The sequence below is a fragment of the Pedococcus sp. 5OH_020 genome (assembly GCF_027812955.1).
Taxonomy (GTDB): Bacteria; Actinomycetota; Actinomycetes; order Actinomycetales; family Dermatophilaceae; genus Pedococcus.
Window position 1 is genome coordinate 1 of the sequence record NZ_JAPYZV010000002.1, and the last position, 113053, is coordinate 113053.

A 113053-nucleotide genomic window follows, 5' to 3' on the forward strand; every position below is an offset into this window, starting at 1 on the left:
CAGTCCCACCGCCCCGACCTGGTCGACGGCGTCGGCTTCATCGTCGGCATCGACCGGATGATGAGCGAGGCCCGCGCCCTGACCAACTTCGCCGGCAACTCCGTAGCCACCATCCTGATCGGACACTGGGTCGGCCAGCTCGACCGCCCCCGCCTGGACGCCGTCCTGGCCGGAGACCTCCCCTTCGACGAGTCCACCCTCCTCGACCACGACGACGAGGACGACCAGACACCGGCCGACGAGCACCACCAGAACCACCGGGACGCGACTACCCCACTTCCCCTGCCCGCCCCTCGCTGAGCCGGGGAGCAAACCCCCCCAGAGCCACAGTCAGAGAGCTACAGCCAGAGAGCCGCGTCCGGCCGTCACGCCCATGCGTGCGGCCGGACGCGTTCTACCCACGGAGGGACATAACGTCCCGAACGGAACACGGCCCACCGCGGTGACCAGCGCAAACGCAGGAAAATGGACGGACTGTCTTGCTATCTGGATCATGCTGGGCCAACAACGCCGAGCACCGGTAGCGTTCTGCGCCGCAGGGAGATCGTGGAGGGTCTCACATGAAGACAACGTCTTCCCGCCGTAGCCTCATCGCGTTGGGCGCGTGCGCCGCACTCACCGTGTCCGCCATCGCAGCGGCGGCCGGAATGGCCGACGCCAGCCCACGCCACATGCGCCAGGCCTGGCGCCCGACACACCCGTGGCACAGACCGACCACGACGACGACGTCTGCCACCAGCACGACGACGACCACTTCGAGCACGACCACCTCGAGCACGACCACCTCCAGCACGACCACATCGAGCACGACCACCACCCCTCCGACGAAATGGCCACCTCCCTCGGGCGTGGTGTACGCGGACCATGTCGCCCAGTGGAACGTTCTCTGCAGCGCAGACCACTATCTCGCCGACGACCCGATCGTCTTCCCGGGGATGCCCGGCATGTCACACATGCATACCTTCTTCGGCAACACCTCGACCAACGCCACGACGACCATCGCGAGCCTGTCCGCGACGAGCCCCTCCAGCTGCGGTCGCGGGATGGGGGCCAGCGACCTCTCCGCGTACTGGGTCCCGTCCCTGATGAAGAAGAACGCCGACGGAACGAGCTCGGTGGTCAAGACCGAGCAGTCGAACACCGTGTACTACCGACGTGCCGGTGGCGGGCGGGGCCCGGGCGTGCTGCCCTTCCCCGTCGGACTGCGGATGATCGCCGGCAACGCCAAGGCGACCTCCGACCAGTCCCTGTCCATCGTGCAGTGGGACTGCGGGGGCGGCGGACTCGAGAGCCCCCACATGTACCAGTGTCCCGGCACTGCATCAGCACCGATCCACGCGTCCCTCATCTTCCCCAGCTGCTGGGACGGCGTGCACCTCGACAGCGCGGACCACAAGTCGCACATGGCGTACGCCGCCTCGAACGGCGCCTGCCCGGCCGACCACCCCGTGTCCTTGCCGGAGGTCACCTTCGAGCTCGACTATCCCGGCATCGCCGGTGGGCCGGCTTACTACCTGGCCAGTGGTGGCATCTACTCGCTGCACGGCGACTTCATCGCGGACTGGAACAACCAGGTCCAGAACGCTCTGGTGGCCTCCTGCCTCAACGTCCCGCATGAGTGCGGCGACATGAACCGCAACGGGAGCACGCTCTTCAGGCCGAGCTACGACCCCGAGCCGATCACCATCAACCTGAACGACTTCCCGAACACCTCGCCCTACGACGGTCACGTCTTCCCAGCACCGGTGACCTCACCGACCACGACGATGTCGATGTCGCACTGAAGGTGGCGGCGCCCGGCCCGACGCCAAGGCTGGGCCGAGCGACCACCCTCGGGGCCTACCCGGTGGCGAACACGACATCCACCCAGTAGTTGGTGCCCGTACCCGACTTGTTCGGGAACCCGCTCGTGCTCCCGTAACGGAAGACGCCGTTACCTCCACTCACCCCGTTCTTCAGGGCGTGCAGGGGTGGGGTGTCCACACCCACGGAGCTGAGGTACTTGGCGTCAGCGGCATACCGCCCCACTGGCGCGAAGTACGAGGCGACGTAGACGGTGCCGGCGGTGATCGCCACGGGCGCGGTGAAGCTCACCTGCTGCCAGCCCGACGCGCTCTCGCTCGTGAACGTGCCCGAAGCAAGCTTCGTGCCGGTCAGCGACCAGAGGTTGCCGATGTGCGTGCCCGTGTTGCCCGCGCCCTTGAAGAACCGGATCCCGGTGATCCGGCCGCTGACGTCCGCCTTGAACTTGACCCCGACCTCGACGGCCAGGGTGTCCGTACTCGCCGGAGTCGTCGGCGTCGCGGTGGCGGCCCAGATGGTGCAGGCGGTACACACCACCCCGTTGGGGGTGACCGCGTTGGACGCCACGGAGGTCGGCCCGGTCCCCACTGCGTTCGTCGCCGAGACGGTGAACGTGTAGGCGGTGCCGTTGGTCAGCCCCGTGACCACGGTCGTCGTGGCCGGCGGGCTACCCGTTACCGTGCTCGGTGTCTGCGCGGTGGTCCCGACGAAGGGCGTGACGGTGTAGCTCGTGATGGCGCTCCCGCCGTTCGACGGCGCGGTCCACGTCACGGTGGCCGAGCTGTCGCCGGCCGTGGCCGACACCGCGGTCGGCGCTGCCGGAGCGGTGGGCGCGGGCGGGGCGGCCGGGGTCACGACGTTGGAGGCGGCCGACGCGGCCCCCGTGCCCACCGCGTTGGTCGCGGACACCTTGAACGTGTACGCCGTGCCGTTCGTCAGGCCGGGCACCGTCGTCGTGGTGGCCGGCGGGCTGCCCGTCACCGTGGTCGCCGCCTGCGGCGTCGTCCCGATGAACGGTGTCACCGTGTAGGTCGTGATCGCGCTGCCGCCGTCTGACGGAGCTGTCCACGTGACTACGGCCGAGGCGTTGGCCGCACTCGCAGTCACGCCGGTCGGTGCGCTGGGTGCAGTGGCAGCACCCGCTGCGAAGACCAGGTCGACCCAGTAGTTCTCCGAGTTGAACGTGTTGACCGGGAAGAGGCTCGTGGCGCCGTAGGCGTAGACCCCGTTTCCGCCGCTGACGCCGTCCTGCAAGGCGTGCAGCGGAGCGCTGTCCTTCCCCGCGGTGGCGAAGTAGCCGCTGTCCCCGGAGTAGTGCCCGGCGGGTGCGAAGTACGACGCGACGTAGACGGTGTTCGCAGTGACCGCCACCGGCGAGGTGAAGAGGACCTGCTGCCAGCCCGTGGCCGTCTCGCTGCTGAAGGTGGCCGAGGCCAGCTTGGTCCCTCCCGCCGACCACAGCGTCCCGATGTGGGTACCGGTGTTCGCAGCCCCCTTGTAGAACCGGATGCCCTTGACCATCCCGTTGACGTCGGCCCTGAACTTCACTCCGACCTCCACCGACGACGCGTCCGCCTCGTCCACGGTGGTCGGAGTGGTGGACGCCGGCCAGATCGTGCAGGCGGAGCATCCGCTGGCCACCGGCCTGACCGTGGCCGAGGCGCCCGAGGCCGGGCCGGTGCCCACCGCGTTGGTGGCGGACACCGTGAACGTGTAGTCCGTCCCGTTGGTCAGCCCGGTGACTGTCGTGCTGGTGGCGGGCGGGCTGCCGCTCACCGCGCTGGTCGTCTGAGCGACAGTCCCGACGAACGGCGTGACCGTGTAGCCCGTGATCGGGCTGCCCCCGTTCGCCGGCGCCGTCCAGCTCACCACCGCCGAGCCGTCGCCGGCTGTCGCCGTCACCCCGCTCGGAGCGGCGGGGACGGTCGCGGGCGCTGGCGTGACGGCGCTGGACGCTGCCGACTCGGGGCCCGCCCCGACGGCGTTCGTCGCCGAGACGGTGAACGTGTAGGCCGTGCCGTTCGTCAGCCCTGCGACCGTCGTCGTGGTCACCGGTGGGCTGCCGGTCACCGTCGTCGGCGTCTGGGCAGCCGCCCCGACATACGGGGTCACGGTGTAGCTGGTGATCGGGCTTCCGCCGTTGGAGGGTGCCGTCCAGCCGACCACTGCCGAGGAGTCGCCTGCAGTGGCCGTCACTGCGGTCGGTGCGGCCGGCGCCGTGGGCCCTGTGGGTGTGACAGCGCTGGAGGGACTCGAGGCAGGGCCGGTGCCCACAGCGTTCGTCGCGGACACCGTGAAGGTGTAGGACGTCCCGTTCGTCAGACCGGTGACCGTCGTCGTGGTGGCGGGTGGGCTGCCGGTCACCGTGGAGGGCGACTGAGCGGTGGCTCCGATGAAGGGCGTCACCGTGTAGCTCGTGACCGCGCTTCCGCCGTTCGCCGGCGCCGTCCAGCTCACCGCGGCCGAACCGTCACCGGCCGTCGCCGCCACGCCGGTCGGCGCGGCGGGAGCGGTGGGCGCCGTGGGGGTCACCGAGTTCGACGACGCGGAGACGGGGCCAGTGCCCACCGCGTTGGTGGCCGCCACCTTGAAGGTGTACGTCGTCCCGTTGGTCAGCCCGGAGATCGTCGTGCTCGTCGCCGGAGGGCTGCCCGAGACGACGGTGGCCGTCTGCGCGGTGGTCCCGATGAACGGGGTCACGGTGTAGCTCGTGACCGGGCTGCCGCCGTCGGACGGCGCAGTCCAGCTCACCGTGGCGGTGCCTGCTCCGGGGGTCGCCGTGACGGTGCCGGGAGCGGCCGGAGCCGTCGCAGCCCCAGTGGTGAAGACGACGTCGACCCAGTAGTTCTCCGAGTTGAACGTGTTGGTGGGGAAGATCGTCGTCGTGCCGTAGCGGTACACGGCGTTGCCGCCGCTGACTCCGTCCTTGAGCGCGTGCAGCGGCCCGCTGTCCACCCCGGAGGCGGCGAAGTAGCCGCCATCTCCCGCGTAGTGGCCGCCAGGGGCGAAGTACGAGGCCACGTAGATGGTGTTGGCCGTGATGGTCACCGGCGTCGCGAACAGTACCTGCTGCCATCCGGAGGACGTCTCCGTGCCGAACGTGGCCGAGGCGAGCTTCGTCCCGGTCGACGTCCAGAGGCTGCCGATGTGCGTGCCGGTGTTGGTCGTGGCCTTGTAGAAGCGGATGCCCTTGATCTGCCCGTTGACGTCCGCCTTGAACTTCACGCCCACCTCCACCGACGACGGGTCGCCCTCGTCGGCCGTCTCAGGGGCTGCGGACGACGGCCAGAGCGTGCAGGCGGCACAGCTCGTGGCGGCCGGGATGACGCCGACCGAGGCGGCCGAGGTGGGCCCGGTCCCCACGGCGTTCGTGGCGGACACGGTGAAGGTGTAGGCCGTGCCGTTGCTCAGGCCGGTCACCGTGAGAGTCGTGTCCGGGGGGTTGCCACTGACCGGGATCGGGGTCTGCGCGGTGCTGCCCACGAAGGGGGTGACCGTGTAGCGGGTGATCGCACTGCCGCCGTCGGACGGCGCCGTCCAAGTGACGATCGCGGAGGCGTTGCCCGGGGTGGCGGTCACGCTCGTCGGTGCACCGGGTGCGGTGGCGGGTCCGGTGTTCGGGTTGAACATCACGTCGACCCAGTAGTTCCGGGCGTTGACGCTGGCCGTCGGGAAGGTGCTGGTGGCGCTGTTCTGGAACAGTCCGTTCAGCGTGCCGTTGACGTTGCGCAGCGCGTGCAGCGGGGGGCTGTCCACGGTGCCGTTACCGTCGGGCTGCGGCGACGGATGCGGGAACATGTACCCCTCGTCCAGCGCTGTGTGACCGGCCGGTGCGAAATACGACGCGACGTACGTCGTGTTCGCGTTGATCGAGACGGGACTGGAGAACGTCGCCTGCTGCCATCCCGACGTGCTCTCGTTCGCGAAGGTCACCGACGCGAGCTTGGTCCCGGAGGCCGTCCACAGGTTGCCGACGTGGGTCCCGCTGTTGGTGCTCGCCTTGTAGAAACGGATCCCGGTCAGGCTGCCGGACACGTCCGACTTGAACTTGACGCCCACCTCCACGGCTCCCGCCGTGCCGGAGTCCGCCTTGCCCGGCGTCGTACCCACTCCCCAGACGGAGCAGGTGCACCCGACGTTGACGGTCGTGCCGGGCGCGGGCGTCTCCAGGTTGCCGCTGTCGTCCACGGCGCGGGACCTGATCGTGGTGCTCGGGTTGCCGTGCGCGACCCAGCTGTAGCTCCAGCTGGTGGTGCCGGTGGCAGGGTGCCACGTGGCACCACCGTCGGTGGAGACCTCGACACCCGCCACGACGCCGCCTGTGTCGGCCGCGGTACCGCTGACGGTCAGCTTGCCGCCGTCACCGATGGTCGCGCCGCCGGCTGGGGAGGTGATGGTGGAGGTGGGAGCGGTGCTGTCGGTCGACGCGCTCGCGACGGTGAGACCTGTGGTCACGGCGTACGGCTGCGCGCCCATGTCGGCGAAGAGGTTCACGGTCGCCTGCTGCATGGTGCGGTCAGGGGTCAGCTGAGGGTCCCCGAGGCCCCACGACCACTGCACGGTGCCGGCACCGAAGACCAGCGCTCCGCTGGCAGCGCGGTAGAGCGAGAGGTGATGGGTCGCCGTGCTACCGGTCTTGACCGTGCTGCCGTAGTCCGTGAAGATCTCCGCCGATGTCGACGTGGTGGAGGACAGGTCGAGCAGGCCAGCCGGGCGGAAACCGTTGTCGGGTTCCTCGTCCCACTCGTAGCCCAGCGTCCCCAGACCGGAGCCGAGCGTCACCGTCTGCCCGGTCGTCAGGCCGGCCACGGGAGTGTTGCGCCAGAACCGCAGCTTGGAGTACTGCGCCGGCACCTTGATGTCGGTCGTTCCGGAGTTCACCAGGAACAGCTGCCCGGTCAGACCGTTCTGTGGCCTGCCACCGTCGGCGGGTGGGCTGAACCGGGGGTCCGCCCAGGTCCCCGTCCAGGTGGGCGGGTCCTTCGGGTCCACCACGCCGTCGTAGTGGGTCTCCTTGTAGCAGACCAGGGTTCGGTTGGCGGTGGCCGTCCCGTCGACACTCGACTCGGTCCTGGTCTTCCAGAAGACCTCGTTGCCGCTGAAGAACGCCAGGTCCACCCCGTTGTCGCGGGCCGCCTCGACGTTGGCCCGCTGGGAGCCGGACCAGTACTCGTCGTGACCCACGGAGAGGAAGGCCTTGTGGTTGGTCAGCAGCGCACCACCGGCGGACGTGCCCACGTCGATCCCCGTCGTATAGGAGAGGTCGTAGCCGTTCTGCTCCAGGAAGCGGATCATCGGGTACTCGGAGTACATCAGCCAGCTACGACCCTGGTCGTCGTCCGCGGTGTGGAACGGCCGGTTGTACGACACCTTGGCGGCGCCCTTGTATGCCGCCGGGCTCCCCGGTGGACAGCTCACCGAGCAGGTGTAGAGGCTGTTGCCGCCGTAGGAGTTGTAGGCCTGCCAGGTCTCGTCGGAGGTCTGGACGAGCAGGTCGGAGTGGCTGGAGTCGTCACGGACGATGAACACCATGTGGCTCTCGGCGACGGCGTCGTCCCGGACCAGATGGGCGATGTAGACGCCGGACACCGCTGTCGTGGGAACCGTCCAAGACGCCGACACCCCCCAGTTGCCGCAGTCGATGAGCCCCGTCGAGTCCTGGGCCGTCAGGCACGGCGGCTGGGTCTGCGGCAGGGTGGCGGAGGGCTTGAGGTTCGCGGCGACCTTCCTCGCTCCGTTGCCCTGGTAGTAGCCGAGCCGCAGAATGTCGTAGTGGTACGACCTGGACGGGGTGTTGATCTTGAACTGCACCGTCTGCCCGGGCGTGACGCTGATCGCTGTGGCGAAGCCCTGGATGGTCGACGAGCCCGAACCGGTGATGTCCCAGTCACTGGAGGGCGTCCCCGGCAGGGTGTTCTCACACGCGATGACGCTCACGACGGGGGGTCCACAGGGTCCGGCAGCCAGCGCTTGGCTCGCCTGGAAGACCTGCAAGGGCGCCACCACGATGGCCGTGACCGCGACGAGCGCGCTCAGCGTCGTGCGACGGGCGCGCCTCAGGGCGGAGGAGCTCCTGCCTTTGGAGCCGGGCTCGGGCATCTCACTCATCTGTAGGTTTCCCATCCACGCGTCGGGGTGAACGGGTGAGGCGCAGCCGGTGCGAGAAGACCGCGACCACCGAGCGCACACCCCCTCGTCGGAACCACCGGAGCGCGGGGGTGCTGCCACGAAAACCCGTGCCCCGTTCCGCGTCCTCGTCCTTGACGGTAATGGGGCACGGGCGACGTCGTGTACAGCATCGGTAGGGGGTGCAGCCGTCTCGATGCGGGATATCGTCGGCCACGACGCGGCCGAGGTCCGGCGCGGCCAGGGGGTGTTCCTGATGCAGAGGTCTGTCGCTCGGCTGGCGCTGTCGTGCGTCGTGCTGACCGGTGCCCTGGCGGGCTGCTCCGACGCAGGCACACCGCGGAGCGCCGGCTCGCCGTCCGCGGTGGCGAGCCGGAGCGGGACGGTGAGCGAAGCGCAGACCACTCCGGCCCAAGGGCGGCCCACCGGGACGTCGACGGGCAGCAGCACGTCCACAGGGCGTACCAACGCCCCGGCCGCCAGCTCGACGACACCGCGCGCATCTGGCGGGACGCCTGCGACACCAACGGTTTCGGCGACCAGGCCACCGCAGCCTCAAGACCCCCGCGAGGCCATGCCGAAGGTGACTCCTACCCGCGTCGTGCGCATCGGCTATGGGCCCGCGTCGGCGCAGGACAGGTCTCGGTTCGCCGCTGTTGCCAAGGCCTCGGCGGGATTCCTGCTGACCTCGACGGTCACGAGCCTGACGGTGTCGGGTCGGGACGCGGGCGCCGTAGCGGTCTACCGGACGAAGCCGGGCCTCACGAGGAGCACGATGTTCCAGGACCAGTACATCGTCCAGCTCGTGAACGCCGTGACCCGCGCGCCGTCCACGCCGACCTTCGTCCGCGCGGACGGCCAGGTCATGGCACTGTCCACGGGTCGCGTGGCCGTGGCGGGATGGTTCCAGGGCGACGAGGTGGTACTCGTCTACCGCCAGGCCAGGACTCCGGCTCTGGCAGCACTCGCCGCGGGAGTCCGCTCGTCGCGCGCCGGAGGGTGACCGCGCCGGACAGCTACCGCTCGCCAGGGTTGACCGGCAACCTGCCGGCCGGCGCGAACAGGGTCGAGGGCCGGCAGGCCCTCACGGCTTTGGACGCCGTGCTGACGCGCGACGAGCACCAGGACCATCGCCGTGTCGTACCGGGACGCCGACGACGAGTCGCTGCGGGCGTCGGGGCCGCGACCACCGGTGGCGTGGTACCGCCGTCTCGCGGCACAAGTGGCCGGCAGCACCCGTCCCTCGTCGCCGGCGGCACGTCAGGGGCGGCGTGCCGCGGCCACGGTCATGAACGGCCACGGCGGCAGGAGCGGCGCAAGGTAGGCGCCCGTCCCGTGGTAAACGTCGGGCCGTCCCGGCCAGACTGCGCCGCCCTCCCTGAACTCCTGGTCCAGCTCGTTGACCCAGCTCCCCGAGGGATCGAGGAAGTACGCGGCTGCATGGTCCCAGAGCCGGCGGTACCACGCCTCCCACTCTGGTTCCCCGGTCAGCCCTCGCAACAGCGCCGTTGCCTGGATGCCCTCGCAGACCGGCCAGTGCAGCCGCACCGTCGACACGGGGGTGCTGTCCCAGTCCACGGTGTACACCAGGCCCTCCCGCCCGTCGACCCCCCACGAGGAGAGAGCCTTCCTGGCCAGCGCCACCGCTGCCCCGAGCAGCCAGTCGGGGGTGGGCACCCGTGGGCTGGCATGCACGCCGCACAGCAGCCGTGCCCACTCCAGCGAGTGCCCGTACGTCGCGCCGTAGGGTCTGAAGGGATCGGCGGGGTTGTCCGCGTTGTAGTCGGGAAGCTCGTTCCACCCGGCATCGAAATGCTCGGGGATGAGCCATTCCCGCCGTCGCGCGTGCTGGTTGATGACCCGGTCGCTGATGCGCAGCGCGCGAGCATGCCAGAGGTCATCCTCGAGCGCGTCCCCGATCGCCAGGAACGCCTCGACGCCGTGCATGTTCGCGTTCGCTCCGCGGTACGGCTCCGGGTCACCCCACTCCGCCGAGTACGACTCGCTGAGCGCTCCCTCGTCCTCCTGCCAGAAGTGCCGCTCAACGACCTCACAGGCCTCTGCCGCCAGCGCCTCGGCGCCCACAGCGCCGGCGGCGACGGCTGATGCGGCAGCCAGGATGATGTGGACATGCTCGTATGCCGACTTCCGGCTACCTGCCCGCAGCTGCGCGAACCAGCCTCCGTGGGACGTGTCACGGAAGGGACCGGACAGGGACTGGAGGCCGTGTTCCAGGAGCCGCCCGGCCCCGGGGACCCCGAGGACCGAACCGAGAGCAGCGACGTGCACCATCCGCGCGGTCAACAGGACCGAGGGCTCTCGCCCCGGCATGGGGCGGCCGTCTGCCCCCAGGTACGCGAAGCCACCCTCCGGCAGGACGCTCGGCAGCACGAACTCGATGAGCCGCCTGAACCTGTCCTCCGCCCATCCGCGGTGCGTCGGCAGCTGCAGCCACGACGTCGCGGACGTGTCTGTGCCTACGGTTCCGTCGGTCACGATGCCCTTCTTGTTGCGTCGGTGAGCGTGCGAGGCGAGGCTGCACAGGCTGCCAGGAAGCCCCCGACGAATGTATCCCCGAGGCCGACGGTCGTGGGGCTCGCCACGTTGAGCGCTGGGACCGGAACGCAGGCCAGCCGGCCCCCCGCCAGCGCGGTGATGTCGAGGACGAACCGTGACGTCTGCGTGTCTGCCGGTGCGGCAGCCATGGCACGCATCGTGGCGGCCGACATCGCGTCCCCGTAGGCGTACCGCGCGGTGGCCATCCCGACGCCGGTGGCCAGGGGCCCGGCGAAGTCCTGCGCCCTCTCACCGAACGCGACCGCCCAGTGCCGCGAATGGACGACCAGCACCGGCACGAGCAGCTCGGCAGTGATGGTGCGCAATGCGTCTAGGACCTGAACGGCGTCGAGCAGGTCGACAGGCGAGCCGAGGACCTGGGTCAGCTCCTCGTCGCTCAGGCTGTACACGTCCACCAGCGAGGCCATCTGGCTACGCACGACTTCCGCGAATGCCGGCTCGTGGAACCCCGCGTCCTCGTAGAAGACCAGGGTCCCCCGCTGCGAGCCGCGGACGCACTCCTCGATGTATGCCAGGCGCTGACGCAGCTGTGGCAGGCTGCGCATGGCGTTCAGCCCCGAGACGAGCAGAACGTCAGCCTCCGCGACGGCGCCCTTGAGCTCGCTGCTCAGGGCGAGTCTCTCGTTCGCCGGGTCGTTGACGAAGATCAGCCGGTTGGCGCGCGGTGCCACGAGCTCCAGCCGGTCGGTTCGCACGCGTGCGCCGGCGGGGTACTGCACGATGAGGTGTGGGTAGGACGGGTCGTTCCCCTCGCCGACCAGGTAGCTGCATCCTTCCGACAGCAGGCCGCGCACCTGCTCGTCGGCATACGTGATGTTCACCAGCGCCGGCTGCCCGAGCCGCTCCATCGCGGACGCCGCCCTGACGCAGGTTCCCCCGAGCGACGTCGTGCCGGAGAACCTGCTGCAGAACTGGTTGATGACCTCCGGCTCCTCGACGCGACGCTCGCCACCGGAGCCGCCCTGGAGGTAGCCGAGGATGCAGGCGACCAGATCGCGCTCCGTCTGGATGGCTGTCCGAGAGAAGAGGTCCGCAGGACCGATGCCGTAGTGCTGGGCGAGCTCCCCCAGCACTACGGCGTCCCAGTCGATCTCCCGGTCGATGGCTGCGCCGAAGCCCAGGACCACGTCTGCGGTGCTCAATACAGGGCTGCCTTCCCTTCGGCGGAGAACAGCTGGATCTTGTGGGCGGCGGCTGACTTCATGGCCTGCACGCACGGCGGCTGGATGGAGAGCGGCTCGCGAAGCTTGGTGTCGGCCAGCACTTCTCGCATCTTGTCGTGGTAGGCCACCTTGATGTCGCTCGAGATGTTGATCTTCGCCACGCCATGCTCGACAGACCGGGCGATCTCCTCGTCGGGGTTCCCCGACCCACCGTGCAGCACCAGCGGCACCGACACCTTCGCCTCGATGCGCTCCAGCAGGTCGATCTTCAGCTCGGGCTTCATCCAGGAGGGGTAGAGGCCGTGGCACGTCCCGATGGCGACGGCCAGGCTGTCCACCCCGGTCTCCTGGACGAACCGCACGGCGTCCTCGGGGTCCGTGTAGATGATGTCCGCGGTGCCGTCCTCGGCCTCGTCGTCGGTCTTGCCGATGGTCCCGAGCTCGCCCTCGACGCTGATGTCCACCGCGTGCGCGGCTTCCACCACCCGCCTGGTGACGGCGACGTTGTCGTCGAACGGAAGCAGGGACGCATCGATCATGACCGAGGTGAAGCCGAGCTGGATGGCGCGCAGGGCCTCCTGGTACGTCGCGCCGTGGTCCCAGTGCACGGCGACCGGGATCGTCGTGCGCCGGGCACGGTGCAGCACCGAAGGCAGGAAGTCCGGACCGACATGGCGGACCTCGTCGGGATGGATCGCCACGATCAGCGGGGACTCCAGCTCCTCGCAGACGTCGTAGATGCCGTTCAGCATCGCGTGGTCGCTGATGTTGAACGCGGGGACCGCGAAGCGGTTCTCGCGCGCGATCTGGAGGAGCTTTACTCCGTTGACGAGCATGGGGTCCGTCTCTTTCGTGTGGTGATGGTTGGGTTCGGTGAGTGTCAGGTCAGCTCTTGACCGCGCCGGCCGTCATGCCGCCGATGAAGAACTTCTGGAAGAAGACGAAGAGGATGAGCACCGGAATGCTCCCGAGCACGCTCATCGCCATCATCTCGCTCCACTTGTAGGAGTGCTGGCCCATGAGGAGCTGGATGCCGATGGGCACCGTCCGCATGTTGTCCGTGCGCGTCAGGGTCAGCGCGAAGAGGTACTCGTTCCAGGCGATCATGAAGGTGTAGACCGCCACCGACACGATCCCGGGAAGCGAGATGGGCACGAGGATCCGCCACAGCGCTCCGAAGGAGGTCGTGCCGTCCACGCGGGCCGCTTCGTCGAGCTCTCGCGGCAGCGTGTTGAAGTAGCCGGTCATCATGACGATGGCGTAGGGGAGCGTGAACACCATGTACGTGAGGATGAGGCCCTGGTAGCTGTTGTAGAGGCGCAGCGCGACGATCAGCCCGAAGTACGGGATGAGCAACGTGATCGGTGGCACGGCCTGGATGCCGACGATGACGACGTTGATGGCTCCTTTGAGCCGGAACTCGTACCGGCTGAACGCATAGGCGGCCAGGATGGCCGTGATGAGCGTCAGCACCGTCACCGACACCGCGACGAAGTAGCTGTTGAGGAAGAACCGCACCTTCACGGGGTCTGTGAAGACGCTCGTGTACGCCGCGAACGAGAAGGTGCTCGTGACCAGCCGAGGGGGCCACGCGAAGATCTCGGAGTTGTCCTTGAACGAGCTGGACAGCATCCACAGGATCGGGAGCCCCGCGAAGCACCCTCCGAGCAGGAGTCCGAAGATCGCGCCCGACTTGAGGGCCACGCTCTGGGAGCGGCTTGTCATGGTCAGTCCCTCGCTCGCTGGTAACGGACGTAGAAGACGGCGAGGACCATCGCCAGGACGAGCAGCACCACGGCGCTCGCGGAGGCCCATGCGAACTCGTACTTGCTGAACGCCAGCTTGTACGTGTAGGTGCTGAGCATCTCGGTCCGGTCGAGCGGTCCGCCGCCGGTGGTCATCCAGATGAGGGGGAACTGCTGGGAGGTCCAGATGAGGTCGAGCAGCGCCATGCTGACGATGATCGGTCGCAGGGACGGCAGCGTGACGTGGACGAAGCGTTGCAACCACGAGGCGCCGTCGACTGCCGCGGCCTCGTAGAGGTCGGCGGAGATGCCCTGGAGACCGGCCAGCAGGCTGACCATGAAGAACGGGTAGCCAGCCCAGATGTTGACGAACGTGACGGCCGGCAGTGCGAGGTTGAGGTCCGAGAACCAGGCGACCGGCGTGTCGATGAGCCCGACGCCCTGCAGCCCGTAGTTCACCACGCCGTTGGGGTCCAGCAGCAGGCGCCAGAGGATGGCGATGATCGCCACGGTGAGCAGCCATGGCATCACGAAGATGGTCCGGAACACCGTCTTCGTCCGCTGGCCGAGGAGGGTCGTGTTGAGCAGCATCGCGAACGCCAGGCCCAGGAGCAGGTGCACGGCCACGCTGACGGATGTGAAGACGGCGGTGTTGCGGGCCGCGGTCCGGAACAGCGGGTCACCCAGCACGGTGACGTAGTTGTGCCACCCCACGAGCGAGGACGTCGGCGTCATGATGACGTTGTCGAGGAACGAGTACCTGATGACGACTACCACGGGGACGATCATCAGGACGATCATCAGGACGATGACCGGCGAGAGGTAGCCGTAGGGGACCAGCCGCCGCAACGGGAGCGGGCGGCGACGGGGAGCCTCCTGGGTCGGAGCTGCCCGAGTCGGGATCTGGGTTGCAGTCACGTGCGCCTCCTGAGCGTTGGGGCGGACCAGCAGGCCCGCCCCACCGTGCTCCGTCAGAACTTCTTGGCCCAGGCGGCCTGGACGTCGGCCAGCGACTTGTCGACGGGCTGGTTGTTCGCCAGCGTCTGCTGGAGCTGCTCGTCGAAGCTGCGCATCAGGTCCTCCGCGGTCGGCAGCCCGGTGAACTCGTTGGCCGGGACCCCCTTGTTCCAGATGTCGAAGGCGGTCTTGAACTTGGCGTCGGACTTGACGAAGTCGGGGACCGACTTGGTGTTGCCCGGGAACGCGTTGGCAACCGAGGACAGCTTGGAGTTCACGTCAGTGCTCATGAGGTACTGAACGAGCTTCCACGCCTCCTTCTTGTGCTTGCTGTTCTCCGCGACCCCGATGCCCCAGGAGGCGTACGGCATGCCGCGCTTGCCGGTGTAGCCGTCCTGCGCCGGGATGGCGGAGATGCTGAACTTCAGCTTCGGGTTGTTCTCGCGGATCAGCGTGATGTGGGCAAGGGAGTCGATCATCATGCCGACCCGGCCGTTGGTGAACTGCTCCACCTTGTCCTGCTCGTGCATCGTGAGGGTTCCCGGTGCGATGGCCTTCGCGTCGTACAGGTCCTTGACGAAGCTGACCGCGCTCTTCACGGAGTCGTTGGTCACGTCGGGCTGGCCGTCCTTGAGCATCGAGCCGCCAGACGCCCAGACCCACGACATCACGTCGTTCTGGATGCCGTTCGGGGCGTCCTGGGCCAAGGGCAGGATCCACCCGGCGTTCCCGTTCCCGGTCTTGGAAACGGCCTTCGCCGCGGCGAGGAACTCGCTGCGCGTGGTCGGAGGCTTCGCGACGCCAGCCTTGGCGAGAAGGTCGTCGTTGGTGAACATGGGGTAGACGAAGTTCACGACGGGAATCATGTAGGTCTGGCCGTCGACCTTGATCTGGCTGGCCAGCTGGGAGTCGTCGTAGCCGGCGTCCTTCATCAGGGTCGTGAGGTCGGTGACCGCCTTCTGCTTGGCGAGGTCGTTCACCCACGCCCCGTCCAGACCGACGACGTCGGCCAAGGTCTTGGACGCGGCTCCGGCAACGGTCTGCTGTTGGGTGGAGGCGTACGGCGCGCTGATCAGCTTGACCTTGATGCCGGGGTTCTGCTGCTCGAAGCCGTCCATGATGCCGCGCAGGGCGCCCTTCGGGAGCTCCGGCTCCCACCACTGCGAGAGCTCGAGCACTACTGAGCCATCGGCCGCCGTGCCCTTCTTGTCCGCCGCGCCGGCCCCCACGGGGGAGCCCTCGCCTCCGGCGCACGCAGCGAGGAGGCTCAGCGCCGAAGCAGCCCCAACCACCACCATCACCCGTGAAGCACGACTCTGTGCTCGCATTACCGCTCCGTTCCGGCGCTATTTCTGCGCTTAGTTGCTGGTTCATGCTGGTCTCTGCGAGATTAGCCGTGAAGTTGCGCACTGACAAGGGCTACGGCAATGCGTCTCAACCGCCTTGAGGCAGCGGATCCGGAAGGCTGGCGCCGTGCGCATCACCTGTGCCCAGCGGCGTCAGGACGGTCGGATCGCCAGCTGACTGCACACTCCACCTCGGTGCAGGATGGGGCGGGAACACGCAGTGATTACGCACAACCGGGCGTCTCCCAGCACGTATGCTCCCCGCATGCAGGAGGAATCGACGCGGCTGCCGGCAAGCCGGAAGGCAGCGATCGTGGCGCTGGTCGCCGATGCGGGGCAGGTCACGGTGCAGGCCCTCGCGGAGCGGCTCGGCGTCTCGGCGGACACGATCCGGCGCGACCTGGACCAGCTCGACGGCGAGGGTCTGGTCATGCGAGCCCGAGGTGGTGCCGTCGACCCGGCCCGCATGCCGCGGATGGATCCCGGACTCAACACCCGGATCCAGGTGCAGCCCGCCGCCAAGGAACGCATCGGCGCCATTGCAGCGAGCCTGGTGACGGATGGAGACGTCCTCATCATCAACGCGGGCACGACGGCGCTGGCCGTCGCTCGTCACCTGCGCGACCATCGGGGGCTGACCATCGCGACGAACAACCTGCGACTCGCGACCGAGATCTCCCCCAAGTGCTTCCGCGACCTGTACATGTTCGGCGGCGACGTGCGGTATGCGGCCCAGGCGACGATCGGTCCCGTGGCGTTCCCCGTCACGCTCGGCCGGCCCGACCTCGACATCCGCTGCGACCTGGCGCTGGTCACCGTGGGCGGCGTGGCCAGCGACGGTGGGTACTCGACGAGCAACCTGGCTGAGGCCGCGATGATGCGCGAGATGCTGCACAAGGCCGGGAAGGTGGCGATCCTGGCTGACTCCTCGAAGTTCGAGCGCCGGCTGCTCGCGCAGATCGCCCGCTTGGACGCAGCCGACTACTTCATCACGGACAAGGAACCGCCGGCCGAGCTCGCCGGTGCCCTTCGGCGCAACGACGTCGACGTCCTGTACGCACCTGCCCCCGACAGGTTGTAGCAGGACCCTGCCACCGAGTCACGCCCTCCATCCGGGCGGCCCTCGCGTCACCTTCCGGCGCGTCAGGTCTCTATCCCCGGTGCGCCTTGCTCCGGTGGCCGCGTCGAGCAGCCAGCCCGGGTCCGCGCCGCCTCGCGTGAGGCGTCATACGCAGACCGACCGGAGTGGAGCTGTATGTCGTTCGCTGAAGCCATCAGAGAGGGGCTGTCGAAGTACGCGACCTTCGACGGCCGCGCTCGTCGCTCCGAGTTCTGGTGGTTCCTCCTTTTCTTCGCCGCGGTTGCGTCGGGAGCTTCCATGCTGGATGTCGTGCTGTTCGGCATCGACAGCCACGACCCGGGCCTGATCTCGGGACTGACGACCATCGGCATGCTGATCCCGTCGCTCGCTGTGAACGTGCGACGCCTGCACGACGTGGACAGGTCGGGGTGGTGGCTCTGGCTGGGGGTCGTGCCTTTGCTGGGCACACTGCTGTTGACAGCATGGGCTGTGCAGGACAGCCACCCGGCCAACAACCGCTTCGGCGCCTGCCCCAAGCCGCTCTGACGCCTCGACTGGGGCGGCGCAAGGCTCCCCTCCTGATTCGCGCAGGGCGACCATCGCCGGGCAGGTGCCCGCCGGCACGACGCGGGGACGGACGACAGTGGCCCCAGAGGGGCTGGAGAAAGGTGTAGTCGAAGTCGCCGAACGTGATGGTCGCGAGGAGCTGGCTTCCGGGACCTCCTGCCAGACAGACCACGTGGTACGTGGTCCGCTCCCCGCGGTCGAGGACCGACTCTCGGCAGGCGACCGAGGAGTCCACGCTCGTCCCGACGCGGAACCGGGTCTGCGCGGGGGCTGCGACCTGAAGCACGACGTCCTTCCCCTGCCGTGCCGTGGACACGATGGTGACGGACTCTGGGCTGAAGGAGGGCGCAGCGGTGCCGCTCGGAGTCGTCGCGACGGTGCCGCTTCCGCTCGGCCCGCGGGGAGCCGGACCCGCCGAGCACCCTGAGGTGAGGCCCAACGCTGCGCCCACGAGCAGGGGCGCGCCGAGCAAGCAGCCGGACCGCCCCCTCGTCAGCACAGACCTGTCCCCTCTCGATGCGTCACGACGTCGTCCCCGCGCCTCCTGACCGTCTCCGGGACCCTCTTGATGAGGCGATCCGGCCTCCCCGTTCAGGCAGGTGCAGCCTCGTGGTGGACCGAGTCCTCCCGCGAGCCACCATTCGCATCTCGAATGAAGGTTGCCATGACCGAGCAGGATCTGTAGAACCCGGCCACAGGGGTCCAAGTCGAGGCCCGGCCAAGAAGAACCAAAGCGGCCGGAACGGGAGGTAGATCCCGCAAACGGCCCCTTTCAGCACCTCCCTGGAGTAGCGTCCCCGCAAGCTCAGCAGTCCCCACCGCTGCGGCCCTGCCCCCTCTCCCCAAGGACCACGGCCATGTCGAACCCCCCCGCCCGCGTTCAAGCCCCCCGCCTGCCACGCCGCCGGCTCACCTTCCGGCCGACGCGACTCTCCGGCGAGCGCGGGCGAACACGCACCGTGAGCCGCGCCCTGGTGACCGGCGTAGCAGTCGGCACCATGGTGGCCGCGCTTGCGGCTGTGGCCCCGGCGTCCGCCAGCCCAGCCGTCAGCCCAGCCGTCACCGCCGCCGCCGCACCACGGTCCGCCCCTGCGTCGACGACGGCTCTGGCCACCTACACGCGTACCAGCGCGGACCTGCGGATCTCCTCGAAGCTGACGGGCCGGGTGACCATCACGAGGTTCGGCACGTCCTTCACCGGCTCGGTGATCGACGCAGCCAGCGGCGCGGTCGTCTGGAGCAAGAACGGCAGCACGGGCCTCATGCCGGCCTCCACCGCGAAGTGGGTGACGGCGACGGATGCCCTTGCCGTCTTCGGGGCGACCGCCCGCTTCACCACCAGGGTCAAGCGCGGCTACCAGGCCGACCAGGTCATCCTCGTGGGGTCGGGCGACCCCTCGTTCTCCTCCGCTCAGCTCGCCACGCTGGCCAAGTCGACAGCCGCTGCGATGAAGGCGCGCGGCCAGCTGAGGGTCCGCGTGTACGCCGACGACTCCCTGTTCCCGACCCCCTCCCTGGCGACCGGATGGAAGTCGACGTACATCCCGAACGACACCACGTGGCTGCGGGCGCTGGTCGTCGACGGGCGGCTGGTCACTGACACCACGATCGACGCGGCGAACCTGTTCGCGGGCAGGCTCAAGGCCAACGGGCTGACTGTGACCCGCATCGGCCGGGGTAGGGCCACCTCCACCGACCCTGTCCTCGCCAGCTCCGCTGGCCAGACCGTGAGCCAGATCGTGTCCCGCATGATGCTGGAGTCGGATAACGAGCATGCCGAGGCTCTGCACCGTCTGGTGTCCCTCAGGATGGGATACGGAGCCACCTGGACCGGGGCGCGAACCGCCGCCTCCAAGCGCCTGGCCGCGGAGGGCCTCACCGCCAACGCCCTGTATGACGGGTCCGGGCTCTCGCGCAGCGACCGGCTCACCGGGCTGCAGCTGAGCCGCATGGTGACCAACATCTTCGAGACCGGCAACACCACGAAGCTTGCGCTGCTCCAGTCCGGTGCCGGCCTCCCGACGGCGGGCCAGACCGGGACGCTGAAGGCCTCCTACGGACGGTTCACCACTGCGGCGTCGAAGTGCGCGGTCGGCCGCGTCTTCGCCAAGACGGGCACCCTCTCCGACGCCGCTGCCCTGGTCGGCTGGACGCGGGGGACGGACCAGCGAGTCAAGGCCTTCGCCTTCGTCGTCAACGCCAAGAGCGCCAGCCTCACCCTGAAGCAGAGCCTCGACATGCTGGCCGCCACAGTGGTCGGCTGCTACTGACCGCCCTGGCCGCGTCGGTGCGCGCCTCCTACTGACGGCCCTCGCGCTTCTCGCGTGCTGCCCGGACCTTGGCCTCCCGCTCGCGCCGTAGCCGGCGCATAGGGTCGTCCTCCTCGCCGAGCTGCGCCGGGCCGAAGATGCTCATGCCGATCGCCCTGATGCGGTACCCGAGGCGGTACCCCAGGGACAGGCCTTCTCGGTCTGACTTGCGGCTCACGGCTGTGCTCCATTGGTTAGCGGGCGAATTGTTTGTACACTCATCATACTGCTCAGCGACCCAGGGATCGACGTGCCAGCTGCCCACACCTCCGACCTCCTCAGGCTCGACCGGCAGGTCTGCTTCGCCCTTGCCGTTGCCTCGCGCAACGTCATCGCGCTGTACCGTCCCCTGCTCGAGCCGTTGGGACTGACGCACCCGCAGTACCTCGTCATGCTCGCCCTGTGGGAGACCTCTCCCCTGCGGGTCGCCGACCTCGCCGAGCGGATCAGCCTCGAGCCGGCCACGCTCTCCCCACTGCTGAAGCGCCTGGAAGCCAACGGGATGGTGGTCCGGGGTCGCGACCCCCGGGACAACCGGGCGCTCGCCGTCTCACTGACCGGCAAGGGGGCAGCGGTGCGCAGACGAGCCGAGCGGATCCCCGGAGCGATCCTCGAGCGCCTCGGGATGGACGTCACCGAGCTGGAGGAGCTGCGCGACAGCCTCACGCGCGTGATCAGTGCCGCACGCTGACCCACGTCAGGAGACGTCCTCCAACGCGGCGCGAACCAGCGCTCGGGCAGCCCACAGCGACGTCTCCAGCCGCTCCTCCTTCTCCAGTCCACGGACGTCCTGAAGAACGATGAGGGCTTCCCAGCCGACGACCATGGCGAGCGCCGACACCAACCTCTCGAACGTCGCCTCGTCGAGCTCTGCGCGAAGCGGCTCCACCGCTCGCTCGATCCAGGCGACCCGCCGATAGCCCCGAAGCGGAGCTCCTGGCGCCTCCGGTGAACCGTCCACCGTGAGACGGATGAGAGACCGTCCCAACGCCAGCGTCTCGGTCGACATGTTCGCGAGCGCCCGCACCATCCTGGCGACCCGCTCCTCGGCGCCTGCGCCGCCATCCACCCGCGGACGTTCCCCCCGCGCGCCGTCCACCGCACCAGCGTCCGGCCCCGCCCGGTCGGCGGCGTCGATCGCCTCGTCGACCGGTGTCTGGGCCAGCCTCGCCAGCGCGGCGTCCAGCAACAGCTGCTCGAGATTCGGGAAGTACTGGTAGATCGTGCGGCGCGACATGTCGGCCGCCTTGGCGACCTCGTTGACGGACGGAGCTCGGCCGCCCTCGAGCAGCCCCGCAGCCGCGCTGACAATGGCCTCCCGCGTCCGCCGGCGCTGCGCCACCCGACCCCTGTCGTCCTCGCTCAGAGCCACGTCTCGACCCCCTTCTTCCGACCTCTTGACAGTCCTTTCCGGCGAGTGTACACCTATGCAATAAGTGCACACCAGTGCAACGAACCGAAGATCGCCGAAGTGGAGACAACCATGACAAACAGAGTGAGCGCCGACGCCCGAGTTGCCGAGGCCCGGAACGACCTGGTGCCCGGGCCCGTAACGCTGATGAACAGCTTCACGGTCCCTCACGGCCGCGACGAGGAGTTCCACGCCATGTGGGACAGGACGAGCAGGTACTTCATCGCCCAACCAGGCTTCGTGTCGTTACGGCTGCACCGCGCTCTCAGCCCGAGGGCGACGCATCGGTGGGTCAACGTGGCGAGCTGGGACTCCGAGGCCGACTACCGGGCAGCCCACTCCACCGAGGAGTTCCGGCGGATCGTGACCCAGCCGGGCTGGGAGGAGTTCCCCAGCTCTCCCGTGTTGTACGAGGTCGTGACCTCGGTCGGCTGACGTACGGACCGCCACCCCTCGTCGACGTCGCCGTTGCCGGCCCCCCGCCGGCCCGCGAGACTGTCCGCCATGGCTGACGACACGGCACCCGCCGACAGGAGCACCACGACGACCCGGACCACCACGGCCTCGGTCACGGACTCGCAGGTGGACAGCGCCGAGCCGGCGGTGGACGACCAGTGGTTCCGCGAGACCGTGGTGTACCAGGTCTACCCGCGGAGCTTCCAGGACTCCGATGGGGACGGGGTCGGCGACGTGCAAGGCATCATCAGCCGGCTGGACTACCTGCAGCAGCTGGGGATCGACGTGCTGTGGCTCAGCCCCATCTACACCAGCCCGCAGGACGACAACGGTTACGACATCAGCGACTACCAGGACATCGACCCGACGTTCGGGACCCTCGCCGACGTGGACGAGCTGATAGCCCAGGCCCACGGCAGAGGGATCCGGATCGTCATGGACCTGGTCGTGAACCACACCTCGGACGAGCACCCGTGGTTCCTCGAGTCCCGCGCGAGCAGGGACAACGCGAAGCGTGACTGGTACTGGTGGCGAGGCCCCCGCGACGGCCGCCACGCCGGGGAGGAAGGCGCCGAACCGACCAACTGGGAGTCCTTCTTCAGCGGCCCCACATGGGAGCTCGACGAGACCACCGGGGAGTACTACCTCCACCTGTTCAGCCGTAAGCAGCCGGACCTCAACTGGGAGAATGTGCAGGTACGCGAGGCTGTCTACGCGATGATGCGGTGGTGGCTCGACCGGGGCATCGACGGCTTCCGGATGGACGTCATCAACATGATCTCCAAGGTGACCTCCCTGCCCGACGGAGAGCCCCTGCCCGGGCGCCGGCTCGGCAACGGGTCACCGCATTTCCTCAACGGCCCTCGGATCCACGAGTTCCTGCACGAGATGCACGAGTCGGTCTTCGAGGGGCGGCCCGAGAAGCTGCTGACCGTGGGCGAGATGCCGGGCGTGACAGTGCAGGACGCGGTTCTCTATACGGACCCGGCGCGACGCGAGGTCGACATGGTGTTCCAGTTCGAGCACGTGAACCTGGACACCCGAGGCCACAAGTGGGATCGCACACACGTGGACCTTCGAGACCTCAAGGCCTCGCTGGGGCGGTGGCAGGAGGGGCTGGCGGAGGTGGGCTGGAACTCGCTGTACTGGAACAACCACGACCAGCCCAGGGCCGTGTCCCGGTTCGGCAGCGATGCCCCCGAGTACCGGGTTGCTGCGGCGAAGCTGCTCGGCACCGTCCTTCACCTGCACCGTGGGACGCCCTACGTCTACCAGGGCGAGGAGCTCGGTATGACGAACGTGCCGTTCGCGACCGCCGACGACTTCCTCGACATCGAGTCGGTGAACTACTTCCGCGAGGCCGTGTCGGCCGGCTCCGACCCGGAGGACGTGCTGCGCAACCTTCGGCTGGGGAGCCGCGACAACGCCCGTTCGCCGATGCAGTGGGACAGCTCGGAGCACGCGGGCTTCACGAGCGGGACTCCGTGGGCTCGAGTCAACCCGAACTACCCGGAGGTCAACGCCGCGTCCGCCGTCGCCGACCAGGACTCGGTGTTCCACCACTACCGCCGGCTGATCGGCCTCCGGCACACCGAACCAGCCATCCCGCACGGTGACTTCACCATGCTGGCGCCCGACCATCCCACCCTCTACGCCTTCACGCGGTCCTACCGAGGGACAGAGCTCCTCGTGGTCGCCAACTTCTCCCCCGAGAGGCTCGATCTCATGGACGCGTTGGCCGACCTGGACCAGTGGAGCAGCGCCGACCTCCTCCTCGGCAACCTCCCCGACCCGGCCTCGCACACAGCAGCCCTGCGCCCCTGGGAGGCGCGGCTGCTCCGGCGCCGCATCGGCGGTTGAGCAGCAGTGATCAGGCGCTGAGGCAGGTTCCGGGGTCTACCGACCACCTCACGACGTCAGGAGCCGATGGTCTGCGGGACGGCCCCATCGTGTCACGGAGCGGTGACCTCCCGCAGGGCGGCAAGAACCTTGGTGTCGATCCCGTCCGGAGTGAGACGCATCTCGTAGTTCGCCTCCGAGACCCACCGCTCGAGCGCCGCCTGCACGTCACCGTCTGCTTCGTGGCCGAGTCGCGCCAGGCGGGCGGCGACCTCCTCGGCCAGCGCACCGGTCAGCGGCTGCACCTCCTCCGGCCGGCCGAAGAGTAGGTCGTTCATGGTGAGCAGGCGGGCCAGCTCCTCGGGAGCCTGCGGATGGTCGTCGACGCGGACGTCGGCGAGCACACCGCAGGCGTCGTAGCCGGCCCCGGGCTGGACGGCATACATCGCCGCGCCCTGGCGGCCGCGGGAGTCCCCGCCGGCAGTGTCCCCGGCGAGAAGGGCAGCGAGGAGCCGGTCGGTCAGCGAGGAACCGGCCGTGGACAGCCAGGCCTCCTCCATGGCGGCCACGACGTCAGCGCCGGTCAGGATGTTCCCCTGGATGGCGTAGCCACCCGTCTCATGGCGTCCCGACACTCCACCTGCCCAAGGGAGGCACCCGTCGCCCGTCCAGGTCGCCTGGGAGTCGACCCCCACCACGCCGACCTGCCGGTGTCGGCGATCGTCGTCGGGGCCCGTGCACGCCCGGAGAGCCGCCTGCGCGTCCCCTCCGTCGGCGAGCGTGGCGAGCGCCGTCTCGCGGTAGGACACGCGCGCCATGGCCTGCGTGGCCACCGCGCCGACGCCGAGCCGGGCCTGCGGCACCACGGCACCGACGAAGGGGAACTTGCTGGCCACGGCCACCCCGAAGGAGTCGCCGAGCTGTCCGACGATGGAGAACGTCATAGCCGCAAGGTAGACCGATCACCAGTCCGTGTCGTGGCAGGAGTCCCCAGCCGCCGGCTCCACCTGCAGCGTCGCGTGGGCGATTCCGTGCTGGTCACGAAGCACGTCCTGACCGGCGCTCAGGATCCGCTCCACATCTGCCCCGGAGTCCGAGACGAGGTGCGCCGTCGCCACGTTCATCCCGGAGGTGAGGGTCCAGACGTGCAGGTCGTGGACGTCGCGCACGCCCGTGATGCCGGCCAGGTCGGCGCTGACCCGGGCGGGCTCCATACCCTCTGGCACGTGCTGGCCGAGCACACTCAGCACCTGCCTGCCCAGGGGCACGCCCCGCACCGCCACGAAGACCCCGATGGCGACCGCTACGGCGGTGTCCCACCACGCGTCGCCGGTGCGGCGCACGAGCAGGGCCGCGGCGACGACGCCGACAGAGCCGGCCGTGTCGGCGACGACTTCGAGGTACGCGCCCCGGACGTTCAGGCTCTCCCTCGCCCCACCACGCAGCAGGAGCCGCGCCACGATGTTGACCACCAGCCCAAGCGCACCCACCACGAGCATCGACCCGGGGCGGACGTCGACCGGCTGCCCGATGCGACGCACCGCCTCCACCACGACATAGACCGCGACCCCCAGCATGAGCAGGACCGCCAGGCCGCTGGCGAAGACCTCCGCACGGTAGGACCCGTACGTGCGCCGGCCGGTGGTGTCCCGGCGCGACGCGACCCGGGTCGCCACGACAGCAGCGGTCAAGGCCACCACATCGGCCGCCATGTGGCCTGCGTCTGAGAGGAGGGCAAGGGAACCGGAGAGGAAAGCGGCCACCAGCTCCACGACGAAGAACGCTCCGACCAGCGCCGTCGCCACCGCAAGACGCCACCGGTGTCGAGCACCGGCGTGGTGGACGTGCCCCGAGCCCATGACTCGATCCTAGGCTGCCCGGCGCAGCGCCCCCCCGGCGACGCCACGGCTGGCCACCGCTGACCACGGCCGACCATGGCTGGCCACGGACGCCGGCGAGCGGTGGTAAACGGGTCTGGCCGCGGTTGCCTGCCCGTCCCACCGCCTGAAAAGGATGCGGCATGGCTGCGAGACGGGCGAGCCCCCTGCTGACCTGGACCACCCTCGCGTCCGTCCTTGCCCTGGCGAGTCGGCCGTGGCGGCGGCAGGGTTCCCGCAGTCGTTCGTCGGTGTCGTCATCGCGTTGCTCGTGCTGCTCCCTAAGACCCTTGCGGCCGTCCGCGCGCCCGGCGCAACCGGATCCAGATCAGCCTCAACCTGGCACTGGGGTCGGCGATGGCCCGCATCGGCCTCACCATCCCGGCCATCGCCGTCGGCTCCATCTGGCTGGAGGGCCCGTTGAGGCTCGGGCTCGGACCGACCGACTCAGCTCGCGTTCATCTCGTCCTGCTGGCAGCCTTCGTCTTCCTCGCGATGAACCCCTAGGCGCAGCCGCCGGTCCGCCAAGGACTCGGCCCCCCAGGACTCGATACAGCACCTCACCGGTTCGTATGGTGAGCTCATGGTCACCGTGGAAGCCGTGCTCGGCGACATCACCACCCAGTGCGTCGATGCCATCGTGAATGCCGCCGACTCGGCCCTGATGGGGGGTGGCGGCGTCGACGGGGCCATCCACGCAGCGGCAGGACCGGCGCTTCTGGAGGACTGCCGCAGGGTCCGCGCGACCACGCACCCGAAGGGGCTGCCGGTGGGCGAGGCCGTGGCCACGGGCGCAGGGAACCTTCCCGCCCGCTGGGTGATCCACACGGTGGGACCGAACCGCCATCGCGGCCAGGACGACCCTGCCCTTCTGGCCTCATGCTTCACGCGCAGCCTCGCGGTCGCGCGCGACCTGGGTGCTCGCTGCGTGGCCTTCCCGGCCGTGAGTGCAGGGGTCTACGGCTGGGACGCTGCCGAAGTGGCGGCAGTCGCCACCGACGCTCTGCGAGCCGACCTCGCCGAGCACGACGGTGTGGACCTGGTGCGGTTCGTCCTCTTCAGCGAGCCGACCCTCGCCGCCTTCCAGAGCGCTCTGTCCGCAGCCGGACCACTGCTGTGAGGTGACGAGCTCAGGCGTGGGCGCCCAAGTTCTCGTGGTGCTCGTCGCTCGCAGCCTGGATGAGCTGGCCGATGACCTCGACGGAGTGCGCCCCGGAGAGCGCCACCTTCCGGTTGGCCATGAAGAACGGGACGCCCGTGATCCCGATCTCCCGGGCCGACTCCTCGTCGGTGCGAACGCTCTGGCCGTACTCCTCCCCTGCCAGGACGGCGGAGAGGCGCCGCCCGTCGAGTCCCGCCTCGGCGCCGAGACGCTGCAGCGTCTCGATGTCGTCGATGGCCTTGCCCTCGCTGAAGTGCGCGCTGAACAGCCGTTCCAGCACGGCCGCCTGCAGGGCATGACCACCCTGGGCCAGCCCGAGCGCGATGATGCGGTGCGCGTCGAACGAGTTCGCTCGAACCTGTGTGTCGACGTCGATCTCCAGACCGTCCGGCCGACCCATCACCGCGGGGCGCTCAGCCATCTGCCGGGCGCCCTCGAGATCCGTTCCGTAACGCTGCGCCAGCCACTTCAGGACAGGGGTCCCGGAGCCTTTCGGGGTCTCGGGGTCGAGCTCGAAGGCGTGGTAGGTGACGGTCACCTCGGCCGGATGCGAGCTCTCGGCAATGGCCAGCTCCAGCCGGCGCTTGCCGATGTAGCAGAAGGGGCACACCACGTCTGCCCAGACATCGATCTCCACGGCAGTCATGGCTCCATCCTCACACGACCCCGTGGGGGACCGGTATGCCGCGGGGGCGCGATCACGAGGTACCCCTGCTCCAGGGGGTCAAACGACGCGGTCCCCGTCCGCGGGCGGCGGACGGGGACCCGGTCGGTCATGGGGCGGTCAGGCGGTCAGGCGGTCAGGGACGACCGTAGGTGACGCTGCCGGACCAGATGGACCGCAGGGCCACGGCCTTGCCGCTGCGCGGGCTGTCCCACATCATGCCGTTGCCGGCGTAGATGCCCACGTGGTAGGCCGGTGAGCCGAAGAACACCAGGTCACCCGGCTGCGGGTTGGACACCGGAGTCGTCGCGGCCCGCTGGCCCTCTGCCGTGCGAGGGAGGCTGATGCCGACCTGACGGAAGACGTACTGCGTGAAGCCCGAGCAGTCGAAGCCGGCGGGAGTCGTGCCGCCGTAGCGGTACATGATGCCCTCGTACCGAGCGGCGATGCCCAGGACACCACCCGTCGCCGGCTTGGTGCTGGCCGGAGCGACGCGATCTGCAGAACGGCTGACGGTGCTGCCGCTCGCCGTGGAGCGGCTGGCCGTCGAGTGGGCGGAGGCCTGGCGGGCGACGGCCGGCCGGGCAGCAGGGGCGGCGTGCCGGACGTGAACCCGCTTGGCCTCCGGCTTCGGCTTCGGCTTGGCCGTAGCCTTGAAGTCGATGAGCCCGAAGGCGTCCGTGACAGCCGGCGCCGCGGCTGCGGGAGCCTTGACTGAGACGGGTGCGGCCACGGTGGCGGTCCTGGCGGCGCTGTGCTCGGCGGTGGCGGCAGAGGCCGGCAGCGCGAACGACGCCACGAGACCGCCCGAGGCGGCGATGACGGCGGACGTCTTCACGGCAGGCTGGGCGGACTTGGCCACGATGCCGGAGAGCTCGGAGAAGGGGTTGAAACGGCCTGGCGCACGATGACGCCCAGGAGCGTGAGAAGACACGATGAGAGAACCTCCAGCGCCTACGAGGTCAGCTGTCGGGTTCGGGTGGAGGTAGATCACCCGGCCCTCACGGTTGCCGCCCGACCTTGCGGGCGCTCGCGTGAGGACTTCACCCCAAGGACCGTCCGATGACGGCCCGAAATTGGGTCCCCCGCTCCTGTCAAGCGGTGTTGCGCGGTCGACTCGGGCGTGATGACAGGACTAGGCGGTTTCACATCGAGTCAGCCTCCCCGGTGCTGGAGAGACGACCGCAACCGTACACAAGGGCCCCGCGAAAGTCACATTGAGGTCACGGCGGGTCCAGAACTTGGCCAATTCCCCGTATGGGAATCTTCACGCCGACGCGCCGAGACACGTGAGTCGTCCCGGTTGGTCCCGTTGGTCCCCGTCTGCGCTTCTCAGACGAGCGCGCCGAACACGTGCTGCGCCACCTCGTCCGGCAGGGAGACGGCCGTCGAGTCCGGCGCGCCCTCCCGCACGGCCACCACGCGACCATCCTCGCGGTGGACCCGCACCCGTTGGCCGGGGAGCAGCCGGGCCACCGTCAAGAGGCTCAGAGCCTCGTGGTCCACCTGCACCGGCTCCCCGATCCGGCGTACCAGGACCGTCTCCGGACTGTCGCCGGCGAGCTCGGTCAGCGTACGCAGACCCGAACGGAAGTCCTCGGTGGGCTCCTCCTCCCCCAGCTCGTCCAGTCCCGGGATGGGGTTGCCGTACGGGGAGTCGTGGTGGTCCTGGAGCATCGCGAGGATCTTGCGCTCCACGCGCTCCGACATGACGTGCTCCCAGCGGCAGGCCTCCTCGTGGACGTACTCCCACTCCAGGCCGATCACGTCGACGAGCAGCCGCTCCGCGAGGCGGTGCTTGCGCATCACCCGCGTCGCCAGCAGGCGCCCGTGCTGGGAGAGCTCGAGGTGACGGTCACCGGCCAGAGCGAGCAGGCCGTCCCGCTCCATCCGTGCCACGGTCTGGGACACCGTGGGGCCGGAGTGGCCAAGCCGCTCGGCGATCCGGGCCCGCAGCGGCGGGATGCCCTCCTCCTCGAGCTCGAAGATGGTCTTGAGGTACATCTCCGTGGTGTCGATCAGGTCCGTCACGGGAGCAAGCCTCTCACCTGCCGCCGTCACGGCGTGACGCAGCGGCGACGGGAGCGGCCCTCCCGTCACGTCGTGCCGCAGGCGCGCCGGGCGGGGTCGTAACGCGGGACCCAGTACGCCAGCCACCCGGTACCGGCCAGCGTGAGCGCTCCCAGACCGACGCAGGCGACCGCCAGGCCGGCATGCGCCGTGACCACGCCGATCACCGCGGGCGAGCCGCTACCCCCCACGACGGAGACGAACCGCCAGCCTCCCAGGAACTGCGAGCGGCCGCGCGTGGGAGCCGTGTCGGCTCCGAGCGTCATCACGATGCCCGAGCCGAGGCCGTTCCCGACGGCCGATACCAGAGCCGCGGCGGTGACGCCCAGGGCACTGTGAGTCAAGGGGAGAGCGAGCATCCCTACGGCGAGCAGCACCACGCACGGCACAGCGACCCAGATCCGGCCGAACCGGTCCATCACCGAGCCGGCCGGATAGAAGAGCAGCATCTCGACCCCTCCCACGATGCCGAAGACCAGGGCAGTCGTGGTCGCAGAGAGGCCGACGTGGGCCGCCCAGAGCGGGACGAGCACGACGCGCGCCGACCGCGCGGCGCCGATGACGAGGATTCCCAGGCCGAGGGTGAGATAGACGCGCCGGTGCTCCCAGAGCACCGCTCGGGTGCTGGCCTGCGGCTGACCTGCGGCCTGCGCCTCGTGCTCGGCGGTCAGGTCGGTGGAGACCCGCACCAGCACGGCGGCCCCCAACCCGGCCATGACCGCGACCGCGAAGCCCGCCCGCGGACCCCATAGGTGCACGATCGGCGCGGCGACGAAAGGTCCGACGAACATCCCGATCCGGTTGACGCCCCCCAACGTGGACAGCGCTCGGGCACGCATGGACTGCGGCACCGCCTCGATGAGATAGGCCTGGCGCGCCACGAGGAAGACCGAGGACGTGAAGCCCATGGCGAAGACGGTGGTCATGAGCACTGCGAGCGAGGGCGCCAACAACGCCACGAGCGCCGCGACGGCATCGACTCCGCTGGCCCATACCAGCGCCTTGCGCTCGCCGACGCGGTGGACCAGGGCGCCCGCGGGAACTGCGAAGAACAGCTCGGCAACCAGCCCGAGCCCCGCTGTCAGTGCCGCAACAGATGGCGTCGCTCCGAGGTCCAGCGCGCTCAGGGTGACGATCGGCACGACGGCGCCCGCGCCCACCGCGGCTATGACGGTGGGTCCGTAGGCCGGTACGGCGATGGTGCGCAGGCTGAACGGCACGTCGGCAGCGACTCGCGGCGTGGGCATCGCTGCCCATTGTGGTCCGCCGGCCTGCCCGCCGCTCGTCCGGGGTCAGCGACGGGCTACGTTCTGGGACATGGCTTTCGTCGTGCCCTTGCGCTTCTGCGGCCCCCCGGCCTCCGGCAACGGGGGATGGGTGAGTGGGCACCTCTCGCGGCTGGTCACGACCACCGTGGCTCTGCCCGCCGTGACGGTGCGGCTTCGCACCCCGCCACCGTTGGAACGGGAGCTGGCTGTGCAAGCGCGGGACGCGGTGGTGCACCTGCTCGACGGCGAGCAGCTGGTCGCGCAGGGAGCCCCGGCAGCCGCGTTGCCCGGCCCCACCGTGCCGCCCGTCCCGTTCACCGAAGCGCAGCTGGCGGGCTCCGGCTACGAAGGTCTGGCGAGCCACCCCTTTCCCACCTGCTTCTCCTGCGGCACGGCACGGGCCGCACGAGACGGACTGCGGCAACAGCCCGGCCGGGTCGCCGGCGGAGGCGGCGAGTACGCCTCCGCCTGGGTGCCCGCGGACGACGTCGACACAGAGACGGTGTGGGCGGCGCTGGACTGCCCGGGGGGCTGGGCCAGCGGCATCGCCGGGCGCGCGATGGTCCTGGGCACCATGACGGCGCAGCTCTGGGCGCTTCCCACTCCGGGAGAGCCCCACGTCGTCATGGCGTGGGAGCGCGGCCACGAGGGACGTAAGCACTACAGCGCCACAGCCCTGTATGGCGCCGACGGCCGGCTCGTGGCGCAGGCCGAGGCCACCTGGGTGGCGGTCGACCCAGCCACCGTCCGACCATCGGAACGCCACTTGTGAGGAAGCCGTCAGGAGGGCAGTCATGAACAAGCTCGCCGTCGTCACCGGGGCCAGCAGCGGAATCGGTGCGGCCACGGCACGCAGCCTTGCCGCAGCCGGCTACGTCGTGGTCTGCGCCGCGCGCCGTCGCGACCGGCTCACCGCCCTGGCGGACGAGATCGGCGGCCGTGCCGTGACCTGCGACGTCTCCTCGGCGGCAGACGTCGCCCGGCTGGCCGAGGCGGTGGGCGATCGCCTGGACGTGCTGGTGAACAACGCCGGTGGGGCGCTGGGCCTGGCCCCGGTGGCCTCGACCGAGGTCGGCGACTGGCGCGGCATGTACGAGTCCAACGTCATCGGGACGCTCCAGGTGACGCAGGCGCTGCTGCCCGCTCTCGTGGCGTCCGGCGCGGGCACCATCGTCAACGTCGGGTCGACCGCAGGACGGACGGTCTACGAAGGCGGCTCGGGATACACCGCGGCCAAGCACGCTGTCGCTGCCCTCACCGAGACTCTGCGCCTCGAGCTGGTGGACCAGCCGGTTCGGGTGACCGAGATCGCGCCGGGCATGGTGCGGACCGAGGAGTTCTCGCTCACCCGCTTCGGGGGTGACCAGGGCCGGGCCGATGCCGTCTATGCCGGGGTGGCCGACCCCCTCGTGGCCGACGACGTGGCAGAGGCGATCCTGTGGATGGTCGAGCGACCGGCGCACGTCAACATCGACCTCCTCGTCATCAAGCCCCGGGCCCAAGCGGCCGCTCATAAGGTGCATCGCGGACCGCTGACCAGCGGGTGAGCTCCACCCACCGGTGGGGGAATGCAACCGGATAGTTGACTGTTCAACCGACCATGACCCAGACCCATGACTCGCTCTCAGCGTTCGAAGCCGACTTCGCCGACCACCTCGAGCTCTCCGCTGATGCACAGGACCTGCTCTTTCGCGAGGCCCGGACCGCCAACACCTTCACCGACGAACCGGTAACCGACGAGCAGATGCGCGCGGTCTACGACCTGGTGAAGTGGGCTCCCACCTCGATGAACAACCAGCCCCTGCGCATCGTGCTGGTCCGGTCCCCCGAGGCGCGCACCAAGCTCGTCGAGCACATGGGCGGCAACAACAAGCCGAAGACCTCCGTCGCGCCGCTCGTCGCCGTCCTCGCCGCTGACCTCGACTTCCACGACGAGCTGGGCAAGGTGTTCCCTCACTTCGAGGGCGCCCGCGACCTCTTCGCCGCGAACGAGGCCATGCGCGAGGGCTCCGCGCGGCTCAACGCGACTCTGCAGGTCGCGTACTTCATCCTCGGAGTACGGGCTGCCGGCTTGGCTGCCGGCCCCATGACGGGCTTCGACGCCGCAGGCGTGGACCGTGACTTCTTCCCGGACGGCAAGCACCGCACGATCGCCGTGGTGAACCTCGGCCGCCCCGCCGAGGGCGCCTGGTTCGAGCGGCTGCCGCGGCTCGACTACGACGAGGTCGTCACCACAGTCTGAAACGTCCGCCTAATCCCGTTGCGCGCGGCGCCGAGTCGACCTAGCGTCGAGCTACACGGAAGGGAGGTGGTCCAACAGGTGAGTTCTCATTGGACGCGTGAGGTGACTGCGCGCTAGCGCACGAACGTCGACTGCTTCGACGGCGCGTCAGGCGCAATCCCAGCAGTTCACCGCAGCCCGTGGGTCCGCGCAGGTCGTCCCCTGTGCACCGCTGAGCCGCTCGATGCGGCACAGCAGGCCCGCGGGCTGTTCCATGCCCGCCCACCGCGGCCCAGGGAGGCGGGCTCAGGAACGCGGGCTCAGGAACGCCGACTCAGGAACGCGGGCTCAGGGACGGAGCGAGGCCGCCTGCGCGGCGAGCGCCTCGATGCGCGCCCACTCGCCCTGGGCGACAGCGTCAGTGGGCGTCAGCCACGATCCGCCGATGCACCCGACGTTGGGCAGCGCCAGCCAGTCGTGCGCCGTCTGGGGCGTAATCCCGCCAGTCGGGCAGAACCGCAGCTGCGGACACGGCCCGGCAACCGCTGACAGGTACTGCCGACCGCCGCTGGCCTCAGCGGGGAAGAACTTCATCGCCTCGAGCCCGGCCTCCGCCAGCGTCAGCATCTCGGTGAGCGTGCCGGCGCCCGCAAGCAGCGGTAGCCCACTGTCCAGAGCGGCCTGCACCAGCCGGGGAGGAGAGCCGGGCGTCACGATGAACTGAGCGCCCGCGTCCTGGACCTGGCGCACCTGCTCCGGCGTCAGGACCGTGCCGGCACCGACCACCATCCCCTCCACCTGCGACGCGACGGCCTCGATGGCGCCAAGCCCGGCAGCGCTCCGGAGAGTGAGCTCGATGACCGGGATACCGCCGCGGAGCAACGCTCGTGCGAGCGGCACGGCCTGCTCCACCTCGTCCACGACCACGACGGGGATCACCGGGGACAGGTCGAGGATGGCGGCCTCGCCGCTGATGGCGGGCCTGGACGCCGTGGACGTCATCGGTTCTCCTCAGTACTCGGCACAGCCAGCACAGTATCGTGGTCGTACCGGCGGCCCAGAGCAGCGAAGACGTGGGCTCCCTCGTCGGCGGGGCCCACCGCGGCTCGCATGGGACCGAACAGCTCGCGCCCCGTGCCCACGCCTTCCTCTGACATGCGAGGGGAAGGCAGCCGGTCGGCGAGCTGCCGCTCGTCGACGAGGACGTCGAGCCTGCCGGTCAGGGCGTCGACCCGGATGACATCGCCATCCAGGATCTTGGCGATGGGCCCTGCGTGCACCGACTCGGGGGTGACGTGGATGGCGGCCGGAATGGCGCCCGAGGCACCGCTCATACGGCCGTCGGTGACCAGAGCGACGGCGTGGCCACGCTTCTTCAAGACTCCCAGCGACGGGGTGAGGGCATGCAGCTCCGGCATCCCGTTGGCGCTCGGCCCCTGCTCCCGGATGACGACGACGACGTCCCGGTCGAGCTCACGGCGTGAGAACGCCTGGAGGAAGGCCACCTGGTCGGTGAAGACTCGGGCGGGAGCCTCGACGACCAGGTCCTCCTCGGCAACCGAGGACACCTTGATCACCGCGTGACCGAGGGTCCCCTGCAGCACCCGCAGCCCTCCGTCCGGGGCGAACGGCTCGTCCGCCGCGCGGAGCACGTCCCGGTCACCCGACTCGGATGCTCCGTCGACGAACCGGAGCGTGCCGTCGACCAGGACCGGCCGCTGGGTGTAGCGGGACAGTCCCGGGCCGGCCAAGGTGAGCACGTCCTCGTGGACGAGGCCGGCCTGGAGCAGGGTACGCACGAGGAAGGGCGTCCCACCTGCCTGGTGGAAGTCGTTCACGTCGGCGGGGCCGTTGGGGTAGATCCGCGCGACCAGCGGCACTGCGGCCGAGAGGTCGTCGAAGTCCTCCCACGTGAGGTCGATGCCCGCGGCGGCGGCCATCGAGATGAGGTGCATCGTGTGGTTGGTCGACCCGCCCGTCGCGAGCAGCGCCACGACGCCGTTCACGACCGACTTCTCGTCCACGACCTGGCCGATGCCGTACGGCTGCTCGGAGGCGGCGATCTCCGCAACACGCCTCGTGGTAGCAGCGGTGAGAGCCTCCCGCACGGGCTCGTCAGGGTGGACGAACGCCGCACCAGGCAGGTGCAGGCCCATGACGTCCATGAGCATCTGGTTGGAGTTCGCGGTTCCGTAGAACGTGCAGGTGCCGGGCGAGTGGTACGACGCGACCTCGCTCGCCAGCAGCTCGTCCCGTCCAGCCTCTCCCGCGGCGTACGCCTTGCGGGTCTCGGCCTTCTCGGCGTTGGATCGGCCCGAAGCCATCGGACCGGCGGGGACCAGGGCCGTCGGCAGGTGCCCGAAGGACAGCGCACCCGCCACCAGGCCCGGCACGATCTTGTCGCAGACGCCGAGCAGGAGCGCACCGTCGAACACGTCGTGCGACAGCGCGATGGCCGTGGACATGGCGATGACGTCGCGGCTGAAGAGGCTCAGCTCCATCCCCGCGCGCCCCTGCGTGATGCCGTCGCACATCGCCGGGACGCCACCGGCGACCCGCGCCACCGCGCCCACCTCTCGGGCGGTCTGCTTCATCGCCGCCGGGTAGTGCTCGAAGGGGGCATGCGCCGAGAGCATGTCGTTGTACGAGGTGACGATGCCGAGGCTGACGCCGGTGTCGGCGGCCATGGTGGCTCGGTCGCTGCCCCCGCACGCAGCGACGGCGTGGGCCAGGTTCGAGCAGCCGAGGTCGGTGCGGGCGGGGCGCAGGCTCAGCTCGGAGGCGGCGCGGGACATCCGCCGCAGGTAGGCCGCGCGGCCGGCGCGGCTTCGTTCGGTGAGCCGAGAGGTGACCTCGGCGACGACAGGGTGGACGGTGGGGGCCATGAGGGCTCCTCGGCGTTTCGGCGGTCAGGACAGGGACCGCGCGAACGGCGTCGTTGGCGCGCGCGTGTGACTCAGTTCACAAGTGTGACGGCCACTGTCCCCCCGCCGAAGATCGTCCCGGGATGCGGACAGCGCGTCCGCCATCCAGCCCCTGGCCGGGGCACTTCTAGGGCTGTCGCCGCCAGAGCCGCCAGGCGCCGGCCCCATCGAGCGACCCCGAGCCGATGCGCGTGAAGACCAGGCGGTCATGCAGCCGGTTACGCCGCCCGGCCCAGAACTCGACCTCCTCGCAGACCACCCGATAGCCGCCCCAGAAGTCCGGAACCGGCACGTCGTGGGGGTTCCCACGGTCGGGGAACTGCGCGGCATACCGCGAGTAGGCCGCCTCGAGCCCGGTACGGCCCTCGACCGGCTGGGACTGACGTGACGCCCATGCGGAAATGCGGGAGGCCCACGGGCGCGACCCGAAGTACGCGGTCACCTCCTCCCGGCCCAGCTCCTCGGCGCGGCCCCGGAACCGGATCGCGCGGAACATCGCCGGCCACGTCAACGAGGCGGCCAAGCCACCGGTGGCGGCGATCTCCACACCTTTCGACGACTGCGTCCCCGTGACGAACCCTGGCCCGCGGTCGTCGAAGAACCGCATCAGCACCGTCCTGACGTTGGGCATCCCGTCACCGTCGACTGTCGCCACCGAGAGCGCGAGCGGCTCGGGCACGTCGTCCTGCGCGTCGGCCCGCGCCAGGGCCTCGCTCACCCACAGACGCGCCTGCTGCCACGGGGTGGCGGCGACCTGGGCCTCGGACAGGCCCTCGCCGGTGTAGTCCACGCGTCGCGCATCAGTCATGCGTCGAGATTAGGGTGAGGGATCACCGCCCAGCGACAGGAGGCACGATGCCCAGCAAAGGCAAGGCTGTCGGCACCATCGTCAAGTGGGGCGTCAAGTACGGGCCTCATGTGGTGGTCCTTGCCCAGCAGGCCAAGGACCCGGCGATGGCTGCGGCGCAGAAGGCTCTGGACCGGCAGAAGGCGAGGCGACGCGCCATCGAGCATGCGGCCACGGTCCAGGACGGCTCGGTGCTCAAGACGTTCGACCCCCGGGCGGACCACAGCGACCCCGTCTGGGTCGTCTTCGCCGGCGAGGAGCCCATCGCGTCGCACCCTTCCACCACTACTCCCCTGCCGGAGCTCGTGGCCAAGAGCGACCTGTCCACTCGTATCCGCCCTGCCGACCTGCCCTCCCCCGCGCAGCGTGTTCGCAAGCAGCTGCCCGGCCGGTTCGGGCGCAGCTGAGCCATGCGGGAGACGGTTGACGCCGTCGTCATCGGCGCCGGCCACCACGGTCTGGTGAGCGCGGCGGTGCTGGCCGATGCGGGGTGGGACGTGCTGGTGCTGGAGGAGCGCGAGAAGGTCGGCGGAGCCGTGGCCTCGCGCACTGTCGACGGCTGGGTGATGGACGAGTTCAGCGCGTGCTACCCGCTCGCCGCCGCCTCACCGGTCCTGCGCCATCTCGAGCTGGAACGGCATGGGCTCTCGTGGCAGCGCCCGAACCGCGTGCTGGCGCACCTCGGCAAGCCGGAGGCGCAGGCCGCCCTGATCCATCTCGACCCCCAGCAGACCGCGGCCAGGCTCGCCGAAGACCACCCCGCCGACGAGGCGAACTGGCTCAGGATGGTGGACCAGTACCAGCAGATCCGCGAGCCCTTCCTCGACGCGCTGCTGACCCGCTGGCCGCCGGTGCGCTCGGTGGGCCGCCTGCTGGGGACAGTCGGTGCGAGGGAGACCCCCCGCTTCGTCCGGACCTTCAGCCTGCCCCTGACACGCTTCAGCGAGGAGGCGTTCGCCGGGCAGGCGGCGCGAATGCTGCTGGCGGGGAACGCTGCTCACGCCGACATCCCCCCGGAGGCGCCAGGCAGCGGGCTGTTCGGATGGCTCATGGCCATGCTGGCCCAGGACGTCGGGTTCCCATCCCCCAGTGGCGGGGCGGGTGAGCTCGCCGGAGCTCTGGCGCGGCGGGCGGAGAGCGCCGGTGCACGCGTGGAGACGGGCACGCGGGTGACCCGGGTCGTGACGTCGGGCGGTCGGGTCGCCGGCGTGGTGACCGAGGGCGGACGGCAGGTCGCCGTACGCCGTGCCGTGGTCGCCGACACCAGCGCGCCCCAGATGTTCGCTCGGCTGCTGTCCGCCGAAGACCTGCCGCCACGGCTCCTGGACGATCTCGAGCACTTCGAGTGGGACCTTCCCACCGTGAAGCTCAACTACCGGCTGTCGGCCCCAATGCCCTGGTCGGCGTCCGAGGCTCATGGAGCCGGCGTGGTGCACCTCGGGGCGGACACCGCGGGCCTGACGCGCTGGTTCACCGACCTCAACACCGGGGTCCTACCGCAGCGGCCGTTCGCGCTGCTGGGGCAGATGACCACGACGGACCCCGGACGCTCGCCGGCGGGCACCGAGACGATGTGGGTGTACTCCCATCTGCCGCGCAGCCGCGCCGGCGACGCGGACGCCCGGCTCCTGACCGAGCGGCTGGAGGAGATGATCGACAGCTATGCCCCGGGCTGGCGCGACAACGTGCTCGACCGGTGGGACCAGCGGCCGTCCGACCTCGAGGCGGCCGACCGGAACCTCACCGGCGGTGCGGTCGGCGGCGGTACGTCGCAGCTGTTCCAGCAGGCGGTCTTCCGGCCCGTGGTCGGCCTCGGCGGGCCCCGTACGCCGGTCGCCGGCCTCTATCTCGGCAGCTCCTCGGCCCACCCCGGTGGTGGAGTGCACGGGGCGTGCGGGTACCTCGCCGCCCGGGCTGCCCTCTCCGACCACAGCTGGTGGGGCCGGCCCCGCCAGAAGCTGGAGCTGGCGGCGCTGCACTGGCTCTACGGCGACGGCGTCTGAGCGTTGGGGTCCCGCCCCTCGGCGATGAGCGCGAGGCGCAGCAGTGACTCCGAGTTGCGACGCTTGAGCGCGGGCTCCTGGACCGCGGCCGGCAGCATGGTGGCAGGTCCGGAGACGGGGGCCTCGCGCATGGTGATGAGGCATCCGGCCGGGTCGGGCTGCAGCTCCAGCTCGACCTGCGCGACACCGAAGGGCCGCGCGGCCGCACGGAGCACCAGCCGTCGCCCTGGCTCGCAGTCGGCGACGCTCGTCTCGTCGTTGAGCAGGATGGGCCAGGCACCCACGGAGTGGTGGATCTTGGCGTCGACCTTCGGCCACTCCCCCTCGACGGTCCGGATGCGCGAGGCCCCCACGACCCAGGAGGCGTAGCTCCACGGGTCGGCGAGGACGGCCCAGACCGCGTCGACCGAGGCTGACGTGTGGTGGGTGTTGGTCGTCATGAGCCCAGGGTGTCATGGGTGTCGACGGGCCGCCTCTGGCGCTGGTGGGCGACCTGCGCCCGTCTGCGGCGTCGCTTAGGGTTGGCTGCGTCAGGTGCCACGAAGGTCCGGGGAGGCAGCGGTGGGGGTGGAGGTCCGCCCGGCGAACGGGGGGCAGACGCGGTGACGGTGCTCGACCCCGTCCTGGAGCGCGCTCGCCATCAGATGGCCAGCGCGCTGCGGTCCAAGGTGGCCGGTGAGGACGGTCCGGAGAAGGCCAAGGTCATCTGGGAGTCTGAAGGTCCGCGGTGGTTCACCCCGCAGGACCCGATCTGGCGCGTCCACGCGGACGCCTCGATGTTTCCGGCGGGCATCCGGGCGTTGCTGCTGCAGTCGCTCCATCCCCTGGCGATGGCGGGAGTGGCGGGGCATTCTGGCTACAAGGGCGACCCCTGGGGACGCCTCCAGCGCACGAGTGAGTTCCTGGCGACGACGACCTTCGGCACGATCGAGGCGGCCGAGGCGCAGATCGCCCGCGTTCGTTCGATCCACGAACGGGTCCGCGGCAAGGCACCGGGCGGGCGTCCGTACGCGGCGAGCGACCCGCACCTGCTTGCGTGGGTCCACGCCGCCGAGGCCGACAGCTTCCTGACCGCCTTCCAGCGCTACGCGACGCAGCCCCTCACGGCGCGCGAGGCTGACCGGTACGTGGAGCAGGCAGCCGTCGTGGCTTCGCGACTCGGTGTTCCGCAACCGCCGACGTCGGTGAGCGACCTGGTCGACGTCATCGAGTCGTACCGCCCGGAGCTGTCCGGCACCCCCGAAGCCCGGGAAGCCGCTCGGTTCCTGCTGGTCCACCCCCCGCTGCCGTGGGCGGCTCGGCCCGGGTATGCCGCGCTGGCGGCTGGAGCCGTCGCGATCCTCCCGCGGTGGGCCCGTGGACCCCTTCGGCTGCCGTGGCTCCCGGTGACCGAGCGGCTGGTGGGGAGGCCGGTCGGCGGGGTCGCCACCTCCGTCGTGCGCTGGGCGATGCAGCCGGCTCGCGAACAGCGTCACGGCTGAGACCCCGCTACGGCGCCGGATCGCGTGCGTCGTACCGCACGAACCCAGGCTGGAGCCGAGCGAGCGCCACGATCGCAAGCACGCAGGCCATGCCCCCGAGGAGTGCCGTCCGGCCTTCCCCCACCACCCTGGACAGCAGCCCACCCGCCAGCTCTCCCAGCCGGGGACCACCTGCCACGACGACGATGAACACGCCTTGGAGCCTCCCGCGCAGCCTGTCCGGGGTGGCCGCCTGAAGGATGGTCGTCCTGAACACCGCGCTCACAGAGTCCGACGCACCAGCCACCGCCATGCTGACGAGCCCGGCCCACAGGGCCGTCGAACGAGACAGCGCGCCGCCCGACGCCAGCAGCGCGACCCCGAACCCGGCGATGGCACAGCCCCACCCCACGATGGCGACCAGGATGGCCAGGCCCTGCCGACGAACCCGACCCAGCCGCCCTGAGAAGAACATCGCCCCGATCCCCCCGACCGCGGCGGCAGCGCTCAGGGCCCCGACAGTCTTGGCTCCGCCCCCGAAGATGACCGCACCCGCGGCAGGGAAGAGGACTCGTGGCTGAGCCAGGAACATCGCGCAGATGTCGGAGACGAACGTCATCCGCACGTTGGGGCGAGTCGCAAGGAAGGCGAAGCCGTCCAGCACCGACCGCACACCTGGCCGGGATGGCTGCTCCCCGTCGGCCGAGGGCTCGGGTGGTAGCGGGTCCAGCCGGGCCAGACCCCAGAGCGCCGCAGTGGTGATGACCGCGTCCGTCGTGTACGCCGCCTTGAACCCGCCCGAGTCCACCAGCACACCGGCGAGCAGCGGCCCGACGGTCATCGACGCGTTCATGGCGAACACCGACAGTGCGTTCGCAGCCGGCAGCAGGTGACCGTCGAGGATCCTCGGGTAGATCGACGTCCTGGCCGGTGACGAGACGGCGAAAGCACCGTTCCACAGCGCCACCAAGGCGTAGAGGACCCACACCTGCGTGTTCCCCAGCCACGCCTGGGCCGCACAGAGGACGCTCGTGGTGAAGGCGATGCTCTGGGCCACAAGGCCCACACGACGGCGGTCGAAGTGGTCCACGAGCGTGCCGCCGTACAGGCCCATCACCACCAGCGGAACGAGCGCGCAGAACCCGACGACCCCCACGGCCGCCGTCGACCGGGTCAGGTCGTACACCTGCAGGCCGATCGCGACGACCGCGAGCTGCGAGCCGACGTTGGACAGCGTGAAGCCCGCATAGAGACGCCGATATGCCGCGTTGACGCGCAAGGGGGTCAGATCCAGCAGCACGGGCACGCCTCGGACCCTACGTCTCGCCCGCGTCCCCTACGGTCGCGGTATGGAACGCAAGCCGCAGATCGCGCTGCTCATCGACGCCGACAATGCCCCGGCCAGCTCCATCGACCTCGTGCTCAACGAGCTGTCCGCCCTGGGCGAGACGAACATCCGGCGGGCCTACGGCAACTGGACCAAGCCTGAGCTGAGCGGGTGGGCGAGCATCCTGCACGACCGTGCCATCAGGCCGATGCAGCAGCACGACCCGAGCCGAGGAAAGAACGCGAGTGACATGGCGCTGGTGGTCGACGCGATGTCCCTTCTGCATGACGTGCATCCGGAGGTCTTCGGGATCGTGTCGTCCGATGCGGACTTCACACCCCTGGTGATGCACCTTCGCGAGCAGGGTGCGGCCGTCTACGGTTTCGGCGAGCCGAAGACTCCCAAGGCGTTCAGGAGTGCCTGCTCGCGCTTCGTCTTCATCGACAAGCTCGCGGAGGCCGAGCCGGTGTCCGACGCGAGCGCTGCAGGGGCGATGACCGTCAAGGTGCCTGGGGCGAAGCTTCGTCAGGACACCGGGCTGGTCAGGATGCTTCGCCGGGCGGTCAGCAGCGCCGCCGGCGAGGACGGTTGGGCTCCCGTGTCGGCGGTCGGCCAGCAGATCGGCAACCAGTCCTCCTTCGACCCCCGCAACTATGGCTACGTCAAGCTGAGCGCGCTCCTGAAGGCCATGGAGCTCTTCGACGTCCAGAACGAGGGACAGCCGCGGGTGGCTGTACGGGAGCGGCGGGCCACGAAGCAGTAGCGAGCCGGAGGTGCTCGCCGGGGTCAGCCGATGACGATGATGTCGAGCTCGGCTGCGAGCTGAGGGCCCAGCTCGAGGAGCTGCTTTGCCGGGATGGTGCTGCCACGCAGCCACCTCGCCTAGTCGGATCCGGGCACCAGCACCGCGCATGGTCGCAAATCGGGGGGACAGTGCAGAATGAACTCCCCAGTAGCACCCCCGCAGCGACGCCGAGCCGAGAGGACACCGATGTCCGACAGCGACTTCAAGCCGGGACTGGAGGGCGTCATCGCCTTCGAGTCAGAGATCGCCGAGCCAGACAAAGAGGGTGGCTCCCTGCGGTATCGCGGTGTCGACATCGAGGACCTCGTCGGACGGGTGAGCTACGGCCAGGTCTGGGGGCTGCTCGTGGACAACGAGTTCGACCCGGGCCTGCCACCCGCCGAGCCGTTCCCGCTGCCGGTCCACACGGGTGACGTGCGCGTCGACGTCCAGTCGGCGCTGGCGCAGCTCGCACCGGTATGGGGGTTCAAGCCCCTGCTGGACATCGAGCCGCAGGAGGCCCGGGAGAACCTGGCACGCGCCTCCGTCATGGCGCTGTCCTTCGTCGCCCAGTCGGCTCGCGGACAGGGACAGCCCATGGTGCCCCAGCGTGAGGTCGACAGGGGCAGGACCATCGTCGAGCGCTTCATGATCCGGTGGCGGGGTGAGCCGGACCCAGCTCACGTCGAGGCTGTCGACGCCTACTGGGTGTCCGCAGCGGAGCACGGTATGAACGCCTCGACCTTCACGGCCCGCGTCATCGCCTCCACGGGTGCCGACGTGGCGGCCTGCCTGAGCGGAGCTGTCGGCGCGATGTCCGGCCCCCTGCATGGTGGTGCACCGTCCCGTGTGCTGCACATGATCGAGGGTGTGGAGCAGTCCGGCGACGCCGGTGCGTACGTCAGGGGCGTGCTGGACAGGGGCGAGCGCCTGATGGGCTTCGGTCACAGGGTCTACCGCGCAGAGGACCCCAGGGCGCGGGTGCTGCGAGCCACGTGCAAGCGGCTCAACGCGCCTCGGTACGAGGTCGCCGCGGCGCTGGAGAAGGCCGCGCTCAAGGAGCTGCACGCACGCCGGCCCGACCGCGTGCTGGAGACGAATGTCGAGTTCTGGGCCGCCGTCGTGCTGGACTTCGCCGAGGTCCCGGCCTCGATGTTCACGCCGATGTTCAGCTGTGCGCGCTCCGCCGGGTGGTCTGCCCACATCTTGGAGCAGAAGAAGACCGGCCGGCTGATCCGGCCGAGCGCGCGATACATCGGCGAGGCGCCGCGCGGCATCGAGGCGGTAGCGGGCTACCGCCACTGACCGCTCTCCCTGACGTGCAACGTGCGTCCGGGTGGTGGACCTCTTGTCCCACGCCTCGGGACGGGTGACAGACTGCCCGGGTGACTGAGACGCCCGCCGTGACGATCCCCGCTGAGCTGCTGCCCCACGACGGCCGGTTCGGGTCCGGACCGTCGAAGGTCCGCCGGGAACAGGTCGACTACCTCGCGAGCCTCGGTACGACCTTGCTGGGCACATCGCACCGGCAGGCGCCGGTGAAGAACCTGTTGGGAGCGGTGCGCGAGGGCCTGAGCGACCTCTTCAGCCTTCCGGAGGGCTACGAGGTCATCGTGGGCAACGGCGGGTCGACCGCGTTCTGGGACATCGCCGCCTTCGGGCTGGTTCGCGAGCGCGCTCAGCACCTGGCCTTCGGCGAGTTCTCCTCCAAGTTCGCCGCCGTCACACAGAATGCGCCCTTCCTCGGAGACTCCACCGTGATCAAGGCCGATCCCGGCACGCTGGCCCAGCCGAGGGCCGAGGAGGGTGTCGACGTCTACGCCTGGCCGCACAACGAGACGTCCACGGGTGTCATGGCGCCCGTCACGCGGGTCCAGGGTGCCGATGACGGCGCGCTGGTCCTCGTCGACGCGACGAGTGGCGCCGGCGGGCTGCCGGTCGACATCACCGAGTCCGACGTCTACTACTTCGGCCCGCAGAAGTGCTTCGCCTCCGACGGTGGCCTGTGGCTCGCCGCCTTCTCCCCCGCCGCCCTGGCGCGGGTCGAGGAGATCCAGGCAACCGGGCGGTGGGTCCCGGACTTCTTCAGCCTTCCCACCGCCATCTCCAACAGTCGTCTGAACCAGACCTACAACACGCCGGCGCTGGGCACACTCGCCCTGCTTCGCAGCCAGGTCGACTGGATCAACGGACAGGGTGGCCTGGACTGGGCCGTCAAGCGGACCGCAGACTCCAGCGAACGCCTCTACGACTGGGCCCAGCGGACCAGCTACACCACCCCCTACGTCGCCGACCCCTCGGCACGCTCCCAGGTGGTGGCGACGATCGACTTCGACGACGCGGTGGACGCCTCCGCCATCGCCAAGACGCTGCGCGCCCACGGTGTCGTGGACGTCGAGCCGTACCGGAAGCTGGGTCGCAACCAGCTGCGCGTCGCGACCTTCCCCGCGGTGGAGCCCGACGACGTCTCGGCCCTGATCGCGTGCATCGAGCACCTGGTCGTCTGACTCAACCCGTCCGGCGAACTCGCGCGTAACCTCGGTCCAGCACGGCTCGTTGTCCCCGTGAAGTCACCCCCGGCGGTGACCCGGACGAGGAGTCGACGATGACACGCGTGACAGGCCTGCCTTGGCGCAGGATCGCTGCCGGGCTGCCGGCGGTGGCGCTGGTGGGGACGGGTCTGGCCTTCGCCGCCACCGGCGGGACTGGCGCCACGACGGACGTCGTCTCGGACTCAGCCCCTCTGGTGAGGGTCCCCAACGCGCCCCTGACGCGGCTCGACGCGCCCGTGCTTCCGCCCCTGCCCGCACTGCCCGCCCCGGTCGAGGTCCGGCGGACCTCCTTCCCTGACGCCGCGGCGCTGCCTGCGTCGATGACCGCCAACAACGGCATCCCCGCAGCGGCGCTGTCCGCCTACCAACGCGGCGCCCAGGTCGTCGACGCCGCGGACCCACAGTGCAGGGTCGACTGGGCGCTGGTCGCAGGCATCGGCAAGGTGGAGTCGAACCACGGCCGGTACGGCGGTAACGGCATCGACCGGGACGGCACCGTGCGCCCCGGCATCTACGGCATCCCGCTCGACGGGGCGCACCAGACCGCGGTCGTCCACGACACCGACGGCGGGTCGCTGGACCGGGACGGGACCTGGGACCGCGCCGTTGGCCCCATGCAGTTCATCCCCGCCACCTGGCGCACCGTGGGCGTCGACGCCAACGGCGACGGGGTCAAGGACCCCCAGAACCTCGCCGATGCAGCCACCGCCACCGCGGTGTACCTGTGCTCAGGGCCTGGCGACCTCAGCACGGACGCAGGGGCCCGCTCCGCGGTCCTGCGGTACAACCACAGCGAGGCGTACGCCGACACGGTCCTCGGCATCGCAGCCGCCTACCGCGGTGGCTATACGGTCCTTCCGGCCGTCGCGCTCAGCCACGACCAGCGCAACGGTGCACCGTACCTGCCCTCGGGCGACCCCCAGCCCATGGAGTCCTACGATCCCGCGCTCGCGACCGTGCCCCCCGGAAGGCCTGCTGTCACCCCGGCCAACGGCGGCAACGCAACCACGTCCTTGTCTGCGTCGGGTGCCAAGGGCGGCACAGCGCGCGGACCTGCAGCCGGCGGAGGCGCCGAGGGCGCAACCGACGGCACGGGGCGCTCCACGAGCACCCCGACGGTCAGTCCCACGGGTGGTGGCGGGCCGCTCACCGGAGCAGCCGTCAGCCCGGTCGGCACCGTCGGAAGCGCCGTGGGTGGCCTCACCGGGTCAACCTCCCCCCCGAAGCCGTCGTCCAGCTCCGCCTCCACCCAGATCCCGACGGCCGCCGGCAGCAGCACCACCTCGGCGCCAGCCCTCCCGCTGACGGTGCTGCCGAAGAACGGGGTGTGCCCCGATGGCTACCGGCTGAACGTGCTCCGCACCCTCTGCGTCAAGATCTGACGAACCGACTGCTACCACCGCGGTCCATCGATCGACGCGGCCACCCTGGCCGCAGTACGGGCAACCAGCCCTCAGCGGACCAAACTGGCGACGACGGCGGCGGCGACGACGATCACCAGGACCGCGATGGTCACCCGTCGGCGAAACACCGGTGTCACCGGACCGCCTCGGGGACCGGCTCCGACACGGCCTCCGACTCTGTCTCCGGAAGGGTCCGGATCCGGATGCGCGGTCGGCGCCGAGACTCGTAGGTCACCTGGACATTCTCGTGCCTCGCCAGCCATACGGCCACTACCAGGACCACCAGCCCAACCGCGATCGTCCCGATCCCGATGGTCCAGCGGGGTCCCCAGACGTCGCCGATCCAGCCGATGACCGGCGCACCGATCGGCGTACCGCCCATGAAGATGGCCATGTAGAGAGCCATGACCCGTCCGCGCATCGCCGCGTCCACTCTCAGCTGCACCATGGCGTTCGCCGTGGTGAGTGCCGTCAGGGCGGTGAGCCCCACGGGGACCAGCGCCAGCGCGAAGAGAGGGTAGCTCGGCGCGAAGGCAGCCAGCCCGCTCGCGACCGTGAAGCCGACGAGGGCCACGAGGAGCACCCGCAGACGCGGCCGGGCGCGTCGCGCCGAGAGCAGCGCTGCGGTCAGCGACCCGATGGCCATGACGGAGCCCAGCAGCCCGTACTCCTCCGGACCCCGGTGGAACTCCCGGGTGGCCATGAGCGCGGTCGTGAGCTGGAAGTTCATCCCGAAGGTGCCGAGCACGAAGACCAGCACCATGACCAGCACGATGTCGGGCCGGCTGCGGACGTAGCGGACGCCCTCCCGCACCGCACCCCGACGGTCGCCGAGGAGGGGAGCGGGTCGAAGCTCGCCCCGCTTCATCGCGAAGAGGGCGACCAGCACCGCCACGAAGGTCAGCGTGTTCAGCAGCAGGGTCCAGCCCGTGCCGAAGGCGGCGATCGTCAGGCCCGCAACGCCCGGACCCACCAGACGGCCGGCGTTGAACGACGCGCTGTTGAGCGAGACGGCGTTGGCGAGGCGCTCGCGGGGCACCATCTCGGAGACGAAGGTCTGGCGCGCCGGGTTGTCCACCGCCGTCGCGACCCCCGTCAACAGGGCGATGGTGTAGACCATCCACAGCTGCGCGAGTCCGGTCAGAGCCAACAGGCCCAGGACGAGCGAGGACAGCGCCAGACAGGTCTGGGTCACCGCGAGGATGGCGCGCTTGGGGTACTTGTCGGCGATCATGCCGGCCCACGGGGCCAGCACCAGGAACGGCAGGAACTGCAGCCCCGTGACGACTCCGAGAGCCGTGGACGAGTGGTGCGTGAGCTCGGTCAGGACCAGCCAGTCCTGCGCGACACGGCCCATCCACGTCCCGACGTTCGAGACGAGCGCACCGGTGGCGTAGATACGGTAGTTGCGGACCCCGAGGGCGGCGAACGTGGGACTCACTCGTTGGCCACCCGGGTGAGGATCGCCGAGGCCTGCCGGAGGATCTCCTGCTCCTGCGCACTCAGGTTCGCGACACGTACCGACATCCAGGCGTCACGCGTGCGACGGATGTCCTTGAGCAGCGCGTGGGCCTCGGCGGTCAGCGACAGGATCACCTGGCGACCGTCAGCAGGGTCGTTCGTACGCTTCACGAGCCCGCGCTCCACGAGGGCCGCGACGGTTCGGGTCATGCTCGGGGCGCTCACCTTCTCGATCTCCGCAAGCTCACCCGGCGTACGGGGTGCCTCCTCGAGACGGCACAGCACCGAGAACTGGTGCGGAGCCACGACATGGGTGCTTTCGTAACGCACGCGACGCGAGATGCGCATGCAGGCCAGTCGGAGCTCGCCGGCGAGGGCGGAGACCGCAGAGTGTGAGAGCGCCGCCTCTGTGCGCGGGGTACGCGCGACGGGTGCGGTCATGGTCATCTCCTCCAGGTCGATAGTTAGCATAACTCATTACTTCGGCTAACTATTTCCGGTAGGTCGCCATAAAGCGCCACGGGCACACGCGTCCCGTACCCACGGTGACCGAACCCCACACAGCGGTATGCCGGGTGGTCCCTGTAGCGGGACCACCCGGCATACCCGAGCAGTGAGGTCAGTACGTTCGTCATTCCACGCCGAGGACCGCCTTCACGGGGTCGATCGCGAAGTAGAGGACGAACAGAGCCGAGACGGCCCACAGCAGCGGATGGATCGCCGCGGCCTTGCCGCGGACCACCTTGATGAGCGTGTAGGTGACGAACCCGGCGCCGATGCCCACGGTGATGGAGTAGGTGAACGGCATCAGGACGATGGTCAGGAACGCCGGGATGGCGATCTCCAGGTCGTCCCAGTCGATGCCCCGCACCTGCTGCATCATGAGGAACCCCACGACGACCAGCGCCGGCGTGGCGGCCTCGTAGGGCACGATCTTGACCAGGGGCGCCAAGAAGGTCGCGAGCAGGAACATCCCGCCCGTGACGACGGACGCCAAGCCGGTCCGGGCGCCCTCGCCCACGCCGGACGCCGACTCGATGTAGGACGTGTTCGACGACACGGAGCCAGCGCCACCGGCGATGGCGGCGACTGAGTCGACCAGCAGGATCTTGTCGGAGTTCGGGGGGTTCCCGTTCTTGTCCAGCAGGCCTGCCTCGGCCCCGATGGCCACCATCGTGCCCATGGTGTCGAAGAAGTCCGCCAGCAGCAGGGTGAAGACCAGGAGCACCGCCGCGATGACGCCGATCTTGGAGAACGAGCCGAGGACCGAGAAGTGGCCCAGGAGCGAGAAGTTCGGTACGTCCAAGACCTTGTCCGGCAGCGACGGCACGTTCAGCCCCCAGCCGGCGGGGTTGACGACCTTGCCGGTGGCGTCGGTCTGCGACCCGATCTTCCCGATCGCCTCGACCACGACCGCGAGGACCGTCGCCCCCACGATCCCGTAGAGAATGGCGCCCTTGACCCGCTTGACCATCATCACGACGATCGCCAGCAGGCCCACGACGAACACGAGCAGCGGCCAGCCGTTCAGGAACCCACCGATTCCCAGCTCGACCGGGACCGGACCGCCGGCGGGCTTACGTACGAAGCCCGCGTCGACGAGGCCGATGATGGTGATGAACAGTCCGATGCCGACGGAGATGGCGGTCTTCAGCTGAGCCGGGATGGCGCGGAAGACGGCCTGCCGGAAGCCGGTCAGCACCAGGACGGTGATGATGACGCCCTCGATGACGATGAGGCCCATCGCGTCCGCCCAGGTCATCTGAGGCAGCTTCGCTATGCCGAACGTCACGAAGGCGTTGAGCCCCAGCCCCGTCGCGAGCGCGAGCGGGAAGTTCGCGACGACCCCCATGAGCAGGGTCATCACCCCCGCCACGAGCGCCGTGCCGGCGGCGACGAGCGTAAGCGCGTGCGGGACGTCCTGCCCGCCGAGGAACTTGCCGGTGCCGTCCTGCTGCGTCCCGATGATCAGGGGGTTGAGGACGACGATGTACGCCATCGTGAAGAACGTGACAACGCCGCCTCGGATCTCCCGGCCGACTGTGGAGCCGCGCTCGGTGATGCGGAAGAAGCCGTCGAGACCACCGGTGCGCGCCGGCGTGGGCTGCCGTACAGGCGCAGCGGTGTTCTTGGGTGAGGGTTTCGCCATGGGCAGCAGAGTAGGGCCTGCGTGTTGCGCCGGGGTGAAAGATAGGCTGCGTGCGTGAGTGAGTCGCAGCCCGTGACCGGGGCGTCCCCGGGCACGGCCGACGAGCTGCAGCCCCTTGCCGTCAGCAGCGTCACCATCGTCCGGTGGGGTCTGGTCGCCTGGGGGCTCGCTTTGGTGCTCACCCTGGCGCTGCCGGTCCTGCACAGCGGTCAGCGAAGCTGGTGGCCCTGGACGTGTGTGGCCGGTCTGGCCATCGGGCTGCTCGGGTATGCGTACGTGCGGCGGGGACGCGGGAACGCCGAGGGCGCCTGACCCTCAGACCAGGTCGTAGGCGATCTCGTCGACGATCGGCTGTCCGACCGAGACCGGCTCGACCGGTTCCACGTCGACCTCGGAGTGGGCGCCGCAGCCATGGTCAAGGCTTACGACGTGACCGTCGGAAGGCGACCAGGCGTTGGCGCACACGCCGAAAAAAGAGCGGAGGGCACCCGCCATCGGCAAGAAGTAGCCACAGGAGGAGCACGGGGCAGGCGCCTTCTCCGCGACCTCCGAGTGCGGGCCGCTCTCACCCTCGTACCACCGCTGCGCGGCCGCCTCGCGGCCCTCCGCCGAGAGGACCCGCTTGCGCCCCAGCCCCAGCTCGAACTCGGCCAGCTCGTCGACGTCCTCGTCACCGGTCGCCGCGAACCCTGGCACGAGCAGCGGGTCGTCCTCCTTGTAGGGCAGCACGTCGCCGGCCCCCAGGTCGCCGGGAGCCAGCCGGTCGGCGTACGGCAGCCACTCGGGTGAGAGGAGAGCTCCCTCCCCCGGCACGAGGTTCGTCTCGCAGACCGTGGCGACCTTGCCCCGAGGCACTCGGGCGACCGTGATCGCCCACCGCCACCCGGGATAGGCCCTCGCGGTGCAGGCGAAGTAGTGCGTGGCGAGCCGCTCGTCGTCCATCTCCATGCCGAGGTGGTCCCCGACGGTGCCCCTTTCGGCGATGGACTCGGCCGCCTGACGGGCCAGGTCGACCGCCCCGGCCAGAACGGCGTCGGCCTTGGCGGACGCCATCACGGCTCCAGCTGGTCGGCGAGGAAGCGCAGCACCTGGGCGACGCGCGTCCCATGCTCCTTGTCCAGACGCCGGCCCCGCCGCAACGAGTTGGAGGCGTTGTCCAAGAGCTTGATGGCGTCCTCGACGAGCGGCGCGAGGTCCTCCGGCGACTTCCGGTTCGCCTCACGCTTGCCTGCGCTCACTGTGGGGGCCGCCTCCAGGAGGGTGACGGCCAGCGCCTGGGTCCCGCGGCGGCCCTCGGCCACGCTGAACTCCACGCGGGCGCCGCCCTTGAGCGTCGTGACTCCGTCGGGGAGGGCGTTCGCGTGCAGGAACACGTCCGTGCCGTCGTCGTCGGAGATGAAGCCGAAGCCCTTCTCCGCGTCGTACCACTTGACCTTGCCAGTGGGCACTGTCCACCTCTTGCTAGGAATGTCTGGCTGCGCTGGATGCGCAAGGCAAGGTTAACGTGCGGCGCCAAATCGCCGGCAGACGCAAAATTCGGTGTGACCCTGTCGGTGGCCCCTGACAGGATTGCCAGGTGCGCGAAACCGAGACCATCCGTGGACCAGGGCTCCAGGAGTTCTGGGCCGGGCTGCCTGCGGAGGGCCGGTGGTTGCTGTCAACCGTCGCGGTGCAGACCCTGGGTCGCGGCCTGACCCTGCCTTTCACGGTCATCTACCTCCACGAGGTGCGGGGCATCTCCCTCGACCTCGCCGGCGCGCTGATGGCCTTCATAGCCCTGGTGGCGCTGGCCGTGACCGGTCCAGGCGGCGCGCTCACCGACCGGCTCGGCGCCCGCAAGGTGCTGCTGTGGGCGACGACCGCTCAGCTGGTCGGGTGCGTCGTCGTGGCGTTCGCCAGGACGCCGTTGGGCGTGGCCGTCGCCTTCGTCTTCATCGGATTCAGCTTCGGCACCTCCTGGCCGGCGTTCAACGCCCTGGTCGCCGCCATCACGACCGGGCCCGCGCGGCAGCAGTACTTCGGCATCAACTTCGCGCTCGTCAACCTCGGCATCGGACTCGGCGGCGTCGTCGGCGGCCTGTACGCCGACGTCCACCGCCCCGTGACCTTCACCGTGATCTTCCTCGTCGACGCGGTCTGCATGCTGGTCCCCATCTGCCTGCTCCTGGGGCCGCTACGCCACGTGCACGGCAGGGCCGAGACACCCCAGGGTCAGAAGGCGGGGTCCGGTTCCTACCTCGCCATCCTGCGCCGCCCCGGCGTCGCGTGGATGACCGCTCTGACGTTCCTCGGCACGTTCGTGGGCTACGGCCAGATGGAGGCGGGCTTCCCGGCGTTCGCCCGGCAGGTGAGCCAGGTCTCGACGGGCGTCGTGGGTTTCGCCTTCGCCGTCAACACCTTCGTCATCGTGGCCCTGCAGTTCCTGGTCCTGCGTCGCATCACCGGGCGGCGGCGGACCCGGGTCCTGCTCGTCATGGCCACGCTGTGGGCACTGGCGTGGTCCGTCCTCGGCCTGACCGGCTACGCCCCGGGCTCGCTGGCGGCAGCGGCCGGCGTCCTGACGTTCCACGCGCTCTTCGCCCTCGGCGAGACCCTGCTCCAGCCGACCATCCCGGCGATCACCAACGACCTGGCCCCTGACCACCTGCGCGGCCGCTACAACGCGGTGAACGCGGGAGCGTTCCAGGGCGGGACGATCCTGGGACCGGTGGTCGCTGGCTTCATGCTGAACCACCACTGGTCGGTGGCGTTCGTGGTGATGATCGTCATGGGTTGCGCCGCGATGTGCCTGCTGGCCCTCATCGTGGAGGGCCGCATCACGCCTTTCGTCAACGGCGTTCAACAGCACGACGGCGTTCAACAGCACGACGGCGTTCAACAGCACGACGGCGTTCGACAGCACGACACACCTGGTGCAGCGGTCCAGACAGAGGCGGTGGAGTCACCTCCGGCCACGGCGCCGCTCGCCTCGGCCGCCAGGCCTCCGGGGCAGCAGAGCCACGACGCCCGCTGACGGCCACCCACTCGGACCTTGCGCCGAGGTGGGACTCACCTGAGGCCCGCGGGCCGGACTCCCCAGACGCCGGACCAGCTCTGACCCGGGTCGAGCACGACCAGCCCCTCTCCCGAGTTGAAGGCGTTGGCCGGGCAGGACATCGGCTCCACCGCGATCCCGCGCGTCCCGACCACCCCCGTGTCCTGCCCTTTGACCGTGAAGACCTGCACCCAGTCGAAGGAACGGTCGCCCCAGACCACCACGTCCCCCGCCGCGAGTGCGCCCACGACCACCTCCCACGCAGCTGTCGGACCGGATCGGCTCAGGCTCGTGAAGGCGCTGTCGAGAGAGAGGTTCCCCAACGGTCGCGCGCTCCGGAAGTCGGTCTCCGGAGACACGGCTCTGGTGGTGGTCGGGATGCTCTGGTCGTCCACGAGCACCTCCCGCGCCGCGGGGATCGTCAGCTCCACCTCCGCCAGACTGGTGGTGCCCAGGGCCACGTACGGATGCTGGCCATACCCGAAGGGCAGCCTCACCGCCCCCACGTTGGTGGCCTGCGTCTGGACCGTGAGCCCCTGCGCTCCAAGCGTGTAGGTGACCGTCAGGTCCAGGGTCCCCGGCCAGCCGGGTTGGGGATGCAGGCGCGTCCCGAGCGTTGCGGCAGACCGGTCCTCCGTCTGCGCCAGGAGCCGCCAGGACGCCCACCGCACCAGGCCATGGCTGGCGTTGTGCAGCGTCGGCTCGGTGAGCGGGAGCTGGTAGTCGGTGCCCTGGAAGGAGTAGCGCCCGTCCTTGATCCTGTTCGGCCAGGGCATGAGGACCTGCCCCCGGCCGGAGAGCGCCATCTCGTCGAGCTCGTAGCCTGCCAGCACGTGAGCCCCGCGCACCGTATAGGTTCGCAGACCGCCGCCTACCTCGACGAGGGTCGCCTCCTGTTCACCGTGCCGGATGACCCACTGCTCACCGCTAGGAGGGACGCTCACGCTGTGAACGTACAGCGCGCAGCGGCTCGCGGCTCCCCGGCGCAGAGACAGGTATGAGCCGGTGGTCCCCGGGGCCCGCTCAGAGCGCTAGCTGCGGCGGACCACGCGGACCAGGACGGCTTGAGACCCCGACTTGCGCGCCACCACCAGGACGGTGTCGCCCTTGGCCAGGTTTGCGAGGTTGCCGCGCGTGTCCGCCGTGATCGCGTACGTGGCCGAGAACCCGTCCTGGCTCTTCACCGTGACAGAGCCGGCGCTGGCAGCCGTGACCGCTCCGCGCTGCACCGTCACGACCGTCGGCGTGCCGTTGTCCTGCACGGTCAGCGCACCGTGCTGCACCTCTCCCAGACCGAGTGCGCCTGCCATCAGGCCACCCATGCCGTCCAGCCCCGACCCACCGTTTCCCCGCGGCACCAGGGGCCCAGGCAGGCGACGCGGCCCGGCGTCGTTGCGGCGTTTGCCGTCGAGCGGTCCGTCTCCCTGGCGCAGCTGGCTGAGGGGGCCCACTCCGTGGTGGGTGGCCACGGCCCGGGCTGCCACGAGACCGGTGAGGCCGAGCAAACCGAGCAGGAGCAGTCCGGCGAGCGCGGCCGCTACGACGACGGCGATCGTGCCCCCAGTGGTCGAGGTGGCCTCGTGCCACAGGCCGGCGCGCCGGCGCATGGGCTGTCGGGCTGCTGCTGGACCGCCGTGTCGCGGCTGAGGGTCGGGAGGCGGAGAGCCGCCAGGCAGCGGTGCCGTGGGCGGGTTACCCCCGGCGCCGGCTGCGGTCGGGGCATCACCACCGGGTAGCGGGGTGGTGGGATCCGTGGGCCTCTGCGGCTCGGACATGGGCGCTCCCTTCGTCGGCACAAGTATCGACGAACAAGCTGTGGTGTGGCTGGAAGCCGCCTGAGAGTCCGTCGCTCCTCGGCGCACTACCGTGGTGCGGTGGCCGTCACTCCTCCCGCCCCGCCCACGACCGCTCGGTCGATGGCCGACGACGTGCGGGACCGGTCCGACGGGGACCTCCATGAGCTGCTCCGCCGCCGTCAGGACCTTGCCCGCCCCGCCCCAGCGGACCTGTCGGCTCTCGCGGCCAGGGCCAGCACCCGGGCGAGTGTGCAGCGCGCGGTGGACAACCTCGACCTCGCGCATCTGCAGGTGCTCGAGGCCGCCATGCTGGTCTCGACCATCGACCCGGAGTCTGTCGCCGCTAGCCTGGGGGTCACCTCCACCGCCACGGTGCGAGTGCTTCTGCAGGACCTCTGGACTGTCGCGCTGCTGTGGCGCGGCGCCGAAGGGCTACGCCTCGTGCGAACTGTCGCCGAGGTCCTCCCACAGGCGGCGGGACTCGGTCCGAGCGCCAGGGAGCAGTACGGTGCCCTTTCCCCACCGGAGGAGCTGGTGGCCCTCGCGCAGACGGCTCCGCCCCCAGCACGGGCCATCCTCGACCGCCTCACCTGGGGGCCGCCGTCGGCGGTACTGCCGATGGGAGCCCCGGACCGTGTGGCGGAAGGCGCTCGTTGGCTCGCTGAGCACCAGCTGGTCCTCACTCCGAGTGCCGACCGCCTCGTCCTACCCCGGGAGGTGGCCCTGGCCCTGCGGGGCGGGCGAAGTCATGCGCAGCCGGCCCTGGACCCGCCCAGGCCCAGTGGCACCCAGCGCACCGCGCAGGACGTCGACGGTGCCGCCGGCCAGCAGGTGACCGACCTGCTCTCGTTGGTGGACGACGTCGCCACCGAGTGGGGGCTGCGCCCGCCCCGGGTGCTGCGCTCGGGCGGCCTGGCGGTGCGCGACCTCAAGCGGCTCGCGTCGGCGCTGGACGTAGACGTGGTCCGGGCGGCCTTCCTGGCGGAGCTCACCTATGCCGCCGGCCTGCTCGCCGACGACGGGTCGCTGGACGCCGCGTGGGCACCGACCCCGGCATACGACGAGTGGCAGAAGCAGCCAGGCGACCGCCGGTGGGCGGTCCTGGCCCGTTCCTGGCTGCTCACCACCCGGGCGCCCCACCTCGTCGGCACCACCCCTCCGGGTGGTGCCGGGACCATCAACGCCCTCGGTCCGCAGGCACACTGGCCCCCGGCCCGAGGGCTCCGGCGAGACGTCCTGGACCAGCTGGACCAGGTCCCGAGCTGGCTGGCGCCAGAGGCTGGGCAGCTCTGCGAGGCCCTGCGCTGGCGCCGGCCCCGCCGCCTGCCCGGCAACCTGGACGAGGTGGTCGCCGCGGTCCTCCGCGAGTCGGAGTGGCTGGGCGTGACGGGGCGAGGCGCCATCTCGAGCGCCGGGCGAGCCCTGCTCGCCGACCAGGACGAGGCGCGCCTGGCAGCCGCGATGCAGCCGCACCTCCCGGAACCCGTCAAGCATGTGCTGCTGCAGGCCGACCTGACCGCGGTGGCACCCGGGCCCTTGGCCGGCGGGCTGTCGACCTTCATGCGGTTGGTGGCCGACATCGAGTCCCGGGGTGGTGCCACGGTCTACCGCTTCACCACTGACTCCGTACGACGGGGCCTCGACGCCGGCTGGTCCGTGGACCAGGTCCTGGGGGCACTGGAGGACGCGAGCCATACTCCTGTCCCCCAGCCCCTGGAGTATCTCGTCCGGGACGTGGCGCGGCGGCACGGCCAGACCCGGGTGGGAGCCATGCGGGCCTACGTCCGCTGTGACGACGAGACCACCTTGGGAGCCATGCTGGCCGAGCGCGAGCTCTCGCCACTTCAGCTGCGGCGCATCGCCGCCACGGTACTGGTCTCCCCCGTGGCGGCCGAGACCGTCGTGGAGTTCCTTCGGGAGAACGGCTTCGCACCCGTCGCCGAGACCCCCGACGGGGGGGTCGTCATCCCGTCCTCCGCAGGGCACCGGACGCCGCTCCAACGCCGTTCCGCCCCGGTGACCGCACACGCGGTGGACGACGAGCTTGTGTCGACCTTGGTCGTGGCGCTGCGCGCGGGCGAGGAGGCGGCCGCCTTCCAGCGGGAGGAGCGGGCCAGCCGACAAGGCCCGAGCCTGCCGAGCACCGACCCCACCACCACGCTGGCTGTCCTGCGGGAGGCGGCCGCGGACCGGCAGGCGGTGTGGGTGGGCTACTCGGACGCGGACGGGCAGGTGCGGCGTCTGCTCTTCCACCCGCACCGGGTCGAAGGAGGGCGGGTGCACGGCACGGCCGAAGGCTCGCCGCGGACCCTGTCGATCCACCGGGTGACGGGGGCGGCTCCAGACTGAGTCAGTCGCCTCCCGTCAGGGCCCTCACCACGCGGGAGGGGGAAGGTCGCCCGAGGTGCTCGGCCATCCAGACACTCGTCTTCACCAGCTGGGCGAGGTCCACACCGGTGGTGACGCCGGCCCCGTCCAGCGCCCAGACGAGGTCCTCGGTGGCAAGGTTGCCCGTCGCGCTCTTCGCATAGGGGCACCCACCGAGACCCCCGGTGGAGGCGTCGACGACCGTGACCCCGTGACGCAGCGCTGTCAGGGTGTTGGCCAGCGCCTGACCGTACGTGTCGTGGAAGTGCACGGCAATCCGCTCCGGCCCGACGCCGCGCGCAGAGAACGCGTCGAGCAGCCGGCGCACCTGTCCGGTGGTCCCGACGCCGATGGTGTCGCCGAGCGACAACTGGTCCGCGCCCAGGTCCATCAGACGGGTACCCACGTCGACCACCTGCTCAACGGGGACCGGACCTTCCCACGGGTCACCGAAGCACATGGAGACGTAGGCGCGGACCCAGACTCCTGCATCCCGCGCGCGCGTGACGACCGGGGCGAACATCTCGATCGACTCGGCCACGGTGCGGTTCAGGTTCTTGCGCGCGAAGGTCTCGGTCGCGCTCCCGAAGATCGCGACCGCGCCCACCCCCGCCTCCAGGGCTCGGTCCAGGCCCCGCTCGTTGGGCACCAGGACCGGCCGGCGCCGGCCAAGACCCACCTGGCCCAGCTCTGCCAGCACCTCACTGGCGTCGGCCAGCTGCGGAACCCAGGTCGGCGGTACGAAGGACGTCGTCTCGATGGTCTCGAGCCCGGCTGCCGCCAGCCGACGGACGAACTCCGCCTTGACGGCTGCAGGCACCACCGACTTCTCGTTCTGCAGGCCGTCCCGGGGCCCGACCTCGTAGATCGTCACCCGGTCAGGCAGCTCGGCGTCGGGCTCTCGCTGCGGCAGTCCGTTGTCCACGCAGCGATCCTGCCACTGCCCGGTCCGGCGGAACCCTGGGCCTCACCGCGGGTTAGATTTGGCGCACCACCGACCAGCGGAGGACTGCCCATGAGCGAGACGCCCAGGTACGACGACGGCGCCAGGCCCGACCGCGACCCCACGGCTCCGGTGGAGGACGCGGGCTCCACGGCCGGGGCGGGGTGGCCGGAGCCCGGAACGGCCGAGCGGCACCCGACGTGGAGCGCCCCGCAGAACCCCTACGGCTCGGTGCCGCCGGGCAGCACGGGCGCCCCGCCGCCTCCACCACAGAACCCCTACGGCTCGGTGCCGCCGGGCAGCACGGGCCCCCCGCCGCCTCCACCACAGAACCCCTATGCGGCGCCTCCACCGGCCCCTGGGTCGGTGAGCCCATACGGAACGGAATACCCGCCGCAGGGACCACAGGGCTCATACGGCTACGGCGCCCCGGGCGCCCAGGCGCCATACGGAGCCCTGCCGTACGGCCAGAGCCAGGTCCGGGGGAACAACGGCTCCGCGATAGCCCTCACCGTGGTGTCGGGCGCGCTTCTCCTCATCAGCTGCGGCGGGGCGTTCCTGGCCGCCGTTCCCGGCCTGGTGCTCGGCATCCTCGGCATGACGAAGTACTCCACGGACCCGGTCGGGGCGGTCAGGATGACACGGATCGGCTGGATCGTCTTCGGCGCCGGCCTCCTCGTGAGCCTGATGGCCCTGGTGGGGATCCTCGCCCTGGGCTTCTCCAGCAACGGCTCGTCCTTCCGCTGGGGGGTGTAGCTCGTGCCCGACGGGCCGCTCATCGTCCAGAGCGACAAGACCCTGCTGCTGGAGGTCGACCACCCGCGCGCCGAGGAGGCTCGTCGCGCGATCGCGCCGTTCGCCGAGCTGGAGCGGGCACCCGAGCACATCCACACCTACCGGGTCACGCCCCTGGGACTGTGGAACGCCCGCGCCGCGGGCCACGACGCCGAGCAGGTGGTCAACGCGTTGATCACCTTCAGCCGGTATGCCGTGCCCCATGCGCTGCTGGTCGACGTGGCGGAGACGATGGACCGGTACGGCCGGCTCACCCTGGAGAAGGACCCTGACCACGGGCTGGTACTGCGCACCACCGACCGACCCGTGCTCGAGGAAGTGCTGCGACACAAGAAGATCAAGCCGCTCGTCGGCGCACGCCTGGACGACGACCGCGTCGCCGTCCATCCCTCCGAGCGAGGACATCTCAAGCAGGAGCTCCTCAAGGTCGGCTGGCCGGCCGAGGACGAGGCGGGATACGTCGACGGGGAGGCGCACGCCATCAGCCTGGACAGCTCCGACTGGTCGCTGCGCCCGTACCAGCAGCAGGCCGTGGACGGTTTCTGGCACGGCGGCTCCGGGGTCGTCGTGCTCCCTTGCGGGGCGGGCAAGACCCTCGTCGGCGCGGGGGCGATGGCCAAGGCGCAGGCCACCACGCTGATCCTTGTCACCAACACCGTGTCGGCGAGGCAGTGGCGTGACGAGCTGCTCCGCCGGACGACGCTGACCGACGACGAGATCGGTGAGTACTCCGGCGCCCGCAAGGAGATCCGGCCCGTCACCATCGCCACCTACCAGGTGCTGACGACCCGGAGGAAGGGCGCCTACACCCACCTGGACCTGCTGGACGCCCGCGACTGGGGACTCATCCTCTACGACGAGGTGCACCTGCTCCCCGCGCCGATCTTCCGGATGACGGCAGACCTCCAGGCCCGTCGCCGGCTCGGCCTCACCGCCACCCTGGTCCGCGAGGACGGGCGTGAGGCGGACGTCTTCTCGCTCATCGGCCCCAAGCGCTACGACGCTCCGTGGAAGGACATCGAGGCGCAGGGCTACATCGCACCCGCGGACTGCGTCGAGGTGCGCGTCACCCTGCCGGACCCCGACCGGCTGGCGTACGCCGTGGCCGAGCCCGAGGACCGGTACCGGCTGGCGTCGTGCAGCCCCGTCAAGGTTCCGGTCGTGGAGCAGCTCGTTCGGCAGCACCGGGGTGAGCCGACCCTCGTCATCGGCCAGTACCTGGACCAGCTGGACGAGCTGGCCGAGCGACTCGGTGCCGACGTCATCACGGGGGAGACGCCGGTCTCGCAGCGACAGAAGCTCTTCCAGGCGTTCAGGGTCGGGGAGATCGGCCTCCTCGTGGTGTCCAAGGTGGCGAACTTCTCCATCGACCTGCCGGAGGCCAGTGTGGCGATCCAGGTGTCCGGCACGTTCGGCTCACGCCAGGAGGAGGCCCAGCGTCTCGGTCGCGTGCTCCGGCCCAAGGGGGACGGACGGACGGCGCACTTCTACACCGTCGTCGCCCGCGACACGGTGGACGCCGAGTTCGCCGCCCACCGGCAGAGGTTCCTGGCGGAGCAGGGCTACGCCTACCGGATCGTCGACGCGGGGGACCTCCCCACGCCCGCGGCCTGAAGCTGCGAGAAGCCGACGCCCAGACCGCGTACAGCGAACTCTCAGGTTCCCCGCGCAGACTGGCCGGGTGACCACCGCGCGCCCCGAGGCTCGGCTGCTCGTCGTCGAAGACGAACCGAACATCCGCGAGCTTCTCGCCACGTCGCTGCGGTTCGCCGGCTTCGAGGTCCACGTCGCCGAGGACGGCGCCACGGCCCTCCATCTGGCGACGACCCATCAGCCCGACCTCGTCGTCCTGGACGTGATGCTCCCGGACATGGACGGCTTCACCGTCACCCGACGGCTCCGGGACACGGGCAGACAGCTCCCCATCGTCTTCGTCACGGCGCGTGACTCGGTCGACGACAAGATCAAGGGCCTGACGGTGGGCGGTGACGACTACGTGACCAAGCCGTTCAGCCTCGAGGAGGTGGTGGCGCGTATCCGCGCCGTCCTGCGGCGGACCCGCGGGGAGCGCGACGCGACTGCCGCCCTACGGTTCGAGGACCTCGAGCTGGACGAGGACTCGCACGAGGTCACGCGGGACGGACGGTCGATCGAGGTCTCCCCCACCGAGTTCAAGCTGCTGCGGTACCTGATGCTCAACCCCAACCGGGTGCTGTCCAAGGCGCAGATCCTCGACCACGTCTGGGACTACGACTTCCGCGGCGAGAGCGGCATCGTCGAGTCCTACATCTCCTACCTGCGGCGCAAGATCGACCTGGATGGCCTGCCGCCCCTGATCCACACCAAGCGCGGCGTCGGCTACGTCCTTCGCAAGCCGCCGGAGCTCTAGCCGGTGTCCAGCCAGCTCGGCCGTCCCACGGTCGGAGCCACGGTGACCAGACATCTCCAGGCGCTTCCACTGCGGGTCCGCCTCGTGTCCGTGCTGCTCCTCCTTCTCCTCCTGGCCCTCACCCTGACGGCAAGTGCCACGGCCGCCCTGATGCGCCAGGACCTGATGAGCCGGGTCGACCAGGACCTCGACCGCGCGTATCCCGCCGTGGCGCAGCAGGCCCTGGACACTCTGCGGAGCCAGAGTCCGAACCGCCTGCCCAGCGGGTACGCCGTGGTGTTCTACCCCACCGACGGGTCGCAGGCGGTCGAGATCGACCCAACCGGTCTGAGCTCCAAGCCGGAGGTGCCCGAGGACCTCCCGCTGAAGGACCCCCGCGTCTCGTCGACCAAGCCCTTCACCATCGGCTCGCAGGACGGGGACGGAGAGTGGCGAGCGATCGCAGGCCGGCTCCGCAGCAACACGGCGACGTTCGTCGTCGCGGTGCCGCTTCAGAGCGTCGACCACACGGTGCGCCGGCTGGTACTGGTGGAGCTGCTCATCGGCCTCACCGTCCTGGCTGCGTGCGCCGCTATCGGCTGGTATGCCGTCCAACGGGCCTTCCGGCCCCTCCAGGAGATCGAGGACACGGCCGCCGCCATCGCCCACGGCGACCTGGGCCGGCGCATCCCGACCCGCACGGCGAAGGACGAGGTGACGTCGCTGTCCCGCTCGCTCAACGTGATGCTCGCCCAGATCGAGCAGTCCTTCGCCGCACGGGAGGCGTCCGAGGAACGGATGCGCCAGTTCGTCGCCGACGCCTCACACGAGCTGCGCACTCCTCTGGCGGCGGTCCGGGGCTATGCGGAGCTGTACCGCCAGGGCGCGGTCCGGGAGCCTGCCGAGGTTGCGAGCGCGATGTCGCGGATCGAGGGTGAGGCCGGACGGATGGGAGGTCTCGTGGAGGACCTGCTCATGCTGGCCCGGCTCGACGACCAGCGGCCGCTGCGGATCGCCCCCGTCGACCTGGTTGTCCTGGCGGCCGACGCGGCTCAGGACGCCAGAGCGATCGACCCCTTGCGGCCCATCAGCGTCGTGGGGCTGACCGGTCCGCTGCAGCCGACCCTCGTACCTGGAGACGAGGCGAAGCTGCGGCAGCTCCTGGCCAACCTCGTCTCGAACGCCTTGAACCACACCCCACAAGGCTCACCGGTCGAGATCGCCGTCGGCACCAGGAGTGCCGGTCAGCAGGCCGTGCTGGAGGTGCGCGACCGCGGTCCGGGAGTCGACCCCGCGAAGGCCCGCAAGGTGTTCGAGCGCTTCTACCGCGCCGACCCCTCCCGCGCCCGCGGCGCAGGGGGCGGCAACGGGCTCGGGCTGGCCATCGCCGCAGCGATCGTCGCCAGCCACAGCGGCCGTATCGGCGTGGCGGAGACCCTCGGTGGTGGTGCCACGTTCGTCGTGGAGCTTCCCACAGCAAACTCTCAGCCGGGGCCCAGCCAGCCTTGACGTCGACGGGCTTGACTGGTTCGACCAGGCCAGAAACAAGGAGCGAGTGCAATGAGCCAGACCCACCACGAGGCCCCACCGGAGCTCTCTGGGGAGGCGCGGCGGCCTCCCCAGGACTCCGGTCAGGCGCCCGTCCACAGTGAACCCGTCGACAGGGACCCCCGCGACCCGTTCGCCCGGCCCGCGGCGTCCCACGATCCGGCGCCCGCGCCGGTCTGGTTCGGCCAGACGCAGGAGCTGCCTCCCTCGCACTCCGCCTTCGGGCCGGGTGCCTCGGGTGCCGGCGGCTTCGGCCCCGGGCCGGCGCCCGCTGGTGGCGACGGCTACTCCTCGATGTCGCCACCACCTGCTGGGCCGCCCCCCTTCGCGTCCACGCGGAGCGGGTCAGAGCCCGCCCAGCCGGGCAAACGCCGTCGGTGGACGGAGCTGACCGCCGTCGCGGCGCTTGCCGCCCTCCTGGCGAGCGGCGGCACGTACGCCGCGACCCAGCTCGACGAAGGCTCGCCGGCGTCCTCCACTGCGAGCACGTCGTCGCCGGGTCGGGGCACGCCCTCCGCACCCGTGGTGCAGGCCGACGCGACGAACCCCAACTGGACCGCCACCGCGGCAGCCGTGGCGCCCAGCGTCGTGGCCATAACCGTGAAGTCGGCGCAGGCCGAGGGCCAGGGCTCCGGCGTGGTCATCGACTCCAAGGGCCACATCCTGACGAACAACCACGTCGTCACCGGCGCCGGGTCGGACGCCAGCATCACGGTCACGCTGAACGACGGTCGCACGTACAAGGCGACGATCGCCGGCACCGACCCGAGCACGGACCTCGCCGTGATCACCCTCAGCAACGCACCAAGCGACCTCAAGCCGGTCGCCATCGGTGACTCGGACGCCCTCAAGGTAGGCGACCCGGTGATGGCCATCGGCAACCCGCTGGGGCTCGCCGGGACGGTGACCACCGGCATCGTGAGCGCGCTCAACCGCCCGGTGACCACCCAGGCGGAGGACAACAGCCAGCCGCAGAACCCGTTCGACCAGGGTGGTCCCGGACAGGGCCAGCAGGGCAGCAGCGACACGGCAGAGGTGGTGACGAACGCCATCCAGACGTCCGCCGCGATCAACCCCGGGAACTCCGGTGGCGCGCTCGTCAACGCCTCGGGCCAGCTCATCGGCATCAACTCGGCCATCGCCAGCCTCGGCTCGTCCGGCAGCAGCCAGAGCGGCAGCATCGGGATCGGCTTCGCGATCCCGGCCAACGAAGCGAAGAGCATCGCCACCCAGCTCATCGACAAGGGCAAGGCGGAACACGCCTTCCTCGGCGTGAGCCTCGCGGACGGCACAGCCTCGGACGGCGCCAGCCAGCGAGCCGGCGCTCAGATCACGCAGATCACCTCTGGCACACCCGCGGCTCAGGCGGGGCTCAAGGAGGGAGACGTCGTCATCGCGGTGAACGGCGAGCGCGTGGACTCCTCCCTGTCGCTGGTGGCCAACATCCGCGAGCGCGCTGTCGGGGACAAGGTGAAGCTGACGGTGCTGCGTGGCGGCAAGCAGGTGACCGTCACGGCGACCCTGGTAGCAAAGAGCACGGCCACCCAGTGACGACCTGCAGGCGACCAGAGCTGGCTACGACGATTCCCACGTAGCACGATTCTCCGGTAACACAGCGAGTCCCCGGCGGGACCCGGCGAGGGCCGTGGCGTGCACCTGCACGCCACGGCCCTCGCTTCTCAGTCCGGTAGGTCCCTCGGTCCGTACGACGGTCCGTCCACGGTCGGTCCGTCTGGCGTCCAGAGGAGCGGGTCGATGCACAGCCTCCGGGCAGTCATCTGCGCGTCCCACGCGTGGTAGACGATGACGTCCGTCCCGCCCGGAGTGGTGACGATGCTGTTGTGACCGGGACCCACCACCTTCCCGGGGATCGTCCGCATCAGCGGCTCCACCCCGTCTGGTGCCGTCCACGGACCGAGCGGATGGTCACTCACTGCCCATCCGACGGCGTACGTCGGCTCCAGCCACGAGCCCGCCGAGTAGAAGCACCAGTAGCGCCCCTCGCGGAAGCACACTGCCGGCCCCTCGAGGGTGTGCCAGTCGTACTGCGCTCCGTACATCTGGCGGTCGCGCTGGTAGATCTGCCAGTCCGCGGTCGGCCTGAGCACCTCGACGACCTCGTCGTCCAGGGAGGTCATGTCGTCGCCCAGCCGAGCGACCGCCAGCATCGTGCCGGCCCGTTCTCCCTCGAGGACGTCGTGCGCGAAGTAGAGGTACCACGCACCGTCCTGCGCCTGCAGCGGGTGCGGGTCGATGGCGAACCGTTCGTCCGGTGTGAGGTCGACGCCCTGGTCGACGTACGGGCCGGTCGCCGAGTCGGCCACCGCCACCCTGAGGTGGTGGCCGGCGTCGCCGTTCCCGGCGGAGTAGTAGAGGTAGAACCGCCCGTCCCGCTGGGCGACCTCCGGAGCCCAGAAGTCGGTACCCAGGCCCGGTGGCGTCTCCAGAGCCCCGCCGACGCTGGTCCAGCTCACCAGGTCGGGAGAGGTGAGCACCTCGAAGGTGCGACCGCCGACGACACGACCGGTGCCGACGGCGACGTAGCGGTCCCCGACCCGCATCACGAAGGGGTCGGCGAAGTACCCGTCGTACAGGGGGTTCGCGTAGGTGACCGGCATGGCATGAGGGTGGCATCACCTCATGCGGTGCGCACATCGATACCAATTTGTTGCCTATGACGGCGCGGCGTTGTGTTGAACTCCGAGACGCAGGGTATGAGCCGTTCGGCTGCACCGCGGCAGCCGGGTGAAGGAGAGCGTCATGATCGCCGCATCCCGCAGACTCCTGACAGTCGCTCTTGCGCTGGTATCTCTCGGTGGGGTGGGCGCGCTGCCGCTGGCGCCGCCGGCCCAGGCGCGTGTCGCGCCGGTCAGGACCACCTACGTCAACCCGGTCAGCAAGCCGTTCGCCGACACCTTCGCCGACCCTTCGGTGATCCGCGGCAAGGACGGGCTCTGGTACGCGTACGGGACCTCCGACCCACTTCGCGAGGGCGAGCGGACTCCGCACAAGGTGCCCATGGCGCGCTCCACCGACCTCGTCCACTGGACCTACGCCGGCGACGCCTTCACCGCCGCGACCGTCCCGAGCTGGGCCGCCCCGGACGCGTCCCTGTGGGCTCCGGACATCAGGTATGTCGACGGGCAGTACCGGATGTACTACGTGGTCACCGACACGACCCTGTTCCCCTCCAAGAACGACAACGCGATCGGGATGGCGACTGCGCCGACGCCCGTCGGACCGTGGACCGACAGCGGCGCGCCGGTCGAGGGTCCCCGGATGAACGGCGACCCGGACAACTTCCTGTGGACCTTCGACCCCTCTGCCGTCACCGACGTCGACGGCAGCCAGTGGCTCTTCTACGGCTCCTACTACGGCGGCCTGCACGTCCGCCGCCTCACCGACGACGGCCGCACGGCAGTGGGCCCGTCGACCATGGTGGCCATCGACAACAAGTTCGAGGGCGCGTACGTGGTGCGGCGTGGTGGCTACTGGTACCTCTTCGCCTCCACGGCGAACTGCTGCGCCGGGCCCACGACGGGCTACAGCGTCCAGGTCGGCCGGTCCAGGGACCTGCGCGGCCCGTATGTCGACAAGCAGGGCGTACCGCTGCTGCAGTCGCGGGCCGGTGGCACACCTGTCCTGAACCAGAACGGGAACCGCTGGGTCGGAGCCGGGCACAACGCGATTGCCACCGACCTCGCCGGTCGGGACTGGATCGTCTACCACGCCATCGACCGCGCCGACCCCTTCCTCGACGAGCCGTACGGCATCAACCAGCGCCCCATGCTGCTCGACCGGCTGGACTGGGTCGACGGCTGGCCGGCGACCCGGGCCGGTCTGGGGCCAAGTGAGGGGCCCCGGACCGGACCCGACGCCGCTGGTGCCACGACGACGTTCACCAGCACGAACCGGCAGTGGGGCACGCGTGGTCGGTGGACACCGTCGTCCGACCCGCAGTCCGGGTCCTTCCTGCAGTCCGCGAGCCCCGCGAAGGTCGTCAGCCGGTACGCCGTCCCCGGGGACGTCCGTACCGAGGCCGACCTGCGGTCGACCGGTGCGGCGTACGGGCTGGTCCAGGAGCGCGGGAAGTCCTCCGAGATCCTGCTGCGCATCGACCCCGCCACCAGGACCGTGACGCTGTCCACCGGCCGTCGAGGCGCCCCAGAGCACTCTGTGAGTGCGACGCTGCCCGCGAGCTTCGACGCAGCCGACTGGCACTCCGTCAGCCTCGAGGTCCGCGACGCCCGCATCCATGCAGAGGTCACGCACGCGCGCCTCGGTGACCCCCTCGCGGACCTCACGCTGGCGACCCCGAGGCCTGGCACGACTGCAGGTCACGGCGGCGCGTATGCCGCGGGGCCCGGAGTCGGCGTGGACAACCTCAGCTCGCGACGCGCCGCCCGCCTCGTGACCGCGCTGGCTCCCACAGCGGTGCCGTCGAGGCTGGACCCGTCCGACAGTGACGAGTTCACCGGTCCAGGCCTGCGGCCGGGGTGGCAGTGGGTGCGCCAGGACGACAGCGCGACCGTCGCCGGCGGCACCCTGCGCTGGCCCACCGAGAACGCCGACCTGACCGGTGACAGCAACAACGCGGGCGTCCTGCTTCGGGACGTGGGTGACGGCGACTGGGCCGCCGTGACGAAGCTGTCGATCGACCTCGGCACCGACACCGTGCGCAACTACCAGCAGGGCGGGCTCATCGTGTACGTCGACGACGACCTGTTCACCCGTCTGTCACACGTCGCCATCTGGAACACCAGGCAGACAGAGTTCGGCAAGGAGATGCCGTACGCGGGCAGGCTGTCCTACGGAGGCACGATCGTCGGTCCCCCGGCGGACACCACCTGGCTGCGGATCACCCACCGCCGCGACCCCTCCAACGGCGAGCACGAGCTGCGCGCCTGGACGAGCACGGACGGCACGACCTGGGTCAAGGGCGGTGTCTGGACCCTGCCCGCCGACGCCCACCTGCGAGTCGGGCTCGTGTCGCACGGCGGTGTCGGCGCGACCGCCCTCTTCGACTGGTTCCGCCTCTACCGCGGCTGAGCCACCCACCGAGCATCTCAACCCGAGAGCACCAAGCATCTCAACCCGAGAGAAGTCACCACACAGGAGGACACATGAACGACAGCCAGCACTTCCCGTTGTCGCGCAGGCACTTCATCGCACTCGGCGGGTCGGCTGCGGCCGCGGCCACGCTGGCTGCCTGCGGCGGAGGAAAGTCTGCGAGCGACGCTGCTGGTGCGGGGTCCAAGCCGAAGTCCACGTTCAGCGGGGCGTACTCGGGACCGGCCGTGACGCTGTCCTACTGGAACGGCTTCACCGGTGGTGACGGCCCGTTCATGAAGAAGATGGTGGCCGACTTCATGAAGGAGAACCCGAAGATCACCGTCTCCGGCAACACCGTCGAGTGGGCCCAGTACTACCAGCGCATGCCGGCCGCAGTGACGGCCGGCAAGGGTCCGGACGTGGGAGTCATGCACATGGACCAGCTCGCCACCAACGCCGCGCGCAGGATCATCCTTCCCCTCGACGACCTCGCCAAGAGCCTGGGCCTGGCGGAGGACGACTTCACCCCCGAGGTCTGGAAGGCCGGCATCTACAAGGACGCCCGGTACGGCATCCCGCTGGACGTCCACTCGCTGGCGATGTACTGGAACACCGACCAGGCGAAGGCGGCAGGAGTCAGCGACGCGCCGACGGACGGACAGGCGTTCATGGCCGAGCTGGACAAGCTGAAGAGCAGTGTCAAGCAGCCGTTCTGGATGCCCACCCGCTGGCCGGCCCACCTGATGTTCTACTCGCTGCTGTGGCAGTTCGGAGGTGAGCTGTACGCCAAGGACGGCAGCAAGGCGCTCTACGACTCCGACCAGGGCGTGCAGGCGCTGCAGTGGATGGTGGACATCGTGAAGAAGGGGTACAGCCCCAAGAACGTGGCGCAGGACAGCCAGTACGTCGGCTTCAAGAACAAGAAGCTGGCCGTGACGTGGGACGGCATCTGGCAGATCAACGACCTCAAGGCCACCAAGCTGCCCTTCGGCATCGCCCCGATCCCGAAGATCGGCAACCAGGAGGCGGTCTGGGCCAACAGCCACAACTTCTACATCAGCAAGCAGGCGGAGAAGGACGACAACAAGCTCAACGCGGCCAAGACCTTCATCGACTGGATGAGCAAGCACTCCGGGGACTGGGCCGGCGCCGGCATGATCCCGGCGCGCAAGACGGTCCGCGAGAGCGCGGCCGTCACCAACAGCACCCAGGCGCCGATCGCCAAGAAGATCGAGAGCATGCACTTCCTGCCGCCGATCCCCGGAGTTGCCGACATCTCTGGCCAGACGATCGAGATCGCCGTCGCGGACGCGGTCCTCGGCAAGCAGTCACCGAAGGACGCGCTCGCGGCGTCGGCCAAGAAGGCCACGGCCCAGATGGAGGCGAACAAGAAGAAGTTCGGGGCCTGACATGGCCGACAACGTCCTGGTCGAGCAGCGCCCCCAGGTCACCGAGCCTAACGGCGGCACCGGGAAACGCGTCCGCAGTCCAGGCGCCCCCCCTCCTGGGGTCCCGTGGCTGTTCATGGCGCCGTACCTCCTCCTGTTCGGCGGTTTCGTCCTTCTGCCCATCGTCTACGGCCTCTGGATCAGCCTGCACGACTACGACTACACCCTCCCCGGCCATCCCTGGGTGGGTCTGGCCAACTACACCGCACTCTTCTCCTCCGACTCCACCGTCTTCTCCGACTTCTGGAACAGCATGAAGGCGACGGGCATCTTCACCCTCGGCAGCGTGCCCCTACTGCTGGTGGTTCCGCTCGCGGTGGCGCTGGTGATGAACCAGAGGTTCAAGGGCCGAAACGTCTTCAGGGCTCTGTTCTTCGCGCCGTACGTCCTGGGTGTCGCAGTCGTGGCGGTCCTCTGGCGTTTCCTGCTGGACGCCAACATCGGTCTGGTGAACCAGGTCGCCGGGGCCGTCGGACTGCCCGACAAGACGGCGTGGCTCACCTCCACGCCGTCTGCGTGGGTGGCGCTCATCGGCGTCACGGTGTGGTGGACGCTGGGCTTCAACGCGGTGATCTACCTGGCCGGGCTTCAGGAGATCCCCGAGGAGCTCTACGAGGCGGCGCGCGTCGACGGCGCCTCGGCCTGGCAGCGCTTCCGGCATGTGACGCTGCCAGGCCTGAAACCGGTCGTGTCGTTCGTCACGATGATCACGATCATCTCCTCCGCCAACGTGTTCGGACAGCCGTACCTGATGACGCGCGGGGCACCTGGCACCGAGACCCGCACGGCCATCTACTACTTCACCGACCAGGGTCTGCGGAACTACCAGATGGGTAATGCGGCGGCCATGAGCTACGTCCTGACCTTGGTCCTCATCCTGGCGAGCCTGCTCGTGACGTGGGCCTTCCGTGAGAGGAGGGGCTGATGGCGACCGCCACCGCGACGACCACCGCGACCACGCCGGAGAAGAGGAAGCCCGTCCGACGAGGGACCGTGGCACGGCTGGTCGTCCTGACGCTGCTCGGGCTGATCTTCGTGAGCCCCCTGATCTTCATGGCGCTGACGTCCTTCAAGAACCGGATCGAGTCCGCTGCGGTGCCACCGACGCTCTGGCCGCACGACCCCACGGCGGAGGCCTACCGCTCGGTGCTGACGTCCTCGGGCACACCCGTCCTGCGCTGGTTCGTCAACTCAATGATTGCGGCGAGCGCCAACGCGGCCCTCGTGGTCGCCACCGCAGCGCTGGCGGCCTACCCGCTGGCCCGGATGGACTTCCGCGGCAAACGAGTCATCTTCGGACTGATCGTGGCGACGATCTTCGTGCCGCCGGTCATCCTGATCATCCCCAACTACCTCATCATCGGAAAGCTCCAGTGGCTCGACACCCTGCTGGCCGTGATCGTACCCACGGCGGCAGGAGCCTTCGGCGTCTTCTTCCTGAGGCAGTTCTTCCTGTCGCTACCCAGCGAGCTGGAGGAGGCGGCCGCACTGGACGGCGCGAGCATCTGGCGCACCTTCCTCAGCGTCGTCCTCCCGCTGTCCAAGCCGGCGCTCGCCACTCTTGCCATGCTGGCGTTCCTGACCAACTGGAACGACTTCCTGTGGCCGGTCTACGTGCTGTTCAGCCCGGAGTCGCAGACCCTTCCTGCGGGGCTGTCGACGCTGCAGTCCGCCAACAACGTGCGTTACGACCTGCTCATGGCCGGAGCGATGATCGCGAGCGTTCCTGTCCTGGTGATCTACGTCTTCGCGCAGCGGTTCATCATCGAGGGGGTGTCCAGGTCGGGCCTCAAGGGCTGAGCCGGGCCCGTCCGGAAAAGGTGGTGGATCGCCACCGCGGGTAGTGGCAGGCTTGCCCCTTGTGTCTGCCTCCATCCCGACGTCTGAGCTGAAGCGCGAGCAGGAGTACCTGAGCGAGGCGCGCGTCGCGCTGGCACGGATGCGCGAGCAGACGCTCTCGTTGAAGGTGCAGGCGCACGACCCCATCTCGGCGGAGCATCTGGCACGCACCCTGCACCTGCGCGCGGCGTCCCTGCAGGACGACCCGTCGACCACGCTGTTCTTCGGGCGCGTCGACACGGACGGCGACGAACGCTGGTACATCGGGCGTCGCCACGTCGCGGACGAGCACGGCGACCCCCTGGTCATCGACTGGCGCGCGAAGATGTCCACCGCCTTCTACCGGGCCTCGCGGTCGGAGCCCATGGGCGTGGTCCTGCGTCGCCGGTTCGGGCTGGACCGCGGTGCCATCACCGCCTACGAGGACGAGCACCTCCAGGACAGGGCTGAGCACGACGTCCACAGCCGGATCCTCGCCGAGGAGATCGAGCGGCCACGCGTCGGGCCGATGCGCGACATCGTGGCGACGATCCAGCCGGAGCAGGACGAGATCGTCCGAGCGGGGGCCGACCGGACCATCTGTGTCCAGGGCGCGCCAGGGACGGGCAAGACGGCCGTGGGGCTGCACCGCGCGGCCTGGTTGCTGTACGCCTTCCGGGACCGGCTGGCGCGCTCCGGGGTACTCGTCATCGGGCCGAACCGCGCCTTCCTCGAGCACATCGGCGCGGTACTTCCTGCCTTGGGCGAGGTGGCCGTGGGCCATACGACGATCGAGGAGCTCGTCGCTTCAGTGCCCTTCCGCGCGCAGGACACCACGGCCGCTGCCGTCCTCAAGGGGGATGGCCGGCTCGCCGAGGTTCTTCGGCGTGCGGTCTGGTCGGCGGTCCGCCCGGCGACGGAGGCGCTCGTGGTTCCCCGTGGGGTGCGCAAGTGGAGAGTGCCCGCCTACGAGGTGCAGCAGATCCTGGCGGAGCTCAGGGGACGCGGGGTCCGGTATGAGGCGGCCCGCCAGATGCTCCCGCAGCGGCTGGCTCATGCCGTGCTGCTGCAGATGGAGGGCTCCGGCGACTCACCGGACGACCGGGTCCAGGACTCGGTCGCCCGCAGCCCGGTGGTCAAGCGGTATGTCGCGTCCCTGTGGCCCGCACTCGACCCCAAGGGCGTCCTGTGCTCGGTACTGGGCGACGCGCAGACGCTGGCGCGGCATTCCGACGGCCTGCTGGATCCGCAGGAGCAGCGCCTGCTGCTCTGGGAGACGCCGCCGCGGTCCAAGCAGTCGGCACGGTGGTCGCGAGCCGACGCCGTCCTGCTCGACGAGCTGGCGGACCACATCTCGCGGACCCCCTCGCTCGGCCACGTCGTACTTGACGAGGCCCAGGACCTCTCCCCGATGCAGCTACGGGCGGTCGGCCGTCGATGCTCCACCGGTGCGGCGACGGTCCTGGGGGACCTCGCACAGGGCACGACGCCGTGGGCGACGGACTCCTGGGAGACCTCCCTGCGCCACCTCGGGAAGCCCGGTAGCCACGTCGAGGTCCTGGATCGGGGCTTCCGGGTGCCGGCGAGCGTGATCGAGTACGCGGCCAAGCTTCTCCCGCACATGGCGCCGGGTCTAGGAGCCCCCGTGTCGGTGCGCGACAACCCCGGCCGTCTGGAGCTGAGGGAGGTCTCGCCTGAGTCGCTGCTCGACGTGACCGGGCGGATCGTGAGCCACGAGCTTGCCGAGCCGGGCTCCGTCGGTGTCATCGCCCCTGACGCGCTGGTGCCGGAGCTCTCCGCGTTCCTGCGTCGGCGAGGGATCGAGCATGGGATCCTCGGCCAGGACCATGGTGATGTCGAGCACCAGGTGGACCTGGTTCCCGCCACGGTGGCCAAGGGGCTCGAGTTCGACCGCGTGCTCGTCCTGGAACCCGCGGCGATCGCGGCGGCTGAGCCGGACGCACGTACGGGGCTACGCCGTCTCTACGTCGTCCTGACCCGTGCGGTGTCGGCTCTGACCGTGGTCCACTCGCAGTCCCTGCCGGCCGAGCTGACATGACCGCCCTCGCCACGTGGTGGAAGCTCGACATCGCCGAGCTCGCTCCCGGGGCACACCACGACGCCGTCGCCGCCATCGGGAACGACCTCGTGCGACGCCTCGCGGAGCCGCACCGCCACTACCACACGGCCGTTCATGTGCTCGAGCTGTTCTGGGCCCTGGAGGACCTCGAACGAGCCGGCGCGCTGACCCAGCGTGAGGGCTGTCTCGGTCGCCTGGCCGGCTGGTTCCACGACGCGGTCTACGACCCCGGCGCCGCCGCCGGAAGTAACGAGGAGGCCAGTGCCGAGCTTGCCGTCCGCGACCTCCGGGCGCTCGGGCTCTCGCGGGACGACGTCGACCGTGTTCGAGACCTCGTCCTGGCCACGGAGCACCACGAGCTGGGCGGGGACGTCCTGGCCGCCGCCTTCCATGATGCCGACCTGTGGATCCTGGGGTCGGCACCCGCGCGCTACGCCGAGTACACGCTCCAAGTGCGCCAGGAGTACACCGCTGTCCCCGAGGACGCCTTCCGCGCCGGGCGGGCACGCGTTCTCGCCCCGTTCCTGCAGCGCGAGTCCATCTACGCCACCGACTTCGCGCGTGGCGCGTGGGAGCACGCCGCCAGGACCAACGTGGCGCAGGAGCTGGCACGCCTTAGAGCGTGACCGGAGCTCGGCCTGCCGGCTTCAATGGCTCAGCGGCACCCTCAGTCACTCTCGGCACAGTGGTGGAGCGGTAGGCCTTTAGCACGCCGGCCTGTCGGCGCACAACCCTACATTCGAGGTTCGAATGACTCGTTGATTCGAGCGGATAGGGCTGTTTTGGTTGTTTCCGGACAACGCAGCCCTCGGGGGGAGCTCAGGTGGACCTACAGCTGTTGAGGGCCTTCTTGGCCGTCGCAGAGACACATTCCATCTCGAAGGCGGCGGTGCAGCTCGGCTACTCTCAGCCCGGCCTGAGCCACCGGATCCAGGTGTTGGAGCGTGAGCTCGGCTGCACGTTGTTCCGTCGGACGTCGCGCGGCATGACGCCGACGCCCGAGGGGCAGCTGCTGATGCCCTACGCCCGCATGACGGTCCTCATGATGCAGGACATCGACCAGACCATCGCGGCGTTCCGTGCTGCCCAGGAGAGGACCGGTACGGAGGACAACCCCGGGCAGGCAGCAGCCCACTGACGGCAGCGGAAGTCGGCGTGCGGCTCGTCGCGGTGCGGTCCCCGATGCATGGGGCATCGGTGTACAACCGCGGCTCTCCCCAGCCTGACGTCGTAGCCGACTACGTGGCCCCGTCCGATGCCTCGATGAGGGGCCACCAGAAGCGCTGGCCGGACCTGCGAGCGAACTCGCCGAGCGTGACCCACTGCGGGTCCCGGGCGTCGTCCTGCTCGGCGAGGAGCTCAGGCGCCGAACCCATCAGCCGAGCGCTGAAGAGCTGCAGCACTCCACCGCCCGCAGGCCAGCGGCCCTCGAGCGACACGGGGACGAAACGCTCATGACCCAGCAGCGTCAGCGCGTGGGGTGCCAGCCGCAGACCGGTCTCCTCCCGGACCTCACGCAGTACGCAGTCGACGACCGACTCACCGGGCTCCCGCCAGCCCCCCGGTGGTCCCCACTCTCCACGTCGTGGGCTGAAGACGACCGCGTACCGACCCAGCGCATCCCTGAGCACGACGAGGGCGGCGAACACCGAATCTTCCGGCACAGGCTCATCCCCGAGCAACAGCTCCACATGCGACACCGAGCCGTCCGCCAGCCCCACGTCCCGCAGCCGTGCGACCACGGTCACGGGGAGCCCCCTGGGCTCTCGGCGACCTGTGCCAGCAGCAACCACCACGGCTGTGCCGACAGCTCCCCGGGGTGATCCCGGAGCGACACCCACCGTGACTCCGCGGAGGGTCGGGCCACCTTCTCGGCCGGGCCCACACCATGCAGGAACACCGCGAAGCTGGCCTTGGGTACCGGCCACGGGTAGCCGTCGAACGTGCCGGCCACCGTGTTGCGGACGTAGCCCAGCAGCTGCGGTCGTGTCCGCCCGTTGCTCCCCAGCACGTCGCTCCCGAGCACGTCGCGTACCAGCCGCTCCACCGCCGCGGTGGGACCGGCATGGCCGACTTCCAGGTGCGGCAGGTCCCAGGTGCTGTCCGGTTGGCGGGCCAGCAGCAGGTGACCCTCCCGAACGACGGCCAGCCGGACGACAACGGTGTGTGACGGCGCCTGCGCCTGACGGGAGACGATGACGTCCGCGCGACCGCCCGGCGGCAGCCAAGGCGCGTCCGGGGTGGAGTGCACCACGCGCTCGTGTCGGCGCTTCTGGATCCGCAGACCGCTGTGCTGCAGGATGCGCACGATCTCCTTGCCGCTCGTCGGGGCCGCTCCAGCGGCCACCAGCGCGGCATACCGTTCCTCCGGCACGTCGTAGTGGTCACCTTCGAACGCCCGCCGTGGAACGCCCTGCGCGGCTGCGAAGTCGTGGAGCTCCTCGTAGGAGGCGTCACTGACCAGGTGGGACCAAAGGCGGCCGTGTGCCGGCCATGCCGGGTGGTCGATCCAGATCGTCACGGCCCGACGCTACCTCTCCGGAACGGCGCCTGTGGACAGCCGCAGAGCAGCCCGGTCGCGGCACTACCGTTCCACGAGGCGGTGGCCATGGGGCCGCCGTGGACCAAGGAGGCAACCAATGTCAGCTCAGTTCCGAGTGGACACCGATCACATCCGGACGGCGTCGGGCGACATCGCCCGGATCTCCGGCGAGATCGATGCCCAGGTGACGGCCATGATGGCCCGTCTCACCTCACTGCAGACGGCTTGGACCGGGGGCGCCGCCTCCAGGTTCCAGTCCTTGGTGGCTGACTGGCAGGGAACCCAGAAGCAGGTGCGGGCTTCCCTTGACGCCATCGGCGGCGCCCTCGCCGCGGCGGGCGCGCAGTACGCGGAGACGGAGGCACAGACGTTGCGGATGTTCAGCTGAGCCAGCACACGCCTGGGGAGGCGTCGAAGCCAGTGAGCAGGCTGGTGCGCTCAGCGGGGAGCTACTCCGTCGTGATGGCCCGCAGGACATCGAGCCGCGAGGCGCGTCGCCCCGGCCACAGGGCGGCCAGGACGCCGACCACACCGGCCAGGACGACAAAGGCTGCCAGCTGTCCGACCGGCACGGCGAGGACGTCGATGCCGTCGTCCGCCAGACTTCGTTGCAGCGCCCAGCCGGCGCCGAGGCCCAGGACCACTCCGAGAACTGCACCGAGCAGAGCGATGGCCACAGACTCCAGCCGCAGCATGGTACGAAGCTGTCGCCGGCTCAGCCCGACGGCTCGGAGGAGGCCGATCTCGCGCGTGCGCTCGATGACCGAGAGCGCCAGCGTGTTGACGATACCGAGGACTGCGATGACGACCGCGAGGCCGAGCAGGGCATAGATGATGTAGAGCAGCTGGTCGATCGGCTTGCGCTGCTCCGCGGCGAACTCGTCCTGGTTCTTCAGGGTCACCGAGGGCAGGTCGGCGATGACCTGCTCGATGCCCGCTTCCACGGCCTTCGGGTCCGCGGACTTGTCGCGGACAACGAAGGCCACGCTGTCCTGGTCCGGCACGCCCGCAGCCGTTGCGGCGTCGAGCGACACCATGATGCTGTTGGGCAGGGCAGCCGACGACTTGTAGATGCCGGCCACCGTGTAGTCCTGGTCCTGCCCTGCCAGACCGGCCTTGACGCGTTGCCCCACGGTCAGCTTCTGCGTCTTGGCCCGCTGGTCGGAGACCAGCACGGTCCCGGTGCGCAGATCCTGCAGCGCGCCTGCGATGAAGTCGACGGGGACGGCGGTACCGAACCGTGCCGGGTCAACCGCCGCCGCGAACCCACGGTCACCGTCGAGCGTCACCGACAGGTAGCGCAGTGGACTCACGGCAGCGACCCCCGGGACTCGTGCCACGTCGCGGGTGACCTTGGTCGAGAACGGCTGACCGACCGCATTCGAGACGACGTAGTCCGCGGCGAAGTTGGCGGCGATGGACTTGTCGACGCTCGCCTTGGCCGACGCTCCGAAGACGGACATCATCGAGACGAGCGTGAGTCCGATCATGAGCGCGGATGCCGTCGCCGCCGTGCGACGCGGGTTCCTCGTGGCGTTCTGCTCCGCCATGACACCCACGGCCCCGAAGGCACGCCGGTACACGGCGCCGAGGAGGCGCAGGAGCGGGCGGCCGACCACGGGGCTAGTCAGGATCGCGGCGAGCACGACCCCGAGGACGCCACCGCCGACCCAGTACGCGGAGTCGTCCACAGAGGTGAACGCCCCGGCATACGTGGCTCCGAGCCCGAGGACGAACAGGACGGTCCCCACCCAGACCCGGCGATGCAGCGCCGACTCGGGAAGGGCGATGTCGTCCCGCATGGCCGCCACCGGCGGCATCCTTCCCGCCCGTCGCGCGGGCAGGTAGGCCGCCAGCATGGTGACCAGGAGACCGACGGCGTAGGCGATCAGGGCGGTCGAGGGACGGAAGACGAGCGGAGAGCCGCTGAGGTCGAGGCCGAACTGGGCGAACAGCTTCTGGATCCCGGTGGCGAGCACAAACCCCATCCCGAGCCCCACGGTGGACCCGGCGAGCCCGACCACGAAGGCCTCGAACAACACGGACCGGGTGACCTGTCGGCGGCCGGCACCCAGCGCTCGGAGCATGGCCAGCTCGCGACTGCGCTGCGCGACGAGGATCGAGAACGTGTTGATGATGAGGAACGACCCGACGAAGAGCGCAATGCCGGCGAAGATCAACAGGAACACGTTGATGAACGACAGGGCCTTGTTGATGCCCGTGGCCGACTCCTTGGCGACGGAGGCACCAGTGACCGCCTCCAGACCCGATGGCAGCGCCGCCTGGAGCGCCTTGGCGAGGTCTGCCTCACTCGTGCCCGGGCGGGCCGTGACCCACACGTCGGTGAACTCGTTCCTGCCCCCGAAGTAGAGCTTTTGCGCAGTCCTGGTGTCGAAGAAGGTGAGCGTCGCCCCCACGGTGCCGCCCTTGAACTCCGCGAGACCCACGAGGGTGGCGGTCACCTTGGGGGTACTGCCGCTGGTGACCAGCGTCACGGTGTCGCCCACCCGGTAGTCGGCACGGCGTGCGGTGCCCGAGTCCAGCACCACCTCGCCGGCGCCCTTCGGCCATCGGCCGCTGGACAGCGTGGCCGGAGGGTCGCCGGCCGAGGTCGGCGCGTCGTTATGGCTCAGCCCCAACCCTGGCGGGCCTCCGCCTCCGATGAGCTTGCCGCGCTTGGACACCACGAAGGTCGTGGGGTCCGAGACGTTGCCATCCACCCGCGCGACGCCGGGCACGCTCGCCAGGCGCGTGACGACCGACCCGGGGACGGTCTTGGAGCTAGGGCCCGCCTCGAAGTCGGCTGAGACGGTGTCCGGCCGCACGACGACGTCGCCGACCGTGTTGACGATACCGTCGAAGGCCTTGCCGAGCGTGTCCGTGAAGATGAAGGACCCGGAGACGAACGCCACCCCGAGGATGATGGCGAAGGCGCTCATGAACAGCCGCAGCTTGCGGCCGAGCAGGCTCTTCCAGCTGGCGCGCAGCATCCTCAGGCACCCGCAGCCTGGGACAGCAGGGCCATCCGCTCGAGGATCCTCTCGGCGGTCGGCTCCCGCATCTCGTCCACGACCCGGCCGTCCGCGAGGAAGACCACCCGGTCCGTATGGGCCGCCGCCACCGGGTCGTGGGTCACCATGACGACCGTCTGCCCGAAGTCGTCGACGCTGCGACGCAGGAACCCGAGCACCTCGGCGCCGGAGGTCGAGTCCAGGTTGCCGGTCGGTTCGTCAGCGAAGACGATCTCGGGGCGGCTCACCAGCGCCCGGGCACACGCCACCCGCTGCTGCTGACCCCCCGACAGCTCGTTCGGCCGGTGCGAGAGGCGGTCCCGCAGCCCCACGGTGTCGACCACCACGTCGAACCACTCCTTGTCCGGCTTGCGGCCCGCGATCGCCAGGGGCAGCAGGATGTTCTCCTCCGCGTTCAGGGTCGGGATCAGGTTGAACGACTGGAACACGAAGCCGATGCGGTCGCGCCGCAAGGTCGTCAGCGCCTTCTCCTTGAGCTGCGTGATGTCGACGTCTCCGACGAACGCCTGCCCCGACGTGACCGCGTCGAGGCCTGCCGCGCAGTGCATGAGGGTCGACTTCCCGGAGCCGGAGGGGCCCATGACGGCCGTGAACTCTGCGCGGGCGATGTCGAGGCTCACCCCGTCGAGCGCGCGGACCTGTGCCTCGCCCTTCCCATACGTCTTGGTGAGGTCCACCACCCGGGCCGCCGCGGGCATGGCCGGGTTCGTCCCGCCCTGGTCGATCCGCGCCGCTGGTGTCACGGTCATTTCCCGCTCCCGGCTCATCGTGTCCTGGTAATCACCCACCGTAGGCCAGCCGTCGGGTGGCGCCCTCAGGTTCGCCCCTGAACGAACCCTGAAGATGTCCGCCCAGTCTGGGACGGACGCGACATTACGGCGGCCTCCAGGGGCGCCGCGCGGCAGGGGCGCCGCGCGGCAGGGCGCCAGGATGCAGCGGGACTGGTCAGCCGATGACGACGCGCGCTGCCTGGCGCAGGTCGGGCGCGTCGTACCTTTCGCCTTCGACCACACCCATGTCCCAGCGCATGACCAGGCCACGACCGCGCACCTCCAGCGTTGCGAGGTTGTTGTCGAACCACGGGCCGTGGGTGAGCGTCCAGTGGTATGGCGCGGTCGGCACCTTGGACGTGCGGCGGACCAACAACTCGAGGGGCCGTGCGAGCCCTCGGCCGATCAGCGCCTGCGCGATGCGCACCTGGCGCGGCAGCGGGTTGCGGATGGGGGAGCATACGGCCTGCACGACCCTGCTGGCGGCCGGAGTGAGTGCGTCGCGGTCCAGCTCGGTGACGTACGAGTTGTGGACGTCACCGGAGAGGAAGGTGATCGTCCCCGGTGCCCGACCGCGCTGCCCGTGGGCCACCTGGACCACCATCTCGAGCACCCCCAGGAAGCCACGCTGGAAGGCCGCCCAGTGCTCGAGGTCCAGGGCTCGGCGCAGCTTCTCCCCCCACCGGGCGACTCTCGGCCCCCACGCACCCTCAGCCATCGCCTCGTTGATCGCCTCCAGGTCGTGGATTCCCTGCGCCATGAGGAACGGCAGCGACGTCGCGATGAAGAGATGGTCCACGTCGCCGCGCAGCTCGCCGTCGAGCCACGACATCTCGTCGTCGTCGAGGATCGAGCGGCGCCCCGGTTCCAGCAGTCGGGCGGCGCGGGAGTCCACCACCACGAGCTTGGACTCGCCGAGCAGGCGGGTATAGCTCCAGCGATAGGTCTCCGGGTGCTGGTCGACGCGCTCGGCGAAGGCGTCCAGCACCGCCGTGAGGTCGAGCTCCTCGGTGGCCCCGGTGGCCTGGTGCGCCGCCACCCGCTGCCAGATCTCGTCCTCTGCGAGTGCTTCCGGGGACAGGTTGCCCACGTGCTGGTAGACCCAGTAGGAGGCGAGACCTCCCACGATCCGCTCATGCCACCACGGTTTGGCGTTCATCTCGCGATGCCAGTCGGCGGACGTGTTCCAGTCGTCACGAATGTCGTGGTCGTCGAAGATCATCACACTCGGCAGGCAGGACAGGAGCCACCGGTTGAGCGGGTCGGTCCAGGCAAGCCGGTACAGGTGGGCGTACTCCTCGTAGTCCTTGAGCTCCTCACCGGGAGGCTCGTCCAGGCTGCGACGACCCGCGATGAAGTCGCGCATCTCCTGCGACGTCTCGTCCGCGTACACCTGGTCCCCGATGAAGGCGATGAGGTGCGGCCACTGCTCCGGAGCCGTCCGGGTGAGGTGGTGGGCATAGGCCCGTAACGCATCGACACCGTTACTCCTGTTGCCCTGGCGGTCGTGCGGGACACTGGTGCGACAGGAGCCGAAGGCTAACCGGCTCGGCTCGTCGTGCGACAGGGTCCGAAGCCGGCTGGCTGGAAGGGAGGCGGTCAGAGCGTCGGTGCCGCCAGAGCCGTCAGGGCCTTCAGGGCCGTCAGGGCGAGGGGGCCACACGCACTGTCCGTCGATGTCCACCTCGTACTCGCTGGCCTCACCGGCCTGAAGGCCGTCGAGGATGACGAGGGCGTAGTGGTGGCCGTGGACGACGAAGGTCGGCGCCTCCCACCGCCGCTCGAAGGCGCGGACGGTGACGCGCGAGGATCGGGAGGCCTGGACCCATACGGTGGCACTCGTCTCCCCGACGTAGCGAAAGAGCGGCCCCAGCGCCAGAAGGCCCCGGCGCTCAGCGGAGGCATCACCGTCCGAGCTGTCGCGGGGTGCAGGCACGCACCGTTTCTACACGCCGAAGATGCGCTGTGCAGGCGAACCCACGAGGAAACCCTGACGTCGCCGGGTATGACGAAGGGCGGCTCCCCCATCCGGGGGAACCGCCCTCTGCGTCGTTGCGACGAACGCTGTCGGCGTTCAGAGCATGCGGGGCTTCGTCAGAAGCCCATGCCGCCCATCTCGTCGCCGCCGGGAGCCATCGGCGCAGCCTTCTCGGGCTTGTCGGCGATGACGGCCTCGGTGGTGAGGAACAGCGCGGCGATCGATGCGGCGTTCTGCAGCGCGGAGCGCGTCACCTTGGCCGGGTCGATGATGCCGGCCGCGATCAGGTCGACGTACTCGCCGGACGCGGCGTCGAGGCCCCATCCGGAGGCGAGATTGCTGACCTTCTCCGCGACGACGCCGCCCTCGAGGCCGGCGTTGATCGCGATCTGCTTCAGCGGGGCCTCGGCAGCGACGCGGACGATGTTCGCACCCGTCGCCTCGTCACCCTCGAGCTCGAGCTTCTCGAACGCAGCCCTGGTGGCCTGGAGCAGAGCAACGCCACCACCGGCGACGATGCCCTCCTCGACCGCAGCCTTGGCGTTGCGCACGGCGTCCTCGATGCGGTGCTTGCGCTCCTTGAGCTCCACCTCGGTCGCGGCACCGGCCTTGATGACCGCAACACCGCCGGCCAGCTTGGCCAGGCGCTCCTGCAGCTTCTCGCGGTCGTAGTCGCTGTCCGACTTCTCGATCTCGGCGCGGATCTGGTTGACGCGACCCTGGATCTGGTCGGCATCGCCGGCACCCTCCACGATCGTCGTCTCGTCCTTCGTCACGACCACCTTGCGAGCGTGACCCAGCAGGTCCAGCTCGGCGGTGTCGAGCTTGAGCCCGACCTCCTCGGAGATGACCTGACCACCGGTGAGGATGGCGATGTCGGCCAGCATGGCCTTACGGCGGTCGCCGAAGCCGGGAGCCTTGACGGCCACGGACTTGAAGGTGCCACGGATCTTGTTCACCACGAGGGTGGACAGGGCCTCGCCCTCGACGTCCTCGGCGATGATGAGCAGCGGCTTGCCGGACTGCATGACCTTCTCCAGGAGGGGGAGCAGGTCCTTGATGCCGGAGATCTTGGAGTTCACGACGAGGACGTAGGGGTCCTCGAGCACGGCCTCCATGCGCTCGGTGTCGGTGACGAAGTAGTGGCTGATGTAGCCCTTGTCGAAGCGCATGCCCTCGGTGAGCTCGAGCTCGAGGCCGAAGGTGTTGCTCTCCTCGACGGTGATGACGCCTTCCTTGCCGACCTTGTCCATGGCCTCGGCGATCATCTCGCCGATCTGGGGGTCAGCAGCGGAGATCGAGGCGGTGGAAGCGATCTGCTCCTTGGTCTCGACGTCCTTGGCCATCTCCAGCAGCTGCGCGCAGACGGCCTCGGTGGCCTTCTCGATGCCGCGCTTGAGGGCCATCGGGTTGGCGCCTGCGGCGACGTTGCGCAGACCCTCCTTGACGAGGGCCTGGGCCAGGACGGTGGCCGTCGTCGTGCCGTCACCGGCGACGTCGTCGGTCTTCTTGGCGACCTCCTTGACGAGCTCGGCGCCGATCTTCTCGTACGGGTCGTCGAGCTCGATCTCCTTCGCGATGGACACGCCATCGTTGGTGATCGTGGGGGCTCCCCACTTCTTCTCGAGCACGACATTGCGGCCCTTTGGGCCGAGGGTGACGCGGACGGCGTCGGCGAGGATGTTCATGCCCCGCTCGAGTCCGCGGCGCGCCTCTTCATCGAATGCGATGAGCTTGGCCATTCGGGTGGTTCCTCCCACGCGAATCGAATTTTGGGCGGCCAGCGGGCGCCCGCGACGGACGGACCGGTTCGAGCGGCTCACGTCGCCGCGCTCCCCGGACCTCGCCTTGGCTGGCCAGGATTGTCACTCTCAGGGTGAGAGTGCTAACGCCATTATTGGCACTCTGGGGCCGAGAGTGCAAACGCCGCGGCGCCGCCATAGAACGGCGACCCACCGCCCGACCCTCACCTCGGCCCCCGCCGCGTGCGCTTGGCCCGCTCGCCTCCGAAGTCTGGGACTTCGGGATTCTGACCGGCGTGTCGCCCCGAAGTCTGGGACTTCGGGATTCTGACCGGCGTGTCGCCCCGAAGTCCGGGACTTCGGCTGCGGTCGTGGTGCCTACGGCACCTCAGTGGGTGTGGAGAACTCCGAGCAGTACGTCGCCTGCCCTCCACCATCGGGCATGCCCATTCCGCTCCAGCCCCTTCCCGCCGGCTTCGCCGACCGGCCGTTCACCCTGCGAGAAGCGCGCAAAGCCGGCGTGACGCAGTACCAGCTGGAAGCCGCTGATCTCGTCACGCCCACCTGGGGCATGCGGTCACCCGACATCCCGGAGACGGTCGAGGACCACGCGACCGTCGTATCTCTGGCCATCGCGGGCGCCTTCGCCTTCTCGCACATCACCGCGGCACGTCTGTGGGAGCTGCCGCTCCCGTCCTCGTGGAGGATGGGAGAGCCGTTGCATGTGATGAGGGACTCGACGCCGCTGCGGCGGGCGGGGGTGGTCGGGCACCGAGGACTCTCGGGACGCCGCGTGCATGTGCTGCACGGGCGGCCTGTGACGTCACCAGTCGACACGTGGCTTGACCTGGGGGCGATGGGAACACTGTCCACCCATGACCTCGTCGTCGCCGGGGACGCGCTCGCCACGCGGTCGGTCACGCTGCTGCCGCGTCTGCAGGAGGGGGCGCGACGCCGCCGCGGTCGCGGTTCTCGGCACCTGCGGCAGGCGGCCGACCTGCTGCGCGCGGGCAGCGGCTCACCGATGGAGACCCGAGCCCGGCTGGCCTTCGTAGACGCGAACCTCCCTGAGCCTGAGCTCAACGCATCCGTGTACGGCGACGACGCCCAGTTCGTGGCGCGGGTCGACTTCCTGTGGCGCGAGGCGCGAGTCATCGTCGAGTACGAAGGCGACCAGCATCGGACCGATCGGCAGCAGTGGCAGAAGGACATCGAACGTGTCCGCGTGCTGGAGGCCCTCGGTTGGCGCGTCGTGCGCATCACGCACGCGGATCTGACCGACGAGCGACGTCGGCGTGCGCTGCTCGAGCGGCTCCATACGCTCATCGGATGAGCTTCCTCCTAGCCCACTTCAGGCGCAGGACGGGCGCCCGCTCCCCCGCCGAAGTCCCAGACTTCGGGTGCGGCCCCGGCGTGTCCGGCCGAAGTCCCAGACTTCGGGAGCCCACCCGGCGTGTCCGGCCGAAGTCCCAGACTTCGGGAGCCCACCGGGCGTGTCCCGCCGAAGTCCCAGACTTCGGGTGCGGCGGCGGCCAGCCTGGTCAGGCGGAGGCGCCTGCGAAGGCAGAAGGGAACGCGTCGCGGTAGGAGCGCAGGTCCGTGACGCCGTTGCTCACAGACTCCGCTGCGAGCATCGCGTGGCCCACCGCGCGCGTGACGCAGTCCCCGGCCGCAACCATCAGGGCGTGAAGCGCGGGCAGCTCGGGGGACGGCCGGTCACCGACTGCCAGCGTGAAAAGGGTGTCGCCGTCGAGCAGGGTGTGGACCGGGTTGATGGCTCTGGCCAGTCCGTCATGTCCCAGGCCGCTCGTCCTTCGACACTGCGCCTTCGTCAAGGTGGCGTCTGTGGCGATCACGCCGATGACCGTCGCCAGACCAGGGCGTAGGGGCTGCTCCGCGTACGTGGTGGCGGCCCGTTCGCGGGCGGCCCGCACCTCCACCTCGTTCGGTATACCGGTGGTCAGCTCGCCGGGGTACCCGAACCGCTGGGCCGGCAGCAGACCGGTGCCGGGCTCCACCGCGTCGCCGAAGGAGTTGACCGCGACGAGCGCTGCGACGGTCGCTCCGTCCTCGAGAACCCAGCTGGCCGAGCCGACCCCGCCCTTGAGGCCACCCGCCCTCGCGCCCGTCCCGGCTCCCACGTTGCCCTGCGGAACGGGCCCGGCTGAGGCCGCCTCGTACGCGCTCCGCCCGTCCTGCGCCGTCGGCACGTGGTCAAAGGCGCCACCCCTGCCAAGGTCGAACAGCACGGCGGCGGGCACGATGGGCACCACCTCGCCAGCGCCGGCGCCCACGGGCCATCCGAGCCCGTCCGCGTACAACGACTGCATCACCCCGTCGGCCGCCGCCAGCCCGAAGGCGCTCCCGCCTGTGAGCACGACCGCGTTGACCCGGTCCACGAGGTTCTCTGGTTCCAGCAGGTCGGTCTCGCGGGTGCCCGGCGCAGCGCCACGCACGTCCACGCCGGCCACCGCACCAGCGCCCGGCGCGACCACCACGGTGGTCCCGGTCAGCCAGCCGGGCTCCCGGCGGGTCGCGTGGCCCACGCGCACGCCGGGGACGTCGGTCAGGGAGTTGGTGGGTCCGGGTCCGGGCACATCAGCCATCCGGCTTGTGGACCACGCAGAACCGGTTACCGTCCGGGTCCTCCAGCACGACGTAGTCGTGGTCCCCCTGCGGGTACGGCCAGTCCTCGACCAGTCGCGCACCCAGCCCGAGCAGTCGGCGGACCTCCTGGGCCCGGTCGGCGGTGTAGAGGTCGAGATGGACGTGCGGGAAGTAGGTGGGACGAGACTCGCCCAGGGCAAGGGAGAGGTTGGGTCCCGTGCCCACCCGAGGACGCAGAACCACCCAGTCGGGCTCCGGCGCCTCTCGGGGCACGAGGTCCAGGGCGCCAGCCCAGAACGCCATCGCCCGAGCCACGTCGGCGACGGTGACGACGATCGACCCCACGCGCAGCGCCACGCTCACAGCTCCAGCACCATCTGTCGCGGCGCCGCGGAGAAGCCGAGCCGCTCCAGCATCGCCGCGGTGTGCTCCCCGGCGGACATCGAGACTCTCGCAAGGCCGGCTTCGCGGGCCCAGGCGACGGCGGCCCGCAGCAGCTCCTCACCGACGCCCACCCCTCGGTGGTCGGGCCGGACGAAGAAGGCCTGCACGACCAGGGCACTGGCTGCATCCGCGGCGGCCCCCGGCCAGGGCAGCGGCCGCAGGACCAGCGCCTGAAGGTACCCGGCGTGCTCGTCCCCCGCCTCGGCGATCCAGATCGGATGACGCTCGGGCGCCGCCAGCCATGCGGTGGCGTACCGGTCGAGGAACCCCGGCTCTCGCGGTGCGCCCCGGTGCCGGGCGCACTGCAGAGTCAGGGCCGCGACGACCAATGCGTCCTGCGGCCCTGCAGACCTCGCACGCACCTGACCCACGACCGCAGTCAAGCACGCCGGAGGCAACAACGCCCGTACAGTCGATCCTGCACGGGCGTTGATGAACGGGGGTCGTCAGAGCTGGACGCCCAACCGGCGTGCGCTGCGGGCGCGCTGCCGGGAGGCGCGCAGCCGGCGCAGCCGCTTGACGAGCATCGGGTCGGCCTCGAGGGCTGCGGGCGAGTCGATCAGGTTGTTCAGCACCTGGTAGTACCTCGTCGCGCTCATGTCGAAGAGCTCGCGGATCGCCTGCTCCTTCGCGCCGGCGTACTTCCACCACTGGCGCTCGAAGGCGAGGATCTGGCGCTCGCGCTCTCCGAGCTCCACCGTGGCGCCGGTGTGCTCCTGCTCGTGTGCGACGTTCAACGTGCGACTGCCCCTCGGTATGTCCGGGGTGGACCCGTGTGACTGATGACGAGGCAACTATACGGAGAAAATCACACCGTTGTCATTTGGTTCCGAGACTCGCGCGAAACCCTCATCGTCGTCGATGCGGATCACGGCACACCGGTCCCAGCCGTCACAGACCGACGGGTCACGCCATCGTGTCGAGGATGGCGGAGATGTCGTCCTCCGACGTGCGCGGGTTAACGATCGCGAAGCGCGTCAGGGTCTCACCCTCATGAGAGGTCGGGACGACGAACGCGAACTCGTCGGCGAGCAGCCGGTCGGACCACACCTGGTAGTCCCCGGCGGACCACTCGCGGCGCCGGAAGACCACCACCGACAGGTCCGGCTCGCGCACGACCTCGAGGTAGTCCCGGCCTGCGATCTCCGAGGCCGCGAACCGTGTCACCTCGAGGGTCCGCTCCACCGCCTCGGTGTAGGCGTCGGTGCCGTGCGTCGCGAGGGAGAACCAGAACGGCAGCCCGCGAGCCCGCCTCGTGAGGCCGACGGAGTAGTCGGTGGGGTTCCAGTCAGGTGTGCCCGTGAGGACGTCCAGGTAGGACGCATGCTGGGTGTGCGCCGCCCGGGCGAGGGCAGGCTCCCGGTACAGCAGGGCACAGCAGTCGAAGGGCGCGAAGAGCCACTTGTGCGGGTCGACGATGAACGAGTCGCAGTGCTCGATCCCGGCATAGAGATGACGTACGGAGGGAGCAGCCAGCCCGGCACCCCCGTATGCGCCGTCCACGTGGAACCAGATCCCGAGCTCCTGGCACACCGCCGCGACGGAGGCCAGGTCGTCGACGATGCCGAAGTTGGTGGTCCCGCTGGTGGCGACGACCGCGAAGAAGGTCTCCGGACCGTGCTCGAGGAGGACCTTGCGCAGGTTCTCCCCGGTCAGCCTGAGGTCGCCGTCCACCTCGACCCCGACGAACTCGGCATCCATGACGTCACACGCGGAGGAGATCGAGGAGTGCGCCCCGTGGGTCGCCGCCACGCGCCAGGGGCGTGCGCCGGCTCCGGTGCGGCCGGCGTGGGCGGCCTGCATCCGGGCAGTATGCCGGGCCGCCACGAGCGCGGAGAGGTTGCCGATCGTCCCGCCCGGGACGAAGACGCCCCCAGCCTCGGCCGGGAGGCCGACGAGGTCGGCGATCCAGCGCAGCGCCTGGTTCTCCGCATACACGGCACCCGCGCCCTCGAGCCAGGACCCGCCGTAGATGGAGGACGCGCCGACGACGAGGTCGAACATCGCGGCCGCCTCGGTGGGCGCGCAGGGGATGAACGAGAGGTAGCGCGGGTGGTCCGTCGAGATGCACGCCGGCGCCAGGTCCCTCGCGAAGAGGTCGAGCGCCGCCTCGCCGCCGATGCCCTCGGCGGTGATCGTGGTGCCGGCTGCAGCGTCGAGCTGGGCCAGCGTCCGCGGGCCGTCGAGGGGCACCGGGTCGAGCTTCAGGCGGTCGGCGGAGTAGGCGAGGATCGCGTCGCCCAAGGTCTCTAGCTGGAGGTCGCTGTAGCCGTGCACGCGGCGAGTCTAGGGGTGGGCGGGGACCAGGAGCTCCGCCCTGAGCGAGCGAGCGTCGTCGACTACCGCGTCCGGACCGGCCGCCTCGAGCAGCGCCCGGAGGCCGGCCCCCCAGGTGACGGCAACCACCGCCATGCCCGCCGCGCGCGCTGCCTCCACGTCGACCGTCGCGTCCCCGACGTACACACAGTCGCCGGGGTGGACGCCGAGCCGGTCCGCGGCGTACAGCAAGGGCTCGGGATGCGGTTTGTGCAGCTGGGTGTGCTCCTCCGCCGCGATGACGTCGATCCGTCCGTCGAGCCCCACGGCGGCCAGCCCGAGCCGTACGGTCTCCAGCTTCTTCGAGGACACGACCCCCGTCCGCGCTCCGGCCGAGTGCAGCTCGTCGAGCAGCTCGGGGACCCCTTCGACCGTACGGATGAGCTCGTCATGGTTGGCGAGGTTCCACCGCCGGTACACCTGGGTGAGCTCCGCGCCGCGACCGGGGTAACGCTCCTCGAGCACTGGCTGGAGGGGGCGTCCGATCCACGACCGGACCTCGTCCTCGCTCGCGGAGCTGCCGAGGACGCTGGAGAGGGCATGCCGGTAGGAGGCGACGATCAGGGGGATGGAGTCGGCCAAGGTGCCGTCGAAGTCGAACAGGACCACCGGCCAACGAACGCTCACGGGCAGCGACGTTACCTGGCCGTTCTCCACTCCGCCCGAGCGCGCCCGGATGCGGGACGCCGGGGCGGCCCTGCACGCGGCCACCGACTACTTTTCCGGTATGCCGCCCACTGCCCTTGCCCGGCTGGTCCACCCGTCGTGGGCGGCGGCACTGGCGCCGGTCGAGGGCACCGTCGCCGAGCTCGGAGCCTTCCTGCGGGCGGAGATCGCCGCTGGACGTGGGTACCTCCCGGCAGGCAAGCAGGTCCTGAGGGCGTTCGAGCAGCCCCTGGACGACGTGCGCGTCCTCATCGTGGGGCAGGACCCGTACCCGACCCCAGGTCACGCGGTGGGGCTGTCGTTCTCCGTGGCACCCGACGTGCAGCCGATCCCGCGCAGTCTGGTGAACATCTACCAGGAGCTCCACAGCGACCTCGGGCTCGCCCGGCCCAACTCGGGCGACCTGTCCCCGTGGGCGGACCAGGGCGTACTGCTTCTCAACCGGGTGCTCACCGTGAGCCCCGGCAGGCCGGCCAGCCACCGTGGGAAGGGCTGGGAGCAGGTGACCGCGCAGGCGATCGCGGCGCTGGTGGCGCGTGGGGGCCCGCTCGTCGCGATCCTGTGGGGCAGGGACGCCCGAAGTCTCGTGCCGCACCTCGCGGGCATACCCTCCATCGAGAGCGCGCACCCCTCTCCCCTGTCTGCCCACGCGGGGTTCTTCGGCAGCCGGCCCTTCAGCCGGGCCAACGAGCTCCTCGCCCGGCAGGGCGCCGCACCGATCGACTGGAGCCTGACATGAGCGAAGACGCCACCCACCTGCCGGAGCGTGGGAAGGTGTGGCACCGCTACGTCGCGATCGGCGACTCGTTCACCGAGGGGATGTCGGACCCGGACCCCACTCGGGAGAACGCGTTCATCGGGTGGGCCGACCGCCTGGCGTCCCACCTGGCCGGGATCGCCCACGCCGCCGGGAGCGAGTTCGCATACGCCAACCTCGCGGTGCGCGGACGCCTGTTGGCCGACGTCATCGGCCCGCAGCTCGACGCGGCGATCGAGCTCGGACCGGACCTGGTGTCCATGGTCGGCGGCGGGAACGACATCCTGCGACCGAAGGCCGACCTGGACTCGATCGCCGGGCGCCTCGAGGCAGCGGTGGTGAGGCTGCGGGACTCGGGCGCCGACGTGCTGTTGGCGACGCCCACCGACCCAGCCGGCGCTCCGCTGCTGCGCCACCTGCGGGGAAGGCACGCCATCCACTCGGCCAACATCTTCAGCATCGCCCAGCAACACGGCTGCTACGTCGTCAACCAGTGGGGCATGCGGGCGCTGCGCGACTTCCGCCTGTGGTCCGAGGACCGGATCCACATGACCAGCGAGGGCCATCGCCGCGTCGCGCTGAACGCGCTCTCCGCGCTGGGCCACGACACCGACCGGGCGGACTGGAGCACTCCGCTGCCCCCCGCGCCGGTCCTCGGTCGGCGCGAGGCCACGGCAGCCAACGCCGCATGGGCCCGGACGCACTTGGCACCGTGGGTCCAGCGGCGGCTCAAGGGCAGGTCGTCGGGTGACACGGTGATCGCCAAGCGACCGTTGCTCACGCCCGTCGAGCCGAGCTGAGCCTCGTAAGGGCGGGCGGCCCCGGAGCAGCACGGCACTGACCTGCACGATTCAGATAGTAGGACGTCCTACTACTACGATCTCGGCATGCCCGCGACCCGGCTCATGCCTTCCGACGAGGGCCACGACCTCATCGACCTGACCCGCGAGATCTGTGACAAGGAGCTCCGGCCCCGGGTCGACGACGCCGAACGCGCCGCCGCAACGACTCCGCGGTTGCCGCTCGAGGCCTTTCGCGTGCTGGGCCGAGCCGGGCTGCTCTCCCTGCCCTACCCCGAGGAGTACGGCGGCGGCGGCCAGCCGTACGAGGTCTACCTCCAGGTCGTCGAAGAGATCGCCTCGGCGTGGATGAGTGTCGCGGTCGGCGTGAGTGTCCACTCCATGACGTGCTACCCGCTGGCGCAGTTCGGCACTGCGACGCAACGCCAGGCGCTGCTTCCCGGCATGCTGTCCGGTGACCAGCTGGGGGCGTACTGCCTCTCGGAGCGGGCCTCCGGCTCGGACGTCGCGTCGATGAGCACGCGTGCAACCCCCGACGACGCGGCGGAGCCCACGACATACCAGCTGAAGGGCACGAAGGCCTGGATCTCCCATGCCGGCCATGCGGACTTCTACACGACGTTCGCGAGGACGTCCGACGACGGCCAGCGAGGACTCTCCTGCTTCGTGGTGGCCGGTGACGCACGGGGGCTGGCCTTCGGCACGCCCGAGAAGAAGATGGGGCTGCACTGCGACACTGTGAGCGAGGTCCACTTCGACGGGGTCGAGGTCTCCGCGGACCGAATGGTCGGGCAGCCAGGACACGGCATGTCCGTGGCGCTGTCCGCGCTCGACTCGGGTCGACTCGGGATCGCGGCTGCCGCAACGGGTCTGGCTCAGGCGGCGCTCGACCAGGCCGTCTCCTACGCCAAGGAGAGGGAGCAGTTCGGGCGGCCCATCGGCGAGCATCAGGGCGTGGCCTTCCTGCTCGCGGACATGGAGGCCGCCGTGACGTCGGCCCGCGCGGCGTACCTGCATGCGGCGAGGCTCCGTGATGCCGGACGAACCTTCACGAAGGAGGCGGCGGTGGCCAAGCTCGTGTGCACCGACAACGCCATGCGCGTCACCACTGACGCCGTGCAGGTGCTCGGTGGCGCCGGGTACACCCAGGACTTTCCCCTGGAGCGCTACCTTCGGGAGGCCAAGGTGACCCAGATCTTCGAGGGGACCAACCAGATCCAGCGGCTGGTCATCAGCCGACAGCTGCTGAAAGGCTGACTCATGCAGATCGACGACACGACCGTTGCGCTCGTCACCGGTGGCGCCTCAGGGCTGGGCGGTGCGACCGTACGCCGGCTGCACGCCGGCGGCGCAGCCGTGGTGATCCTCGACCTGCCCTCCTCACCCGGTGCGGCACTCGCCGAGGAGCTCGGCGACCGTGCCAGGTTCGTTGCGGCCGACGTGCGGGACGAGGCGCAGGTCCAGGCGGCCGTCGGCACGGCGACCCAGCTCGGCAGGCTCCGCGTCGTCGTCAACTGCGCCGGCGTGGGAACGCCGGGCCGCGTCGTCGGCAAGCGAGGACCGTTGCCGCTGGAGGACTTCGCCACGGTGGTCAGCATCAACCTGGTCGGGACCTTCAACGTACTTCGACTCGCGGCGGCCGCCATGCTGGACAACGAGCCTCTCGACGGCGACCGCGGAGTCATCGTCATGACGGCCTCGATCGCCGCGTACGACGGTCAGATCGGACAGGCGGCGTATGCCGCCAGCAAGGGCGGCGTCGTCGGCCTGACCCTGTCGGCAGCGAGGGACCTGGCCGACAAGGCGGTTCGGGTCATGACAGTCGCGCCCGGCACCTTCGAGACCCCGATGCTGTCGGGGCTGCCCGGCGACGTGAAGGCGGTGCTCGAGAAGCAGGTGCCCCATCCGTCGCGCTTGGGCCGTCCCGAGGAGTACGCCAACCTCGTCGCCCACATCGTCGACAACAGCATGCTCAACGGTGAGGTCATCCGGCTGGACGGCGCCCTGCGGATGCCACCCCGCTGAGCTCCACGCGGTTCCGCTCCCCTGCTGGTCCGGCCGCGAGACCGCGGGGACTCGACGGCGAAGTAATGGGCCCGGCCAACTCATACTTGGCCGGGTCACTCCTTGTCTACCAGCGCAGTCCGGCCAGACCCGTGAGCGACACCCGTCCAGGTGATGTCAACCAGCCGAACACCGGCCCCTGGATATCCGCCAGGCGAGTACTGACCCCTCGAGTTGCCCACCGGAATGCTCACCCGCACCTACAAGGTCGTCGGCACCCAGTACCGGAGCTTGCCGCGGCGCTGGTCCTCGAACACCCCGCCGCATGCCTCGATCACCTTGCGGGAGGCGACGTTGTCAGTGTCACAGGTGATCAGTACGCGCTCGAGTCCATGGTCCCTCGCACACCGCGGAAGCATGGCTCGCAGCATGGCGGTGGCGTGGCCCTTGCGGCGATGGGCCGGGGCGACGTCGTACCCGATGTGACCACCCTCCTGGAGCAGCGAGTCGGTGAGACGGTGCCGCAGCTGGACCCGACCGAGGTACTCCCGGCCCTCCACCCACCACAGCGTGGTGGTCGGCACGAAGGTGGACGGACGCGGGGTCTCTTCGAGCCTCTGCGCCCGCACCGCATCGACGTACGCCGCGAACACGTGCGGATCCTGCCACCGCGAGCCCCACTCGCGCAGGTCTCTGCCGATCATCGACAGGTCGGCGGGCCCCCCACGCCCTTCCGCGACGAAGCCGTCCATGGCGCGCAGGAAGGACGCATGGACGCGGACGTCCGGATCGGCCAGCGCGGGCATGCGTCGGGGGGCGCGAGGGTCAGACGGACTTCGCGAACGCGTCCTCGAGGATGTCCAGCCCCTCGGACAGAAGGTCGTCGCCTGCGGACAGCGGCGGGAGGAAGCGGAACACGTTGCCGAAGGTGCCGCAGGTCAGTGTGACGAGACCCTGCGCGTGACAGGCCTTGTTCACCCGGGACGTGAGGTCGGCATCAGGCGTCTTCCGCTCGAGGTCACTGACGAGCTCCACGGCCAGCATGGCGCCGCGCCCGCGAAGGTCGCCGATGACGCCGAACTTGTCGGCCAGGGCCTCCAGCCTCGGGCGGAAGAGCGCCTCCACGGCACGTGCGCGACCGGCCAGGTCATCCGCCTTCATCGTCTCGATCGCGGCCAGAGCGGACGCGCAGGCGACCGGGTTGCCGCCGTAGGTCCCCCCGAGCCCACCGACGTGGATGGCGTCCATGACGTCCGCGCGACCCGTGAGCCCGGCGAGCGGCATGCCGCCGGCAATGCCCTTGGCCGTGGTGACGAGGTCCGGCACGACCCCCTCGTGGTCGCAGGCGAACCAGTCACCGGTGCGGCAGAACCCCGTCTGCACCTCGTCGGCGACGAAGAGGATGCCGTGGTCGCGGCACCAGTCGGCGACCTTGGTGAGGAAGCCCGGCGCGGGGACGATGAACCCGCCCTCCCCCTGGATCGGCTCGATGATCACCGCTGCGGTGTTGTCCTCGCCCACCTGCGCGTGCACGTCGGCGACGAACGCGTCGAACGCCTCGTCGGCGCAGCGCTCCGGCCCCGTGGGCCAGCGGTATGGGTAGGCCATCTGCACCCGGTAGATCTCGCTCGCGAACGGTCCGAAGCGGTGCTTGTACGGCATGCTCTTCGCGGTCAGGCCCATGGTCAGGTTGGTGCGCCCGTGGTAGGCGTGGTCGAAGGCCACGACTGCCTGCCGACCGGTGAAGTGACGAGCCACCTTCACGGCGTTCTCGACCGCTTCGGAGCCGGAGTTGAACAGTGCCGAGCGCTTCTCGTGGTCGCCGGGCGTGACCTCGGCCAGCGCCTCCGCGACCTGGAGGTACTCCTCGTACGGCGTCACCATGAAGCACGTGTGCGTGAAGTCGTTGGCCTGCGCGGTGACGGCGTCGATGACCCGCTGGTTGCCGTTGCCGACCGTCGTCACGGCGATGCCCGAGCCGAAGTCGATGAGCTGGTTGCCGTCGACGTCCCGCAGGATGCCGCCCGCGGCCTGCTCGATGTAGACCGGAAGCCCCGTCCCCACTCCCGCGGACACAGCGGCGAGCTTGCGCTGCTGCAGGGCCTGGGACTTCGGGCCGGGGATGCTGGTGGTCAGGACGCGCTTCTGCTCGAGCATGGTGTGAGCATACGGCCGGATGACGAGGCAGCACACGGTGCGTAGGTTGGCCCTCATGGCAGCCAAGGCGAGCTCACCGGCGGTAGAGGTGGAGGTGGGCGAGCGGGACGTCCGCATCTCCAACCCCGACCGGATCTACTTCCCGGCGCGGGGGGAGACGAAGCTCGACCTCGTCAACTACTACCTCGCCGTGGGTGACGGGATCGTCAACGCCCTGCGCGAGCGCCCCTGCATGATGCATCGGTTTCCGGAGGGCGTGGGCGGGGAGAAGGTCCACCAGAAGCGGGTGCCCCACGGCGCGCCACCCTGGCTCGAGACGGTGCGGGTCAAGTTCCCCCGGTACAACCGGACGGCGGACGAGCTCTGCGTCACCGAGCTGGCGCATGTCATCTGGGCGGTCCAGATGTCCACCGTGGAGTTCCACCCCTGGAACAGCCGGCGGGCCGACACGGAGAAGCCGGACGAGTGGCGGATCGACCTGGACCCGGGACCGGAGTGCCCGTGGGGCCGGGTCCAGCGAGTTGCCCACGTGGCGCATGAGGTGCTCGACGAGCTCGGAGCCGAAGGTTGGCCCAAGACCAGTGGCGGCTCCGGCCTGCACATCTACGTGCGGATCGCGCCGGACTGGGGCTTCAGGGACGTACGCCGCGCGGCGCTCGCCTTCGCCCGAGAGGTGGAGCGCCGGGCCCCGCACGACGTCACGACGACGTGGTGGCGCAAGGACCGGGACCCCGCGGCGCTCTTCGTCGACTACAACCAGAACGCGCGCGACCACACGATAGCCAGCGCCTACTCCGTCCGCGGGAACCCCGAAGGGACGGTCTCGACGCCCATCGGCTGGCACGAGGTCGACGAGGTCACGCCCGGCGACTTCACCATCGCGACCGTTCCGGCGAGATACGCCGACCTCGGCGACCTGCACGCAGGCATCGACGAGGCGGTGTACGCGATCGACCCCCTGCTCGAGTGGGCCGAGCGGGACGAACGAGAGGGGGCCGAGCTCCCCCCGGATCCCTCCGAGGGCGAGTGACCGGCTCCCAGGCCCGCAGTTGAGCACCTTCCCGTTCCGCAAGTGCGGGCGTATGCTTTCGCTTGTGCCGCAGTTACGGATTCGCGACGCCGGCACGTTCCTCGGGGTCAGCGACGACACGGTACGGCGGTGGGTCGAGAGCGGAGCCCTTCCCGCCTCGCAGGACGGTGGCGGTCGCAAGGTGGTCGACAGCTACCAGGTGGCTATGCTCGCCCGGGAGCAGGCCCGCACGGCGGTAGATCCCACCGGTGTCGGTCGCTCCGCCCGCAACCGGTTCGTCGGCCTCGTGACGGACATCAAGCGGGACACCGTCATGGCGCAGGTGGAGCTGCAGTGCGGGCCTTTCAGGGTCGTCTCGCTGATGAGCAGCGAGGCCGTCGGAGACCTCGGCCTGGAGCTGGGGTCGATAGCGGTGGCGGTGGTCAAGTCCACCACCGTCATTGTCGAGACCCCTGAGGGCGCCCTATGAGCGCGCTGCCTCGGCCCCGGTGGCGCGCGGGGCTGAGTCGCGCGGCGGGGGCGCGGTGCCTCACCGCCCTGACGGTCGTCCTGCTCGCCGTGGCGGGCTGCGGCAACGGAGCCCGTTCGGACGGCGGCAGTGGCGGGGCCTCCCCCGGCTCGCCGTCGGTCTCCCCCCGGTCTGGGTCCGTCACCGAGGGCGCCGGTGCCGGCGGTGGTCGAGCGCTGTCGGGCACCATCACGGTCTTCGCAGCCGCCTCGCTGAGGAAGACCTTCACGCAGATCGGGGCGGAGGTGGAGGACGCCCATCCGGGCACGACGGTGAGGTTCAGCTTCGCCGGCTCGTCCGACCTCGCCGCCCAGCTGCTGCAGGGGGCCCCCGCAGATGTCTTCGCGTCCGCAGACACCACGACCATGGCCAAGGCGACCGCCGGCGCCCTGACCCTGGGCGCACCCGTCGACTTCGCCACGAACACCCTGGAGATCGCAGTGCCTGCCGGCAACCCGGCAAAGGTGTCCTCGCTGGCGGACCTCGCCAAGCCAGGAGTCAAGGTGGTCCTCTGCGCGCCGGTCGTCCCGTGCGGGCAGGCCGCCGTGAAGGTGCAGACGAGCGCCGGCGTGACGATCAAGCCGGTCAGTGAGGAGCAGTCCGTGACCGACGTGCTCGGCAAGGTGTCGACCGGCGAGGCGGACGCCGGTCTCGTCTACGTCACCGACGTCAGGGGCGCTGGGGCGGCGGTGAGAGGCCTGCCGTTCCCGGAGTCGTCCTCGGCCGTCAACACGTACCCGATCGCGGCCCTGAAGGACACCCGGGACCCGGCCCTCGCCCAGGCCTTCGTCGCCGCCGTCAGCGGTGAGCCGGGACGGAGCATCCTGGCCGCTGCGGGTTTCGGACCGCCGACGACGCAGCAGTGACCGCACGACGACGACCCCTGGGGCTACCGGTATGGGTCTTCCTTCCCGCCCTCGTGGGCGGCGCGTTCGTCGTGCTGCCACTCCTGTCGATGCTCACGCGCATCGAGTGGGGGCGCTTCGGGGCACTGGTCACGTCACCGTCCTCTGTCGCCGCTCTGGGCCTCAGCCTTCGCACGTCCCTGCTGAGTACCGCCCTGTGCGTGCTCTTCGGCGTGCCGATGGCCGTGGTGCTGGCGCGGGCGCAGTTCCGCGGCCAAGCGCTCGCTCGGGCGCTCGTGCTGCTTCCCCTCGTACTTCCCCCGGTCGTGGGCGGGATCGCGCTGCTGTACACCTTCGGCCGTCGCGGGCTGCTCGGCCACACCTTCGAGGTGCTGGGCGTGCACGTGGCGTTCACCACGACGGCCGTGGTGCTGGCGCAGACCTTCGTGGCACTGCCCTTCCTCGTGGTGAGCCTGGAGGGAGCGCTGCGTACGGGAGGCACACGGTACGAGGACGTGGCCGCAACGCTCGGAGCCCGGCCCACCACGGTCTTCCTGCGGGTGACCCTCCCGCTGGTCCTGCCAGGGCTCGCGTCAGGTGCGGTGCTCGCCTTCGCCCGGTCCCTGGGGGAGTTCGGCGCCACCATCACCTTCGCGGGGAGCCTCCAGGGGGTCACACGAACGCTACCGCTGGAGATCTACCTCCAACGCGAGACCGATCCCCAGGCGGCAGTGGCGCTATCCCTCGTCCTGGTCGTCGTTGCCACGGTCGTCGTCACCCTCACCAGACGCTCCCGGACGGTCCTGTGAGCCTGCACGCCGCCATACGGCTCCCGGATCGAGACCTCGACCTGGTCCTCGACGTCGCCAGCGGCCGCACGCTGGCTGTCCTCGGACCGAACGGGGCAGGCAAGTCCAGCAGCCTGTCGGCCGTCGCGGGACTTCTACGTCCGGAGTCCGGGGAGATCCGGCTCGATGACCGAGTGGTGTTCTCGGACAGCGGCTCCGGGCGCTCCCAGTGGGTACCTCCCCATGATCGGGGCGTCGCCCTGCTCGCCCAGGAGGCTCGCCTGTTCCCGCACCTCTCGGTCTGCGACAACGTCGCCTTCGGCCCGCGCAGCACCGGCATGCGGCGCGGGCAGTCCCGGGAGGCAGCCCGTCGGTGGCTCGCCGAGGTGGACGGGGTCGACCTCGGCCGTCGCAGGCCGTCCGCGCTCTCCGGAGGTCAGGCGCAACGGGTCGCCCTGGCGCGGGCCCTCGCGGCGCAGCCCCGGCTCCTCCTGCTCGACGAGCCGCTGTCCGCGCTGGACGTCGACGCCGCGCCCGCATTGCGCCAGCTGCTGCGCCGGGTGCTCCGGGACCGGACGACCGTCCTGGTGACGCACGACATCCTCGACGCGGTGCTGCTGGCCGACGACGTCGCGGTCGTGGAAGGGGGGCGGGTCATCGAACAAGGGCCGACGTCGCAGGTGTTGACGCGGCCCACCAGCGCCTTCGCGGCGCGGATCGCCGGGCTCAACCTCGTCCGCGGGGTCGCGCGGGGGACGAGCGTCGTCACCGTCACCGGGCTGCGGGTCGAGGGCCTCACCGACGAGCCACTCCAGGAGGGCCAGGAGGCCGTAGCCGTCTTCACGCCCAGCGCGGTGAGCGTCTTCCGGCGACCACCGGAAGGCAGCCCGCGCAACGTCATCGCTGCACAGGTCACCGAGCTGGAGCCGCATGGGCATCAGGTCAGGGTCCGCACGCCCCACCTCTCTGCAGATGTGACACCCGCGGCCGTGGCCGAGCTCGGCCTGGCCCCCGGCACACCCGTCGTCTTGTCGGTGAAGGCGAGCGAGGTGGCGGTCTACGGAGTCTGAGCAGTCGCGCGCACTGAGGTCTGCCTCATCGACGGTCGGTAGGGCATGATCCGGGCATGGCTCGGCATTGGCAGGGGGATCGCCGACGGCAGGCTCGCTGGTGGCCGGCTGCGGCCCTTCTCGCCATCACCGTTGCGCAGCTGGCCCTCGGGACCTTCGCCAGCGGGCTGTCCCAGTTCGAGGGCAAGGCGTTCGGTGCCCGGCTGGTCGCCTATCCCTTGCTCATGCTGCTGGTGCCGGCCTGCTGGTTCGTCGCCCCCCGCCACCGTGAGGCGTGGCGGCAGGCTCCTTGGGACGCTTTCACCCTGGTCATGGCGCCGTTCCTGGTCGACGTCACGGGGAACACGCTGGACCTCTACGACAGCGTCGTGTGGTGGGACGACCTCAACCACTTCGTCAACTGGGCCCTGCTGTGCGGCGGCCTCGGGATGCTGCTCGTGAGCGGTCTCAGCGCCCGTTGGAGCCGCGTCCTGCTCGTCACCGGGCTGGGCGCCATCCTGGCCATCGGCTGGGAGCTCGGCGAGTGGTACACCTTCATCCGTCACGGCACCGAGCTGGACACCGCGTACCAGGACACACTCGGGGACGAGGCTCTCGGAACTCTGGGGGCGCTCCTGGCCGGCGTGCTCCTGCGTGGACGGTCGGTCCGCCGAGCGAGGGTCAGCCCCGTGGAGGAAGCTGCTGGAGGGCCCAGCGGTTTCCGTCCGGATCGGCGAACGTGACGAACCGTCCCCACGCCAGCTCCTGCACGCCGTCGCAGGCGACGCCGCGATCCTTCAGGTAGGCGAGCGCCGCGTCGGCGTCCGCCACCACCACCTGGATGAACTGCGACGAACCCTCGGGGAGCATGTCGAGGCCCTCGCCGAAGCAGACGGAACACGCCGAACCCGGCGGCGTGATCTGCACGAAGCGAAGCCCCTCGTGGACGGTCGTGTCGAAGTCGGCGGCCCAGCCCACCTTGTCGACGTAGAAGCCCTTGGCGCGGTCCACGTCGGCGACCGGCAGAGGGACCAGCTCGATCTTGAAGTCCATCAGGGTTTCCTCTCGTCGGTGAGTCCCAGTGCTGCGATCCACTCCTGCGGCCAGGGCTGGGCGGCGTCGGAGCCGGCCGGGACGTGCACTGTGACGAACCGCCCGCGTGCCGCCCGTACGCGGGGCCGGCCGCCGTGCTCCTGTCCCCAGACCTCGAAGACGAAGGTGAGTGAGGTCCGGCCCACGCTGTCCACCCTCACCGTAGCGACGACCCGCTGGCCGAACCACAGCCGCGACTCGAAGTCGACCTCGTACCGCACGCGTGGAGCGGAGGCGAAGTACCCCGTGAGGCCGGCGCCACGGACCAGCGCCGCCTCCGCCGACTCGACGAACCGCACGACTGCCGTGTTGTGGTGATGACCCGAGGCATCGGTGTCCATCCACTCCACCCTGCCCTCGAAGGTCCCGACAGCGGCTGACATCTCGGCCACCTCAGGCCACCGGCGTGGGGGCCTGAGGGCGCTGGGCGGAAGACTTCGCCTCCTCCGGGGCGCCACCGGTTCCAACTTCGCCTCCGACTCCGGTTCCCACGCCGCCTCCGACTCCGGCTCGGACACCGCCTGGGAAACGGGCTCGGACACCGGCTCCGGTCGCTGAGCGAGCGGCGGAGTCGCCGCCGCCCGCTGCAGCGCCGGGCGTCCACCGGACGTGGGTGGGTGGCCCGTCCGGCTCCCGCTGCGTGACGAGCGACAGGCGAGGGCGGACTGCATCCGTCCTGGCCGTCGGTGGCCGCCGACGGCCGGCCGCGAACGGCGACGGCCACTGGGCCGCGGCTCCGACGAACTCCTGCTCGGCGGCCGCGTGCAGGGTCCACTGCGGGTCGTAGAGGTGGGACCGCCCTAGCGCGCACAGGTCGGCGCGACCGGCCAGCAGGATGGAGTTGACGTCGTCGTACGAGGAGATGGCACCCACCGCGATGACCGCCACGCCCGCCCGCGCAGCGACCTCGTGACGGATCCGATCCGCGAAGGGAGTCTGGTACGAACGGCCGAACGCGGGCTGCTCGTCCTTCGTCACCTGGCCGGACGACACGTCGATCGCATCGGCGCCATGGGCTACGAACGCCCGGGCGATCTCCACGGCGTCGTGCTCGTCGTTGCCGTCCGGAGCCCAGTCCGTCGCCGAGATGCGCACGGTCAGCGGCCGGTCCGAAGGCCACTCGGCACGCACTGCGTCGAAGACCTCCAACGGGAAGCGCAGTCGCCCCTCGAGGTCACCGCCGTACTCGTCGGTCCGGTGGTTCGAGATGGGCGAGAGGAAGGACGACAGCAGATAGCCGTGCGCGCAGTGCAGCTCCAGCAGGTCGAAACCGGCCTCCGCCCCGCGCCGGGCCGCCTCGACGAAGTCGCGCCGGATGCCGTCGAGGGCGGCCCGGCCCAGCTCTCGAGGCACATGGCAGCCAGGCCCGTACGGCAGAGCCGATGGCCCCACGACCTCCCAGTTCCCGCTCTCGAGAGGTTCGTCCATGCCCTCCCACATCAGCCGGGTCGACCCTTTGCGGCCCGAGTGGCCGAGCTGGAGCCCGATCCGCGCGGTGCTGTTCGAGTGGACGAAGTCCACCACCCGGCCCCAGGAGTCGCGGTGCTCGTCCGTCCACAAGCCCGTGCAGCCCGGAGTGATCCTGCCCTCTGGCGACACGCAGACCATCTCCGTCATGACCAGGCCTGCGCCACCCAGCGCCTTCGACCCCAGATGGACGAGGTGGAAGTCGCCGGGCATCCCGTCGACCGCCGAGTACATGTCCATGGGCGAGACGACCACGCGGTTCTTCAGCTCCATCGAGCCGATCCGGGTCGGCTGGAACATCGCCGGCGCCACGGACGGCACCCCCTGGGCCTGTGCGAACGCCTCCTCGACGGTTGCCGCGAACTGCTCGTCACGCGACTTGAGGTTGTCGTAGGTGATGCGTCGGGAACGGGTTAACAGGTTGAAACAGAACTGGGTCGGCTCCTGCTCGGCGTAGAGCCCGATGTTCTCGAACCACTCCAGCGACGCCTGCGCGGCCCGCTGCGTCGACTCGACGACGGGACGTCGCTCGACCTCGTATGCGGTGAGTGCCTCGTCCAGGCCGGGATGCTCGTGCAGGCAGGCGGCAAGGGCGAGCGCGTCCTCCATGGCCAGCTTGGTCCCCGAGCCGATCGAGAAGTGTGCCGTATGGGCAGCGTCGCCCAGCAGGACGACGTTGCCGTCGTGCCAGCGCTCGTTGCGGACGGTCGTGAAGCTCAGCCACTTGGAGTTGTTGGACAGCACTGCATGTCCACCGAGCTCCTCCGCGAAGATCTCCGCCACGCGCGCGATGGCGTCGTCGTCGGACACTCCCGGCGGGAGCTCCCGGTCCTCCATCGCATCGAAGCCCGCACGACGCCAGACGTCCTCGTGCATCTCCACGATGAAGGTGGACCCCTCGTCCGAGTACGGGTACCCGTGGATCTGCATGGTGCCCCACGGGGTCTGCTTGACGTAGAACTGGAAGGCCTCGAAGACCAGGTCCGTCCCCAGCCACATGAACTTGTTGTGACGGCGGTCGAGGCTCGGGGCGAACCGGTCGGCATACCGTTGCCGCACTTGGGAGTTCACGCCGTCGGCTGCCAGGACGAGGTCGTAGTCCCTGCGCAGCACCTCCACATCGGGAGCCACCGTGGAGAAGTGCACGCTCACCCCCAGCTCCGCGCAACGGGCCTGCAGCAGCGACAACAGCTCCTTGCGGCTCATCGCGGCGAACCCCTGGCCGCCGACGGTGTGCCGCTCCCCGCGGAAATGGATGTCGATGTCCGTCCAGCGCGCGAAGCGGTCGGCCATCTGCTCAGCGATCCGCTCGTCGGCGTTGGCGATACCGCCGAGGGTCTCGTCGGAGAAGACGACCCCGAAGCCGAAGGTGTCGTGGGCCGCGTTGCGCTCCCACACGTCGACCTCGTGCGCGGGGTCGAGCTGCTTCATCAACGCCGCGAAGTACAGGCCTCCGGGTCCTCCACCGATGACTGCGATCTTCACTGCTGGGCCTCTCTGGGTGCCTGCTGGGGCGGCTTGCTGGGCTCGTCGTTCAGCTGCTGCCGCAGTTTGCTGGGCTCGTCGTTCAGCTGCTGCCGCAGCTTGAAGTGCTGCAGCTTCCCGCTGGGGTTGCGCGGAAGGGTGTCGACGAAGCGGACGTCGCGCGGGTACTTGTAGGGCGCGATGCGGGACTTCACGAAGTCCTGGAGCTCCTTGGCCTTCGCATCGTCGGCCGCCACCCCCGGACGGAGCACGACGAAGGCGCAGACGACCGAGCCCCGGTCGGGGTCCGGACGGCCCACGACGGCGCACTCCGCCACGTCGGGGTGCTGGTCGATCGCGGCTTCCACCTCGGGACCCCCGATGTTGTAGCCGGAGGAGACGATCATGCTGTCCGAGCGCGCCTGGTAGTAGAAGTACCCGTCGGCATCCCGGGTGAACGTGTCGCCCGTGACGTTCCAGCCGTTACAGACGTATGCGTGCTGCCGCTCGTCGTTCAGGTACCGGCATCCGGTGGGACCGATCACGGCCAGCCGACCGGACTCGTCCGGTCCCGCTTCGTTGCCGTCCGCGTCGAGGATGGTCGCTCTGAAGCCCGGCACCGCCTTCCCCGTGGCGCCACGCCGGATGTCGGCGTCGTGAGCCGACACGAAGACATGCAGCAGCTCGGTGGAGCCGATGCCGTCGACGATGGATAGCCCCGCCTGGTCGTGGACGGCCTGCCACGTCTCGGGGGTGAGATGCTCGCCGGCCGACACCGCGGTCCGGACGCTTGCCAGCTTCGGCGCCAGCCCGTCCAGAACGATCGCGCGGTATGCCGTGGGAGCGGTGAACAAGGCCGTCACCTGACGCTCCTGCACCAGTGTGGCAAGCTCCGGCGGCGTGGCCTTCTCGGTGAGCAGGGAGCTGGCACCCGCTCGGAACGGGAACACCACCAGCGCGCCGAGGCCGAACGTGAAGGCCAGTGGCGCGGTGCAGGCCACCACGTCGTCAGGTCGCAGCCGGACGAGGTGCCGACCGAAGGTCTCCGCGATGGAGGCGATGTCCCGGTGGAAGTGCATGGTCAGCTTGGGGACCCCTGTGGTGCCGGACGTCGGTCCGAGCAGGGCGACATCGTCAGCAGCGGTGGCCACCGCGGTGAACTGGCCTGACTTGCCCTCGCAACGCTGAGTGAGGTCGCCGGCGTCGGATGCCCCGAAGGGGACCACGGTCAGGTCAGGCGCGTCGCTCTCCCGCACGGCATACAGATCGTCGGCGAACCGATGGTCGACCAGCGCCACGGAGGGCTTCGAGGCTGCCACGATGGGCCCGATCTCCACCGCGCGCAGCGCCGCCATCGTGGTCACCACGACGGCGCCGGCCTTCAGGGCTCCGAACCAGCAGGCGACGACCCAGGGGTTGTTCGGCGCGCGAAGCAGAACGCGCTGACCCGGCACGAGGCCGAGGTCCTCGACGAGCACCTGGGCCACCTGGTTCGCCCGCCGCTGGACGTCCCCGTAGGTCCAGGTCGTGCCGTCGGGGCCGGCCAGGGCCGGCCGGTCGGCACCGAGCCGTGCGATCGTGTCGTCGAGCAGCCACGTCGCGGCGTTGAGCCGGTCAGGGTGCTGCAGCTCGGGGAGCGTGAACTCCAGAGTCGGCCAGAGGTCCCTAGGCGGTAGCGAGTCGCGGGTGAACGTGTCGACGTGTGCAGAAGGGCTCAGCCCGAGGTCGGTATGCGCCATGTCACTGCCCTCCGCGGATCAGGCCCTCTTGGGCGACGGTGGCGACGTGGACGCCGTCCCTGGCGAAGAAGCGCCCGAGCCCCAGGCCACGTCCGGCGCTGGCGCTGGCGGCCTGCTGGGCGTAGAGCAACCAGTCGTCCATCGCGAAGGGGCGGTGGAACCACATGGCGTGGTCCAGGCTCGCCGTCACCAGCCCGGGGTCCGCCCAGGCGAGACCGAGAGTCCGGAGCACCGGCTCGAGGATCGTGTAGTCGCATGCGTAGGCGAGCGCGGCCTGCGCCAGCTGCGCCGGGGCCAGACCCTGCACCGGACGCAGCGCGTCGAACGGCCTGAGCCATACCGCTTGACTGGGCACCCGCTCGCCCTCCACCCGTACATAGACAGGTCCGGGGACATGGCGCATGTCGAAGCTGCGGCCACCCGACCAGTACTGCCGCGACTCCTCGGTCATCGTGCCCGCCTGCGCCGTACCGGGCTGGCAGGACTCCAGATAGGTGGCCGAGCTGGGCAGCGACTCGGGCTCCGGCACGCGCGACGGCCGGGCTGCGGCGAAGTCCCCGCCGCCCTCGGGTACGTGGAAGGAGGCCAGGGCTACGTAGACCGGCTTGCCTGCCTGGAAGGCGCGCACCTGTCGGCTGGAGTAGCCGCGACCGTCTCGTAGCCGCTCGACTTCATAGCGGACCTCGGCGCCAATGTCGACGGGACGCAGGAAGTAGCTGTGCATCGAGTGCAGCATCCGGTCCTGCGCCACCGAGCGGATCGCTGCGACCGTCGCCTGGGCGACCATGTCGCCCCCGTACGCCTTGGGCCAGGGGCAGTACTGCGTCGTGGCCGTCCAGGCCTCGTCGAAGTGTTCGGGCTCCGCGGCCGTGAGCAGCAGGGCATCGGTCAGGATCTGGGACGTCCCCGCCCGGGCGCTGGTGGTCTCGGTGGGAGTCATGAGCGCCGGAAGCCCTCGAGGGCGGCGTCCTCGACGTCGGCCAGGTTCACGACGATGTTGTCCGGCGTGCGGGTGGTCAGCCAGACGAGGTCCTCTGCCGTGGACATGTTGCACTCGACGTGCGGCATGAAAGGAGGGACGAAGACCCAGTCACCGGTCTCCATGTCGACGTAGCTGGTGAAGCCCTCGCCGTAGTAGATACGCGCCTTCCCCGAAAGCACGTAGCCGCCGGTCTCCGCCTCCCCATGGTGATGGGTCACCGAACGGAACCCCGGCGCGTTGGAGACGCGGCCGTACCAGAGCCGCTGGGCGGGTGTGTGCAGGTTGCTGACCCCGGAGACCCGCATCGCGCCACCGGAGTCCATCGTCTGCACGTCCTCCAGCCCGGCCTTGGTCACGACAGGTGCGATGGTCCCGTCCGGCAGGGCCCAGGGGGTGGGGTCGCCCTCGAGGGTGTAGTCGTCGAAGTTCATGAGTGCTCTCCTCTGTCGGTGGGCTGGGTGCGGATCGTGTTCTGCAGGGTGCCGATGCCGTCGACGGACGTGCGGACGACCTCGCCGTCGCGCAGGAACCGCGGCGGGGTCATGCCCAGGCCCACCCCTCCAGGCGTCCCCGTCAGCACCAGGTCACCCGGTCGCAGGACGGTGAACTCCGAGATGTACGCGAGGAGTGCGGATGCACCGAACACCAGCGTCCTGGTGTTGCCCTGCTGCATCCGCTGACCGTTCACCTCGCAGGTGACCTCGACGCCGGCTTCGGGGTCGAGCTCGTCCGGGGTGACGACGACGGGGCCGACCGGGGTCGTCCTGTCCCACGCCTTGCCCTGGAACCACTGCAGCGTCCGGGCCTGCCAGTCACGCACCGAGATGTCGTTCGCGACGGTGTAGCCGGCGATTGCTTCGCGGGCCTCCCGCTCGCAGGCACCCCGTAGGCGGCGCCCGACGACCACTGCGAGCTCTGCCTCCCAGTCCACGTCGACGTCTGCGGGCAGAGCGATCTCGTCCGACGGGCCTGTCAGTGTGTCGGCGAACTTCGCGAACAGCGTGGGGAACTTCGGGAGCTCGCGACCCAGCTCGGCGATGTGCTCGGCGTAGTTGAGGCCACAGCAGATGACCTTCCCCGGCGACGGAACGGGGTTCACAGGCTCGGCGCGCGGAAGGGCATCGCCCGGCTCCGCTGCGGCAGCGCGCCAGTCCGGCAGTCGAAACAGCTGGGACAGGTCCTCGGCGGGTAGCCCGCGCCATGACTCGCCGTCGAGCACCGCGGCCTGCGCGCCACCATCCGGTGTCCTTACCGATGCCAGTCGCATGGCACGCCTTCCCGTAGGTTCATAGCGACTTTTTCACGACCGTCACGTATAGTCAATAGCCACGACCCACCTGAGGAGTGCCATGTCACCCATAGCGATCAACCCCGCTTCGCTGTCGGCGCCCAGCGGCTACTCGCACGGCACCTTGAGCGGCAACACCCTGTACCTGGGCGGCCAGACGGCCCTGGACAAGGACCTGCGGATCGTTCCGGGCGGCATCGTCGAACAGTTCCGGCAGGCGTTCGCCAACGTGCTCACCACGCTCCGGGAGGCCGGGGGCGTCCCCGAGGACCTGGTGAGCATCACGATCTACCTCACCGATATCCCTGACTACCAGGCGCACGGCCGCGAGATCGGTGCCGTATGGCGCGAGCTGGCCGGCCCGGTCTACCCCGCGATGGCAGGCATCGGCTGCACGGCCCTGTGGCAGCCGGAGGCGCTGATCGAGGTCCTCGGCGTCGCCGTCATCCCCGACGAGCGCCTCGCCGTAGTGAGCTGATCGGCAAGGTGCGTCGATCGGCATGGAGAGTGGCCGGACGGGGTACTTGCAGGGGCAGGGGACCCGACCAGAGGGGACCTGACCCAGAGGAGGAACCATGACGAGTCAGCCAGGCGGAGGTCCGGCGATCCCCGCGGCAGCGGCCGTGTCGGGCCTCGCGTCCGATGACGACCAGGACAGCCGGCTCGGGGGCGACGGAGACGACGGTGGGTTCACCACGGCCGGCACCGGTGCGGAGCAGACGGACGACGGAGTGCCCGTGGGGAGCGCCGACGCCGAGCAGGACCGGCTCCGAGCCAGTGACGACGAGGACGACGACGACGACGAGTAGTACCAGACGTAGTACGCCGCGTCGTACGAGGAGTAGCCAGGGGTCCGCGACGCGGGCTCAGGCATGGAGGCCGTGGCCTCAGGCTTGCAGTCCATCCCATGACCAGGCAGGGATGCTCAGGCCCGCCGGCACGTCGTCGGGAGAACGGTGGTAACGGGACAGGGTCGTCGTGGTCGCCCACGCGAAGTAGTCATGCAGCACCGCGCGCACCGGGTCGTCGGACAGACCCACGTCCGTCAGAGCCTCGTCGAAGCATGCGATGGCCCGGCGGTCCATCTCCTCGTGCACCCCGTTGCCACTGTGCAGCCGCACCACCGAGGTCTCGTCGCCGTATGACCGCGAGTAGGTGGCTGGACCACCAAGGGCCTCCACCCAGTAGGCCGCCAGGCGCTCGGTATGCGCAGGGTCGAAGCCGTGGCTGAAGGCATGGCTAACCACCTCGTCCGCCATGACCCGACAGTGCCAGGCCTCAGCCAGTCGACGTAGGCCTGCTGCGCCCCCGGCGGCCTCGTACACACTCTCCATATCCCTATGGTCCAGCCTCGGGGTGCACTTCGGAACCACTGCTGCGGTCGACTTGAGCCCGTCGCGATGAGCCGGTGACGGGACTCGAACCCGTAACCACTCGCTTACAAGGCGAGTGCGCTGCCAATTGCGCCACACCGGCATCTGCGCAGGAGTGCGCGGACCGTCGAGATGTTACCGGCGCGGCGAGTCCCAGGGCTCTGGCGGCGTGACGGTCAGCCCACCTTCTTGCGCAGGCGACGCGCGCGCTTCCTTGTGCCCCTCCTGGCCTTGCTGGTGACCTTCCTGGCCCTGCGTGCTGCTCTGCGACTCTCATCGGCCTTCGCTCGACCGGCCTTACCCAGCTCCTCCACCGGGTGGCTGATCGCCCGCGGAAGCATCAGCTGCACCGCGCCTCGCATCATGCGCCCCGCCAGACGCAGGACGGGGATGCCGAGCGGCAAGAGAATGACCGTCACGCAGAGCACCGCACCGACGAGCCCGACGACAGCGCCCAGGATCCACAGAAGGCCTCCGCCGAGCCCGCGAAAGAGTCTCATTCATCCCGTCTACCCCACTAACCGCGTTGTATGCCGTCCCGGCAGCGGTCTGACGGCACCACGAGTTTGTGTTCCGACCGGTCGGGTACAGGGCGTGAATTGGTGGTGGCCGCAACAGCGGCCACCCAGGAAGGAGCCGGGGATGTCAGATGTTTCGCGTGTAGGAGCCGCCGTAGCGGCCGGATACCTGCTTGGCAGGTTCAAGAAGCTGCGGCTCGCCGTGGCGGTGGGCAGCGCACTCGCCAACAAGAACGTCCGTAGTAGCGGGCTGGAGCTGGTACAACGGGGTACTTCGGGAATGGCCTCGAACCCTGCGATGCAGCAGCTGGGCGAGGAGTTCGCCTCCAAGGTGCTCGAAGCGGCCCGAGCCGCCGCCATCAGCGTGGCCTCAGCACAGATGAACCGGATGAGCGACCGGCTGAACGAGCGCGCGGCAGGGCTGCGCGACGCCGCTGGTGTCTCCCAGTCCGCGGGTGGCCAGGGGGACGAACAGCAGGGCCAGGGGGACGAACAGCAGGACGACGGCCCTCAGGGCGCACAGCAGGATGACGGCCCCCAGGCCGAATCGCAGGACTCCGACGGCCAGCAACAGGCCGGCGACGAACAGGACTCCGACGACCAGCAACAGGCCGGCGACGAACAGGACTCCGACGACCAGCAGCGCGCGGGCGACGAGCAGGACTCCGACGAGGACCAGCAGGCGGGCGACGAGCAGGACTCCGGCGACCAGCAGCAGACCGGCGACGAGGAGGACTCGTACGACGAGCAGGACTCCGACGAGGACCAGCAGGCGGGCGACGAACAGGACTCCGACGAGGACCAGCAGGCGGGCGACGAGCAGGACTCGGACGACTCAGAGGAGAGTGGGAGCGACGGCGACGGCGGTCCCTCGGCAAGCTCCCGTCATGATGCGGAGGACACGTACGACGACGAGGGCGACGAGCAGGACTCAGACGACGAACAGCCCGGCGACCAACAGGGCTCCCACAACGGTGACGCCCCGGGTCGGCCGGACCCCCGCGCCGCCTCGCCGCGCCGTCGTCGCGCGACGCCGAGCGCAGCAGAGAGGGGCTGACCCATGGCTCCCTCCGAAGGTTCCTCGATGTCGGGCCTGGCGTCGCAGCTGCCCTTGGGCCGCCTGAAGTCGGAGGCGGCCAGCTTCGGTGAAGCTCTGGCGCATCGCGGCATCGACAAGGTCGGCTCGAGCATCGGGTCCGTGGCGGACAGGCTCACCAACGTGTCCTCCGGCGCTTCCACGGGAGGCGCCATGGCGAAGAACATGGCACAGGGCGACTCGCCCTTGGCGGCCGGCGCCAAGGCCACCGCCGAGAAGGTGACGGACAAGGTCAAGGGCGCCTTCGGCAACCTCGGTGGCGGCGGGGGTGGGAAGAAGCTCAAGGTCACGAACATCCTGGAGAGCGTCGACGTACCGCTGAGCCGCGAGAAGGCCTACCAGCAGTGGACCCAGTTCGAGGACTTCCCGACGTTCATGAAGAAGGTCGAGCACGTCAGCCAGGAAGAGGACGAGAAGGTCAAGTGGAAGGCGCAGATCTTCTGGTCGCACCGGACCTGGGACGCCAACATCATCGACCAAGTGCCCAACGAGCGGATCGTCTGGAAGTCCCAGGGACCCAAGGGACACGTCGACGGCGCCGTCACATTCCATGAGCTGGCCCCCAACCTCACCCGGATCCTCATGGTGCTCGAGTACCACCCCAAGGGACTGTTCGAGCACACCGGCAACATCTGGCGGGCCCAGGGCCGACGCGCTCGGCTGGAGTTCAAGCACTTCGCGCGGCATGCCAGCACGCATACGCTGATCCACCAGGACGAGGTACAGGGCTGGCCCGGCGAGATCCACGAAGGTCACGTCACGGACCCGGATCCGGCAGCATCGTCCGGCGAGGACCAGGGGTCCGAGCAGAACGACGAGGGCGGCCAGGACGAGGGGCAGCGCGGCCAGGACTCCGCGGGCGAGGGGCGGAAGCCGCAGGGCAAGGACTCCGGCGGGCAGTCTGGATCCGGCGACAAGCCGCAGGGCAAGGACTCCGGCGGGCAGTCTGGATCCGGCGACAAGCCGCAGGGCAAGGACTCCGGCGGCCAGTCCGGATCCGGCGGGAAGCCTCCGATGAAGCGAGGCTCCGGGCAGCGCCCAGCCTCCCGCCCGCAGTCCTCGAGCTCCCGCCCGGCGCAGAAGCCGTCAGGGCGCGAGCGCACGAACGCCAACGCCTCCAACGAGTCCTAGGACACCGCCATGGCCGGTGATGCGGATGCGGACCGTGTCAAGGAGCTAGAGCTGCGCATCGAGCACCTCGAGTACGACGTCGACCGCTACCGGAGCGCGATGGAGGACTCGATGCAGCTGCTGGGCTGGTGTATCGGCTATTTCACCGGATGCAACAAGGCCAGCCTCGCCAGGGCCCTCGGAGGGAACCTTTCCTCCATCCGACGGCGCCTGCTCAAGCGGGAGGAAGTCGACATGCCCGCGACCCCGAACTGACTTCGTACGCACCTGGAAGGCAACGGCATTGACTATCACGCAGCAACGTCCCACGAACCGCTACCTCGAACGTCCAGCCCCCAGCAGCCTGGCAGATGTCATCAACACGATCCTGGACAAGGGGCTCGTGATCGACATCTACATCCGTGTCTCGCTCGTCGGTATTGAGCTGATCACGATTGACGCTCGCATCGTCATCGCAAGCGTCGACACCTACCTGCGGTTCGCGCAGGCGGTCAACCGTCTCGACCTCACCCAGACCGAGACGGCGGGGATCCCGGAACTGATGGAGGACCTCAACAGCTCCGGGGCCAAGGGAAAGACCTCCGGCGCCATCGAGGGAGCGAAGGACAAGCTCGGGGAGCTGTTCTCGACGGACGACCAGGACGAAGATGACAGGGAGAAGGAGCCCGCTCGCTCATCGGGTGGCCGCTCCGACTCAGGGCGAGGGAGTTCACAACAGTCCCGCAGACCGCGGGACCGAGGCGAGTGAGGAGGCGAGACCGTGGTCGTCCACCTGTATGGCGTGGTGAGTGCGCAGGCACGCCTTCCGGACGACCTCCAGGGTCGGCAAGAGGCTCCCGTGAGGCGCGTCTCGGACGGTGAGCGCGACGCCCTGATCAGTGACGTGGACCCCGACCGCCACGCCGGCCGTCGGGACCTCCTTGCCCACGCGCACGTGCTGGAACGCTGCGTCGAGGAAGCCACGGTCGTCCCTTTCCAGTTCGGCATCGCCCTCGAGGACGACGACGCCGTGCGGGAGCGGGTGCTCACGCAGCAGCGGGCGCAGCTGGCTCACCTGCTCCGCGTGTTCCAGGAGCACGTGCAGCTCACTGTCCAAGCGCTGCATCAGGAGGAACCGGCCCTGCGCGAGGTTCTGCACCGCTGGCCGGATCTCGTGGCCGAGAGGGACCGGCTCCAACGGGTGGGCCAGGCTGGAGACCTGGCCCAGGTCCAGCTCGGGCAGGCTGTGGCCGCCGCCTTGGAGGACCTCACCATCGAGGACGGCGCGATGATGATGGAGCGGCTGGCTCCTTTGGCCACCGCAGTGGGCCAGCCACAGGCTCTGGGAGACACCGAGGTGCTGCACGCTGCGTTCTTGGTAGCCCGGAGTCGGCGCCTCGACTTCGACCACGCCGTGGGCGGGCTGCGGGACGACTACGGCCATCGCATGACCATCCGGTATATCGGTCCTCAGCCTCCGTACTCCTTCGTCGAACCAGCCATGGCGGGTGAGCTCTCATGGGCCTGATCACTGGCCTGCTGACCCTTCCTCTGGCCCCCGTGCGCGGGGTGGTGTGGGTCGCCGAGCAGCTGCAGCAGGAAGCGTGGCGGTCGTGGGGCGACCCTGCGGCCGTCCAGCGCGCCCTCTCCGAGGTCCAGGCCTTGCGCGAGTCCGGCCAGATCGACGACGAGGAGGCCGATCGTCTCGAGGACGAGCTGCTCCAGCGCCTGCTCCCCCCTGAGCCGCCTCACCCGCTAGGAGCGACGGATGGCTGACCACGTGAGCCTGCGCAGGGCCGGTGCCATCGCCCTTGACGCCGTCGGGGAGCTGGTGGGCTGCCCGGCCGAAGGAGTCACGGGAATCCATCGGGCTGACGGCGAGTGGCGCGTCACGGTCGAGGTGCTGGAGGTCGAACGGGTCCCCGAGACGACCGACGTGATGGCCAGCTACGAGGTGCAGGTGGACCTCGACGGCAACGTCACCGGATACACGCGCCTGCGGCGCTACCTACGCGCCGAGGTGGACGAGTCATGAGCGAGTCCCCCGCCCGCGAAAGGCCCCCGACAGGTGCGGTCCCGCCGACCGGC

At 69.9% G+C, this 113053-nt stretch carries 109 protein-coding genes, 1 tRNA gene, 2 pseudogenes and 1 riboswitch (1 of these 113 cut by a window edge); of the genes and pseudogenes, 58 read left to right on the forward strand and 54 right to left on the reverse strand.

What is annotated here, in order from left to right:
• Positions 1–300: pseudogene (locus tag PHA84_RS03460) on the forward strand (C4-dicarboxylate transporter DctA); the annotation flags it as partial.
• A 256-nt stretch (positions 301–556) separates the two neighbouring features.
• Here PHA84_RS03460 and PHA84_RS03465 read toward each other — a convergent pair.
• Complete coding sequence (locus PHA84_RS03465) at positions 557–808, reverse strand: hypothetical protein (RefSeq protein WP_270886705.1); 252 nt, start codon at positions 806–808, stop codon at positions 557–559.
• 40 nt (positions 809–848) lie between these two features.
• Between PHA84_RS03465 and PHA84_RS03470 the strand changes: the two genes are divergently transcribed.
• A complete protein-coding gene (locus PHA84_RS03470; RefSeq protein ID WP_270886706.1) occupies positions 849–1784 on the forward strand; it encodes a DUF1996 domain-containing protein in 936 nt (311 codons plus the stop codon).
• Between the two features lie 55 nt (positions 1785–1839).
• Here PHA84_RS03470 and PHA84_RS03475 read toward each other — a convergent pair whose 3' ends face one another.
• The gene (locus PHA84_RS03475; protein ID WP_270886707.1) at positions 1840–7911 is read right to left on the reverse strand and encodes a DUF4082 domain-containing protein; all 6072 of its coding nucleotides are present in this window, start codon (positions 7909–7911) and stop codon (positions 1840–1842) included.
• Between the two features lie 601 nt (positions 7912–8512).
• Between PHA84_RS03475 and PHA84_RS03480 the strand changes: the two genes are divergently transcribed.
• Positions 8513–8932 carry a hypothetical protein gene (locus PHA84_RS03480; RefSeq protein WP_270886708.1) on the forward strand — a complete coding sequence of 140 codons (420 nt, stop codon included), beginning with the start codon at positions 8513–8515 and terminating at the stop codon, positions 8930–8932.
• Between the two features lie 257 nt (positions 8933–9189).
• Here the strand turns inward: PHA84_RS03480 and PHA84_RS03485 are convergent, their stop codons facing one another.
• From PHA84_RS03485 to PHA84_RS03510, 6 genes are read right to left on the reverse strand one after another with little or no spacing between them, the layout of a single operon-like run.
• Positions 9190–10425 carry an AGE family epimerase/isomerase gene (locus tag PHA84_RS03485; RefSeq protein ID WP_270886709.1) on the reverse strand — a complete coding sequence of 412 codons (1236 nt, stop codon included), beginning with the start codon at positions 10423–10425 and terminating at the stop codon, positions 9190–9192.
• On the reverse strand, positions 10422–11648 hold the full coding sequence (locus PHA84_RS03490) for an ADP-dependent glucokinase/phosphofructokinase (protein ID WP_270886710.1): 1227 nt from the start codon (positions 11646–11648) through the stop codon (positions 10422–10424). The genes PHA84_RS03485 and PHA84_RS03490 overlap by 4 nt, the downstream gene beginning before the upstream one ends.
• Positions 11645–12505 (reverse strand): ketose-bisphosphate aldolase, encoded by an 861-nt coding sequence (locus PHA84_RS03495; protein WP_270886711.1) that lies wholly within the window; start codon positions 12503–12505, stop codon positions 11645–11647. Before PHA84_RS03495 ends, PHA84_RS03490 begins: the two co-directional genes overlap by 4 nt.
• A 49-nt stretch (positions 12506–12554) precedes the next feature.
• Positions 12555–13394 carry a carbohydrate ABC transporter permease gene (locus PHA84_RS03500; RefSeq protein ID WP_270886712.1) on the reverse strand — a complete coding sequence of 280 codons (840 nt, stop codon included), beginning with the start codon at positions 13392–13394 and terminating at the stop codon, positions 12555–12557.
• Positions 13395–13396: 2 nt separating this feature from the next.
• Positions 13397–14332, reverse strand: a complete 936-nt coding sequence (locus PHA84_RS03505; RefSeq protein WP_270886713.1) for a carbohydrate ABC transporter permease — start codon at positions 14330–14332, stop codon at positions 13397–13399.
• A 53-nt stretch (positions 14333–14385) separates the two neighbouring features.
• The gene (locus PHA84_RS03510; RefSeq protein ID WP_270886714.1) at positions 14386–15699 is read right to left on the reverse strand and encodes an ABC transporter substrate-binding protein; all 1314 of its coding nucleotides are present in this window, start codon (positions 15697–15699) and stop codon (positions 14386–14388) included.
• A 283-nt stretch (positions 15700–15982) separates the two neighbouring features.
• Here PHA84_RS03510 and PHA84_RS03515 point away from each other — a divergent pair, with 283 nt between their 5' ends.
• From PHA84_RS03515 to PHA84_RS03525, 3 genes are all read left to right on the forward strand, one after another.
• The gene (locus PHA84_RS03515; RefSeq protein WP_270886715.1) at positions 15983–16798 is read left to right on the forward strand and encodes a DeoR/GlpR family DNA-binding transcription regulator; all 816 of its coding nucleotides are present in this window, start codon (positions 15983–15985) and stop codon (positions 16796–16798) included.
• Positions 16799–16972: 174 nt separating this feature from the next.
• A complete protein-coding gene (locus tag PHA84_RS03520; RefSeq protein ID WP_270886716.1) occupies positions 16973–17344 on the forward strand; it encodes a DUF805 domain-containing protein in 372 nt (123 codons plus the stop codon).
• Between the two features lie 878 nt (positions 17345–18222).
• Positions 18223–19635 (forward strand): D-alanyl-D-alanine carboxypeptidase/D-alanyl-D-alanine-endopeptidase, encoded by a 1413-nt coding sequence (locus PHA84_RS03525; RefSeq protein ID WP_270886717.1) that lies wholly within the window; start codon positions 18223–18225, stop codon positions 19633–19635.
• 28 nt (positions 19636–19663) lie between these two features.
• Here the strand turns inward: PHA84_RS03525 and PHA84_RS03530 are convergent, their stop codons facing one another.
• Positions 19664–19852 (reverse strand): hypothetical protein, encoded by a 189-nt coding sequence (locus PHA84_RS03530; RefSeq protein WP_270886718.1) that lies wholly within the window; start codon positions 19850–19852, stop codon positions 19664–19666.
• Positions 19853–19924: 72 nt separating this feature from the next.
• Between PHA84_RS03530 and PHA84_RS03535 the strand changes: the two genes are divergently transcribed.
• Positions 19925–20365: a MarR family winged helix-turn-helix transcriptional regulator gene (locus PHA84_RS03535; protein ID WP_270886719.1), complete on the forward strand. Its 441-nt coding sequence runs from the start codon at positions 19925–19927 to the stop codon at positions 20363–20365.
• A gap of 6 nt (positions 20366–20371) precedes the next feature.
• Here the strand turns inward: PHA84_RS03535 and PHA84_RS03540 are convergent, their stop codons facing one another.
• Positions 20372–21046, reverse strand: coding sequence for a TetR/AcrR family transcriptional regulator (locus PHA84_RS03540; protein ID WP_270886720.1), 675 nt, complete (start codon positions 21044–21046; stop codon positions 20372–20374).
• 111 nt (positions 21047–21157) lie between these two features.
• On the opposite strand from PHA84_RS03540, the gene PHA84_RS03545 reads away from it, so the two are divergent.
• Both PHA84_RS03545 and PHA84_RS03550 read left to right on the forward strand, forming a co-directional pair.
• A complete protein-coding gene (locus tag PHA84_RS03545) occupies positions 21158–21520 on the forward strand; it encodes an antibiotic biosynthesis monooxygenase family protein (protein WP_270886721.1) in 363 nt (120 codons plus the stop codon).
• A 69-nt stretch (positions 21521–21589) separates the two neighbouring features.
• Complete coding sequence (locus tag PHA84_RS03550; protein ID WP_270886722.1) at positions 21590–23401, forward strand: glycoside hydrolase family 13 protein; 1812 nt, start codon at positions 21590–21592, stop codon at positions 23399–23401.
• A gap of 92 nt (positions 23402–23493) precedes the next feature.
• Here PHA84_RS03550 and PHA84_RS03555 read toward each other — a convergent pair whose 3' ends face one another.
• Positions 23494–24324 (reverse strand): DUF1028 domain-containing protein, encoded by an 831-nt coding sequence (locus PHA84_RS03555; protein WP_270886723.1) that lies wholly within the window; start codon positions 24322–24324, stop codon positions 23494–23496.
• 18 nt (positions 24325–24342) lie between these two features.
• Positions 24343–25239, reverse strand: a complete 897-nt coding sequence (locus PHA84_RS03560) for a cation diffusion facilitator family transporter (RefSeq protein WP_270886724.1) — start codon at positions 25237–25239, stop codon at positions 24343–24345.
• A gap of 226 nt (positions 25240–25465) precedes the next feature.
• Here PHA84_RS03560 and PHA84_RS03565 point away from each other — a divergent pair.
• Together PHA84_RS03565 and PHA84_RS03570 are read left to right on the forward strand one after the other, a co-directional pair.
• Positions 25466–25764 (forward strand): annotated as a pseudogene (locus tag PHA84_RS03565) (ionic transporter y4hA); the annotation flags it as partial.
• 76 nt (positions 25765–25840) lie between these two features.
• The gene (locus PHA84_RS03570) at positions 25841–26377 is read left to right on the forward strand and encodes an O-acetyl-ADP-ribose deacetylase (protein ID WP_270886725.1); all 537 of its coding nucleotides are present in this window, start codon (positions 25841–25843) and stop codon (positions 26375–26377) included.
• Positions 26378–26387: 10 nt separating this feature from the next.
• Here the strand turns inward: PHA84_RS03570 and PHA84_RS03575 are convergent, their stop codons facing one another.
• The 4 genes from PHA84_RS03575 to PHA84_RS03590 all read right to left on the reverse strand — a co-directional run bounded on the left by PHA84_RS03575 (position 26388) and on the right by PHA84_RS03590 (position 30400).
• Complete coding sequence (locus PHA84_RS03575; protein ID WP_270886726.1) at positions 26388–27065, reverse strand: DsbA family oxidoreductase; 678 nt, start codon at positions 27063–27065, stop codon at positions 26388–26390.
• 154 nt (positions 27066–27219) lie between these two features.
• Complete coding sequence (locus PHA84_RS03580) at positions 27220–28017, reverse strand: C40 family peptidase (RefSeq protein ID WP_270886727.1); 798 nt, start codon at positions 28015–28017, stop codon at positions 27220–27222.
• 2 nt (positions 28018–28019) lie between these two features.
• A riboswitch (cyclic di-AMP (ydaO/yuaA leader) is annotated at positions 28020–28217 on the reverse strand.
• Between the two features lie 198 nt (positions 28218–28415).
• Positions 28416–29114, reverse strand: coding sequence for a metal-dependent transcriptional regulator (locus PHA84_RS03585; RefSeq protein ID WP_270886728.1), 699 nt, complete (start codon positions 29112–29114; stop codon positions 28416–28418).
• Positions 29115–29179: 65 nt separating this feature from the next.
• On the reverse strand, positions 29180–30400 hold the full coding sequence (locus PHA84_RS03590; RefSeq protein ID WP_270886729.1) for an MFS transporter: 1221 nt from the start codon (positions 30398–30400) through the stop codon (positions 29180–29182).
• A gap of 70 nt (positions 30401–30470) precedes the next feature.
• Here PHA84_RS03590 and PHA84_RS03595 point away from each other — a divergent pair, with 70 nt between their 5' ends.
• Genes PHA84_RS03595 through PHA84_RS03605 form a run of 3 tightly spaced genes read left to right on the forward strand, consistent with a single transcriptional unit; the run spans position 30471 to position 32663 of the window.
• Positions 30471–31193 carry a hypothetical protein gene (locus PHA84_RS03595; protein WP_270886730.1) on the forward strand — a complete coding sequence of 241 codons (723 nt, stop codon included), beginning with the start codon at positions 30471–30473 and terminating at the stop codon, positions 31191–31193.
• A 22-nt stretch (positions 31194–31215) separates the two neighbouring features.
• On the forward strand, positions 31216–31968 hold the full coding sequence (locus PHA84_RS03600) for an SDR family NAD(P)-dependent oxidoreductase (protein WP_270886731.1): 753 nt from the start codon (positions 31216–31218) through the stop codon (positions 31966–31968).
• A gap of 53 nt (positions 31969–32021) precedes the next feature.
• Entirely contained in the window at positions 32022–32663 is a 642-nt protein-coding gene (locus PHA84_RS03605; protein ID WP_270886732.1) for a malonic semialdehyde reductase, read from the forward strand.
• Positions 32664–32990: 327 nt separating this feature from the next.
• Here the strand turns inward: PHA84_RS03605 and eda are convergent, their stop codons facing one another.
• The 3 genes from eda to pdxH form a co-directional block, all read right to left on the reverse strand.
• The gene (gene eda / locus PHA84_RS03610; protein ID WP_270886733.1) at positions 32991–33644 is read right to left on the reverse strand and encodes a bifunctional 4-hydroxy-2-oxoglutarate aldolase/2-dehydro-3-deoxy-phosphogluconate aldolase; all 654 of its coding nucleotides are present in this window, start codon (positions 33642–33644) and stop codon (positions 32991–32993) included.
• On the reverse strand, positions 33641–35527 hold the full coding sequence (edd, locus tag PHA84_RS03615; protein WP_270886734.1) for a phosphogluconate dehydratase: 1887 nt from the start codon (positions 35525–35527) through the stop codon (positions 33641–33643). The genes eda and edd overlap by 4 nt, the downstream gene beginning before the upstream one ends.
• Before the next feature lie 166 nt (positions 35528–35693).
• Positions 35694–36374 carry a pyridoxamine 5'-phosphate oxidase gene (gene pdxH, locus PHA84_RS03620; RefSeq protein WP_270886735.1) on the reverse strand — a complete coding sequence of 227 codons (681 nt, stop codon included), beginning with the start codon at positions 36372–36374 and terminating at the stop codon, positions 35694–35696.
• Positions 36375–36421: 47 nt separating this feature from the next.
• Here pdxH and PHA84_RS03625 point away from each other — a divergent pair, with 47 nt between their 5' ends.
• Both PHA84_RS03625 and PHA84_RS03630 read left to right on the forward strand, forming a co-directional pair.
• A complete protein-coding gene (locus tag PHA84_RS03625) occupies positions 36422–36820 on the forward strand; it encodes a hypothetical protein (RefSeq protein WP_270886736.1) in 399 nt (132 codons plus the stop codon).
• Positions 36821–36823: 3 nt separating this feature from the next.
• Complete coding sequence (locus tag PHA84_RS03630; protein WP_270886737.1) at positions 36824–38416, forward strand: phytoene desaturase family protein; 1593 nt, start codon at positions 36824–36826, stop codon at positions 38414–38416.
• Here the strand turns inward: PHA84_RS03630 and PHA84_RS03635 are convergent.
• The gene (locus PHA84_RS03635; RefSeq protein ID WP_270886738.1) at positions 38398–38856 is read right to left on the reverse strand and encodes an SRPBCC family protein; all 459 of its coding nucleotides are present in this window, start codon (positions 38854–38856) and stop codon (positions 38398–38400) included. The genes PHA84_RS03630 and PHA84_RS03635 overlap by 19 nt on opposite strands.
• A 162-nt stretch (positions 38857–39018) precedes the next feature.
• Between PHA84_RS03635 and PHA84_RS03640 the strand changes: the two genes are divergently transcribed.
• Positions 39019–39897, forward strand: a complete 879-nt coding sequence (locus PHA84_RS03640) for an oxygenase MpaB family protein (protein WP_333742203.1) — start codon at positions 39019–39021, stop codon at positions 39895–39897.
• Positions 39898–39904: 7 nt separating this feature from the next.
• Here PHA84_RS03640 and PHA84_RS03645 read toward each other — a convergent pair whose 3' ends face one another.
• Positions 39905–41182, reverse strand: a complete 1278-nt coding sequence (locus PHA84_RS03645) for an MFS transporter (protein ID WP_270886739.1) — start codon at positions 41180–41182, stop codon at positions 39905–39907.
• Positions 41183–41225: 43 nt separating this feature from the next.
• On the opposite strand from PHA84_RS03645, the gene PHA84_RS03650 reads away from it, so the two are divergent.
• The 4 genes from PHA84_RS03650 (at position 41226) to PHA84_RS03665 (ending at position 45921) form a co-directional block, all read left to right on the forward strand.
• Positions 41226–41966 (forward strand): NYN domain-containing protein, encoded by a 741-nt coding sequence (locus PHA84_RS03650; protein WP_270886740.1) that lies wholly within the window; start codon positions 41226–41228, stop codon positions 41964–41966.
• Between the two features lie 228 nt (positions 41967–42194).
• On the forward strand, positions 42195–43292 hold the full coding sequence (locus PHA84_RS03655) for a citrate synthase 2 (RefSeq protein ID WP_270886741.1): 1098 nt from the start codon (positions 42195–42197) through the stop codon (positions 43290–43292).
• A gap of 80 nt (positions 43293–43372) precedes the next feature.
• Complete coding sequence (gene serC / locus PHA84_RS03660) at positions 43373–44494, forward strand: phosphoserine transaminase (protein ID WP_270886742.1); 1122 nt, start codon at positions 43373–43375, stop codon at positions 44492–44494.
• A gap of 98 nt (positions 44495–44592) precedes the next feature.
• Positions 44593–45921: a lytic transglycosylase domain-containing protein gene (locus PHA84_RS03665; protein WP_270886743.1), complete on the forward strand. Its 1329-nt coding sequence runs from the start codon at positions 44593–44595 to the stop codon at positions 45919–45921.
• A gap of 154 nt (positions 45922–46075) precedes the next feature.
• Here PHA84_RS03665 and PHA84_RS03670 read toward each other — a convergent pair whose 3' ends face one another.
• The 3 genes from PHA84_RS03670 to PHA84_RS03680 all read right to left on the reverse strand — a co-directional run bounded on the left by PHA84_RS03670 (position 46076) and on the right by PHA84_RS03680 (position 49552).
• On the reverse strand, positions 46076–47383 hold the full coding sequence (locus PHA84_RS03670) for an MFS transporter (RefSeq protein ID WP_270886744.1): 1308 nt from the start codon (positions 47381–47383) through the stop codon (positions 46076–46078).
• Positions 47380–47844 carry a MarR family winged helix-turn-helix transcriptional regulator gene (locus PHA84_RS03675; RefSeq protein WP_270886745.1) on the reverse strand — a complete coding sequence of 155 codons (465 nt, stop codon included), beginning with the start codon at positions 47842–47844 and terminating at the stop codon, positions 47380–47382. Before PHA84_RS03675 ends, PHA84_RS03670 begins: the two co-directional genes overlap by 4 nt.
• A gap of 190 nt (positions 47845–48034) precedes the next feature.
• Positions 48035–49552 (reverse strand): NCS2 family permease, encoded by a 1518-nt coding sequence (locus tag PHA84_RS03680; RefSeq protein ID WP_270886746.1) that lies wholly within the window; start codon positions 49550–49552, stop codon positions 48035–48037.
• 54 nt (positions 49553–49606) lie between these two features.
• On the opposite strand from PHA84_RS03680, the gene PHA84_RS03685 reads away from it, so the two are divergent.
• On the forward strand, positions 49607–49864 hold the full coding sequence (locus PHA84_RS03685; RefSeq protein WP_270886747.1) for a DUF2530 domain-containing protein: 258 nt from the start codon (positions 49607–49609) through the stop codon (positions 49862–49864).
• 3 nt (positions 49865–49867) lie between these two features.
• On the opposite strand, the gene PHA84_RS03690 is transcribed toward PHA84_RS03685, so the two are convergent.
• Positions 49868–50605 (reverse strand): DUF3027 domain-containing protein, encoded by a 738-nt coding sequence (locus PHA84_RS03690; RefSeq protein ID WP_270886748.1) that lies wholly within the window; start codon positions 50603–50605, stop codon positions 49868–49870.
• Positions 50605–51000, reverse strand: a complete 396-nt coding sequence (locus PHA84_RS03695; RefSeq protein WP_270886749.1) for a cold-shock protein — start codon at positions 50998–51000, stop codon at positions 50605–50607. The genes PHA84_RS03690 and PHA84_RS03695 overlap by 1 nt, the downstream gene beginning before the upstream one ends.
• Before the next feature lie 128 nt (positions 51001–51128).
• Between PHA84_RS03695 and PHA84_RS03700 the strand changes: the two genes are divergently transcribed.
• Entirely contained in the window at positions 51129–52565 is a 1437-nt protein-coding gene (locus PHA84_RS03700; protein WP_270886750.1) for an MFS transporter, read from the forward strand.
• Between the two features lie 35 nt (positions 52566–52600).
• Here the strand turns inward: PHA84_RS03700 and PHA84_RS03705 are convergent, their stop codons facing one another.
• Both PHA84_RS03705 and PHA84_RS03710 read right to left on the reverse strand, forming a co-directional pair.
• A complete protein-coding gene (locus tag PHA84_RS03705) occupies positions 52601–53530 on the reverse strand; it encodes an aldose 1-epimerase family protein (RefSeq protein ID WP_270886751.1) in 930 nt (309 codons plus the stop codon).
• Positions 53531–53617: 87 nt separating this feature from the next.
• Entirely contained in the window at positions 53618–54361 is a 744-nt protein-coding gene (locus PHA84_RS03710; RefSeq protein ID WP_270886752.1) for a hypothetical protein, read from the reverse strand.
• Between the two features lie 99 nt (positions 54362–54460).
• Between PHA84_RS03710 and PHA84_RS03715 the strand changes: the two genes are divergently transcribed.
• The gene (locus PHA84_RS03715) at positions 54461–56731 is read left to right on the forward strand and encodes a helicase-associated domain-containing protein (protein WP_270886753.1); all 2271 of its coding nucleotides are present in this window, start codon (positions 54461–54463) and stop codon (positions 56729–56731) included.
• Between the two features lies 1 nt (position 56732).
• Here the strand turns inward: PHA84_RS03715 and PHA84_RS03720 are convergent, their stop codons facing one another.
• Complete coding sequence (locus PHA84_RS03720; protein WP_270886754.1) at positions 56733–57674, reverse strand: hydroxymethylglutaryl-CoA lyase; 942 nt, start codon at positions 57672–57674, stop codon at positions 56733–56735.
• Positions 57675–57764: 90 nt separating this feature from the next.
• On the opposite strand from PHA84_RS03720, the gene PHA84_RS03725 reads away from it, so the two are divergent.
• The 5 genes from PHA84_RS03725 to PHA84_RS03745 all read left to right on the forward strand — a co-directional run bounded on the left by PHA84_RS03725 (position 57765) and on the right by PHA84_RS03745 (position 63954).
• Positions 57765–58448, forward strand: a complete 684-nt coding sequence (locus PHA84_RS03725; RefSeq protein WP_270886755.1) for a hypothetical protein — start codon at positions 57765–57767, stop codon at positions 58446–58448.
• 3 nt (positions 58449–58451) lie between these two features.
• Complete coding sequence (locus PHA84_RS03730; protein ID WP_270886756.1) at positions 58452–60101, forward strand: DNA repair helicase XPB; 1650 nt, start codon at positions 58452–58454, stop codon at positions 60099–60101.
• A gap of 67 nt (positions 60102–60168) precedes the next feature.
• The gene (locus PHA84_RS03735; protein ID WP_270886757.1) at positions 60169–60876 is read left to right on the forward strand and encodes a response regulator transcription factor; all 708 of its coding nucleotides are present in this window, start codon (positions 60169–60171) and stop codon (positions 60874–60876) included.
• 42 nt (positions 60877–60918) lie between these two features.
• Positions 60919–62364 (forward strand): sensor histidine kinase, encoded by a 1446-nt coding sequence (locus tag PHA84_RS03740; protein WP_270886758.1) that lies wholly within the window; start codon positions 60919–60921, stop codon positions 62362–62364.
• Between the two features lie 51 nt (positions 62365–62415).
• Complete coding sequence (locus tag PHA84_RS03745; RefSeq protein WP_270886759.1) at positions 62416–63954, forward strand: S1C family serine protease; 1539 nt, start codon at positions 62416–62418, stop codon at positions 63952–63954.
• A gap of 128 nt (positions 63955–64082) precedes the next feature.
• Here PHA84_RS03745 and PHA84_RS03750 read toward each other — a convergent pair whose 3' ends face one another.
• Complete coding sequence (locus PHA84_RS03750) at positions 64083–65021, reverse strand: glycoside hydrolase family 43 protein (protein ID WP_270886760.1); 939 nt, start codon at positions 65019–65021, stop codon at positions 64083–64085.
• 142 nt (positions 65022–65163) lie between these two features.
• On the opposite strand from PHA84_RS03750, the gene PHA84_RS03755 reads away from it, so the two are divergent.
• The 7 genes from PHA84_RS03755 to PHA84_RS03785 all read left to right on the forward strand — a co-directional run bounded on the left by PHA84_RS03755 (position 65164) and on the right by PHA84_RS03785 (position 73939).
• Complete coding sequence (locus PHA84_RS03755; protein ID WP_270886761.1) at positions 65164–67452, forward strand: family 43 glycosylhydrolase; 2289 nt, start codon at positions 65164–65166, stop codon at positions 67450–67452.
• A 74-nt stretch (positions 67453–67526) separates the two neighbouring features.
• Positions 67527–68864 carry an ABC transporter substrate-binding protein gene (locus PHA84_RS03760; protein ID WP_270886762.1) on the forward strand — a complete coding sequence of 446 codons (1338 nt, stop codon included), beginning with the start codon at positions 67527–67529 and terminating at the stop codon, positions 68862–68864.
• A gap of 1 nt (position 68865) precedes the next feature.
• Complete coding sequence (locus PHA84_RS03765) at positions 68866–69828, forward strand: carbohydrate ABC transporter permease (RefSeq protein ID WP_270886763.1); 963 nt, start codon at positions 68866–68868, stop codon at positions 69826–69828.
• Entirely contained in the window at positions 69828–70703 is an 876-nt protein-coding gene (locus PHA84_RS03770; RefSeq protein WP_270886764.1) for a carbohydrate ABC transporter permease, read from the forward strand. The genes PHA84_RS03765 and PHA84_RS03770 overlap by 1 nt, the downstream gene beginning before the upstream one ends.
• A 52-nt stretch (positions 70704–70755) precedes the next feature.
• Positions 70756–72780, forward strand: a complete 2025-nt coding sequence (locus PHA84_RS03775; protein WP_442952817.1) for a HelD family protein — start codon at positions 70756–70758, stop codon at positions 72778–72780.
• Complete coding sequence (locus tag PHA84_RS03780; protein ID WP_270886766.1) at positions 72777–73427, forward strand: HD domain-containing protein; 651 nt, start codon at positions 72777–72779, stop codon at positions 73425–73427. Before PHA84_RS03775 ends, PHA84_RS03780 begins: the two co-directional genes overlap by 4 nt.
• Before the next feature lie 197 nt (positions 73428–73624).
• Positions 73625–73939, forward strand: coding sequence for a LysR family transcriptional regulator (locus PHA84_RS03785; RefSeq protein WP_270886767.1), 315 nt, complete (start codon positions 73625–73627; stop codon positions 73937–73939).
• A 100-nt stretch (positions 73940–74039) separates the two neighbouring features.
• On the opposite strand, the gene PHA84_RS03790 is transcribed toward PHA84_RS03785, so the two are convergent.
• Together PHA84_RS03790 and PHA84_RS03795 are read right to left on the reverse strand one after the other, a co-directional pair.
• Positions 74040–74549 (reverse strand): NUDIX hydrolase, encoded by a 510-nt coding sequence (locus PHA84_RS03790; RefSeq protein ID WP_270886768.1) that lies wholly within the window; start codon positions 74547–74549, stop codon positions 74040–74042.
• Positions 74546–75322 carry a DUF4031 domain-containing protein gene (locus tag PHA84_RS03795; protein WP_270886769.1) on the reverse strand — a complete coding sequence of 259 codons (777 nt, stop codon included), beginning with the start codon at positions 75320–75322 and terminating at the stop codon, positions 74546–74548. Before PHA84_RS03795 ends, PHA84_RS03790 begins: the two co-directional genes overlap by 4 nt.
• Before the next feature lie 118 nt (positions 75323–75440).
• On the opposite strand from PHA84_RS03795, the gene PHA84_RS03800 reads away from it, so the two are divergent.
• Entirely contained in the window at positions 75441–75731 is a 291-nt protein-coding gene (locus tag PHA84_RS03800; protein ID WP_270886770.1) for a WXG100 family type VII secretion target, read from the forward strand.
• Positions 75732–75792: 61 nt separating this feature from the next.
• On the opposite strand, the gene PHA84_RS03805 is transcribed toward PHA84_RS03800, so the two are convergent.
• The 4 genes from PHA84_RS03805 to groL all read right to left on the reverse strand — a co-directional run bounded on the left by PHA84_RS03805 (position 75793) and on the right by groL (position 82865).
• Positions 75793–78333: an ABC transporter permease gene (locus PHA84_RS03805; RefSeq protein WP_270886771.1), complete on the reverse strand. Its 2541-nt coding sequence runs from the start codon at positions 78331–78333 to the stop codon at positions 75793–75795.
• A gap of 2 nt (positions 78334–78335) precedes the next feature.
• On the reverse strand, positions 78336–79124 hold the full coding sequence (locus PHA84_RS03810) for an ABC transporter ATP-binding protein (protein ID WP_442952819.1): 789 nt from the start codon (positions 79122–79124) through the stop codon (positions 78336–78338).
• Between the two features lie 196 nt (positions 79125–79320).
• The gene (locus tag PHA84_RS03815; protein ID WP_270886772.1) at positions 79321–81081 is read right to left on the reverse strand and encodes an alkaline phosphatase D family protein; all 1761 of its coding nucleotides are present in this window, start codon (positions 81079–81081) and stop codon (positions 79321–79323) included.
• A 158-nt stretch (positions 81082–81239) separates the two neighbouring features.
• Positions 81240–82865: a chaperonin GroEL gene (gene groL, locus PHA84_RS03820; protein ID WP_270886773.1), complete on the reverse strand. Its 1626-nt coding sequence runs from the start codon at positions 82863–82865 to the stop codon at positions 81240–81242.
• Positions 82866–83307: 442 nt separating this feature from the next.
• Between groL and PHA84_RS03825 the strand changes: the two genes are divergently transcribed.
• Positions 83308–84198: an endonuclease domain-containing protein gene (locus PHA84_RS03825; RefSeq protein ID WP_270886774.1), complete on the forward strand. Its 891-nt coding sequence runs from the start codon at positions 83308–83310 to the stop codon at positions 84196–84198.
• 208 nt (positions 84199–84406) lie between these two features.
• On the opposite strand, the gene PHA84_RS03830 is transcribed toward PHA84_RS03825, so the two are convergent.
• From PHA84_RS03830 to PHA84_RS03855, 6 genes are all read right to left on the reverse strand, one after another.
• Positions 84407–85471 carry a P1 family peptidase gene (locus PHA84_RS03830; RefSeq protein WP_270886775.1) on the reverse strand — a complete coding sequence of 355 codons (1065 nt, stop codon included), beginning with the start codon at positions 85469–85471 and terminating at the stop codon, positions 84407–84409.
• Positions 85464–85829, reverse strand: coding sequence for a VOC family protein (locus PHA84_RS03835; RefSeq protein ID WP_270886776.1), 366 nt, complete (start codon positions 85827–85829; stop codon positions 85464–85466). Before PHA84_RS03835 ends, PHA84_RS03830 begins: the two co-directional genes overlap by 8 nt.
• 2 nt (positions 85830–85831) lie before the next feature.
• Positions 85832–86287 (reverse strand): GNAT family N-acetyltransferase, encoded by a 456-nt coding sequence (locus PHA84_RS03840; protein WP_270886777.1) that lies wholly within the window; start codon positions 86285–86287, stop codon positions 85832–85834.
• 75 nt (positions 86288–86362) lie between these two features.
• A complete protein-coding gene (locus PHA84_RS03845; RefSeq protein ID WP_270886778.1) occupies positions 86363–86653 on the reverse strand; it encodes a DUF3263 domain-containing protein in 291 nt (96 codons plus the stop codon).
• A gap of 169 nt (positions 86654–86822) precedes the next feature.
• Positions 86823–88193: a pyridoxal phosphate-dependent decarboxylase family protein gene (locus PHA84_RS03850; RefSeq protein ID WP_270886779.1), complete on the reverse strand. Its 1371-nt coding sequence runs from the start codon at positions 88191–88193 to the stop codon at positions 86823–86825.
• 9 nt (positions 88194–88202) lie between these two features.
• Positions 88203–88859 carry an HAD-IIIA family hydrolase gene (locus PHA84_RS03855; RefSeq protein WP_270886780.1) on the reverse strand — a complete coding sequence of 219 codons (657 nt, stop codon included), beginning with the start codon at positions 88857–88859 and terminating at the stop codon, positions 88203–88205.
• A gap of 100 nt (positions 88860–88959) precedes the next feature.
• Here PHA84_RS03855 and PHA84_RS03860 point away from each other — a divergent pair, with 100 nt between their 5' ends.
• The 4 genes from PHA84_RS03860 to PHA84_RS03875 all read left to right on the forward strand — a co-directional run bounded on the left by PHA84_RS03860 (position 88960) and on the right by PHA84_RS03875 (position 92480).
• Complete coding sequence (locus tag PHA84_RS03860) at positions 88960–89637, forward strand: uracil-DNA glycosylase (RefSeq protein ID WP_270887111.1); 678 nt, start codon at positions 88960–88962, stop codon at positions 89635–89637.
• The gene (locus PHA84_RS03865) at positions 89634–90455 is read left to right on the forward strand and encodes an SGNH/GDSL hydrolase family protein (RefSeq protein ID WP_270886781.1); all 822 of its coding nucleotides are present in this window, start codon (positions 89634–89636) and stop codon (positions 90453–90455) included. Before PHA84_RS03860 ends, PHA84_RS03865 begins: the two co-directional genes overlap by 4 nt.
• 87 nt (positions 90456–90542) lie before the next feature.
• Entirely contained in the window at positions 90543–91712 is a 1170-nt protein-coding gene (locus PHA84_RS03870) for an acyl-CoA dehydrogenase family protein (RefSeq protein ID WP_270886782.1), read from the forward strand.
• 3 nt (positions 91713–91715) lie between these two features.
• The gene (locus PHA84_RS03875; protein WP_270886783.1) at positions 91716–92480 is read left to right on the forward strand and encodes an SDR family NAD(P)-dependent oxidoreductase; all 765 of its coding nucleotides are present in this window, start codon (positions 91716–91718) and stop codon (positions 92478–92480) included.
• Positions 92481–92719: 239 nt separating this feature from the next.
• On the opposite strand, the gene PHA84_RS03880 is transcribed toward PHA84_RS03875, so the two are convergent.
• Both PHA84_RS03880 and gabT read right to left on the reverse strand, forming a co-directional pair.
• Positions 92720–93265, reverse strand: a complete 546-nt coding sequence (locus PHA84_RS03880) for a GNAT family N-acetyltransferase (protein ID WP_270886784.1) — start codon at positions 93263–93265, stop codon at positions 92720–92722.
• Positions 93266–93284: 19 nt separating this feature from the next.
• Entirely contained in the window at positions 93285–94616 is a 1332-nt protein-coding gene (gabT, locus tag PHA84_RS03885; protein ID WP_270886785.1) for a 4-aminobutyrate--2-oxoglutarate transaminase, read from the reverse strand.
• A 55-nt stretch (positions 94617–94671) separates the two neighbouring features.
• Here gabT and ligD point away from each other — a divergent pair, with 55 nt between their 5' ends.
• The 6 genes from ligD (at position 94672) to PHA84_RS03915 (ending at position 99579) form a co-directional block, all read left to right on the forward strand.
• Positions 94672–95646: a non-homologous end-joining DNA ligase gene (gene ligD, locus PHA84_RS03890; RefSeq protein ID WP_270886786.1), complete on the forward strand. Its 975-nt coding sequence runs from the start codon at positions 94672–94674 to the stop codon at positions 95644–95646.
• A gap of 64 nt (positions 95647–95710) precedes the next feature.
• A complete protein-coding gene (locus PHA84_RS03895) occupies positions 95711–96115 on the forward strand; it encodes a TOBE domain-containing protein (protein ID WP_270886787.1) in 405 nt (134 codons plus the stop codon).
• Positions 96112–97020 (forward strand): molybdate ABC transporter substrate-binding protein, encoded by a 909-nt coding sequence (gene modA, locus PHA84_RS03900; protein ID WP_270886788.1) that lies wholly within the window; start codon positions 96112–96114, stop codon positions 97018–97020. Before PHA84_RS03895 ends, modA begins: the two co-directional genes overlap by 4 nt.
• Positions 97017–97808 (forward strand): ABC transporter permease, encoded by a 792-nt coding sequence (locus tag PHA84_RS03905; protein WP_270886789.1) that lies wholly within the window; start codon positions 97017–97019, stop codon positions 97806–97808. The genes modA and PHA84_RS03905 overlap by 4 nt, the downstream gene beginning before the upstream one ends.
• Positions 97805–98857: a sulfate/molybdate ABC transporter ATP-binding protein gene (locus tag PHA84_RS03910; RefSeq protein ID WP_270886790.1), complete on the forward strand. Its 1053-nt coding sequence runs from the start codon at positions 97805–97807 to the stop codon at positions 98855–98857. Before PHA84_RS03905 ends, PHA84_RS03910 begins: the two co-directional genes overlap by 4 nt.
• Before the next feature lie 56 nt (positions 98858–98913).
• Complete coding sequence (locus PHA84_RS03915; RefSeq protein WP_270886791.1) at positions 98914–99579, forward strand: hypothetical protein; 666 nt, start codon at positions 98914–98916, stop codon at positions 99577–99579.
• On the opposite strand, the gene PHA84_RS03920 is transcribed toward PHA84_RS03915, so the two are convergent.
• From PHA84_RS03920 to PHA84_RS03950, 7 genes are read right to left on the reverse strand one after another with little or no spacing between them, the layout of a single operon-like run.
• Positions 99518–99889 (reverse strand): glyoxalase superfamily protein, encoded by a 372-nt coding sequence (locus PHA84_RS03920; protein WP_270886792.1) that lies wholly within the window; start codon positions 99887–99889, stop codon positions 99518–99520. The genes PHA84_RS03915 and PHA84_RS03920 overlap by 62 nt on opposite strands.
• Positions 99889–100311, reverse strand: coding sequence for an acyl-CoA thioesterase (locus tag PHA84_RS03925; protein ID WP_270886793.1), 423 nt, complete (start codon positions 100309–100311; stop codon positions 99889–99891). The genes PHA84_RS03920 and PHA84_RS03925 overlap by 1 nt, the downstream gene beginning before the upstream one ends.
• Before the next feature lie 10 nt (positions 100312–100321).
• Complete coding sequence (locus PHA84_RS03930) at positions 100322–102880, reverse strand: bifunctional salicylyl-CoA 5-hydroxylase/oxidoreductase (protein ID WP_270886794.1); 2559 nt, start codon at positions 102878–102880, stop codon at positions 100322–100324.
• Complete coding sequence (locus PHA84_RS03935; RefSeq protein ID WP_270886795.1) at positions 102877–104598, reverse strand: AMP-binding protein; 1722 nt, start codon at positions 104596–104598, stop codon at positions 102877–102879. The genes PHA84_RS03930 and PHA84_RS03935 overlap by 4 nt, the downstream gene beginning before the upstream one ends.
• 1 nt (position 104599) lies before the next feature.
• Complete coding sequence (locus tag PHA84_RS03940; protein ID WP_270886796.1) at positions 104600–105538, reverse strand: acyl-CoA thioesterase; 939 nt, start codon at positions 105536–105538, stop codon at positions 104600–104602.
• Entirely contained in the window at positions 105535–106011 is a 477-nt protein-coding gene (locus tag PHA84_RS03945) for a cupin domain-containing protein (protein ID WP_270886797.1), read from the reverse strand. Before PHA84_RS03945 ends, PHA84_RS03940 begins: the two co-directional genes overlap by 4 nt.
• A complete protein-coding gene (locus PHA84_RS03950; RefSeq protein ID WP_270886798.1) occupies positions 106008–106847 on the reverse strand; it encodes a fumarylacetoacetate hydrolase family protein in 840 nt (279 codons plus the stop codon). Before PHA84_RS03950 ends, PHA84_RS03945 begins: the two co-directional genes overlap by 4 nt.
• 82 nt (positions 106848–106929) lie before the next feature.
• On the opposite strand from PHA84_RS03950, the gene PHA84_RS03955 reads away from it, so the two are divergent.
• Positions 106930–107346, forward strand: a complete 417-nt coding sequence (locus PHA84_RS03955; protein ID WP_270886799.1) for a RidA family protein — start codon at positions 106930–106932, stop codon at positions 107344–107346.
• A gap of 97 nt (positions 107347–107443) precedes the next feature.
• Positions 107444–107677, forward strand: a complete 234-nt coding sequence (locus PHA84_RS03960; RefSeq protein ID WP_270886800.1) for a hypothetical protein — start codon at positions 107444–107446, stop codon at positions 107675–107677.
• Positions 107678–107755: 78 nt separating this feature from the next.
• On the opposite strand, the gene PHA84_RS03965 is transcribed toward PHA84_RS03960, so the two are convergent.
• The 3 genes from PHA84_RS03965 to PHA84_RS03975 form a co-directional block, all read right to left on the reverse strand.
• Positions 107756–108202 carry a group II truncated hemoglobin gene (locus tag PHA84_RS03965; RefSeq protein WP_270886801.1) on the reverse strand — a complete coding sequence of 149 codons (447 nt, stop codon included), beginning with the start codon at positions 108200–108202 and terminating at the stop codon, positions 107756–107758.
• Positions 108203–108271: 69 nt separating this feature from the next.
• A tRNA-Thr gene (locus PHA84_RS03970) sits at positions 108272–108344 on the reverse strand.
• Positions 108345–108417: 73 nt separating this feature from the next.
• Positions 108418–108741: a hypothetical protein gene (locus tag PHA84_RS03975; RefSeq protein WP_270886802.1), complete on the reverse strand. Its 324-nt coding sequence runs from the start codon at positions 108739–108741 to the stop codon at positions 108418–108420.
• Between the two features lie 142 nt (positions 108742–108883).
• Between PHA84_RS03975 and PHA84_RS03980 the strand changes: the two genes are divergently transcribed.
• The 8 genes in view from PHA84_RS03980 to PHA84_RS04015 are tightly spaced (at most 28 nt apart) and all read left to right on the forward strand, a layout consistent with a single transcriptional unit that may run on beyond the window.
• Complete coding sequence (locus PHA84_RS03980; protein ID WP_270886803.1) at positions 108884–109816, forward strand: hypothetical protein; 933 nt, start codon at positions 108884–108886, stop codon at positions 109814–109816.
• Between the two features lie 3 nt (positions 109817–109819).
• Entirely contained in the window at positions 109820–110986 is a 1167-nt protein-coding gene (locus PHA84_RS03985; RefSeq protein WP_270886804.1) for an SRPBCC family protein, read from the forward strand.
• A gap of 9 nt (positions 110987–110995) precedes the next feature.
• The gene (locus PHA84_RS03990; protein ID WP_270886805.1) at positions 110996–111241 is read left to right on the forward strand and encodes a hypothetical protein; all 246 of its coding nucleotides are present in this window, start codon (positions 110996–110998) and stop codon (positions 111239–111241) included.
• Positions 111242–111269: 28 nt separating this feature from the next.
• A complete protein-coding gene (gene gvpJ / locus PHA84_RS03995; protein WP_270886806.1) occupies positions 111270–111734 on the forward strand; it encodes a gas vesicle protein GvpJ in 465 nt (154 codons plus the stop codon).
• A gap of 12 nt (positions 111735–111746) precedes the next feature.
• Positions 111747–112493, forward strand: coding sequence for a GvpL/GvpF family gas vesicle protein (locus PHA84_RS04000; protein WP_270886807.1), 747 nt, complete (start codon positions 111747–111749; stop codon positions 112491–112493).
• On the forward strand, positions 112484–112741 hold the full coding sequence (locus PHA84_RS04005; RefSeq protein ID WP_270886808.1) for a gas vesicle protein GvpG: 258 nt from the start codon (positions 112484–112486) through the stop codon (positions 112739–112741). The genes PHA84_RS04000 and PHA84_RS04005 overlap by 10 nt, the downstream gene beginning before the upstream one ends.
• Positions 112734–113000 (forward strand): gas vesicle protein GvpO, encoded by a 267-nt coding sequence (locus tag PHA84_RS04010; protein WP_270886809.1) that lies wholly within the window; start codon positions 112734–112736, stop codon positions 112998–113000. Before PHA84_RS04005 ends, PHA84_RS04010 begins: the two co-directional genes overlap by 8 nt.
• On the forward strand, positions 112997–113053 hold the 5' end (the start) of the coding sequence (locus PHA84_RS04015; protein WP_270886810.1) for a gas vesicle protein. The gene runs 411 nt beyond the window's last position; only the first 57 of its 468 coding nucleotides appear in the window; the start codon lies at positions 112997–112999; its stop codon lies off the right edge, out of view. Before PHA84_RS04010 ends, PHA84_RS04015 begins: the two co-directional genes overlap by 4 nt.

Excerpts from the sequence above, each read along its gene's own strand:
- PHA84_RS03475 (WP_270886707.1), bottom strand. The coding sequence starts at position 7,911 with ATGAGTGAGATGCCCGAGCCCGGCTCCAAAGGCAGGAGCTCCTCCGCC.
- PHA84_RS03495 (WP_270886711.1), bottom strand. The coding sequence starts at position 12,505 with ATGCTCGTCAACGGAGTAAAGCTCCTCCAGATCGCGCGCGAGAACCGC.
- PHA84_RS03500 (WP_270886712.1), bottom strand. The coding sequence starts at position 13,394 with ATGACAAGCCGCTCCCAGAGCGTGGCCCTCAAGTCGGGCGCGATCTTC.
- PHA84_RS03510 (WP_270886714.1), bottom strand. The coding sequence starts at position 15,699 with ATGCGAGCACAGAGTCGTGCTTCACGGGTGATGGTGGTGGTTGGGGCT.
- PHA84_RS03515 (WP_270886715.1), top strand. The coding sequence starts at position 15,983 with ATGCAGGAGGAATCGACGCGGCTGCCGGCAAGCCGGAAGGCAGCGATC.
- PHA84_RS03520 (WP_270886716.1), top strand. The coding sequence starts at position 16,973 with ATGTCGTTCGCTGAAGCCATCAGAGAGGGGCTGTCGAAGTACGCGACC.
- PHA84_RS03525 (WP_270886717.1), top strand. The coding sequence starts at position 18,223 with ATGTCGAACCCCCCCGCCCGCGTTCAAGCCCCCCGCCTGCCACGCCGC.
- PHA84_RS03545 (WP_270886721.1), top strand. The coding sequence starts at position 21,158 with ATGACAAACAGAGTGAGCGCCGACGCCCGAGTTGCCGAGGCCCGGAAC.
- PHA84_RS03550 (WP_270886722.1), top strand. The coding sequence starts at position 21,590 with ATGGCTGACGACACGGCACCCGCCGACAGGAGCACCACGACGACCCGG.
- PHA84_RS03555 (WP_270886723.1), bottom strand. The coding sequence starts at position 24,324 with ATGACGTTCTCCATCGTCGGACAGCTCGGCGACTCCTTCGGGGTGGCC.
- PHA84_RS03560 (WP_270886724.1), bottom strand. The coding sequence starts at position 25,239 with ATGGGCTCGGGGCACGTCCACCACGCCGGTGCTCGACACCGGTGGCGT.
- PHA84_RS03570 (WP_270886725.1), top strand. The coding sequence starts at position 25,841 with ATGGTCACCGTGGAAGCCGTGCTCGGCGACATCACCACCCAGTGCGTC.
- PHA84_RS03575 (WP_270886726.1), bottom strand. The coding sequence starts at position 27,065 with ATGACTGCCGTGGAGATCGATGTCTGGGCAGACGTGGTGTGCCCCTTC.
- PHA84_RS03590 (WP_270886729.1), bottom strand. The coding sequence starts at position 30,400 with ATGCCCACGCCGCGAGTCGCTGCCGACGTGCCGTTCAGCCTGCGCACC.
- PHA84_RS03595 (WP_270886730.1), top strand. The coding sequence starts at position 30,471 with ATGGCTTTCGTCGTGCCCTTGCGCTTCTGCGGCCCCCCGGCCTCCGGC.
- PHA84_RS03600 (WP_270886731.1), top strand. The coding sequence starts at position 31,216 with ATGAACAAGCTCGCCGTCGTCACCGGGGCCAGCAGCGGAATCGGTGCG.
- PHA84_RS03605 (WP_270886732.1), top strand. The coding sequence starts at position 32,022 with ATGACCCAGACCCATGACTCGCTCTCAGCGTTCGAAGCCGACTTCGCC.
- eda (WP_270886733.1), bottom strand. The coding sequence starts at position 33,644 with ATGACGTCCACGGCGTCCAGGCCCGCCATCAGCGGCGAGGCCGCCATC.
- edd (WP_270886734.1), bottom strand. The coding sequence starts at position 35,527 with ATGGCCCCCACCGTCCACCCTGTCGTCGCCGAGGTCACCTCTCGGCTC.
- pdxH (WP_270886735.1), bottom strand. The coding sequence starts at position 36,374 with ATGACTGATGCGCGACGCGTGGACTACACCGGCGAGGGCCTGTCCGAG.
- PHA84_RS03625 (WP_270886736.1), top strand. The coding sequence starts at position 36,422 with ATGCCCAGCAAAGGCAAGGCTGTCGGCACCATCGTCAAGTGGGGCGTC.
- PHA84_RS03630 (WP_270886737.1), top strand. The coding sequence starts at position 36,824 with ATGCGGGAGACGGTTGACGCCGTCGTCATCGGCGCCGGCCACCACGGT.
- PHA84_RS03635 (WP_270886738.1), bottom strand. The coding sequence starts at position 38,856 with ATGACGACCAACACCCACCACACGTCAGCCTCGGTCGACGCGGTCTGG.
- PHA84_RS03650 (WP_270886740.1), top strand. The coding sequence starts at position 41,226 with ATGGAACGCAAGCCGCAGATCGCGCTGCTCATCGACGCCGACAATGCC.
- PHA84_RS03655 (WP_270886741.1), top strand. The coding sequence starts at position 42,195 with ATGTCCGACAGCGACTTCAAGCCGGGACTGGAGGGCGTCATCGCCTTC.
- PHA84_RS03665 (WP_270886743.1), top strand. The coding sequence starts at position 44,593 with ATGACACGCGTGACAGGCCTGCCTTGGCGCAGGATCGCTGCCGGGCTG.
- PHA84_RS03675 (WP_270886745.1), bottom strand. The coding sequence starts at position 47,844 with ATGACCGCACCCGTCGCGCGTACCCCGCGCACAGAGGCGGCGCTCTCA.
- PHA84_RS03680 (WP_270886746.1), bottom strand. The coding sequence starts at position 49,552 with ATGGCGAAACCCTCACCCAAGAACACCGCTGCGCCTGTACGGCAGCCC.
- PHA84_RS03690 (WP_270886748.1), bottom strand. The coding sequence starts at position 50,605 with ATGGCGTCCGCCAAGGCCGACGCCGTTCTGGCCGGGGCGGTCGACCTG.
- PHA84_RS03710 (WP_270886752.1), bottom strand. The coding sequence starts at position 54,361 with ATGTCCGAGCCGCAGAGGCCCACGGATCCCACCACCCCGCTACCCGGT.
- PHA84_RS03725 (WP_270886755.1), top strand. The coding sequence starts at position 57,765 with ATGAGCGAGACGCCCAGGTACGACGACGGCGCCAGGCCCGACCGCGAC.
- PHA84_RS03745 (WP_270886759.1), top strand. The coding sequence starts at position 62,416 with ATGAGCCAGACCCACCACGAGGCCCCACCGGAGCTCTCTGGGGAGGCG.
- PHA84_RS03750 (WP_270886760.1), bottom strand. The coding sequence starts at position 65,021 with ATGCCGGTCACCTACGCGAACCCCCTGTACGACGGGTACTTCGCCGAC.
- PHA84_RS03755 (WP_270886761.1), top strand. The coding sequence starts at position 65,164 with ATGATCGCCGCATCCCGCAGACTCCTGACAGTCGCTCTTGCGCTGGTA.
- PHA84_RS03760 (WP_270886762.1), top strand. The coding sequence starts at position 67,527 with ATGAACGACAGCCAGCACTTCCCGTTGTCGCGCAGGCACTTCATCGCA.
- PHA84_RS03765 (WP_270886763.1), top strand. The coding sequence starts at position 68,866 with ATGGCCGACAACGTCCTGGTCGAGCAGCGCCCCCAGGTCACCGAGCCT.
- PHA84_RS03770 (WP_270886764.1), top strand. The coding sequence starts at position 69,828 with ATGGCGACCGCCACCGCGACGACCACCGCGACCACGCCGGAGAAGAGG.
- PHA84_RS03780 (WP_270886766.1), top strand. The coding sequence starts at position 72,777 with ATGACCGCCCTCGCCACGTGGTGGAAGCTCGACATCGCCGAGCTCGCT.
- PHA84_RS03800 (WP_270886770.1), top strand. The coding sequence starts at position 75,441 with ATGTCAGCTCAGTTCCGAGTGGACACCGATCACATCCGGACGGCGTCG.
- PHA84_RS03805 (WP_270886771.1), bottom strand. The coding sequence starts at position 78,333 with ATGCTGCGCGCCAGCTGGAAGAGCCTGCTCGGCCGCAAGCTGCGGCTG.
- PHA84_RS03810 (WP_442952819.1), bottom strand. The coding sequence starts at position 79,124 with ATGACCGTGACACCAGCGGCGCGGATCGACCAGGGCGGGACGAACCCG.
- groL (WP_270886773.1), bottom strand. The coding sequence starts at position 82,865 with ATGGCCAAGCTCATCGCATTCGATGAAGAGGCGCGCCGCGGACTCGAG.
- PHA84_RS03825 (WP_270886774.1), top strand. The coding sequence starts at position 83,308 with ATGCCCATTCCGCTCCAGCCCCTTCCCGCCGGCTTCGCCGACCGGCCG.
- PHA84_RS03830 (WP_270886775.1), bottom strand. The coding sequence starts at position 85,471 with ATGGCTGATGTGCCCGGACCCGGACCCACCAACTCCCTGACCGACGTC.
- PHA84_RS03860 (WP_270887111.1), top strand. The coding sequence starts at position 88,960 with ATGCCGCCCACTGCCCTTGCCCGGCTGGTCCACCCGTCGTGGGCGGCG.
- PHA84_RS03865 (WP_270886781.1), top strand. The coding sequence starts at position 89,634 with ATGAGCGAAGACGCCACCCACCTGCCGGAGCGTGGGAAGGTGTGGCAC.
- PHA84_RS03870 (WP_270886782.1), top strand. The coding sequence starts at position 90,543 with ATGCCCGCGACCCGGCTCATGCCTTCCGACGAGGGCCACGACCTCATC.
- PHA84_RS03875 (WP_270886783.1), top strand. The coding sequence starts at position 91,716 with ATGCAGATCGACGACACGACCGTTGCGCTCGTCACCGGTGGCGCCTCA.
- PHA84_RS03880 (WP_270886784.1), bottom strand. The coding sequence starts at position 93,265 with ATGCCCGCGCTGGCCGATCCGGACGTCCGCGTCCATGCGTCCTTCCTG.
- gabT (WP_270886785.1), bottom strand. The coding sequence starts at position 94,616 with ATGCTCGAGCAGAAGCGCGTCCTGACCACCAGCATCCCCGGCCCGAAG.
- ligD (WP_270886786.1), top strand. The coding sequence starts at position 94,672 with ATGGCAGCCAAGGCGAGCTCACCGGCGGTAGAGGTGGAGGTGGGCGAG.
- modA (WP_270886788.1), top strand. The coding sequence starts at position 96,112 with ATGAGCGCGCTGCCTCGGCCCCGGTGGCGCGCGGGGCTGAGTCGCGCG.
- PHA84_RS03915 (WP_270886791.1), top strand. The coding sequence starts at position 98,914 with ATGGCTCGGCATTGGCAGGGGGATCGCCGACGGCAGGCTCGCTGGTGG.
- PHA84_RS03920 (WP_270886792.1), bottom strand. The coding sequence starts at position 99,889 with ATGGACTTCAAGATCGAGCTGGTCCCTCTGCCGGTCGCCGACGTGGAC.
- PHA84_RS03925 (WP_270886793.1), bottom strand. The coding sequence starts at position 100,311 with ATGTCAGCCGCTGTCGGGACCTTCGAGGGCAGGGTGGAGTGGATGGAC.
- PHA84_RS03935 (WP_270886795.1), bottom strand. The coding sequence starts at position 104,598 with ATGGCGCATACCGACCTCGGGCTGAGCCCTTCTGCACACGTCGACACG.
- PHA84_RS03940 (WP_270886796.1), bottom strand. The coding sequence starts at position 105,538 with ATGACTCCCACCGAGACCACCAGCGCCCGGGCGGGGACGTCCCAGATC.
- PHA84_RS03945 (WP_270886797.1), bottom strand. The coding sequence starts at position 106,011 with ATGAACTTCGACGACTACACCCTCGAGGGCGACCCCACCCCCTGGGCC.
- PHA84_RS03950 (WP_270886798.1), bottom strand. The coding sequence starts at position 106,847 with ATGCGACTGGCATCGGTAAGGACACCGGATGGTGGCGCGCAGGCCGCG.
- PHA84_RS03955 (WP_270886799.1), top strand. The coding sequence starts at position 106,930 with ATGTCACCCATAGCGATCAACCCCGCTTCGCTGTCGGCGCCCAGCGGC.
- PHA84_RS03960 (WP_270886800.1), top strand. The coding sequence starts at position 107,444 with ATGACGAGTCAGCCAGGCGGAGGTCCGGCGATCCCCGCGGCAGCGGCC.
- PHA84_RS03965 (WP_270886801.1), bottom strand. The coding sequence starts at position 108,202 with ATGGAGAGTGTGTACGAGGCCGCCGGGGGCGCAGCAGGCCTACGTCGA.
- PHA84_RS03975 (WP_270886802.1), bottom strand. The coding sequence starts at position 108,741 with ATGAGACTCTTTCGCGGGCTCGGCGGAGGCCTTCTGTGGATCCTGGGC.
- PHA84_RS03980 (WP_270886803.1), top strand. The coding sequence starts at position 108,884 with ATGTCAGATGTTTCGCGTGTAGGAGCCGCCGTAGCGGCCGGATACCTG.
- PHA84_RS03985 (WP_270886804.1), top strand. The coding sequence starts at position 109,820 with ATGGCTCCCTCCGAAGGTTCCTCGATGTCGGGCCTGGCGTCGCAGCTG.
- PHA84_RS03990 (WP_270886805.1), top strand. The coding sequence starts at position 110,996 with ATGGCCGGTGATGCGGATGCGGACCGTGTCAAGGAGCTAGAGCTGCGC.
- PHA84_RS04005 (WP_270886808.1), top strand. The coding sequence starts at position 112,484 with ATGGGCCTGATCACTGGCCTGCTGACCCTTCCTCTGGCCCCCGTGCGC.
- PHA84_RS04010 (WP_270886809.1), top strand. The coding sequence starts at position 112,734 with ATGGCTGACCACGTGAGCCTGCGCAGGGCCGGTGCCATCGCCCTTGAC.